Consider the following 112,869-nt stretch of genomic DNA (forward strand, 5'->3'; position numbering starts at 1 on the left):
GGGTAATACCTTTTATAGCCATTTTCTGGATAAAGAGCTCCTCTATTCCAGCGCGCTGTTTACCGCTGACGAGCAGGATCTTACCGTGGCGCAGCAGGCCAAAATGGCGCGCCTGTGTGACCAGCTGGCGCTAACCCCCTATGACCATCTGCTGGAAATCGGCACCGGCTGGGGCGCGATGGCGGAGTACGCGGCCCGACACTACGGCTGTCGGGTCACCACAACCACGCTCTCGCAGGAGCAATACATCTGGGCGACCGAGCGCATCGCCCGCGCCGGGCTGCAGGATCGGGTTGAGGTTCTGCTCTGTGACTATCGCGATCTGACCGGACAGTATGACAAGCTGGTCTCGATAGAGATGATTGAAGCCGTCGGGCAACGCTATTTGCCCACGTTCTTCCGTACCTGCCAGGCGCGACTGCGTCCGGGAGGACGAATGGCAATTCAGGCCATCACCATTCAGGACCAGCGCTACCGCGACTACAGCAAAAGCGTCGATTTTATCCAGCGCTACATTTTCCCCGGCGGCTTCCTGCCGAGCATTACCGCGATGAACGAGCTGATGACGCGCCACACCGATTTCGTGGTACGCAATCTCTACGACATGGGGCCGGACTACGCCCGCACGCTGGCCCACTGGCGGCAGCGCTTTGTCCACGCCTGGCAGGAGATCGAAAAACTCGGCTTTGATGAACGGTTCCGCCGGATGTGGCTTTACTACTTTGGCTACTGCGAAGCCGGGTTTAACGCCCGCACCATCAGCGTGGTGCAGCTCACCGCCGAGCGCGTATGAGACGTTATCTTCAGGTCTTCCTGCTGGCCGTGGCGTTCGATCTCTACTGGGCGCTGGTGGTGATGTTTCGCGAACACGGCCTGATTATCTGGCTCGGGCTGGCTATCCTGGCGTGCCTGTCCTTGCCGGCAGCTTACCGTCTGTACGCGGTAGGGCTCGCCGCGGCAGGCAGCCTGCTGGATGCGCTCTGGGCGCTGACGGGGCTGATTGCTTTCACGGGCGAGTTTCTGATGCCGCTATGGATGGTGGCGCTGTGGCTGATGTTTGCCACGGTCTGGACGCAGCTGACGCGCACCACCACGTTACCCGGCTGGCTGCTGACCCTGCTGGCCGCCGTGGGGGGACCGGTGGCGTATCTGATTGGCGAGCGGCTGGGGGCCATCACGTTTCTGGAGCCGACCTTTATCGTCGTCAGCTGGATGGCGCCGGGCTGGCTGGTGCTGATGCTGTTTTTCCACCTGCTGATGGGGAGACAAAAATGAGGGCTTTCGCTCTGCTGATTTGCCTGATAATCGCGGCACCCGCCGTCCGGGCCGCCGACTGGCTGGCCTGGCGAAAGGTGGGCGACGCCACGCTAACCTGGGGGCCGTTCACGGTCTATACCTCCCAGCTGTGGACCCCGGACGGTCGGTATCGCGCGGAGGAACCGGATCTGGTGTTGATCATCACCTACGCACGCGATATTGACCGCGATGAGCTGGTCGATGCAACCCGCGATCAGTGGCAGGCACTGGGAATTCTGGCGCAGGAAGCGCAAAGCGAGGCCTGGCTGCGCATGCTCCAGTCCCTGTGGCCGGATGTCCGACCGGGTTCACAGCTGGCGTTTGTCCTCAATGATAAGCAGGGTCAGTTCTGGTACCGCGCGTCTATGGCGCAAACATCCTTTATTCCGCTCGGGCCGCGTCAGTCGGAAGCGTTCAGCACCCGCTTTCTGGCCATCTGGCTCGATCCCCGCACGCAATACCCTGAGCTGCGTCAGCAGTTGATCGGAGGCCAAAAATGAAACGTATCCTGATGATGGCGCTGGCATTGACGATGCTGCTGGCTGGCTGCAGCACCGAGGTGACCGAGTATCGCGAGCAGCAGCCGCGGCTGGATATCTTCCACTACTTCCAGGGTAAAACCGAAGCGTGGGGCATGGTGCAGGATCGCAGCGGCAAGCAGATCCGCCGCTTTCACGTTGAGATCGCCGGGGACGTTATCGGCGATACGCTGACGCTCAACGAGCTCTTTGTTTACGACGATGGCGAAAAACAGCAGCGGGTATGGCATATTCGCCGCGTGGGGAACGACCGCTACGAAGGAACGGCAGGGGACATTGAAGGGGTCGCCTCAGGGCAGGCCGCAGGCAACGCCTTTAACTGGCATTACAGCATGAACGTGAAGGCCAACGGCAAAACCTGGCTGCTGAACTTTGACGACTGGATGTACCTGCAGGATGAGACGCATCTGTTCAATAAAACCGAGATGAAGAAATTTGGCGTCACCGTCGCCACGGTGACGCTGTTCTTCACCCGGAATACGGAAGCTTAGTCGCGAACATCGCCGGTTTTGCCGCTGGAGTAGATGAAGTAGAGGGCAATCCCCAGGCAAACCACCGCGCCCAGACGGCTCGGTGAAAACGCAATAGCGGGATTGTTCAACCAGCCAAAGTTATCTATCAGCATACTCATGGCGAGCTGGCCGAATATCACCGCCACCGTGGCGACGGCGGTGCCGATGCGCTGAACAGCGAGCACCATTATTACAATATAGGGCACGCCGAACATTGCCCCGAGGAGCTGCCATTTCGGCACGTCCAGCAGCGTGACCGTCTGCTTAGGCTCAAAGAAGAAAATGAGCAGGGCGGTCACCAGCGCGCCGACGGAAAACGTCAGAAACGCGCTCTTGAAAACGCCCACGCTGCTGCCGAGCTGTCCGTTAATCGCGGCCTGAATGCTCAGCGTCGCGCCGCCGAAGACGGCCAGAATTATCATCATCAGTGTCATACGTTTACCCCTGTGCGACCAGTACCAGTGCGGCAATAATAAAAATCAGCGCCACGATGCGTTTTGCGTTTATCTTCCTGTGCGGCGTCCCCAGCAGGCCAAAGTGGTCAATGATCAGGCTTTTGAAAACCTGGCCCGCCAGTATGCCGATCATCGTCATGGCGATACCGATGGCTGGCGTGGCGATAGTCAGAATGACCACGTACACCGGACCAAGCACCCCGCCGAGCAGCTGCCATCCGGGCTGTGCGAAAAAAGACGGACTGTTACGCGGGCTGAAAAACAGCATCAGCAGAAACGTCAGCGCGGCGCCCACGCCGAAGATGCTGAACGTGGCCCATAAATCACCCACTTCGCCGCCCAGCGGTCCCAGCAGGCCTGCCTCTATGGACAGTCCCATCCCGCCAGCAATCACCAGTAAAATTAAAATAAGTTGCATTGCATATACTCTCTCGTTGCTCAGGCGAGGAAGAATAAGGCGTATCAGCAGTGAGAAAAATGCCATAATGCAGGAAACACCATTGCAGGAAATGCACTAATGATTGATGCCGGAAATATCAGCATTCGCGTGCTGCTGATCTTTATCGCGGTTTATGAATCGCAGAATTTCTCCGTGGTTGCGCGCAGGGAAGGGATCTCCGCTTCACAGGTTTCACGTGTCATCCACCAGCTTGAGGACGCGCTTGGCCAGCAGCTTTTTTATCGCAACACGCGGGCCGTGATACCGACGGAAAGCGGGCATCTTTTCATTCGCTACGCCCGGACGATGGCGGGAAGTCTCGAAGAGGCGCGCCGGGAGCTGGATGAGAGGTCTATCGAGCCAACGGGCCTGATTCGTATTAACTGCCCGGTATTTTTTGGACAGCGGCACGTTGCTCCAGGCCTGGCGGGGCTGTCGGCGCGCTACCCCCGGCTCACTCTGGATTTGACGCTCACCGATGATTTTATCGACCCGCATCGGGATGCCGCCGACGTGCTGTTCCGCATCGGCACGCTGACGGACTCCTCGTTTCACGCGCGGGTGCTCGGGCAGCAGCTTTATCATCTGGCGGCGTCGCCGTCCTACCTGCGACAGCACGGCGCGCCTGATGGGCCGGAGGACCTGACGCAGCACAGCTGCCTGGTGTATCGCGGATCGTCCGGGCCTAACCGCTGGCTTATTCGCCGCCCTGATGCGCCATGGGTTCACTATCCCGTTGCGCCGCTGATGACGTCCAACAACGCCGAAACGCTGCTGATTGCCGCGCTGGGGGGGATGGGGATCGTACTGTTCCCCGACTGGCTGGTGAGTGAAAGGCTAAAAAGTGGCGAGCTGGTGTCGCTCCTGCCGGCGCATGAATGCGGGATCAACACGGAGCCGCAGACCATCGCGGCAATTTACCCGAACGCGCGTCATCCGCCCCTTAACGTCAGGGCGGTGATTGATTATTACGTGGAACTGTTCGGCACGCCGCCGTACTGGCAGCGTGAACGTTAGCGGGTGAGTTCCTTGCGGATAATCTCCGCACCAGCGCTGAGCGCCTTCAGCTTGCCGTTGGCAACCTGGCGGGAGAGCGGGGCCATACCGCAGTTGGTGGACGGATACAGCTTGTCGGCATCGACAAACTGCAGCGCTTTGCGCAGCGTATCGGCCACTTCCTCCGGCGTTTCGATGTGGTTCGTCGCCACGTCGATCGCCCCGACCATGACTTTTTTACCGCGAATTAGCTCCAGCAGATCCATCGGTACGCGGGAGTTATGGCACTCCAGGGAGATGATGTCGATGTTAGAAGTCTGCAGCTTAGGGAAGGCCTCTTCATACTGTCGCCATTCTGTGCCGAGCGTTTTTTTCCAGTCGGTATTGGCTTTGATGCCGTAGCCGTAGCAGATGTGTACCGCGGTTTCGCACTTCAGCCCTTCGATTGCGCGCTCCAGCGCGGCGATGCCCCAGTCGTTGACCTCGTCGAAGAAGACGTTAAACGCAGGCTCGTCGAACTGGATGATATCGACCCCGGCGGCTTCCAGCTCGCGCGCTTCCTGATTCAGGATTTTTGCAAATTCCCAGGCCAGCTTTTCGCGGCTTTTGTAGTGATCGTCATAGAGGGTATCGATCATGGTCATCGGCCCCGGCAGGGCCCATTTGATCGGCTTGTCCGTGAGCTGGCGCAGGTACTTTGCATCGTCCACGAATACCGGCTTCTGACGCGCAACGGCAGAAACCACGGTGGGCACGCTGGCGTCATAGCGGTTACGAATGCGCACGGTCTGGCGGTTTTCGAAATCGACGCCGCTCAGGTGTTCAATAAAAGTGGTGACGAAGTGCTGGCGGGTCTGCTCGCCGTCGCTGACGATATCAATGCCCGCACGAGTCTGCTCGTCCAGAGACAGGCGCAGGGCATCCTGTTTACCCGCCAGTAATTCATCATTCTGGAGTTTCCACGGTGACCACAGCGTTTCAGGTTGCGCAAGCCAGGTTGGCTTAGGCAGGCTGCCAGCCGTAGAGGTCGGGAGCAATGTTTTCATAATAAAAGACCTTTTTTTGATGAATTAAAGCGTGTAGTTATCAGACCACTGCTCAAGAATATGTTGGTAAGGCTTAATGAAATACGCTTCGGTAAATCGGCCCTGTTCAATCGCCAGTCGGCTTCGCTCTTCGCGGTCATACACAATTTTGGTTAATGAATGATCCTGCTGGTTCAGATCCGGGCGGTAGTACAGACCCGCCGCCGAGTTCGCGTTATAGATTTCCGGACGATAGATTTTCTGGAATGTTTCCATGGTGCTGATGGTGGCGATCAGTTCCAGATCGGTGTAATCGTTCAGCAAGTCCCCGGTGTAGAAGAAAGCGAAGGGTGCCACGCTGTTTTCCGGCATGAAATAGCGAACATTCAGGCCCATTTTGGCGAAGTACAGTTCCGTTAACGACTCGCCGTCCGGCGCGTACTCCATACCCAGCACCGGATGCTGGTTACCGGTACGGCGGTAGGTGTCTTTGCTGGAGACGCTCAGGCAAATCACCGGGCCCTTTCTGAAGTTCTCTTTGTATTCCGGCGAATTCATAAAATGACGGAAGATATTGCCGTGAAGTTCGCCAAACTTTTCCGGAACAGTGAAGTGCTGCTGATTCTTATTGTGTTCCAGCAGCAGAACGCTGAAATCATAGTCCCGTACGTAAGAGGAGAAGTTATTCCCGACAATCCCTGCAATGCGCTGGTTATTTTTTTTGTCGACAATGTACGTCTGCAAAACCTCAATGGCCGGGAATGACTTTTCCGCGCCTATGTTCAGGTCGACGGAGATGATTTCAAGCTCAACCGCGTAGCGATCGGCGTTTGGATTATCCCAGCGCGCTAAAGCGTTGAAGCGGTTGTTGATCATCACCAGCGTATTGCGCAGGTTTTCCTGACGTTTTTCCCCGCGCGCCAGGTTGGCAAAGTTGGTGGTCGTACGCGTATTTTCGGACGGGTTGTAATTCTCATCGAAGCAACTGCGCTTAAGGGTATAGGTGAAAGCTTTGCTCATTGTGGTTATGCATCCTAAGTTCATGTTGCTAAGAAGTTACCAATGCATAATTTATGCCTGAGCCCGCGGCGCAGGGGAAGTGACTTAATTTCAATGCAACATGAGGGAAGTTCATGACCAGGAAGACGCAGGGTGGAAACTTCAGATTGCTTCAGGCAGGGAAGTGAAAGAGTAAGAGGCAGCGAGCCCCTTAGGGCTATGCTGTAGGACGTTCGTTCCAGGCGTCGCTGCGCATGATGTTCCCGTCGACGATGCGCCAGGTAATTTTTTCATACTGCGGGCTTACGCTTTCAACCACACTTTATTCAGGGCGAACCAACCGAGTTTTGAGGGTGCCAGGAATGAAATAACTCTTTAGCTGAGCGGGTAGCAAAGCAGGCATTGCTATTGTTCTTCCTTCTTCGTCGCAAAATTCGACAAGATAGCCCAGTGTCGGGGTATCGAAAACCATAACAATCGTACCAACAGCCCCTTTTACCAGTCCTTCATCCGGTAAATCTTCGTCTAAAACCACAACGTCTAATTCGGCTCTTTTCATTTTTGTTTTCTCATTTAACGAATATGGTTGTCAGACGAGGAACTAGCGCATCTGTTTCATACATCCAGCCTGTACGCACGATTGCTGTTTCACCGTTGACGCCTAAAATGGGCACGTCGACAGCCATTGTTTGGCCATAATTATTTACCTGCAATACTTTGGCCGGGGCCGATAATACGCCTTCCTGAATTCTTGCGGCTAAAACATCTGCATTAGTTGGGTTGTATCCCAGCGCTGACTCAAACACCCTGGCTTTGTGCCCACCTGTAGGATGCGTTGAATCTAAAGCATAAGCCGCGATTTTTTTCGGATCGATAATGGCGTGTTCAGCGTTCAGCAACGTACCGCTCTCAGATGTGAAACCTTTTACATATGGACTTTCTAGCGCGGGTATTTTACTGAGACCCGATATTTCAACTATTTCGCTTAAAGGGCTCAACCTGCTCATTGTTAATCCTGCCACAACGGAGGCGCCCGTAATGATTAACCCTTTATTGTTCATGATTTGATCGTAACCGGCTGAAGCATGCCCACCAAGCTGTTGCGCGGTTTTATGAAAACCCTCAATATTGCCGTTATACACACCACAAGCAGCGAGCAGTCGGCCCACAGCTTTACTATTCAGCGTTTTCCCCGATGGTGCTGTTGTTGGTCCGTAATAATCATAATGCATCCGTTGAGTGGGAGCAGGCTTCCTGCCTTGTCGATCGGCAATAACGTGCCGGTAGGCACTCATGATTTCGTCCTTATACCATGAATGCCAGGATGAGGCTGTAAGGGTAAACATCAGATCGCCGTTGTCGTCGATGTAAAATGGATTCCTGTCGCTGCTCCAGCGCCTGGAGGTATCTACTCCAACAAGCCAGCCAATTTGAAGTTCGCGTTCTACTTGATCATAAATGGGATCTGCGTAGCTGCATTGCCGTCGTTCATATGGTTTTTGATGTGGAGATATGCTGTATTTTCTTTTGGGAAGACCAAAAGAGAGGCTATGACCGTTTGCTTCATAAGACAGATCATAATGTATACACGCCTCTTTCAGCGAACCTGCTGGCGTGAGAATGTATTGAAAATCTTCAGGGTTTAATTGCCGTGTTAAATCATGTGACCGGTAGAGTCGGAACATGCGGAATCCTTATCGTTAAGCATCATTCTTCCTTTTAAGGGCATATTTTTTCTTCATACTCTTAATAATAAAAAACAGCATACGGCTGAAGCGATAACAATTATTCAATCCACATCATATTCACGAACAGCTCTTTTTTTTTAAGAAAATGACCTGGCAATTTTTAACCACTCTTCATGCATTAACGAGAGTAGATACTGTATGAATAATGAGCCTGACTCAGCGAACAAAACGGTGCGCCTACTTCTCTGGCACACGCTCCGCAATTCCCGCTATAATCCCCAAAATTTCCAACCGGTTTAGAAACGATCATGACAAAACTCACCTTACAAGAGCAGATGCTGAAAGCGGGCTTAGTCAGCAGTAAGAAAGCGGCGAAAGTGCAGCGCACGGCAAAGAAATCGCGCGTTCAGGCGCGTGAGGCGCGTGAAGCGGTAGAAGAGAACAAGAAAGCGCAGATCGAGCGTGACAAGCTGCTGAGCGAGCAGCAAAAGCAGGCCGTGCTCGCAAAAGAGTTTAAAGCCCAGGTGAAGCAGCTGATCGAGATGAACCGCATCACCGTGGCGAAGGGCAACATCACCTTTAACTTCACCGACGGTAATCTGATCAAAAAAATCGAGGTCGACAAGCAGACGCAAACTCAGCTGATCAACGGCCGTCTGGCGATTGCGCGCCTGGTGCTGAATGCAAACGGTGACTGTGAGTACGCGATTATCCCGGCGGTGGTGGCCGATAAAATTGCCCAGCGTGATGCCGACAGCATTGTTCTTAACAGCGCGCTTAGCCAGGAAGAGCAGGACGAAGACGATCCGTACGCGGACTTCAAAATCCCTGACGATTTGATGTGGTAAAACGCATTCAGAACGGGGCGGCGTGACGGGCGTTAACCGGCTCTCCGCTCACGGGATGAATAAAATTCAACTCGCTGGCATGCAGCATCAGCCGGGGCGTCGTTTCGACGCCTGGCCATTCAAGACCGCCATACAAATCGCAGCCCAGAATAGGGTGCCCCAGCTGCTGGCAGTGGATGCGGAGCTGATGGGTTCGCCCGGTTTCCGGCGTAAGTACCACCCGCGTTAACGGCACGCCCGTCCCCTGATAAAAACGTTCCACCACCCGATAGCGGGATCGGGCGGGTTTACCGTTAATGGTGCAGATCGACATCAGCGGAAACAGCGCCGGGTCTTTGGCAATGGGCGCGTCTATTATTCCCTCATCGTTTTCCAGATGCCCGCAAAGCAGGGCGCTGTAGCCTTTCTCCACGCTGCGCTGGCTGAACTGCTGACAGAGCGCCGCGTTGATGGCCTTATTGCGCGCAACCACCATCAGCCCGGAGGTGCCGAAATCCAGACGGTGTACCAGCGTGCAGCCGGGGAATGTCTGGACCAGACGATAGTGGACGGAATCGAGGTTTTGCGGGTTTTTGCCCGAGAGGCTGAGCAGGCCGGAAGGCTTATTAATCAGCAGCAGATGTTCATCCTGCCAGAGGATCTCAATGTCGTCGTGACACGGTGGGGCAATAAAAGAATCAATAATCGCAGACATCAGGCCGCCCGGCTGGAGAGTGGGAGCGGATGATAACGAAATGCAGGGGAAAAGAAAAACCCTCCCACCGGGCGGTGCGAGGGGGAAATTTTATGCGGCTACCAGGCTGTCGATGGCGGCTTTCGCGTCGGTCTGCGCTTTGGTCGCCACTTCAGGACCGTAAGCGATGCCTTCCGCGAACACGAAGTTCACGTCAGTGATGCCGATGAAGCCCAGGAACAGGCTCAGGTACGGCGCAACCAGGTCAGTTGGGGTATCTTTATGGATACCGCCACGGCTGGTCAGAACGATGGCACGCTTGCCTTTCACCAGACCTTCCGGGCCGTTCTCGGTGTAACGGAAGGTTACGCCAGCACGCGCCACCAGGTCGAAGTAATTCTTCAGCTGGGTAGGGATGTTGAAGTTGTACATCGGGGCGTTAATCACGATAACGTCGTGCGCCTGCAGCTCAGCAATCAGCTCGTCGGACAGGGCCAGGGCTTCCTGCTGACGCGGAGACAGCGGCGCATCGCTCGGACGCAGCGCGCCAACCAGCTCGCCATCCAGCACAGGAATCGGGTTTGCCGCCAGGTCACGCACGGTGATTTCATCCGCAGAATGCTGTTCACGCCACTGTTCAACGAAGTAATCAGACAGCTGACCAGACTGAGAGTACCCTGCCAGAATACTGGATTTCAAAACTAATACTTTGCTCATGGGTGATTCCTGTTTTTGCATTTGATTGAAGGGGGTTGCCCCGTTGCTTGTTGACACTTTATTCACAATCCTGCCACAGGGATAGCGCAATATATCGAAGTCTATGTTCGAATTTTTTGAATAAGGCGCTAAAAGCCCGGATGTGGTACTCTATATCAATCATTAAAAAGAGATTTTATCCGGCAGTGCACTGCCCGTTAACGCTATGACAGAACAACAAAAATTAACCTTCCCGATGCTCCTGCAACAGCTGGATTCACTGATGCTGCGCGATAAACAGCGCTTTGCGCGCCGTCTGCACGGGGTGAAGAAGGTTAAAAATCCTGATGCACAACAGGCCATTTACCAGGAGATGGCGAAAGAGATTGAACAGGCGGCTGGGAAGGTTGTGCTGCGCGAAGCCGCGCGCCCGGCGATTACCTACCCGGAAAACCTCCCCGTCAGCCAGAAAAAACAGGATATCCTTGAGGCCGTCCGCGACCACCAGGTGGTGATTGTCGCGGGGGAAACCGGGTCGGGGAAAACCACCCAGCTGCCGAAGATCTGTATGGAGCTGGGGCGCGGGGTGAAAGGGCTGATTGGCCACACCCAGCCGCGTCGTCTGGCCGCGCGCACCGTGGCGAACCGTATCGCGGAAGAGCTGCAAACGGAGCCGGGCGGCTGCATCGGTTATAAGGTGCGATTCAGCGACCACGTCAGCGATAACACCATGGTCAAGCTGATGACCGACGGTATTCTGCTGGCGGAAATCCAGCAGGATCGCCTGCTGATGCAGTACGACACCATCATTATCGATGAAGCGCACGAGCGCAGCCTGAACATCGACTTCCTGCTCGGTTACCTGAAAGAGCTGCTGCCGCGTCGTCCGGATCTGAAAATCATCATCACCTCCGCGACCATCGACCCGGAGCGCTTCTCAAAGCATTTCAACAATGCGCCGATAATCGAGGTGTCAGGCCGCACGTATCCGGTTGAAGTGCGCTATCGCCCGATTGTAGAAGAGGCGGATGATACCGAGCGCGATCAGCTTCAGGCCATTTTCGACGCCGTCGACGAGCTGGGCAACGAAAGCGCGGGCGACATTCTGATCTTCCTGAGCGGCGAGCGCGAAATTCGCGACACCGCCGATGCGCTCAGCAAGCGCGACCTGCGCCACACCGAGATCCTGCCGCTCTACGCGCGCCTGTCGAACAGCGAGCAAAACCGCGTGTTCCAGCCGCACGGCGGACGCCGCATCGTGCTGGCCACCAACGTGGCCGAGACCTCGCTGACCGTGCCAGGCATCAAATACGTGATCGACCCGGGTACGGCGCGCATCAGCCGCTACAGCTACCGCACCAAGGTTCAGCGCCTGCCGATTGAGCCGGTCTCTCAGGCTTCTGCTAACCAGCGTAAAGGCCGCTGCGGCCGCGTGTCGGAAGGGATCTGTATTCGTCTCTATTCCGAAGATGATTTCCTGTCGCGCCCGGAATTTACCGACCCGGAAATTCTGCGCACCAACCTGGCGTCCGTTATCCTGCAGATGACCGCGCTGGGGCTGGGCGACATCGCGGCATTCCCGTTCGTTGAAGCGCCGGACAAACGCAACATTCAGGACGGCGTGCGCCTGCTGGAAGAGCTTGGCGCCATCACCACCGACGAGCAGGCGACGGCTTACAAGCTGACGCCGCTGGGCCGCCAGCTCAGCCAGCTGCCGGTCGATCCGCGTCTGGCCCGTATGGTGCTGGAAGCGCAAAAGCACGGCTGCGTGCGCGAGGCGATGATCATCACCTCGGCGCTCTCCATTCAGGATCCGCGCGAGCGCCCGATGGACAAACAGCAGGTGTCGGACGAAAAGCACCGCCGCTTCCACGATAAAGAGTCTGATTTCCTGGCCTTTGTGAATCTGTGGAACTACCTCGGCGAGCAGCAGAAAGCGCTCTCTTCGAACCAGTTCCGCCGCCAGTGCCGCGTGGATTTCCTCAACTACCTGCGCGTGCGCGAGTGGCAGGATATCTACACCCAGCTGCGCCAGGTGGTGAAAGAGCTGGGCATTCCGGTGAACAGCGAACCGGCGGAGTACCGCGAAATTCATATCGCGCTGCTGACCGGCCTGCTGTCCCATATCGGGATGAAGGATGCGGATAAGCAGGAATATACCGGCGCGCGCAACGCCCGTTTCTCCATCTTCCCGGGTTCCGGCCTGTTCAGGAAGCCGCCGAAGTGGACCATGGTCGCCGAGCTGGTGGAAACCAGCCGCCTGTGGGGGCGCATTGCCGCGCGCATCGATCCGGAATGGGTCGAGCCGGTGGCTCAGCACCTGCTGAAACGCTCGTACAGTGAACCACACTGGGAGCGCGCGCAGGGCGCGGTGATGGCGACCGAGAAGGTGACCGTTTACGGCCTGCCGGTGGTCGCCGCGCGTAAGGTCAACTATAGCCAGATTGACCCGGCGCTCAGCCGCGAGCTGTTTATCCGCCACGCGCTGGTAGAGGGGGACTGGCAGACGCGTCACGCCTTCTTCCGCGAAAACCTGAAGCTGCGCGCCGAAGTGGAAGAGCTTGAGCACAAATCCCGCCGCCGCGACATTCTGGTGGACGACGAGACGCTGTTTGAGTTTTACGATCAGCGCATCAGTCACGATGTGATCTCGGCGCGCCATTTCGACAGCTGGTGGAAAAAGGCCAGCAAAGAGACGCCGGACCTGCTCAACTTTGAAAAGAGCATGCTGATTAAGGAAGGGGCGGAGTCGGTCAGCAAGCTTGACTACCCGAACTTCTGGCATCAGGGCAACCTCAAGCTGCGTTTGACCTATCAGTTTGAGCCGGGCACGGACGCGGACGGCGTGACCGTCCACATTCCGCTGCCGCTGCTGAACCAGGTGGAGGAGAGCGGGTTCGAGTGGCAAATTCCCGGCCTGCGCCGCGAGCTGGTGATTGCACTGATCAAATCCCTGCCGAAACCGGTGCGCCGAAACTTTGTGCCTGCGCCAAACTATGCGGAAGCATTTTTAGGCCGCGTCACGCCGCTGGAGATGCCGCTGCTGGACGCGCTTGAGCGTGAGTTTCGCCGCATGACCGGCACCACCATTGACCGCGAAGACTGGAACTGGGATCAGGTGCCCGATCACCTGAAAATCAGCTTCCGCGTGGTGGACGACAAAAACAAAAAGCTGCAGGAAGGCCGTTCTCTGACGGAGCTGAAAGAGGCGCTGAAAGGTAAAGTCCAGGAGACGCTCTCTGCGGTGGCGGACGACGGCATTGAGCAGAGCGGGCTGCATATCTGGAGCTTTGGTCAGCTTCCGGAAAGCTATGAGCAGAAGCGCGGCAACTATAAGGTTAAAGCCTGGCCCGCGCTGGTGGACGAGCGCGACAGCGTGGCGATCAAACTGTTTGATAACCCGCAGGAACAGCAGCAGATGATGTGGCGCGGGTTGCGTCGCCTGCTGCTGCTCAACATCCCGTCGCCGATCAAGTATCTGCACGAGAAGCTGCCGAACAAAGCCAAGCTGGGGCTCTACTTTAACCCGTACGGCAAGGTACTGGATCTGATTGACGACTGCATCTCATGCGGCGTCGACAAGCTGATCCACGAGGCGGGCGGCCCGGTCTGGACGGAAGAGGGCTTTGCTCAGCTGCATGAAAAGGTGCGCGCGGAGCTGAACGACACCGTGGTGGAGATAGCCAAACAGGTCGAGCAGATCCTCACCGCCGTGTTCAATATCAACAAGCGCCTGAAGGGGCGCGTGGATATGACCATGGCGCTGGGGCTGTCGGACGTGAAGGCGCAGATGGCAGGGCTGGTCTACCGCGGCTTTGTCACCGGCAATGGCTTCAACCGTCTCGGCGATACGCTGCGTTATCTGCAGGCAATTGAAAAACGGCTGGAGAAAATGGCCATCGATCCGCACCGCGATCGCGCGCAGATGCTGAAAGTGGAGAGCGTGCAGCAGGCGTGGCAGCAGTGGTTAAACAAGCTGCCTCCGGCGCGCCGCGACGATGAAGACGTGCAGGCGATCCGCTGGATGATTGAGGAGCTGCGCGTCAGCTTCTTTGCCCAGCAGCTCGGTACGCCGTATCCGATTTCGGATAAGCGTATTTTGCAGGCGATGGAGCAGATTTCCGGTTAAACCCTTGCCCGGTGGCGCTGCGCTTCCCGGGCCTACGGGAGAACTGGTAGGCCGGGTAAGGCGTAGCCGCCACCCGGCTGGTTATTGTTCTACAATCGCCAGCGTAAACCCATCCCATCCCTTAATCCCCACCGTTTGCAGCGCGGTGGCGGTTAAGCGCGGGTTATCCCCCATCATCTCAATAAAACGCCGCACGCCCAGCACGCGCGCGTCGTCGCTTTCCCCGTTAATGACCTCGCCGTCACGCACCACGTTATCGCCGATAATTACCGTGCCGGGGCGGGAGTAGTGCAGCGACCACTCCAGATAGCCGGGATTGTTCGGCTTATCGGCATCAATAAAGATCAGGTCAAACGGCAGAACGTCGCCGAAATTCTCCAGCGACTTCAGCGCCGGGCCTTCTATTAATTCAATACGATCGCTTAGCCCCGCGAGGCGAATATTCTGGCGGGCAACATCGGCATGCGTCGGGTCAGCCTCAAGCGTAATCAGCTTTCCGTCCGGCGGCAGGGCGCGCGCCATCCAGATTGAGCTATAGGCACCCAGCGTCCCGATCTCAAGAATGCGTCTTGCCTGCGTCATGCGCACGAACAGCGCCAGCAGTTGCCCCTGATTGGCGGCAACATCGTGTTCAGGTAACCCGGCGCGTTTGTTGTTTTCAAGAACCTTCTCAAGAACCTCATCCTCAGGGATAAGCGAAGAAATCATGTAATTATCTACTGCAGACCATTGTTGTTGCATAGATTGACTCCTTGTGGGATTACCGGATGCGAAATGTACGCCCGGTAAGCGAAGCGCCACCGGGCAGGTTTTCAGGCACTGACCCAGCCCCCGCCCAGCGCCTTATACAAATCAATCTGCGCCAGCAGCAGGTTATTTTTCACCTGCACAACGCTGGTTTGCACCGAGAACAGTGTGCGCTGCGCGTCCAGCACGTCAAGATAGGAGGAGTAGCCGTTGCCATAGCGGTTCTGCGCAATGCGCAGCGTCTCCTGCGCCACATCCTGCTGGGCAAGCAGCTCCGTCAGCTGTTCCTGATAGCGCGTAATAGCGTCAAGGCTGTTGTTCACTTCGGCAAACGCGTTACGCACGGTTTTTTCATACGCATACAGCGCCTGGTTACGCTGGGACTGGGAAATATCCACCTGCGCATTCAGCGCCTGGCGGTTCAGCAGCGGGGCGAGAATGCTGCCGCCTGCGCTCCAGAGCTGAAGCGGGTTGTCCAGCAGGCCGGAAAGGGTGCGATCCTGTATCGATCCGGTTGCGGTCAGGTTGATCGACGGCAGCAGGCTGGCGTGTGACGCGGCAAGCGAGGCGTCAGCCGCAACCAGCTGTCGTTCAGCCTGAACGATATCCGGCCGACGGTTCAGGAGCGTGGAGGGTAGCTGCGACGGCAGGGTGAGCGGCGTCAACGTTTCAAAACTTTTGCTGCGCACCACCGCGCCGGGGTTGCTTCCCAGCAGCAGGCTCAGGGCGTTCTCCTGCTGCGCAATCTGATGCTGCAGCACCGGCACCTGCGCTCGCGTTGAGCGCAGTTCGGAATCCGACTGCATCAGCTCCAGGCGCGAGCTGTAGCCCGTCTCAAACTGGCGTTTCGCAAGGTTAAATGCCTCTTCACGCGCTTTCAGCGTCGATTCGGTCACCCGCAGCTGCTCGTCAAGCGAGAGCAGGGTGACATACCCGGATGCAACGGACGACGCGACCGTCAAATCTGCGGCGGCGGCAGCGGCTTTTTGCGCTTCCAGCGAGGCCTCCGCGGCATTGGCCGTACTGCGGTTGACGCCCCAGAGATCAACGTCATAGCTCGCCGTCAGGCTACCTCTGTACAGCGTGCCGTAGACCGGTAGCCCGGTGGCGGCAGATTGCGAACGGGCGCGCGTTCCGGTTACGCCCGCGTCAAGCGACGGAAACAGGCTGCCGTCGGCGGCAAAGACCCGCGCTTGATACTCGTTTATCCGCTCGCGGGCGATCAGCACATCACTGTTGTTCTTCAGCGCCCGATCCACATACCGGTTAAGATTGTTGTCATGGAAATTGCGCCACCAGAGCTGTTCCGTCGGGCTGGCAGGACCGGAATCGGCGCGCCACTGCGCAGGGATGTGCAGCGTCGGCTGCGCCGGTTTTACGTCGACGGACTGGCATCCGGCCAGCGTTACCGCCAGCACCAGCGCGGCTATCGGGCGGAGGGTCATGGCTTCGCCTCCCGCGTATCAATCGTCACCTGCACCGACATGCCCGGGCGCAGCAGCGCAGACTCTTCAGGCTTGCCGAGCACCTCGATGCGCACCGGAATACGCTGGGCGATTTTGACAAAGTTCCCGGTGGCGTTGTCCGGCGTGATGGCGCTGAACTCAACGCCGGTAGCCGGGGAGATGCTCTCTACGCGGCCCTGATACGCTTTGTCGTTCAGGGCATCGACGGTGAATTTCACCGGCTGACCGACGCGCAGCTCCGCCAGCTGGGTCTCTTTGATATTGGCGATCACCCAGTGTTGCGGCGGAACCAGCGTTGTCAGATGTGTTCCGGCGGTGACATACGCGCCAAGACGCACGGCGATCTGGCCCAGCTGGCCGTCGCGCGGGGCGATAATGCGGGTGTTTTGCAGGTCAATCTGCGCCAGCTCCAGCGCCGCTTTGGCGTTTTCGACGTCCGCCTCCAGCGCCCCGCGGTTCACAATCACCGTCTGCAGATCCTGACGCGACATCTCAAGCGTGGCTTTCGCCTGATCGATATCCGCGCTGCCCTGGGCCGCACTGGCCAGCGCGGCATCGCGTTCGCGAATGGAGAGCGAACCGTCAGCCGTCAGATCCTTCACGCGCTTTAAATCCGCCTGGGTTTTCAGGCTCTGGGCGCGGGCATTTTTCAGCGCGGCTTCATTTTTGGCGATGGTCGCTTCGGCACTTTTACGCTGCTGCAGGTTGTTATTGAGGGCGGCAATTTTCATCGCCAGCTGCGCCTCGGCCTGATGGACGCGCTGACGATAAATACGGTCATCAATCTGCAGCAGCAGGTCGCCTTTTTTAACCTGCACAAAGTCCTGAACCTTCACCTCGGTGATATAGCCATTCACCTGAGGGCTGATAAACGTCGTCTGACCGCGCACGTAGGCGTTGTCGGTAAACTGTGCGTGGCGGGTGAACGGCGGTAGCTGCCACGCGTAGAGGATCACCAGCACGCCGACAATACCGATGGCGGCGGCGGTGAAAACGGAAACAATGCGCACATTTTTGCGGGTGTTGGCCTGCTCTTTGGCGGCATCCTGCTGACTCATACATTCTCCAGAAATATTACAATTATTTGTTGCCGGTGGCGTTCTTCAGCGCCATACGGGCAGTGATGCGCAGGCGCAGCAAGCGCCATAAAATCCAGACCAGCGTGGCGGCTGCAATGCTCGCCGTCAGCAGATAAGTATCGTTGTAAGCCAGGATATTCGCCTCCAGCGTGGTGACCGTTTGCAGCTGCGTTATCGCCTGCGTTCCCAGCAGCGAACTGTCGCCAATCAGGCTTTTATACATCTGGGTATAAAGCTGAATCCGCTCGTTGACCAGCGGGTTGAGCGTGGTGAGCTGGTCTGCGAGCAGGCTGGAGTAGTATTTCTCGCGCCAGGTCTGGAAGGTGCCGAGGATCGCGGAACCCAGCAGGCCGCCAAGGTTCTGGCTCATGCCAAACATCACTGAGAAGCTGACGAGGTTGCGCGGGTCGGCAATCACCCCGCCAATGGCGGCCAGCATGGCTGGCGCCAGGAAGAAGGCGCTGCCAAAGCCCAGCAGGAACTGGCTGACCATCAGCTGATCAGGACGGGTCAGGTTATTGGACTGGCTGTCCAGCAGCGAGGCCACAATCATCAGCGCCAGAGAGGTGATGATTGGCCACGCCAGTTTGGTAGGCTTAATCGTGAGACAGCTGGTGACGATCCCGCAGACGATCCCGGCGAAAATGGACCACGCCAGGTGGGTCATCTGCTCATTCTGTAACCCAACATACTGCAGCCAGCCGATGACGCCGGTGTTTTGCTCTGCCAGCACGATACGGATCAGCAGCATAATGAGCCCCAGACGGACGATGCTGCCGCTCGACAGCCAGCGGGTGTTCAGCAGCGGGTTGGCGCGGTTATGTTCAAACACGATGGCGGAAACAATCAGCACCAGCGATAGCGCCAGCGACCAGCCGATCCACGGCGCCTCGAACCACCAGTCAAGACGGCCTAACGAGAGCACGGCGCAGACCAGGGCCATCCCGGGGGCCAGTAAAAAGAAGGTGATAAAGTCTTTCTTCTCAAAGACCTTGCGTCGGTCACCCGGCGGCAGCTTTAAGGCGATTACGCAGGCCAGGGAGATCAGCGCCAGCCCCAGTTCAAAGAAATAGAGCCCGCGCCACTCGTCCAGCTGGAGAAGTTCGGTGGAAAACAGGCGCGCCAGCGGAATGGCGAGCGACGACCCGGTAATCCCGATGGTGAGCGCCTTCAGGCGGTGCTTCGCAGGCCAGGCCTGGATCTGGTAGTAAATCCCCAGGGAACTGAGCGCGGCGGCCACCATCCCGTGCGCGGCGCGCACCATCAGCGCGGAGCTGAGGTCGTTAACGAACAGGTGGAAAAACGTGACCAGCACGTACAGCACCAGAAAACCTTCGGTGAAGGCGCGCAGTCCGTACTGCTGGCGGAACTTGACCAGCAGCAGGTTGATGGAGATGTTGGTCATGACGTAGACCGCGGGCAGCCAGGCGATTTCAGTCGACCAGACCCCGAAGGTTCCCTGCAGGTTTTGCAGGTTGGCGGTCACCACCGCATTACCCAGCGCCCCCGTCAGGCACACCAGCAGGCCAACCACACCGTAGGCAATGCGTTTTGGCGTACTATGTTCGGGTGTGGAGGGCGAACCCAGCAGGGCGGGTTTCTCATGTGGCTGCCACTCGCGAGGAGCATAAGGGTCGCGTTCGGGCAGGCGCATAACGTCGGTTACCTTAGAAAAGTGGAATAATTAGCAGGCTGGGGATTCTACGTCTGCCGCAAAAGATAATTCAAGTGAATATGATTTATGTATGTTAATCAAATGTTGAGGGAAAAGTTTAAGGAAAAAGAGCGGCCCGAGGTCGCCGTTGTGTTGAGAAACTGAAGCCGCTACCCTGAAGGGACAGAGAGGAGGAGTTCACCATGGATCAGACCCATTTCCCCATCCTGCCGGATGCCACGCTGGCGGCCATCAATACTGTCGGTGAATGGCTGGCGCAGGACGACCTGAGCGGCAGCTGGCAGCTCCCGGATATTGACGCGGTAATTCTGGCAGGAAACGCGGTGATCCCGACCATCGACGCCGCCTGCCGTATTGCCGCGCTGAAAGAGGTGCCGCTGCTGATTAGCGGCGGCATTGGCCATTCGACCACGTTTTTATATGAGGCTATCCGCCATCACCCGCGATATCACACCGTACCGGTCGACGGGCGATCGGAAGCGCGTATTCTTGCCGACATTGCGCGGGAGTTCTGGCAGATCCCCGAGGCGCGCCTGTGGATTGAAGACGGATCCACCAACTGCGGTGAAAACGCGCGTTTTAGCTGGAACATGCTGAAACAGCACCAGCAGACTGGTGGACGCATGCTGGTGGTGCAGGACCCGACGATGCAGCGCCGCACGATGGCGACCTTTGCCCGCGTGTGCCGCGATGAGCCCGCCTCACCGCAGTGGATAAGCCATCCCGGGTTTACGCCGATGCTGCAAAACGGCAAAGAGTGCATGGAATTTATCGGGGGCAACGCCGGGCTGTGGCCCGTTGAGCGCTACCTTTCACTGGTTCTGGGTGAGCTGCCGCGGCTGTATGATGACGTTAACGGCTATGGCCCGGCCGGGCGTGATTATATCGCTCACGTTGCCTTTCCGGAGGCGGTGACTGCCGCGTGGAAACAGCTACAGCAGGATCCTGTCCTGAAGAGCGCACGTAAAATCATCTGAGCACGGAACAATCCCCTCGCCCCTTTGGGGAGAGGGTTAGGGTGAGGGGGGGGGAAATCACAGCGCCGCAAACTTATCCAGCGTGCGCACCAGTTGGGTAACGAAACCGTACTCGTTGTCATACCACGCGACGGCTTTCACAAGCTGTAGCTCGCCCGCTTCAGACACCTCGGTCTGGGTGGCGTCAAATACCGAGCCATAATGCGAGCCAATCACATCTGAAGAGACAATCTCGTCATCGGTATACCCGAACGATTTATTCCCCTGGGTCGCCTTTTTCAGCGCGGCGTTGATCTCCTCGACGGTCACTTTCTTGCCCAGAATCGCGACCAGTTCGGTCACGGAGCCGGTTTTAACCGGCACGCGCTGCGCGTGGCCTTTGAGCTTACCGCTGAGCGCCGGGATCACCAGCCCGATAGCTTTTGCCGCACCGGTGGTATGCGGAATAATATTTTCTGCCGCCGCTCGCGAGGCGCGGAGATCTTTCCCGCGCGGGCCATCTACCAGCGCCTGGGTGCCGGTATAGGCATGAATGGTGGTCATGGTGCCCACTTTAATTTCAAACGCGTCGTTCAGGGCTTTTGCCAGCGGGGCGAGGCAGTTGGTGGTGCAGGACGCGACGGAGATAATGGTATCTGCGGCGTCAATGGTGTCGTCATTCACGCTATAGACGATGGTCTTCATGTCGCCCGCCGGCGCTGAGATCAGCACCTTCTTCGCGCCGGCATCGAGGTGCGCCCGCGATTTCTCATCTGAGGTATAAAAGCCGGTGCACTCCACGACGATATCCACGCCAGCGGCTTTCCACGGTATATGCTTCGCCTCTTTTTCGGCGTACACCGCAATGGTTTTACCGTCCACAATCAGCGCATCCTCGGTGAAATCCACGCTCCACGGGAAGCCACCGTAGTTGGAATCATGCCTGAGCAGGTAGGCCAGGACTTTCGGGGAGGTGAGATCGTTGATGGCGACAACGGTGTTGCTGTCCTGGGTTTCAAGAAGGCGGCGCAGTACAAGGCGTCCAATGCGTCCAAATCCGTTAATACCAATTTTACTCATAGCATTCTCCTGGTAAATGTGTCGATACGACCGTTTGAACTCATCCAGGCTTAGACCATCACGGGAAGGGCGGCAATTGAAGATGCTTCATACGGGAGGAAGTAATTGAAAAACCATACAGAAAAGTTAATGAATTTTTAAGGAAAGGAGATTATGTTGGCGCGGTAACTGTTTTTTTTCAGGAAATCCCATGCGCACTAAATATACAAGCCTGCAGATCGCGATTCACTGGCTGGTTTTTTTGTTAATCGTCGTCGCCTACTGCGCGATGGAGTTCAGAGGCTTTTTCCCGCGTACCGACCGCCCGCTTATCAACATGATCCACGTCTCCTGCGGCATCTCGGTTCTGGTGTTGATGGTGGCGCGATTGCTGATCCGCCTGAAGTTTCCCGCTCCACCTATTCAGCCGAAACCCAAAGCGATGATCACCGGTATGTCCCACCTTGGGCATTTGATCGTTTATCTGCTTTTTATTGCGCTGCCGCTGATTGGCATTGTGATGATGTATAACCGCGGAAACGACTGGTTTGCCTTCGGGATGCTGATGCCGCACGCGGCGGAGGGGAATTTTGACCTGGTGGATGTGCTGAAAGAGTGGCACGAGACGCTGGCGAACCTGGGCTATTTTGTGATTGGCCTGCACGCGGCGGCGGCGCTGATGCATCACTATTTCTGGAAAGATAACACCCTCCTGCGCATGATGCCGAAAAAGCGTCAGTAGTCTATAACGCTTGCCGGGTGGAGCAGCGCCACCCGGCTTGTTTTTTAACCCAGCAGAGCATGCTCCTCAGCCGTTAACGCCAGCGTCTGCGTCGCACCCGTATCCGACGATTTCACCGCCGCTTCCAGCACGGCCATGACCGCTAGCGCCTCGACAGGGTGAACGGGATTGGTGATTTTCCCGAGCAACGCATCACGTACGTTGATGTAATACTGGCGCTGATCGCCCTTCGGTGTCGTTATCGTCTGCGGTTCGCCGTTAGCGCCAAAGAACACCATGCTGTCGTCGTCTTCACCCCAGGCTTCACTGCCGGGGATCACGCCAGCAAGCAGTTGCGCCTCCTGCTGATCGATTCTGGCTTTCACCACGCTCCCTTTGTCTCCGTGGACGGTAAAGCGTGCCGTACCGCCAGCCACCAGCATGCTGGCGTGCAGAACCACCTTATGTTCCGGGTAATTGAGGACCACGTGCGCCCAGTCATTCACCTCTGCGCCGTCGCGCAGCGTCGCGATATTGCCCTGAACCGACTGCGGCAGGCCAAAGATCTGAAGCGTCTGGTCAATCAGGTGCGGACCAAGGTCAAACCACAGGCCGCTGCCGGGCACGTTCTGCTCGCGCCAGCGCACGCGGACTTCCGGGCGGAAGCGGTCAATATGCGACTCCAGGTGCTTAACCTTGCCGAGCGTGCCTTGCTCAATAATCTGTTTAATGCCGAGGAAATCGCTGTCCCAGCGGCGGTTGTGAAAGACGGAAAGCAGAAGCTGCTTTTCATCCGCCAGCGTAATCAGGTCGCGGGCCTCCTGCATGTCGAGGGTAAAGGGCTTATCCACGACGACATGCTTACCTGAGTTCAGGGCCAGCGTCGCCAGCGGCGCGTGCGTGGCGTTAGGGGAAGCAATCACCACCAGGTCGATATCAGGGTGTTGAATGGCTTCTTCCGGCGTGGCTACCACCAGAACGTCCGGCAGATCGCGTTTGACCTTCTCTTCATCACGAGAAGAGACCACCGCCAGCTTAAGCCCATCCACGGACTGGATCAGCGGGGCATGGAAGGTTTTACCAACAAAACCATACCCGATCAGCGCAATGTTAATTGTTTTAACTGTACTCATGACCTTCTCCACGTTATTGCGCGCACACCGTGACCTGCAATGCGCTATGGTCCCCAAGCTCAGGCCAGGGACGATCTAAAAAGAGTTGTTGAATGTCAGATAACCCGGAAACCAGATACGGTTCGCAGCGGTTAACTTTCAGATGATCGGCGACGATCCAGTGCGCATGGCTTGCCGCCAGCATCGCGCGCTTAACCTCGGCATCCGCTTCTTTACCGGCACTCAAACCGAGTTCGGCATGAATGGCGCAGGCCCCAAGAATGGCGATGTCTGCCCGGTAGCGGGACAGCAGCGACAATGTGGCGCTTCCGGCAAACAGGCGCTGCTTCGGGTCCCATTTTCCGCCGAGCAGGATCAGCTCAATATCTTCGCGGTCACTAAAATGCTGGGCGATATCCAGCGAAGTGGTGATCACGGTGTGAGGTCCCTGAAGAAAAGTGGCGACGGCCATCACCGTGCTGCCGGCATCCAGAAACAGGGTGGAACCGGATGGAATCGCCTGCGCGACCTGCTTACCTAAACGCTGTTTGGTTTCCGGCAGGAGCGTGTTGCGGTTATGACGATTCATGGCGGAAAGATTCAGCGCGATAGCCCCACCGTGGTTCTTCTGCGCCAGGCCCTGGTTTTCCAGGTCGGTGAGATCCCGACGGATGGTATCCGCTGACACCTGCAGCTTGTCTGCCAGGTCGGTGATGCTGGCCTGGCCTTGCTCACTGAGGAGGTCAAGAACATAGCGTTGACGCGCGGTTTTGTGCATGGGCAGCAATCCTGCAAAATGTCGCAATAGTTTGCATAATACAGCATTTTGACGCAGAGGGAAGAGGGCTGACAGGGGCAAGATGCAGGAGGATGAATCAGATGGGGAATGATTTCGGTGATATTAAGGAAATATCGGAATGAATGGAGAGGGAAAATAAAGCCCCGAAGGGCTGAAATTATTTACGTCCCAGCAGCAGACCGAGAACAATACCCACCGCGCCGGCGGCAATCAGCCCGGTTAGTGGATTATTTCTGACCGCTTCCGTCACATCAGAAACGGCATCGCTGGCCTGAGCAGCATATTTTTTAGCTGCACCTTTAACCTGATGTTTTGGTGAATCAACGAATTCACCAAACTGCTGCTGCGCTGAACCTGCAAGTTCATCAAATTTATTTTTTGCTTTGTCTTCAGCAAATTGCGTGTTTTTATCAGTATCGAAATCAGACATTTTGGCCTCCTTTTGTAGATACATAAAGGATAGCCTCTCTCGGGAAAGATGAGAGGCGAAACGCTAAATTACGGGGCAAATACGCCTGTTTTCAGATATATCTCCATGTCAGGAGCGCGTTATTTCTCCTTCTCATCCTGGCCGTAATAGAGCTTGCCGATCCGGATAAGCGGACGGCCCTGAGATTTACGGTGCAGGTTACTGTCCCGCAGGGAATATACACAGCCGCAATACTCCTGCTGGTAAAACTGTTCCCGCTTGCTGATCTCAATCATGCGTGAGGAGCCGCCCTGTTTGCGCCAGTTATAGTCCCAGTAGACCATGCCCGGATAGTGGGCCGCTGCACGCTGGCCGCAGTCATTGATCTGCTGCATATTCTTCCAGCGGGAGATCCCCAGCGAGCTGCTGATAACGCTAAAACCATTCTCTGCCGCATAAAGCGCGGTGCGCTCGAACCGCATGTCAAAGCACATGGTGCAGCGGACGCCGCGCTCGGGTTCCCACTCCATGCCTTTCGCGCGTTCAAACCAGTTATCGGTGTCGTAGTCGGCATCGACAAACGGCACGCCGTGTTTTTCGGCAAAACGAATGTTTTCCTCCTTACGGATGAGGTATTCCTTTTGCGGATGGATGTTGGGGTTATAGAAGAAAATGGTGTAATCAATGCCCGAAGCCTGAATCGCTTCCATGACTTCACCGGAGCAGGGGGCGCAGCAGGAGTGCAGCAGAAGTTTATCAGCGCAGTTCGGCAGGGTGAGTTGCGGGCGGATGAAGGGAGTTGTACTCATGTTGTTCTACAATATGTTAATGAAATTTATGGAATTGTAGCACAAGTTATCAGTCTCTTCAGACTGTACTGATGGGAACGGAAGATCCCGCCTGGTCGGGATCCTCGCGCTGAGCGGCGCCGCTATTCGGCAAATTTGAGCAGCGCTTCGCTGTCAAGACGGTAGCGTACCCATTCGGACTGCGGCAGCGCGCCGATGCTCAGGTAAAAATCAATGGCGGGCTGGTTCCAGTCCAGCACGCTCCATTCAAGGCGGCCACACTGCCGTTTTACCGCGAGCTGTGCGATATGTTTCAGCAGCGCTCTGCCCGCGCCTTTACCGCGATACGCCGGGGAAATGTACAGGTCTTCCATATAAATCCCGTTGCGTCCAAGCCAGGTCGAATAGCTGGTGAAGAACACGGCATAGCCGACGATCTTGCCTTCAAATTCCGCGATCAACGCCTCGGTTTTACTGCCCGCCCCAAAGAGGGTTTCCCGGATCTCTTCCGGCGTGGTTACCACCTCATCCGGTGCTTTTTCATATACCGCCAGCTCATAGATCATGGCGTAAATGGCTGCGGCATCTTCGGGACGGGCCTGACGAAGGGTTATGCTCATTGTTTTTCCTGTTTTTTTGCATCTGTTTCGATTGATGGCGTCAAGCATACGGAGTATTGTCCGAAGAATTAAGTGCAATGAAATCAACAAATGATGAATATTATGCATCCGGCGCTGAAACGTCTTGATTTAAACCTGCTGCCCGTTTTTGACGCCATTTACCGCCACCGTTCGGTTCGCCTGGCAGCCGACGAGCTGGCCATGAGCACTTCAGCACTGAGCCATGCGTTGTCGCGTTTGCGCACGACCCTCAACGATCCGCTCTTTTTTCGGGAAGGGCATCGTATGTCCCCCAGCGTGTATGCCGCTCAGCTTGCGCCTTCCATTGCTTCCGCACTGTCGTTTCTGAATCATGAGTTGACCCCGCAGCCGGAGTTTGACGCGGCCAGCAATACTGAAAGCTTACAAATTGGAATTACGGACTTTACCGTGCTGTGCATTTTCCCAGCGCTGATGCACAAACTGCAGCTTGCTGCCCCTGGGTTGCGTTTCGAATTGCGCTATCTGCCGCACAGCCCGGCGCTGACGGAACTGCTGGCGGGCGAAGTGGATCTCGCGCTGGGGTTCAGCACCCAGGATGATATCCGTCATCCGGAACTGGAAGAGATCGACTGGTTTAAAGATGAGTATGTGGTCATCAGCAACGCGCGTCGGACACGGTTGACGCTGAAGGATTACCTCGCTGCCCGACACCTGGTGGTGACGCCGTGGAATGAGAAGCAGGGCGTTCTTGACGTGCGGCTTGAGCAGCTGGGCTATACCCGCCAAATCGCGATCAAAACGCCGTCGATGCTCAGCGCGCCGTTTATCGTTGCGGAAAGCGACCTGCTGATGGCGATTCCTCGTTATGCCGCAGAGAAACTGATTGCGGCAGCGGAACTGAGGATTTTTCCTTTACCGTTTTCGATACAACCTTTTGAAGTGAAAATTTACTCGCATAAGCGCAGCGGTCAGCGGGGCGCAACCCGCTGGCTTAAAGAAGCGCTGCAGGTGCTGGCGCAGCAGGGGGAAAATTGATTAATGACATAGGCTATCTGAGTGATGCCCCGCGCTGCCGCAAGCAATCGACAGGCGCGCGGGGACCGTAACTGATAGGTTTCAGTGGGTATCTCAGTAAAATATATGTTAAGCATGCGGTCCCTGTAATGAGGGGGACAGCGGATCAAAAAGTTAATTCATTAAATGATTAGCTATTGCGGGGAACTCTTATTATCAAAGGCGTTGTCTCAAATCCGTGCGGGCATTTGCGCGCATTGCAATGCTCAGCATATGAGCAGTCTTCTGAATCCGGTTCTTTATTAAAAGGACAGGCCATTTTGTTTTTTATTTCGTGCCACAGGTTCTCATTGTATGGCGAGACGTTATAAAGGGTTATTTGGTTAAATACGCCATTTACAAAAATTCCATTTTTTGCTGCATGTATTCTGTCTCCGGGCAAAAGATAGATGTCACTCTCGTACCAAATTATTAATCTTAATAATTTTAAACCCACTATGTGCGAATAAACGACGCCTGTGTTAGGACAAATGACAGAACTTAATACTCGCCACGACATCATGCTTTTCTCCATCCATAAGATATTTTTACCTGGATTTAGGTTTAGCACGTGATGAGACATCGATCAATGCTGTAACTCATTGATATTGATCGTTATTTTAAAGTGTCCTGCTTTTTATCTATATATAACAATGATTTGCGGAACATGGTTTTGATAATTGTTATGAATTATCTATTAAACATGAAAAGAGGAGCGGTTTGATTTTGACCGTTTACAGATTCTGAACGCAAAAAATAACATTCCTGAGAGGGGTTTATTATTAAACAAAATTTAGTCATAACGGAAATAATTTCACTTCAATATGTTACCAGGTTTAAAGTTTAGAAAGTTTTTTGAATTATTATCAATGCTGCTTATTGATTCACCGAATAAAGGGTACTACAGCCGCTTTTTCGTGGGTTAGCCATAGAAAAGGGCTGAATTCGAATGCAGATGCCAGCATTTCAAAGAGAAATTATTCAGAATGCCTTATGTATGATTATGCTCTTCCAGAGCCTGGTTAGGATTCTTACCGTCAACGCATCGCTATCCGAATCAAACTGTGCTGTATAGGCAAATACCTTCAGGCTGATGCGTATCCAGAACGACTGTTTACATCAGGTTGCTTAAACAGGTACCATACCCCCCTATAGTATCAGGAGGGCGTATGCCGCATTCACCCGAAGATAAAAAACGTATTCTTACCCGCGTCCGCCGCATTCGGGGCCAGGTTGATGCCCTTGAGCGCGCGCTGGAGTCGGGCGAGCCTTGTCTGGCCATCCTGCAGCAAATTGCCGCCGTGCGCGGGGCTGCCAATGGCCTGATGGGCGAAATGGTTGAAATTCACCTCAAAGATGAGCTGGTGGCGGGAGAGACCACGCCGGATCAGCGAGCCGTACGCATGGCGGAAGTCGGCCATTTGCTGCGCTCTTATCTAAAATAAACCCACACACCTGACAAAAAGGGAAGACATGATGAAATCTCGCGCAGCTGTTGCATTTGGCCCCGGCCAGCCGCTGAAAATCGTCGAAATCGACGTCGCACCGCCGAAAAAAGGCGAGGTGCTGATCAAAATTACCCATACCGGCGTGTGTCATACCGATGCGTTTACGCTTTCCGGTGATGACCCGGAAGGCGTCTTCCCGGCGGTGCTGGGTCATGAAGGCGGTGGCGTTGTGGTGGAAGTGGGCGAGGGCGTGACCAGCCTGAAGCCGGGCGATCACGTTATCCCGCTGTACACCGCAGAATGCGGTGAGTGTAAGTTCTGTAAATCCGGCAAAACTAATCTTTGCCAGGCCGTGCGCGCCACTCAGGGCAAGGGCCTGATGCCGGACGGCACCACCCGTTTCTCCTACAACGGTGAGCCAATCTATCACTACATGGGCACCAGCACCTTCAGCGAATACACCGTTTGCGCGGAGATTTCGCTGGCGAAGGTGAACCCGCAGGCACCGCTGGATAAAGTCTGCCTGCTCGGCTGCGGCGTGACCACCGGCATTGGCGCGGTGCATAACACGGCCAAAGTCAAAGAAGGCGACACCGTGGCGGTGTTCGGTCTCGGCGGCATCGGCCTGGCGGTGATTCAGGGCGCGGTACAGGCGAAGGCCGGTCGTATCATCGCGGTCGATACTAACCCGGAGAAATTCAAGCTGGCGGGCGAAATGGGCGCGACCGATTTCGTGAACCCGAAAGATCACGAAAAACCGATTCAGGACGTCATCGTTGAGATGACCGACGGCGGCGTGGACTTCAGCTTTGAATGTATCGGCAACGTCAACGTAATGCGTTCCGCGCTGGAATGCTGCCATAAAGGCTGGGGCGAGAGCATCATCATCGGCGTGGCCGGGGCGGGTCAGGAGATCAAAACCCGTCCATTCCAGCTGGTGACCGGGCGCGTCTGGCGCGGTTCTGCGTTTGGCGGCGTGAAGGGGCGTACCCAGCTTCCGGGCATGGTTGAAGATGCGATGGTTGGAAAGATTCAGCTCGATCCGTTTATTACCCACCGTTTACCGCTGGAGCAGATCAACGAAGCGTTCGATCTGATGCACGAAGGAAAATCCATCCGTACCGTCATTCATTTCGGCGACAAGTAACTCTTCTGCCAGCGGTTTTTCGCCGCTGGCATTTCTTTAATAATCTTTACTAAAGTGTGACCAGTGCGGCGTTTTTAGCCGTAATTTAAATCTCAACCGTGCCGATGACTATCTAACAGGCGTGTTTTTACGCATCTTACCTATAAGAGAGTCGACGGTCATGGACAACACTACTTCGATGCAGGCGCAGCGCAAGCTGAGCTTCCTGCATCACATCAGGCTGGTTCCGCTGTTTTCCTCCATTCTCGGTGGCATTATTCTGCTGTTTGCCTTGAGCTCAGGTCTGGCGGGGTACTTCCTGCTGCAGGCAGATACCGATCAGCAGGATGTCACATCAGAAATTCAGGTGCGTATGGGGCTGTCCAACAGTTCAAACCATCTGCGCACCGCGCGTATCAATATGATCCACGCCGGGGCGGCAAGCCGTATCGCGGAGATGGATGCCATGAAGCAGAACATCCGCGAGGCAGAAACGCGTATTAAGCAGTCTCAGGATAGCTTTACCGCCTATATGAAGCGTCCCGTGCGCAGCGCTGCGGACGAAGCGCTGGATGCGGACCTGAAAGCACGCTATGACGCCTATATTGCGGGGCTGCAGCCGATGGTCAAATTTGCCAAAAACGGCATGTTCGAGGCCATCATCAATCACGAAAACGAAACCGCGCGCCCGTTGGATGACGCCTATAATGCGGTATTGCTGAAAGCGATTAAGATCCGCACCGACCGCGCGAATGCCCTGACGGCGCAGGCGCACAGCCGCACGCAGTTGGGCCTGATGTTTATGGTAGGCGCGTTTGCGCTGGCGCTGGTGCTGACGGCGCTGACCTTTATTGTGCTGCGCCGGACGGTCATTAATCCGCTCCAGCGTGCCGCCACCCGCATCGAGAATATCGCTAAGGGCGATTTAACGATGCCTGACGATGCGACGAGCCGCAGCGAAATTGGCCGACTGACGCGTGACCTGCAAACCATGCAGCACTCTCTGGAGACCACCGTTGGTACCGTGCGTCAGGGGGCAGAAGAGATCTACCGTGGAACCAGCGAAATTTCCGCCGGTAACACCGATCTCTCTTCGCGCACCGAGCAGCAGGCCGCGGCCATTGAGCAGACGGCCGCCAGCATGGAGCAGCTGACCGCGACGGTGAAACAGAACGCCGATAACGCGCATCATGCCAGCAAGCTGGCGGAAGATGCCTCCGGGAAAGCCAGCCGCGGCGGCCAGATGGTCTCCGGCGTGGTGAAAACCATGGGCAACATCTCAAGCAGTTCGAAGAAAATCTCTGAGATTACCGCGGTGATCAACAGCATCGCCTTCCAGACCAATATCCTGGCGCTTAACGCGGCGGTAGAAGCGGCGCGCGCGGGCGAGCAGGGACGCGGGTTCGCCGTGGTGGCCAGCGAAGTCCGAACTCTTGCAAGCCGCAGCGCCAACGCCGCAAAAGAGATCGAAAGCCTGATCAATGAATCGGTCTCTCTGATTGACCAGGGTTCCGGTGAGGTCGTTGCCGCAGGCAACACCATGAATGAAATCGTCGAAGCGGTGAAGCGCGTCACTGACATCATGCTGGAGATCGCCGCCGCGTCTGACGAGCAGAGCCGCGGTATCGTGCAGGTCAGCCAGGCCATTTCTGAGATGGATAAAGTGACGCAGCAGAACGCCTCGCTGGTGGAAGAGGCCTCCGCGGCGGCGGCGTCGCTGGAAGAACAGGGCGCACGATTGACCGAGGCGGTTGGCGCGTTTCGTCTGAACGGCACGAAGACTGGCCGCGTGGTAGCGTCTGCGCCAGTGGCAATGAGCACGCCGCTGCGTCCGGCGGTGACGGTTTCGGGGGATAACTGGGAGACGTTCTGAGTCGCCAGCCGTGTCGGGTGGCGCTTCGCTTACCCGACCTACCAAAGCTGGCCTACAAAAAAGGGACCTTTCGGTCCCTTTTTTCATCCGTTACTGCTTATCGGGTAACGCATACGCGATAACGTAATCACCGCGATCCGGTGACTGGCGCGCACCGCCCGCGTTAATGATGATGTACTGTTTACCGGTTTTCGGCGAAACGTAGGTCATCGGGCCGGACTGGCTGCCGACCGGCAGACGGTCCTTCCAGATCTCTTTCCCGGTGGCGGTATCAAACGCGCGCAGGTAGAAATCCTGGGTGCCGGCGAAGAACAGCAGGCCGGACTGGGTTGAGAGCGACGCGCCCAGCGTCGGCATCCCGATTGGGATCGGCATGTGCATGCGAATGCCCAGCGGACCGGTATCTTCCACGGTACCCACCGGAACCTGCCACACCAGCTTGCCGGTTTTCAGGTCAACGGCCGACATGGTCCCGAACGGCGGCTTCTGGCACGGAATACCCAGCGGCGACAGGAAGCGTTCGCGCATCGCGCCGAACGGAGTACCGTCCATCGGGACAATGCCCATCTCGATGCCGCTGGCGTTTTTCGCCACGTTAGCGCGCGGCACCATGTAGTTTGCCAGCCCCAGGCGCATATCGTTGACGAACATCAGGCTGTTGTTCGGGTCAACGGAGACGCTGCCCCAGTTCATCCCGCCGAGCGAGCCGGGGAACTGCAGGGAACGGTCGAGACCCGGCGGGGTGAAGACGCCCTGATGGCGCATCTCTTTGAACTGAATACGGCACAGCAGCAGGTCAACAGGCGTCGCCCCCCACATGTCGGATTCGGTCAGCGTCTGGTTGCCAATCATCGGCATGCCCACGGAATACGGCTGGGTCGGGGAGTAGCGTTCGCCTTCAACGTTACCCGCCGGGACAGGACGTTCTTCTACCTTCGCCACCGGCTTGCCGGTTTCACGGTTAAGCATAAAGATCATGCCCTGCTTGCTTGTCTGCACCAGCACCGGCGTGGTCCGCCTTTGCCGTCAGGCAGGTCGTACAGCAGCGGCTGGGAAGGCAGGTCGAAATCCCACAGGTCGTGGTGGGTGGTCTGGAAATGCCAGCGCACCTGACCGGTGGTCGCGTCCACGGCGACGATGGAGGAGCTGTATTTATCGTCCAGCGCGGTACGTTCGCCCGCCCAGAAGTCCGGGGTGGCGTTGCCGGTTGGCAGATAGATCAGGTTCAGCTTTGCATCGTAAGACATCGCAGACCAGACGTTCGGCGTACCGCGTGTGTAGGTCTGGCCTTCTGGCGGCAGGCCGGTGAGGTTCGGGTTACCCGGATCCCACGCCCAGGCAAGCTTACCGGTGTGAATGTCGTATGCGCGCACCACGCCCGGCGGCTCGCCGGTGGAGAAGTTATCCGCAACGCGACCGCCGACGACAACGACGTTTCCGGCCACCAGCGGCGTGGAGGTCTGCTGATAATAGCCCGGCTTGATCTCGCCCATGCCGATGCTCAGATCCACGGTGCCATGGTCGCCGAAGTCATCGCACACCTTGCCGGTATCCGCGTTGATGGCAATCAGACGGGCGTCGGTGGTTGGCAGGAACAGACGGCGAGGGCAGGCGGCAGGCTGCGTCTCTGTCTGTGACGTTGTCACGCTGGAGCGATCTTCAAAATAGCCCAGACCGCGGCAGCGCTGCCAGTTAGGCGCCGTTGCTTTGGAATCATAACGCCATTTTTCTTTCCCGGAATCCACGTCCAGCGCCAGCACTTTACTGTACGGGGTGCAGACATACAGCGTATCGCCAACCTGCAATGGCGTGTTCTGATCTTCCGCACCGGAGCCATTGCTCTGCGGAATATCCCCGGTGTGCGCCACCCACGCGACTTTCAGGTCGCTGACGTTTTGCTTGTTAATTTGATCCAGCGCGGCGAAGCGGTCGCCATGGGTGGTGTTGCCCCAGTGCTCCCAGTTCTTTTGCTGCTCGCCGGGTGTGACGGGCTTCACCGGAACGGGCTCGTTCGCCGTCACCAGGGTTTGCGGCTTAAACATCCACCCCAGGCTGACCAGCATCGCCACCGCCAGAACGGCCGCAACGGTAAACGCCGGTGCCTTATTCGAGGCGTTGTGGTTTGCCGCGCGCAGGAAAGGCCAGACGATGGCGCAAAGGAAGGCCAGTACGGCAAAGGTAAAGAGGCGTGAGAAGAGCGGCCAGAAATCCCAGCCCGCATCGCTTACCGCCCAGATCAGCGAGGCGATAAACGCGATGCCATAAAGCACGATCCCGCTGCTGCGATTGAGGAAAATCAGGAGCGCGGCAATGACCATCACCACGCCCATTATTACGAAGTAAAAACTTCCGCCTACGGTGGCGAGCTTAAAGCCCAGTCCGCCGACCGCCAGACCGATGAGCAACATCAGTCCGGCAAGGAGCCACTGCAGAATACGAGGTATTCCACGCGGCGCGCTGCCAAATGCCATTTCTGTCTCCTGTAAATCCCCCTTCGTGCTGTGTATGTACCAGTTGGGTAACAAAAGCGGGGGTGAAATGATTAATACGAATGAATCCGTGGTTATTAAACGATTTCACGAACCATTTGGTGAATTCACTGTTATGATAAAACTGTTAAATTGTTTTACGCAATTGTTAATGAATCATTCCGCATTATTTGATTAAGGCACAGGACAGTTCCCTCTCCCCTAAGGGGAGAGGGTTAGGGTGAGGGGGGTGTGAGAAGGGTCAAACCGGCATAGATTTACGGATAGCGCTCAGCAGCGTCTGCGCGCCTGTTGAGAGTGGCGCGTCAACCCGGGTCAAAATGCCGATGGGTTCACCGGCACCAGGAGAAGTGATTGGCAGGGCGGTCAGCGTGCCCTGACGTAAATCATCTTTTACCGCGCCCGAGGGGACGAACCAGACGTAGTCATAATCCAGCGTGAGCTGACGTGATAAGGAGGCCGAAAGCGTTTCGATACAGCCAGAAGGCAGCGTGCAACCTTGCATCTGCAGCAGTGCTTCCGCGGTCTGACGCGGGACGGTGCCTTTCGGGCAGACCACCACAGGCCATTCCATCACGCGGCTTAACGTCACGGTGTCCTGCAGCAGCGGGTGATCGGGACGAACCACCAGCTTCAGCGATTCCAGGAACAGCAGTTCGTAATTGAGACCGCCCATCAGTTCAGGGTCGGACATTCGACCGATACCGAGATCCAGTTCGCCGGATTTCAGCCCCGCGAGCAGCATGGTGTTATTCATGGTGGCAACCTGGATCGTGGTATGCCGCTGCTGTTTGTGGAACTGGCCGATAACGGGCGGCAGAATGCCCAGCGCCGCGGTTGGCAGCGCACCCACGCGCACCACCTCGCTGGATTGCTCTTCTTTTCGGTGCAGAGACTGGCCTGCGGTATTGAGGGCATCCAGCACCTTCACGGCGTGGGTGAGGAATTGTTCACCGACCAGGGTGAGCTGAGCGCCCAGCCGACCGCGATCAAACAGTCGGGCGCCGGTCAGTTGTTCCAGCTCGTTCAGCGTTTTCGAGAGAGCAGGCTGGCTCAGGTTGAGAGTTTCAGCCGCGCGCCCCAGCGTTCCCTGTTGAGCGACGGCCACAAATGTATGCAAATGGCGCAAGCGTATGCGCTGACTGAACAGACCATTTTTTTCCATAGGCGATGTTAAAAACAGAGCGATGCGGGTGACAAGCTAAGTTGTTTAATTTTGATAACCTGATAGCAAAATATTTTTAACATCTGATCTGTTTGAGTTACAACATATTTTTCGGTAGGGGCGATAAGCGAACGTCCTTGTTCATTTATTGCTCATTGCGGGGGGATAAATTGCAAACCGTTTTAGATTACGCCGTCACCGCCGTCAGAACACCAGACCTGACCGGAGGTAAAGGAACACTCATCCGAGGCCAGCGTGACGTACAGCGGGGCGATCTCCACGGGCTGGCCCGGACGCCCCAGCGGGGTATCGCCGCCGAACTCCTTCACTTTCTCCATTGGCTGGCCGCCGCTGGACTGCAGCACCGTCCAGTAAGGGCCGGGCGCAACCGCATTCACGCGAATGCCTTTCGGTCCCAGCTGTTTGGCTAAAGACTTGGTAAACACGGCCAGACAGGCTTTCGTCTGGGCGTAGTCCAGCAGTACGGGGCTGGGCTTCACCGCCTGAACGGAAGAAGTATTAATGATAACGGACGACGCTTTGAGATGGCGCAGGGCCGCCTTGGTGATCCAGAACGGGGCGTAAACGTTGGTTTTAAACGTCGCGTCAAAGTCTTCGGTGGTCAGCTCTTCCAGGGATTCCCGGTACTGCTGGCGACCGGCGTTATTGACCAGAATATCAAGCCCGCCCAGTTTCGAGACGGCTTCTTCGACCAGGTTCTGGCAAAAGGTTTCGTCCCGGACGTCCCCCGGCAGTGCGATGGCCTTGCGGCCTTCCGCTTTGATCAGGTCGATCACCTCGGCGGCATCTTTCTCTTCTTCAGGCAGATAGTTAATGGCAACGTCCGCACCTTCACGGGCATAAGCGATCGCCACCGCGCGGCCAATACCGGAGTCCCCACCGGTGATCAGCGCTTTTTTTCCGGCAAGACGCCCATGTCCTTTATAGCTTGTTTCGCCGTGGTCAGGGACAGGCTGCATTTCGGATGCCAGACCCGGCGGCGTTTGCGGTTGTTCCGGGAACGGGGGCTGCGGGTAAGCGTTCGTACGTTGTGTCGTATCACTCATAGCTGACTCCTTAAGCCAAGGGGTGAGATTTGATGGATAATTGCAGCGTTAACGCTTCGCAGAATTATTTCTGCATATGATCAACACGCACGACGGCAGGGGATGATTTTTTATCAAGCGAACCGTTGATGCTGATCATCTGGTCGGGTTTGACCGTTCTGCCATCGAAAACTGCCTGGGGAATAATAACGTCGATTTTTCCGGTTTTATCCTGAAATACAAACTTATCGCCGCTACCGTCAATAAGATTACCGCGTAGTGAAATAGTCGCGCCGTCGTGCATTTGTTTTGCCTGATCGATGGTCATAATACGCGCGTCGTCGGTTCCGCGATATCCGCTGTCAAGGGCGTGCGGAGGCGGCGGCGCTTCACCTTTCTGTAACCCGCCGTTATTATCTGCCCATGCGGCCGGAACCAGAAATATCAAAAAAGCGGAAATAAGTGATAATTTCATCTGATATCCTTCATTTTAAGTGTCTTGACTTATTAAGTATTGTTGCTATTCCTTTATGTGGCAAATGTGATAAGTCCTAAAAACATTCGCGTTAGAAATCAAAAGTATCGGATAATAAGCGAAACGGTGACGATGGCCATGAAACGTGAAAATGAAAGCTTACCCGGGATAGATGAAAGTTATCGCCTGCTGAGGTTTGAATATGCATTTCGTCAGGTGGGTTTTATCGTGCTCCTGGGTATTATCATTGCAGCCGTTGCCGGTCTGTTTTCCAGCGGAATGGTCAGCGATACGGCTAAAACGAATACTGCTGAATCCCTCACTGTTAACTATGAACGCTTTGGCAGACGGGAGACCGAGACCCGGATGCAGTTCGCGTTTCCGGTAAGGGTCGAGGGGATGAATACCATAAGCATCACCAGCGAAAGCAGCGATGCGTATGAGCCGGGCAGCGTCTGGCCGCAGCCAGACAAAATGTATAGTCACGAAAAAACCCTCTTTTTGGTCTATAACAACCTGAAAAAGTCTGACAGCTTCTCTGTGTTGTTCTTCACGACGCCTTCCAGAGCCGGTAAATGGAACACCGTCATCCGCGTCAACAACGAGCCGGAGGTTAACGTCTGGCAGTTTATTTACCCGTAGGAGCCTGATATGGATATGGTCTTTCGTGCGCTGGCGATTTATCTGTTCCTCGTGGTGGTATTTAAAGTAGCCGGACGACGCGCACTGCTGCAGATGACCAGCTTTGATCTCATTCTGCTTTTAATTATTAGTGAAGCGACCCAGCAGGCGTTGCTGGGGCAGGATTTTTCCGTCACCGGCGCGATGATTACGATTACCACGCTGGTGGTGGTTGACATTATTTTTGGTCTGATGAAAAAGTATTTTTCTCCGGTGGAGAATATTCTGGACGGCACGCCCGTGATTCTGGTTGAGGATGGCATCCCTTTAGCGGATAAACTTAAAAAAGTCGACGTCTCTTGCGATGATATTCTGGTATCGGCCCGGCAGAATAATGGTATTACAAAAATAGGTGATATTAAATATGCCATACTTGAGCGCAATGGACATATTTCAATCATTCCTTTCGAGAAATAAGAGGCGGCATGATGAGCAATCTTTTTCACGACCGAAATTATACTGTCAGTGAACTGACTAAAAAACTGGCGAGTAAATTAACCGATGCCGGGTTGCGTCTGACGACTGCGGAGTCCTGCACGGGCGGAAAGCTCTCGGTGGCGCTCTGCGCAGAAGAGAACACGGCCGATTTTTACGATGTCGGTCTGGTCGTATTCAGCGATGAAGCAAAACAGCGGATCCTCAGCGTGCGTCCTGAAACGCTGGCGCGGTATACCGCGGTCAGTGAACAGACGGTGACCGAGATGGCTGCCAGTATTCGTGACATCGCGCAGGCAGATATCAGCATTGCCATTAGCGGCTACGCGGGGCCGGAAGGCGGCGATGACGGCACGGCGGCGGGAACGGTCTGTTTTGCCTGGAATATAGGCGGTGAGACGGAAACCCGCACCGTCCTTTTCTCCGGAGACTGTCAGGATGTGGTGGAAAAAGCGGTGCAGTTTGCACTGGCTGAACTGGTGACAAAATTGTCAGACAGCAAAATTGAGTGAACTCATGCGGAGGTTCTATGGCAGTTGTAGTCATTACCGGCGGGACGGCAGGCGTGGGGAAGGCCACGGCGCTGCACTTTGCAAAGGCAGGATACCACGTGGGGATCATTGCCCGTGACGAAGCCAGCCTGCACTCTACTCAGGAAGAGCTGCGCCGCTTTGGCGTCAATGCGCACGCCGTGCAGGCGGACGTGGCCGACAGCCAGGCGGTGGTAGATGCTGCGAACGAGATTGAGTACCGCCTCGGGGCGATTGATGTGTGGGTCAACAATGCCATGGGGGCGGTGCTGGCACCGTTTCGTACCCTGACGCCGGACGAATTTCGCCGCGTTACCGAGGTGACCTACCTCGGCTTTGTCAACGGCACCCGCGCCGCGCTGGAGCTAATGGTGCCCCGCGACAGGGGCGTGATTATTCAGGTTGGTTCTGCGCTGGCCTACCGCTCCATTCCTTTGCAGTCGGCCTACTGCGGGGCCAAAGCGGCGATACGTGGGTTTACAGACGCGGTGCGTACCGAGTTGATGCATGAGAACAGCCGGGTTCAGCTTTCCATGGTGCAGATGCCGGGACTCAATACGCAGCAGTTCGAATGGGCAAGGAATAAGTTCGCCTGGACGATGCGCCCGGTGCCGCCGGTCTTTGAGCCAGAAGTGGCCGCCAGCGCCATCTTTAAGGTTGCACAGAAACCAGTGCGTGAACTGTGGGTGGGGAGCAGCACTATCCAGTCGATTGTCGGGCAGTTTCTCTTCCCGGGCTTTCTCGATCGGTTGATGGTGAAAAAGGCGTGGGAAGGACAGATGACCGACGAACTGAACGCGCCGGATCGCCGGGACTATCTCGACCAGCCGGTTAATGACCTGCATAAAATTCACGGGCGTTTTACTGACGAAGCGAAAACGCGTGCGCCCTCCGTTACCTCCGGCATGCCAGGCAAGGTGGCTCTGGGTGCCCTCGCGGTCGCGGGAGTGATGCTGACGCGTCTGATGACTCGCCGGAAAGGGTAATCAGCGCAGCGCGCTGCGGTGGGTCCAGAACCAGCGGTAGCCGTAGCCGCCAATACTGAGTTCGACGGTTTTGCCGCACACCAGCGCGTCGTCGTAGCGTTTGTCCGCGAGGCAGGCGGTCCAGGTGGCGTTGCGGATCCCTCTGGCGCTGAACGTCACCGGCTGGTCGCTAAAGTTAACGAACGTCAGGATGCTGCGTTCGTCGGTCTCGTAATAGATCCCCAGCACCGCGTCATGATCGAGAGTGATGAGACGAAAGGGCGCCACGGCAATTTCGGGGAACTCCGAGCGGGTATTAGCAATATCGATAATCCGGTGCAGAAGCGAGTTGCGGTGGAGCAGCGAATCGGCAACGTTGATTTTCTGATAGCGGTAAGGGCCGTGGTCGATAATCGGTGCGATAAATTTTTCAGGATCGGCAGCGGAAAAACCGCCGCCCTGTGAGCCCGCCCACTGCATCGGGGTGCGAACGGCGTAGCGTTCCTCCAGCTCCAGGTCGTCACCCATGCCGATTTCATCGCCGTAGCGCATCACCGGGACGCCGGGCAGAGAAAAGAGCACCGCGTGGCAGAACGCCAGCCGCTTTGGATCGCCATTCAGCATCGGCGCCAGGCGGCGGCGGATCCCGCGCTGATAGACGTTCATCTCTTCGTCAGGGGCAAACGTGTCGAGGACAAACTGTTTATCTTTTTTGCTAATTCCCTCGAGATCCAGCTCATCGTGGTTGCGCAGCCAGTTGGCAAAACAGCAGGAATCAGGTGGGACGATCATCTTTTTTACCGCGTTGCGCAGCGGGCGGGCGCTTTTTCTGGCCAGGCTGACGTAGAAATACTTGTTGAGCCAGAAGTTGAGCACCAGATGCAGGCGGTCGTTATTGCCGAAATAGTCTTTATAAACCTCAACGTCTACATCCACTTCGCCGAGCAGGATGGCGTCCGGGTTACGCTGTTCGATGAGACGGCGCATGTGCTCCAGGATCCACAGCCCCTTTTTTTCATCACCGTTGCCCGCCTGCTTCGTGAGATGTGATGCGGCATCCAGGCGAAATCCCGATACCCCCAGCTTGAGCCAGAAGAGGATAATATTTTCAATTTCTTTAAGCACGGCGGGCGAGGTCAGGTTCAGATCTGGCTCGTGGCGGTAAAACATGTGCCGGTAATATTGTCCGGCCTCGTCATCCCAGCTCCAGATACTTTTTTCCACGCCGGGGAACATGGGGGGCGTGTCGTCGTCGTCGTTATCCGACCAGAGGTAGTAGTCGCGATAGGGCGAGGCGGGATTGCGGCGGGCCTGCTGGAACCAGGGATGAGCGTCCGAGGTGTGCTGGATCAGCAGTTCAATAATGACCTGCATGCCCAGTTCACGGGCCTGTTCGATAAAGGCGATGATATCGGCCAGCTTTCCGAAGCGGGGATCCACCTGCAGATGGTCGCTGACGTCATAGCCTTCATCCAGAAAGGGCGTGAGGTAAAACGGGGTGATCCAGATTACCGTCGCCCCCATGCGGCGAATATAGCGCAACTTGGCCACGATCCCGGCGATGTCCCCGCAGCCATCGCCGTTCATATCGTAAAAAAGCGCGGTATCAATCTGGTAGATAATGGCCCGTGTATGCCAGTCCGTCATAGCGTTCCTCAGTGATAGCCTTCAGTATCCGAAACTTTGCCCCGGAAGACGTAGTAGCTCCAGGCGGTGTACACCAGAATCACCGGAATGATCAGCAGGGTCCCGACCAGCATAAACAGCTGGCTGGCAGGCGGCGCCGCGGCTTCCCACAGAGTGATGTCCGGCGGAATGATGTTTGGCCACAGGCTGATACCGAGCCCGCTAAACCCGAGGAAGATCAGCCCCAGCGTCAGCAGGAAGGGGCGCGCGTGGCTGGTTGGGGTGCGGGTCAGGCGCCAGATCAGCACGCTGAACAGGCCTACCAGCAGCGGAACCGGCAGGAACCAGAAGAAGTTAGGGAAGGTGAACCAGCGGTCGGCGACGTACTGCCAGCCGAGCGGCGTCCAGACGCTCACCACCGCGATGACCACCATTAGCGCCAGCAGCACGTGGCGGGTCAACTCGCGCATACGGTTTTGCAGCGCGCCTTCACTCTTCATGATGAGCCAGGTGGTGCCCAGCAGCGTATAGGCGACGACCAGCCCGATACCGCAGAAGAGGTTGAAGGGGGTCAGCCAGTCAAGCGCAGAGCCGACGAAACGGCGGCCCTCAACGTCAAAGCCGTTGATCACCGCCCCGACGACGATCCCCTGGCTGAAGGTGGCGAGCAGGGAGCCGCCGGCGAAGGAGTAGTCCCAGAATTTACGGTGCGAGGGCGTCGCTTTAAAGCGGAACTCAAAGGCGACGCCGCGAAAGATAAGGCCGATCAGCATGGCGGTGAGGGGGATGGTGAGCGCATCAATGATCACCGCATAGGCCAGCGGAAACGCGCCGAACAGCCCCGCGCCGCCGAGCACCAGCCAGGTCTCGTTGCCGTCCCAGACGGGTGCCACGCTGTTGACCATCACATCGCGCTCTTTCGCATCGCCCACGAAGTTAAACAGCAGGCCGATCCCCAAATCAAAGCCATCCATAATGATGTACATCAGCGTGGCAAAGACGATGATGGCAAACCAGATAACAGAGATATCGACGCCCATCAGTTTCTCTCCTGTTCCGGCACAGACTCCGCGGCAGACAGCGGACGGGCAGGGGTGCCCGAGGTGTTTGACGTCAGCGTCTCGACGGGCTGCGGCCCTTTCTTAATCAGCCGGATGAGGTACACATAGCCCACGCCAAACACCGACGAGTAGACCACGAAGAACGCCAGCAGGCTGATGCTCATCTGCAGGGTGCTGTGCAGCGATACCGCGTCAATCGTGCGCAGATAGCCGTAGACGACCCACGGCTGACGCCCCACTTCGGTGGTGACCCAGCCAGCGAGCAGTGCCACCAGACCCGCGGGCCCCATGCAGAGGGCAAACCACTGGAACGCACGCGAGTGGTAGAGCCGGTGGCGATAGCGTAGCCAGAGGCTGACCAGCCCAAGGGTAATCATCAGCAGACCCATGCCGACCATGATGCGGAACGACCAGAAGATGATGGTTGAATTTGGACGATCTTCTTTCGGAAAGTCCTTCAGCGCCGGAACCTGTTTGTCCACGCTGTGCGTCAGGATAAGGCTGCCGAGCGCGGGGATCTCCAGGCCGTATTTGGTGCGTTCCTCGTCCATATCCGGCAGGCCAAACAGCAGCAGCGGGGTGGCCTCGCCGGGCGGATTTTCCCAGTGTCCCTCGATGGCGGCAATTTTGGCAGGCTGATGCTCAAGCGTGTTCAGGCCGTGCATGTCACCCACGACGGCCTGGATGGGGGCAACCAGCAGCGCCATCCACATCGCCATGGAAAACATCGTGCGCACGGCGGGCGTATCGTTACCGCGAAGCAGATGCCATGCACCCGACGCGCCGACAAACAGCGCGCTGCTCAGGAACGCGGCGATGGCCATATGAATAAGGCGGTAAGGGAAGGAGGGGTTAAAGATAATCGCCAGCCAGTCCTGCGGAATGACCTGACCGTTTTCAATGGTGAAACCCTGCGGGGTATGCATCCAGCTGTTAGAGGCAAGGATCCAGAAGGTCGACATCAGCGTGCCGAGCGCTACCATGCAGGTTGAAAAGAAGTGCAGGCCCGGCCCCACCTTATTCCAGCCGAACATCATGACGCCAAGAAAACCGGCTTCCAGGAAGAAGGCGGTTAACACCTCGTAGGTCAGCAGCGGGCCGGTGATGCTCCCCGCAAACTGTGAAAACCCGCTCCAGTTGGTGCCGAACTGATACGCCATGACCAGCCCGGAAACCACCCCCATGCCGAAGTTGACGGCAAATATCTTGAGCCAGAAGTGGTACAGCGAGCGCCAGACGTCGTTTTTGGTGCGCAGCCACATGCCTTCAAGCACGACCAGATAGCTGGCAAGACCGATGGTGATCGCCGGGAAAAGAATGTGAAACGAGACGGTAAAAGCGAACTGAATTCTGGCGAGATGGAATGCATCAAGTTCGAACATGGTCCGTACCTCTGAAGCGATGGGGCACGAGAATTGCCGGGCGATCGGGTTGCCCGGCAAAACGGTTACGGTTTACTCTTTCCGGCACCCAGCTCGGCACCGGTCAGCGGGTCGGAATGGGGATCGGACTTCGTGCGGGCAGACATCGCCTTAACCAGCGTGGCCTGCTCGGTCGTGAGCGTGACGCTGGCGCTACCATCACCGCCATCAACGGCAGGCTGGGGGGACTCAACGTAATCGAAATGTTTATCGCTGTTCCAGCTTCCGCGGACCTCTCCACCTTCTGACATATTGTAGTACTTGTTGGTGAATTCCTCGATTGGCGGCAGTTTCCCCGGCGGGAAGTTGTTACGAATTGACTGCAGCGCCTTCTCAAAGGAGAGCTGATGCGCCGCCTCGCGCGTCATCAGAAACGCCAGCGCATCTTTCACTCCGGGATCGTCAGTGACGTTAATCAGCCGTTCATAGATGATTTTTGCCCTTGCCTCTGCGGCCACGTTCGAACGCAGATCCGCCGTTGGCTCGCCGATGGTATCAACGTAGGCTGCCGTCCACGGCACGCCCGCGGAGTTCGTAAGCGGGGTGCCTCCGCCGTAGAGCAGGGAAGTGATATGGCTGTCATTACCGTTTTCGGTCATGGACCTGTACAGCTCAGCCTCATTTTCCACCCCTTCCGCCAGCGCGCCTTTGGCACCTTTATTCAGCATGCCGACCAGCGTACCGATGATTTCGAGATGGCTTAACTCTTCGGTCGCAATATCCATCAGCATATCTTTACGGCCCGGGTCGTCATCGCTCAACCCCTGGGTAAAGTAACGGCAGGCGGCAGCCAGCTCGCCCTGAGGCCCGCCAAACTGTTCCAGTAAAAGATTGGCAAGGCCAGGGTTCGGTTCAGCAACGCGAACCGTGTACTGCAGTTGTTTTACGTGTCGAAACATACAGACTCTCCTTGGTTATTTTTTCGCTTCGACACCAGATGCGTCTGAACGCAGCAGGAACTGTTCCGTCGTTTGTGGAATATGGCGAATCAGCCAGTCGGCCATTTCACGCTCTTCTGCCAGAATGGTCTCGATGGCAGGCACCGAGGCGGTATCGCCCGCTTTTTTCGCGGCGGCAAGCAGGGAGGTATAGCAGGCGATCTCAAACTGTTCGAACACATAGCCGCTGATTGAGCCTTTAACGATCTCATCAGAAGGGAACATACCGCCGATGGACTGGCCCAGTGCGGCCATTTTGCTCATCGAATCTTTTAAAACCGAACGAGAAATACCATTACGATCGAGAATTTCTTCCAGCAATGTAATTTGCCGTTTTGTCTCATTAATATGTTGCTCTATTCTGGCGCGAACATCAGGATAATTATCAATACGGCTGGCCATAGATTCCAGCATAGATTCGGCTTGCTTTTCCATCGCATGGGCATCGCGTAGCCAGTCATGGTAGTGTTCTACGTGATTCATCATTGTATCCTCATTATGGGTTCGCTTATTTGGTCTCACTTTCAGCAGCCTGATCGGCACGCGCAGCACTGTAGCCAGATAAATGGCCGACAATATTGGCGTAAATACTGATGATAATGACCCATAGCACGCTGTTCTTCCACCATATTACGGAAGGGATAGCGAGAATGAACCATATTATAGCTGCCGTTAAATGGCACCGTTTAATTGTCCTGGGACTGATGCTCATTTTATTTAACCTGTGTTATAGCGTCATTTTTGCGCTTTTTGGTTAATATTTCCAACGGCCAGATCGGTGAGTTTAAGGTCGGTCTCTTTTTCTTCTTCCAGCGTTTCGGCAAGAAGTTTAACGGCTTTTTTATAGCCCAGCTGTTCTGCTAAGGTGGCGAGGGTACCGTAACTCGCTATTTCATAATGCTCTACTTTTTGCGCAGCGGCTATTAAGGCAGCATCACGGACTTCATTTTTTTCCGTGCTTTCGATAACTTCATTGGCTTCTTCAATTAAGCCTTCCATCGCCACACATTTCATACGCTTGAGCTTGATACCGTCTTCCTGTTCAACGATCTGGTCGATACGTTCTATCTGACCCTGCGTCTCTTCAAGGTGTGCGGTAAAGGCGGCGCTCAGCTTCTCGCTGGACGCGGCACGGGCAAGCTTGCTTAGCGCTCGGGTAAGCTGCTTTTCCGCACTATAGGTATCGGACAGAAGATGAATAAAGACATCCTCAATACTTTTCATATTCATAATAATTACGCTCCGGTAAAATAAGGAAAGGGTACTGCGAGCCAGGCGGCCCGCAGCATGCTCTCTGGTTTTACTAAAAGTAAATTAAATAAGATCAGGAGTTATCAGATTTACGGCCTCCGCCGTGACTGTTCTGTCCCCCTTTCTTACCCGCTTCAGATGCGCGTTGTGGGTCGTTTTTAAAGTTACCACCGCTATGCTGGCCACCTTTACGACCTGCTTCTGATGCTTTTTCACGGTCTTCTGCGAAATTACCGGAACCACCACGATGCTCTGCCATATTAAACCTCATATTCATATATTGGTTATGTCAGTACGATACGAAAATATTCCGTATCACTCGTCGTTCGATTAATAACTCTAGTCGCTGTGCGTCATTCGTCAAATGCGTTTCGCCATTCGCGGTTGCGTTATTTTTAATTATTGATGCGTTTGCGCTTCGCCTGGACGGAAAATATGCATGGGTGGGAAGGGCTTGTAAATAAAGGTTCGGATTAGTCCTAAGTTTTGGTTAAAAAAACGGATGATTGAGGCTAATAATAATGGCGTAGTCAAATCGAATAATTTGTAAGCGGCAAGCTGGAAAGAGTTACCCCTTTGGGGTTAGTGAAAATAGTCGCTATTAATCATAAGGAAAATCCTGGAAAAAGTGGGCAAGGGTCCCGGTCAGGCGCCGGTAGCACACGGTTTGACCACTGGCGTCTTAAGATCACAAATCAGAAATTCTTCCCCCCGGAAGGAACGGCCTTCTCTACACTCCAGGTAATATTCACTGGAGGCATGACATCATGGCGAACACCATCACGGCTGATGATATTCGGGAACATTTTTCGCAGGCTATGTCGGCGATGTACCAGCAGGAAGTTCCGCAGTACGGCACCTTGCTCGAACTGGTTGCGGACGTAAACCTGGCGGTTCTGGAAAATAACCCACTATTACATGAACAACTGGCGAACGCCGACGAGCTGGCTCGCCTGAACGTGGAGCGTCACGGGGCGATCCGCGTTGGTACCGCACAAGAGCTTTCAACCCTGCGTCGTATGTTTGCCATTATGGGCATGTTCCCGGTCAGCTATTACGATCTCTCGCAGGCGGGAGTGCCGGTCCACTCAACGGCGTTTCGTCCGGTTGACGATGCGGCGCTGTGCCGTAATCCGTTTCGTATCTTTACCTCACTGCTGCGCCTTGAGCTGATTGAAAACGTGGCGTTACGCGAGCGAGCGGCAAAAATTCTCTCTCACCGGAACATCTTTACGCCGCGCTGTCTGGAACTTATCGACCTCCATGAGTCGCAAGGTCACTTTACCGAAGCGCAGGCGCATGAGTTTGTGCAGGAAGCTATCGAAACGTTCCGCTGGCACCGCCATGCAACGGTCGACCAGGAGACCTACCTTGCGCTGAGTAACGAGCACCGACTGATTGCTGACGTGGTCTGCTTCCCGGGGTGTCATATCAACCACCTTACGCCGCGCACGCTGGACATTGACCGGGTGCAGGAGCTGATGCCGAAGTACGGCATTGAGCCGAAAATTTTGATCGAAGGCCCGCCGCGTCGTGAAGTGCCGATCCTGCTGCGTCAGACCAGCTTTAAAGCCCTCGAAGAGCCGGTGCTTTTCGCCGGTGAACATAAAGGCACCCACACCGCGCGCTTCGGTGAAATTGAACAGCGCGGCGTGGCGCTGACCCCGAAAGGCCGTGAACTGTACGATAGCCTGCTGGCGCAGGCCGGAACGGGTAAAGATAACCTCACGCACCAGCTGCATCTGCGGGACATTTTCAGCGCGTTTCCGGACAGCGAGATGTTCCTGCGCCGTCAGGAGCTGGCGTATTTTCGCTACCGCCTGACCCCCGCGGGAGAGGCCCATCGTCACGCGTTTCGCCCAGGCGATGATCCGCAACCGCTGATCGAACGCGGGTGGGTAGTGGCTCAGCCGATAACCTATGAAGATTTTCTCCCGGTGAGCGCGGCAGGGATTTTCCAGTCCAATCTCGGGAATGAAACCCAGGCGCGTAGCCACGGTAATGCCAGCCGCAATGCGTTTGAAGCGGCGCTGGGCTGCCCGGTGTATGACGAGTTTACGCTCTACGAAGAAGCGGAAACGCGCAGCAAACAGCGTTGCGGTTTGCTCTGAAATCGTTACTCTTCAGGGGTGTGATGGAAAAAATAAGGTCGTTATGCAAAATCCTTCCGCCCCTGTGGTTGAGACGCGCCAGGGCGCACTGTCTGGCTTAACCGATGAAAATGTACACTGCTGGTGCGGTATTCCCTTTGCCGCGCCGCCCGTTGGCAACTGGCGCTGGCGCTCGCCACGGCCGCCAGAACGCTGGGATGGCGTTCGCGAAGCCACGTCCTTTTCCCCCTCAAGCTGGCAAAGCAGTGAATATTGTCAGGAACTGGGCGGGGGGGATCCCGGTCAGTTCTCTGAAGACTGCCTCTATCTGAACGTCTGGTCGCCCGTTGACCGAAGTGGGCCGCTGCCTGTGATGGTCTGGCTGCACGGCGGCGGGTTTACGATCGGCGCCGGAAGCCTGCCGCCCTATAATGGCAAAGCGCTGGCGGCGCGCGGCGTGGTGGTGGTCACGATTAACTACCGTCTGGGCCACCTCGGCTTTTTCGCCCATCCTGCGCTGGAGGGGGAAGAAGAGCGGGTGGTGCATAATTTTGCCCTGCTGGATCAGATCGCCGCGCTCGAATGGGTGCGGGAGAATATCGCCGCGTTTGGGGGCGACACCAATAACGTGACCCTGTTTGGTGAGTCGGCGGGGGCGCGTAGCGTGCTGTCGCTGCTGACCTCGCCGCTGGCGGAAGGGTTGTTCCATAAGGCGATTGTGCAAAGCGGATATACCCTGCCGGACACGCCGAAAAAGCAGGCCCTGCAAAAAGGGGAAGCGCTGGCCGCCCATTTCGGCCTGGAAAATGCGACGGCAGAGCAGCTGCGCGCTATCCCGCCCGAGGCGTTCTGGCCGCTCACTGCGCCGCTTAACATCGCCCCGGCGCCCATCGTTGGCGATTGCGTCCTGCCCGATGCCATGCTGGACGTCTTTTTCGCGGCCCGCCAGCATCCCGTGCCGGTGATGATTGGTTCCAACAGCGATGAAGCCAGCGTGATGGCGGTGTTTGGTGTCGATCTCGCCGGACAAATCCAGAAGCTTCGCCGCGAACGCCGCTTTGGCCTGGGGCTGATCAAGCTGCTCTATCCTGGCGTGAAAGGCGATGAGGAGCTGGGCAGGCAGGTGTGCCGCGACATGGCGTTCACCACGATGGGCTACGTAGTGATGCAGGCCCAGCAGCGTGTCGGCGGGCTTTGCTGGCGTTACTGGTTTGATTATGTGGCCGAAGCGGAACACGCCACCTATATCAACGGCGCCTGGCATGGCAACGAAGTGCCGTATGTGTTCGATACCCTCGGGCAGGTGGAGCCTTCGCGCCAGTATGTCAACGAACGGGATCTGGCGTTTGCTGCCCATGTGGCCGACTACTGGGTGAGCTTTGCGCGAGACGCAGGCCGTCGCGACAGCCTGCCCGGGCCGACGCACTGGCCCGCCTGCCGCAAAGGGCGGGACGTGCTGTTACGTATCGGAGTGAATAAACATGCAGGTTTCAGGCTTGAAAACCGCTTTATGCGTGCCCGCATGAGCCTTTTTAAGCGGGTAATGAAACACCACGTCAGCCTCGATTAAGTAAACAGGCGCGAAACGCCGCCAGCCCGTTTTCCAGACCGGGCGTTTCGCGCAGCACCAGCCGGTAGCTCGCGCCGGTTTTGACGCTGGTCTCACAGGGCCGCATCAGCCTGCCTGCGCGGACATCTTCTGCAACCAGCGTTTCGTCGGCGATGGCTACGCCGAGCCCCTGAATCGCGGCGGTAATCGCCAGATCCATCGTGTCGAAGTGTTGATTTTTGTGCATGGCAACGCCCGGACCTTCCTGTTTCGCCAGCCACAGCGACCAGTCTGTTTTATCACGCGTAGGGTGAAGAAACGTCAGCGAGTCCAGCGCGGCACCTGCCCGCACGGGGCTGAATACCGGAGTTAATGCCTCTTCAAACAGCAGATCGCCCGCGCTCATGTGCGTGCCGAAGACAATCGCTGCGTCGTAAGATTCGGTTTTGAAATTAACGTTATGATCGGTGGTGGTGGTGAGCGCGATCTGCAGATCCGGCTGTTCGCGCTCCACCTCCAGCAGACGCGGCACCAGCCAGCGCATCGCGCAGGTGGGGGCCTTGAGGCGGATCACGGTGTGCGGGCTGCGGGCCTGGTCGGCCACGCTCAGCAGCTGTTCGAAGGAGGATTGCAGTTCGGGGAGCAGGGCGCTGCCCTGCGGGGAGAGGCGCAGTCCGCGCGCGTGGCGCTCAAACAGCGGAAAGCCAAACCACGCCTCAAGGGAGGCGATCTTACGGCTCACGGCCCCCTGGGTCAGACACAGTTCTGCGGCGGCGTGGGTGAGGTTCAGGTGACGCGCGGTGACTAAAAATGCGTCGATGGCATTGAGCGGGAGCGAACGGCGCGACATAAAACACCTCAGCTATGCATTTTTCTCATGGCTATTATGACAACAATTCGATTGTCCCGGCAACGCAGATGTTGTTTGAATAGTTATGCAACGTCCATGAGAAGGGAAAGAGGATGACTTTACGAACGCCTGTGCAAACCCGCTCCAAACTTCCAGATGTGGGAACCACCATTTTTACCGTTATCGGCCAGCTCTCGGCGCAGCATAACGCGATTAACCTTTCTCAGGGCGCACCGAATTTTTCCTGCGACCCGAAGCTGATCGCGGGGGTCACCCGCGCGATGGAGGCAGGGCACAACCAGTACGCGTCGATGACCGGACTACAGCCGCTTAAAGAACGTATTGCCGATAAAATTGCTGCGCTCTACGGCACACAGTATGACCCTGCCAGCGAGGTGCTGGTGACCGCCAGCGCCAGCGAAGGGCTCTATTCGGCCATAAGCGGGCTGGTGCATCCGGGCGATGAGGTGATCTACTTCGAGCCGTCGTTTGACAGCTACGCGCCTATCGTTCGTCTTCAGGGGGCAACGCCTGTCGCCATCAAGCTCACGGTACCGGATTTTGCCGTCAACTGGGATGAAGTACAGGCGGCCATTACCCCAAAAACGCGTATGATCATCATCAATACGCCGCACAACCCGAGCGGTCAGGTCTTCTCCGCCGATGACCTGCAACAGCTGGCGGCGCTGACGCGCAATACCGACATCATTATTTTGTCTGACGAAGTGTACGAACACGTCGTGTTTGACGGCGAGCCGCACCATGGGATGGCCACGCACCCGCAGCTGGCGGAGCGCAGCGTGATTATTTCCTCTTTCGGAAAAACCTATCACGTTACCGGGTGGCGCGTCGGTTACTGTGTTGCTCCGGCGGTACTGATGGACGAGATTTGTAAAGTCCATCAATTTTTGATGTTTTCCGCCGATACGCCAATGCAGTACGCGTTTGCGGAACATATGGTCGACCCGCAAACCTGGCTGTCGCTGGCGGCGTTTTACCAGCGCAAGCGCGATCTGCTGCACAGCCTGCTGGCCGATTCGCCGTTTACTCTGCTGCCGAGCGCCGGATCGTTCTTCATGCTGGCGGACTACAGCCAGTTCAGCGACGAGCGCGACAGCGAGCTGGTGAAACGGCTGATCGTTGAGTACGGTGTTGCCACCATTCCGCTGTCGGCGTTTTATGCCGACGGTACGGATAATAAGTTGATTCGTCTCTCTTTTGCCAAAGATGAGGCAACGTTACGGGCAGGTGCCCAGGCCCTGTGTCGGGTTGAACCACGCTGTGGAGTGTGAAATGAAATTACGCGCGTTAATAGTCGGCATGGGATTGCTGTGTACCTTTTCGTCCTTCGCGGCTACCGAGCTGCGCTACGGTCTGGAAGCGGAATACCCGCCGTTTGAGAGCCGCAATGCGGCAGGCGAACTGGAAGGGTTTGACGTTGAGCTGGGTAATGCCATCTGCAAGGCCGCGGCGCTGAAATGCAGCTGGGTGGAAACCTCGTTTGATGCGCTGATCCCGGGCCTGGTGGCGAAGAAATTTGACGCCATCAACTCGGCGATGAACATTACCGACCAGCGCCGCAAGAGCATTGATTTTACCCAGCCGATCTACCGTATTCCGTCGCAGCTGGTCGGCAAGGCCGGTACGGCAGTTGAAGCCACGCCAGAAGGGCTGAAGGGTAAAACCATCGGCGTGCTGCAAGGTTCCATTCAGGAAACGTACGCGAAAGAGCACTGGGAAAAGCAGGGTGTCACCGTGGTGTCTTATAAAGATCAGAATATGGCCTGGGGCGACCTGCTGAATGGCCGCATCGACGCCTCGCTGGTCATGTCCGCGGCCGGGCAGGCAGGTTTCCTCAGCAAGCCGCAGGGTAAAGGGTTTGGCTTCATCGGCAAGCCGGTGTCTGACGACACCATCCTCGGCAGTGGGATCGGCTTTGGGTTGCGCAAAGGTGATGAGGCCACCAAAAAGCAGCTCAATGCCGCGATTGATAAAGTACGTGCCGACGGCACGATCGCTAAACTCGCTGATAAGTACTTCCCGGGTATCGATGTCAGCGTAAAATAACCGCCTCATTCGCCCCGTCAGCTGATGTCCTGACGGGGCATTTTTCTACACATTTTCCAGGCTTTCTTTACACCACTTTCGGGCCGTTCTGGTCGACAGAAAATATTTCTCACTTTGTTCAGATAATCACCGGCCAACAATTGGATTCTTAACCATTTTTGTTTAGGCTGTGCGTTCTTTCTTGCCGTCATTTCGCCGAGCGCGAAACACATTCACACGACCATAAGGACGTTTTTCCAGGCATGAATCGCAGACGTTTTCTAAAAGGCTCGCTGGCAGTGGCAGCCCTGAGCGGCACCTCTGGCCTTGCTTCCCTGTTCTCCAAAGCGGCATACGCTGCTGACTCTGACATCGCTGACGGTCAGAGCCGTCGTTTTGACTTCTCCGTACTGCAATCCATGGCGCATGACCTGGCGAAAACCCCGTGGGGTGGTGCGCCACGTCCGCTGCCGGAGACGCTGGCAACCATGACGCCGCAGGCGTACAACGCCATTCGCTACGATGAGAAGCAGTCTCTGTGGAACAACATTGAAGGGCGTCAGCTGGACGTGCAGTTCTTCCATATGGGAATGGGGTTCCGCCGCCGCGTGCGCATGTTCTCGCTGGACCAGTCCACTTCTATGGCGCGCGAGATCCACTTCCGCCCGGAGCTGTTCAGCTACGGTGAAACGGGGGTGGATACCAAACAGCTGGAAGGGCAAAGCGATCTCGGTTTTGCGGGCTTCCGCGCCTTTAAAGCGCCTGAGCTGGCGCGTCGCGATATCGTCTCTTTCCTCGGGGCGAGCTACTTCCGCGCGGTGGACGATACTTACCAGTACGGCCTTTCCGCGCGCGGCCTGGCGGTAGATACCTTTACCGACACGCCGGAAGAGTTCCCGGACTTCACCTCCTTCTGGTTTGAAACCGTCAAGCCTGGCGACACCACCTTTACCGTCTATACGCTGCTGGACAGCCCGAGCATCACCGGTGCCTACAAATTCGTGATCCACTGCGAGAAGAGCCAGGTGATCATGGAGGTGGAAAACCATCTCTACGCGCGTAAAGACATCAAGCAGCTCGGCATTGCGCCGATGACCAGCATGTTCAGCTGCGGTAATAACGAGCGACGCATGTGCGACACCATTCATCCACAAATCCATGATTCCGACCGCCTGGCGATGTGGCGCGGCAACGGGGAGTGGATCTGCCGTCCGCTGAACAACCCGCAGAAGCTGCAGTTTAATGCCTATATGGATAAGAACCCGAAAGGGTTCGGCCTGCTGCAGCTCGATCGCGATTTCTCGCACTATCAGGACGTGATGGGCTGGTATAACAAACGCCCGAGCCTGTGGGTTGAACCGCGAAACGACTGGGGTAAAGGCTCGGTTGGCCTGATGGAGATCCCAACCACCGGTGAAACGCTGGATAACGTGGTCTGCTTCTGGCAGCCGGAAAAAACAGTGAAAGCGGGTGACGAGCTGGACTTCAAATATCGCCTGTACTGGAGCGCCATGCCGCCGGTGCGTTCCCCGCTGGCTAACGTTTTTGCCACCCGTACCGGTATGGGCGGGTTCCCGGAAGGCTGGGCGCCGGGCGAAAATTACCCGAAAGTGTGGGCGCGTCGCTTTGCTATCGACTTCGTCGGAGGCGACCTGAAGGCCGCCGCGCCAAAAGGCATCGAGCCGGTGATTACGCTCTCCAGCGGTGAAGCGAAGCAGGTTGAGATCCTCTACGTTGAGCCGTTTGACGGCTATCGCATTCTGTTTGACTGGTATCCAACCTCGGATTCTACGGAGCCGGTCGATATGCGCCTGTTCCTGCGCTGCCAGGGCGATGCCATCAGCGAAACCTGGCTGTATCAGTATTTCCCGCCAGCGCCGGATAAACGTCAGTATGTTGACGATCGGGTAATGCGTTAACGATCGATTCCCTCTCCCCATGGGAGAGGGTTAGGGTGAGGGGCAATGACCGCAACACAATCCGAAACTATTCCCGTATCTGACGCTCTCGAGCTTCGCGCCGTCGAAGAGCGCTACACTGCCGACCTGCACAATCTCGTCGTCAAAAACAAAACCTTTCTGCAAACCGCCTTTGACTGGGCGCAGCACGTGGGAAGCGAGGACGATACCCGACGCAACGTGCAGAGTAACCAGATGCTGCACCAGCGCGGCTACGCCAAAATGTTTTTGATCTTCAAAGACGATGAGCTGGTCGGCGTGCTGTCGTTCAATGCGATTGAGCCCGCCAACAAAGCCGCGTACATCGGCTACTGGCTGGATGAAGCGCATCAGGGGCAGGGGATCCTCTCGCAGTCTTTACAGGCGTTTATGCGCTACTACGCCGGGCGCGGTGAGATCCGCCGTTTTGTGATCAAGTGTCGGGTGGCGAATCAGAGCAGCAACAGCGTCGCCCTGCGCAACGGTTTTACGCTGGAAGGGTGCCTGCGGGAAGCGGAATACCTGAATGGCGCCTATGACGATGTGAACATTTACGGGAAAATTTATACCCTATAGCGCCCCCAGCAGCGGCGTGCGGGTAATGCGCTGGTCACCGTTGATCACCTTTTCACCGCGCAGGTGAATGCTCTCACCAGCAAAGGCCTCTATCACCGCATCGTCGGTGATTTCTACCCGATGCTCAATCAGCACGTCGCCGCTGATGCGCGCGCGTCCCTGAATCACTACCTTATCATCCAGCATGATCGGCCCGCCGCGCAGCCATGCCTGGCCGCCGATCAGAACGTGGTGCTTGATCACGCAGTTTCCTTCGACCACCGCGTTTTCGGCCACCTGCGAGCTGTAGCGCACGGTCGGGATGGCATCGTCCTCGATACCGGCAATCACCCGGGCGTTGCCGTACACTTTGGCGCAGTCGCACACCCAGACGTTGTTGAGATCATTACCTTCGAGGATCGCGCAGTCGAACACCTCGGCGCGGTGCTCAACGAAGGCATTATTCACCATCGCCTCACCGTAGATTTGGGCCTGGTGGACAATGCGCGAACGGCTTACCGTCGCCCTGTCATAGATTTGCAGGATCTGGTCATGATCCGGCGTGAGCCCTTTGGCGGCAATGATGACGCTGTTGTGCAGGACGCGAGCGTCACCGTAGATATGGCATTCGCCCCGCACGCAGGAGTGCTGTATAGTGACGTTGTCACTTATTCGCGCCCCGTGGCTGACTTCTGCCGCGTCAAGCCAGCAATTGTCGCCTGCGTGCGCGTCATGGCTCAGGATACACGGCAGGGTAAGGCGCGCGTTGCCGGACACGGATGCCCCGGCGAACACCACGCTGTTTTCGTCGTAGATCCAGCAGTCTCCCTCCTGGGACAGGGCGCGCTCATCGTCAACCCAGCCGCCTTTCGTACCGATCGTCACATCATTAAAATCTGCCGTGGCGATAATTTGCCGCAACGTGGTCGAGTGGGTTGTTTCGCCATTTTTCCACTGCCAGTTCCGGGTTTCATCGCTGAGCCGATATTTGTTCATCATGTTATCCCTGGTGAGCGTCTCCACTAAACGTAGCAAACTTTCGGCTTTCCGTTGTGCTGGCATCCGTCGCGGAAACCCCTTAAAATGGCATTTAAAATACATTTTAAAAATTCAAATTAATGAATAACGTTAACAAATCCCAACAGGTGCTTAACCTTCCCGCAGGGTATTTTGGCATGGTGCTTGGCATCATCGGCATGGGTTTCGCCTGGCGATACGCCAGCATCCTGTGGCCGGTGACGCGCTGGCCGGGTGAGATTCTGGTCGCTCTCGCGGTTACATGCTGGTTTTTACTGACGGCGGCGTTTATTACCCGTGCAATTCGTTTCCCGCACAGCGTGCTGGCAGAGATGCGCCACCCGGTGATGAGCAGCTTCGTCAGCCTTTTTCCGGCCACGACTATGCTGGTCGCCATCGGCTTTGTCCCCTGGTTCCGTCCGGTATCGCTGGCGCTGTTCGGCGTGGGCGTGGTGGTGCAGCTTGCCTATGCTGCCTGGCAAAGCGCCGGGCTATGGCGGGGGACGCATCCGCACGAGGCCACCACGCCGGGATTATATCTGCCGACGGTGGCGAATAATTTTATCAGCGCAATGGCGTGTGGAGCCCAGGGGTTCAACGACGCAGGGCTCGTCTTCCTCGGTGCAGGCGTCTTTTCCTGGCTCAGCCTGGAGCCGGTGATCCTCCAGCGTCTTCGCAGCGCCGGAGAGCTTCCCTCCGCGCAGCGTACCTCTTTAGGCATTCAGCTGGCGCCCGCGCTGGTGGCGTGTAGCGCCTGGTTTAGCGTCAACGGTGGGGAAGCCGACACCTTCGCCAAAATGCTGTTCGGCTACGGCCTGTTGCAGCTGCTGTTTATGCTGCGCCTGCTGCCGTGGTATTTGTCTCAACCGTTTAACGCCTCCTTCTGGAGTTTTTCGTTCGGCGTGTCGGCTCTGGCTACCACGGGGCTGCATCTGGGGCATGGCAGTTCGTCTGGATTCTTCCACGCCATTGCCGTGCCGCTGTTTATCTTTACCAACCTCATCATTGGGATGCTGTTGGTTCGTACATTTATCCTGCTGATACAGGGCAAACTTCTGGTGCGCACTGATAAAGCACTGCTTATGCAATCTGAGGAAAAATAATGGCTGTCGATGAAAATTACTTCACTGAGAAATATGGCTTAACCCGTACGCATTCCGAGGTGCTGTACAGCGCGGGGATCGTTAAGCCGGGTAAAACGCTGGATCTGGGCTGCGGCAATGGCCGCAACAGCCTTTACCTGGCGGCCAACGGCTACGATGTCACCGCCTGGGATAAAAACCCGATGAGCATTGATAACATCGAGCGCATCAAAGCGGCAGAAGGGATAGCCAACCTGCATACGGCGATTAAGGATCTCAACAGCCTGAGTTTTGACGGCGAGTACGACTTCATTCTCTCCACCGTGGTGCTGATGTTCCTGGAGGCGAAAACCATCCCGGGCCTTATCGCCAATATGCAGCGCTGCACGAAACCCGGCGGCTATAACCTGATCGTTGCCGCGATGGACACGGCGGATTACCCGTGCACCGTCGGCTTCCCGTTTGCATTTAAAAGCGGTGAACTGAGCAACTACTACGAAGGGTGGGAGTTGCTCAAATACAACGAAGAGGTTGGCGAGCTGCACCGCACCGATGAAAACGGCAACCGCATTAAGCTGCGCTTTGCCACCATGCTGGCGCGCAAGCCCGCTTAACGGGCGGCCAGCAGGCAGATCTGCAGGGCAGTCCTGTAAGACGCCTCGAAGGACGACAGCGGCAGGAATTCAAACTTCGAGTGGAAGTTATGCGCGCCGGTGAAGAAGTTCGGGGTGAGTAACCCTTTTGCCGAGAGCGCCGCGCCGTCCGTGCCCCCGCGCATGGGGATGGGTTTTGGGGTAATGCCGAGCGATTCCAACGCCTCAAACATCAGGTCGATAGCGCGCCGGTCTTCACCAATCGCATTGCTGATATTGCTGTAGGTATCCTCAATGCGATACTCCACCTTTGCCGTCGGGTGTTGGGCGGCAATCAGCGCGGCGACGTCCGCGATTTGCTGCTTGCGGGCGGCAAAGCCGGTTTTATCAAAATCACGAATGTTGGCCTTTAACACGGCGTCGTTTTGCCCGGCCTGGATGCCGTTAAACCAGATATAGCCCTCGCGGCCCTCGGTGCACTCTGGCGTTTGCTGGCGGTCGAAATGGCTGATGAAATCGGTCGCCATCAGTAACGGGTTCACCAGTACGCCTTTGGCGGACATCGGGTGCGCCGTCACGCCGGTAAAGCGGATCTCAGCGGCTGCCGCGTTAAAATTCTCGTAAACAATTTCCCCCAACTCGCAGCAGTCGATGGTCCAGGCAAAATCAACGTCGAAGCGTTTCAAATCCAGCGCCTTGGCGCCGTTAAGGCCAATCTCTTCATCGGGCACAAACGCGACCACAATGTCGCCATGCTGATGTTCAGCGGTGAGGTTTTCCAGCACGGTCATCACCACGGTTACCGCTGCTTTATTATCTGCGCCTAATACGCTGGTACCGTCGCTGAAAATAATCTCTTCATCCGGATAAGCCAGAATTTCCGGGTGCTCATTCACGCGCAGCCAGATGTCTTTCTCCTTATTCAGACAGAGATCTTCACCACGAAACGTTAATATTTGCGGATGAATATCCGGTGATAAACCGACGTCAACGGTATCAATATGGGTAATAAAGCCGATGCGCGGCGCGCCGGGCACATTGCCTTTTTTTACCGCCGTCACGGTAGCGAATTCGTCAATCACGATGTCGTTTAACCCCAGCTGTGCCAGCTCTTGCGCCAGTTCCCGCGCCATGTCGTGCTGGCCCGGCGTCGAGGGCAGGGTTTTCACTTTCGGATCGCTCTGGCTGGTAATAGCGAGATAGCGGAAAAAACGGTGCGTTAATTGTCTGGAAAGCGGCGAGCCCATAGTGTTTTCTTCCTTATTTATTTTTCGGGTGTTTGCCACTTCACTTTAATGTTATTTATGAAATGGCAAAAGAATTAATTAGCCGTCGAATTAAAAAGACAGGAATAAATGATGACAAGCAAACGCACAATGTTAACGCTGGCACTCGCTGCGCTTACGGTCAGTTCCTCCGTTGCCGCGAAAACGCTGGTGTATTGCTCCGAAGGGTCGCCGGAAAACTTTAATCCTCAGTTATACACATCGGGGACCAGCGTGGATGCCAGCGCCGTGCCGGTCTATAACCGGCTGGTCGATTTCAAACCCGGCACCACGGAGCTGGTACCGAGCCTGGCAGAGCGCTGGGAGGTGAGCGACGACGGCAAGGTTTACACCTTCCATCTGCGTAAAGGGGTGAAGTTCCAGAGCAATAAATTGTTCACGCCGACCCGGGATTTTAACGCCGATGACGTGATCTTCTCGTTTATGCGTCAGAAAGACGTGAACCATCCCTATCACAACGTCTCAAACGGCAGCTATTCCAACTTTGAAAGTCTGGAGTTTGGCAGTCTGATAACCGCCATTGATAAAGTCGATGACCACACGGTGCGCTTTACCCTGGCACACCCGGAAGCGCCGTTTGTTGCCGATCTGGCATGGTATTTCGCCTCGATCCTCTCCGCGGAATATGCCGATGCGATGCTGAAAGCGGGCACGCCGGAGAAGGTGGATATGCAGCCCATCGGCACCGGGCCGTTTAAGCTGGCGCAGTATCAGAAAGATTCCCGCATTCTGTTTACGGCGTTTGCCGACTACTGGCAGGGGAAATCGAAGCTGGACCGGCTGGTCTTTACCATCACGCCGGATGCCTCGGTGCGCTTTGCCAAAATTGAGAAAAATGAGTGCCAGGTAATGCCGTTCCCGAACCCGGCGGATCTGCCGCGCATGAAGGCAAATAAGGATATTAACCTGATGAGCAAGGCGGGGCTGAATACCGGTTTTCTGGCGTTTAATACCCAAAAGCCGCCGCTGGATAACGTGAAGGTTCGTCAGGCGCTGGCGATGGCGATCAACAAACCGGCCATTATCGACGCGGTATTCCACGGCACGGGCACCGCGGCGAAAAACCTGCTGCCGCCCGGCGTCTGGAGTGCCGATAGCGAGCTGAAAGATTACGATTACGATCCTGAAAAAGCGAAAGCGCTGCTGAAAGAGGCCGGTTTTGCCAACGGGGTGAGCATCGATTTATGGGCGATGCCCGTGCAGCGGCCCTATAACCCGAATGCGAAACGCATGGCGGAGATGATTCAGGCCGACTGGGCAAAAGTGGGCGTGCAGACCAAAATTGTCACTTACGAATGGGGCGAATACCTTAAGCGCGTGAAGGGCGGTGAACATCAGGCCGCGCTGATGGGCTGGACGACCGCAACGGGCGATCCGGATAACTTCTTTGGCCCACTGTTTACCTGCACGTCTGCCAACGGCGGATCGAACTCGGCCAAATGGTGCTACCCGCCCTTTGATAAAATTATTGCCGAGGCAAAATCAATAACCGATCGCGACAAACGTGTGGCGCTGTACAAAGAGGCGCAGCAGATGATGCATGACCAGATGCCGGCGGTGATGATTGCACATTCAACGATTTTCGAACCCGTCCGCAAGGAGGTGACCGGCTACGAAATCGACCCGTTTGGCAAACATTTGTTCTGGCAGGTGGATATTCAACCGTAATTTTCACTGCCCGGTACGCTTCCGGGCAGTCTTTTCGCAATTTGTGCTCCCCGCATCATTTTTTGTCACAACAAACCCACCAGACTTTTGCTATAACTTCAAATGCATACTTGCAGATAACATGGAAAACTATCATGCGTACTCAAACTTTTTTTAAAGTTGCAGTGCTTACTGGTTTATTGGCAGTGGCGGGCTGTTCTTCAAAAGTCGCGGCTCCCGAACAATATTCAGGCTTTTTAAAAGATTATTCCGGCTTGCAGCAGACGACGTCTGCGACAGGTAAACCCACGCTGCGTTGGGTTGATCCTTCCTATAACGAAGCCAACTACGACAGCATTATCTGGACGCCAATTACCTATTATCCAGCGCCAAAACCAACGACGCAGATTGGGCAGAGAACGCTTGATGAACTGTTGAATTACACCAATAACAAAATGAAAACGGCGATTGGTACCCGTAAGCCGATTGTGACCACGCCAGGTAAACACAGCCTGATTTTCCGCGGTGCAATCACCGGGGTGAGTTCGCAGAAAGAAGGCCTGCAGTTCTATGAAGTGGTGCCGGTCGCGCTGGTGGTAGCAGGTACGCAGATGGCAACCGGCCATCGCACCATGGATACCCATCTCTTCTTTGAAGGCGAGCTGATCGACGCGGCCACCAATAAGCCGGTGATGAAGGTCGTTCGTAAAGGCGAAGGTAAAGAGCTGAATAACGAAAGTACGCCGATGACCTTTGCGACGCTGAAGCAGGTTGTTGACGACATGGCGACGGATGCCACCATGTTTGACGTGAAGAAAACCACGAAATAACGTAAAACGGCCTGCATCGCGCAGGCCGTTTTTCTTACGCCGTACGCAGGCGCCTGAACCAGGTTTCTGGTTTCGTAAACATCACCATATTCCCGCCCAGAATCAGCAGTAAACCGACGATGCCGTTGATATGCCAGACGTAGCCTTCATACACCGTTGAGATGGAGAGCGCCACCAGCGGGAAGAGCAGCGTACTGTAGGCCGCTTTCCCGGGGCCAATGCGTCCTACCAGGGTGAAGTAAGCGCCAAAGGCAATGACCGAACCAAACAGGGCCAGATAAAGCAGCGCGCCCATGTAACTCACCGTCCATTCCGGGGCAAAACTGTCGCCTCTGAAAAGCGCAATACATCCCATCACCAGCGTACCGTAAAGCATCGCCCAGGCGTTGGTGGTCATGGTTTCCAGACCTCTGCGCTGATGACGCATGCTGATCATATTGCCCAGCGAAAAACCGTACGTGCCGAGGGCGGAAAGACCAATGCCCGTCAGCAGCGAGGCGCTCCAGCCGCTGGCCAGCAGGTCGTCCCAGAAAAGGGTAACAATTCCGATAAGACCCAACGTCGCCGCCGTCCAGAACCGCGCAGGCGGGCGCTGACCGAAGAAAATAAAGCAGTTAATGGCGTTGTAGAGCACCGCCATGGAAAAGATCACCGATTCCAGCCCGGTGTTGATATGCGCCGCCGCGGTATAAAAACACCAGAAGTTAAAGCAGAACACGCAGCATCCCTGCAACATGCAAAACAGATGATCGCGCAGCGCCAGCTTGCGCAGTCGGCGCAGGGCGAGCAGCACAACCATCATCGTGGCGCTGGCCACGGCGAAGCGCCAGAAAATAGACACCGGGGCCGCCACGGGGCCTTGCTGCAGGAAAATGGCAATCCAGGTGGTTCCCCAGATGATCACGACCAGTCCATATAATAATGCGTTCATACCTTTTCTCTTCTTAAACCACAGAAGCCGCCAGTATGGCGCTGGGATCGGTCAGGGGCTTTCACCGGCTTGCGGTGGACTTGCAAAATCTTGCGCTTTTTTCTTTTCCGGGGGCTGGCAACGGGAGAAAACAATTCTTAGACTGACAGTTCACTCAATAACGCGCTAACGGTTATGTCTCACGCTTACGATACCTTTGAAACGCTACGCCAGCAGAATGCGGTGCTCCGGGAAACGGTCGCGCTCAATTCCGGCATCCAGCTGGCGGCGTGGTACAACAAGCACGACACGATAACGGTTAAAAGCAACCATCACACCCTCAGCCTGTACGTGGCCGACGGCTACGAGAGCTATCAAAAAACGCCGGGCGGCTGGAAGAACGGCGGGGGACCGGACCGTTTCTGTCTGATGCCGAAAGAGAGCGAATCGACGTGGGACATCCGTGATGACCTGTCGTTTGTGCATCTCTACTGCACCGATGAACATCTGCGCGATGTGGGGGAAAAAATCTGGGACAAACGGCCGCTCTCGCTGACGCTGGACGAGCGCATTTTTGGCAGCGATCCGAAGATCACCGCGCTGTACCGCCAGTTTTTGCTTGGCTGTGACTGGCAGCAGCAGGCCAATCTGCTCACCCTGAGTACGGCCTCCACGCTGCTGTTGACCCATTTACTGCAAAACTACGCCAACGTTCAGTGGAAGCTGCCGGTCGTCACCGGCGGGCTATCGCCCTTTGTGCTGCGTAACGTGCTGGCGTTTATCGAAGAGAACCTCGGGCAGCCGCTGACGCTGGCCGAGCTGGCGGCGCAGGCCGCCCTCAGCGAATACCATTTTGCCCGCATGTTCCGTCAGTCGACGGGGCAGGCGCCGCATCAGTACGTCATGCAAAGGCGCATGGAAAAAGCGAAAAACCTGGTGCAGCATACCTCGATGCCACTGACGGATATCGCCCTGGCCTGCGGGTTTAACTCCGCCAGCCATTTCAGTAACCGTTTCCGCAGCGTCATGGGCATCACGCCGTCCCAGCTACGCGCGACGAGCGCGTGAGAACAGAGCATAGCTTACGCCGCCCAGCACCAACCCCCAGAATGCCGAGCCGATGCCCAGGATCGTGACGCCGCTTGCGGTCATCAAAAACGTGACGATAGCCGCGTCGCGCTCCGCTTCATGATTCAGCGCCTGGTATAAACTCCCACTGATGGTACCCAGCAGCGCCAGACCCGCCAGCGTCTGGATCCAGCTGAGGGGCAGCGCAGCCATTATCCCGGTGATGGAACCGCCGAACACTCCCGCCAGCAGATAAAACCCACCGGCCGCGATGGCCGCCAGCCAGCGTTTACCGGCATCCGGATGGGCATCAGGGCTTTGACAAATGGCGGCGGTAATCGCCGCAATGCAGATGGAAAAGACGCCGAAAGGAGAAAGCAGCAGCGCCAGCCCGCCGGTAAAGATGATGAGCGGTGAGACCGCCACCGGGTAACCGGAGGCTTTCATCGTCGCGAACCCGGGAGCATTCTGCGAGGCCATGGTCACCAGGAAGAAGGGGACGCCGATGCTCACCATGCTGGTGAAGGTGAACGTGGGCGCAATAAACTGAGGCATCACGAGAGAAAACGTTAGCTTATCGGTGACAACGTCACCTCCCGTCCACGCTACGATCCCCCCGACCAGCAGCGTCACCACGATGGCATAGCGCGGAGCCAGCGCTTTTGCCAGCAGCCACGCCGCAATCATGCTGCCGCACAGCAGAAAGTGTCCCTCAAGATGCGCAAACGCATGCAGGCCAAACTGTAGCAACACCCCAGCCAGCATGGCCGCAGCCAGTGAATGCGGGACAAGCTTCATCAGGCGGGCGAAAAGCCCGGTAATACCGCAGAGTAAAATGAGCGCGTTAGCAAAAATGAAAACGCCGATCGTTTCGGCCAGCGTCACGCCGTGCAGACTGGTGGCAAGCAGCGCCGCGCCGGGCGTCGACCAGGCGGTCAGCACCGGCGCTTTGTACCACCAGGAAAGCGCCAGCGTGCTGATGCCCATCCCAATCCCCAGCGCGGTCATCCAGCCCGCAATTTGCTGCGCGCTGGCGCCTGCCGCTGCGGCAGCCTGCCAGATGATGGCGGCCGAACTGGCGTAACCGACCAGCACGGCGACAAAGCCAGCCAGGACGGCTGGCATGAGATGAGATGAAGGGCGCATGGAAACTCCGTTGTGCGTTATAACGTCCGCGATAAGGTAACACTGTGCGCTATAGCGTACAAGTGGTATGCTGATAGCCATCAGGAGGGCACATGGACATCACACTACATCTTGCAACAACGCTGAAAACGCTGCGTCAGGCGCGCGGCTGGAGTTTGTCGAAGCTGGCGGACGAGACGGGCGTTTCAAAAGCGATGCTTGGGCAAATCGAACGTAATGAATCGAGCCCGACGGTATCAACGCTGTGGAAAATCGCCACCGGGCTGAACGTTCCGTTTTCTGCGTTCATCACGCCGGAGGCGGACAGGCAGGCTGTTTTTGACCCTCAGCAGCAGGCGATGGTGGTGAAACCGCTTTTTCCCTGGGATGAGACGCTCCGGTTCGATCATTTCTCCATCACGCTGGCGCCTGGTACCCTGAGTGAGTCCACGCCGCACGAGGCGGGCGTGATTGAACATGTGGTGGTCATCAGCGGCGAGCTGGGGATGAACATTAACGGCGAGTGGCAGACGCTTTCAGCCGATTCGGGCATCCGTTTTGCCGGGGATAAACCGCACGCGTACCGCAACAGCAGCGACCGGCCGGTGCATTTTCACTCTCTGATCCATTATCCCCGCTGACGCTACGCAAAACTGTTTCGCTGGCGCAGACTTCTGACTACAATAGCCGCCATTTTGACCATAACGGATAACGACGAAGTATGCGCCTGCAATCCCATCATCTTGAACTTTTAAGCCCGGCCCGCGACGCCGCCATTGCCCGTGAAGCGATCCTTCATGGCGCTGACGCCGTCTACATCGGCGGCCCTGGCTTCGGTGCCCGCCATAACGCCAGCAACAGCCTGCGCGATATTGCCGAACTGGTGCCGTTCGCCCACCGTTTTGGGGCGAAAGTGTTCGTAACCCTGAACACCATTCTTCATGATGATGAGCTGGAACCTGCGCAGCGTCTGATTACCGATCTCTACCAGACCGGCGTCGATGCCCTGATTGTTCAAGACATGGGCGTTCTGGAGCTGGATATTCCACCTGTCGAGCTCCATGCCAGCACCCAGTGCGATATTCGCACGGTTGAGAAGGCGAAGTTTCTTTCCGATGTGGGCTTTTCGCAGATCGTTCTGGCGCGCGAGCTGAACCTCAATCAGATCCGCGATATTCACCAGGCCACCGACGCGACGATTGAATTCTTTATCCACGGCGCGCTGTGCGTGGCCTATTCTGGTCAGTGCAACATTTCCCACGCCCAGACGGGGCGCAGCGCCAACCGCGGCGACTGCTCGCAGGCCTGCCGTCTGCCGTATACCCTGAAAGACGATCAGGGCCGCGTGGTGGCGTTTGAGAAACACCTGCTCTCCATGAAGGATAACGATCAGACCGCCAACCTGGGCGCGCTGATTGATGCAGGCGTGCGTTCCTTCAAAATTGAAGGGCGCTACAAAGACATGAGCTACGTGAAGAACATCACCGCGCACTATCGCCAGATGCTGGATGCCATCATCGACGATCGCGGAGACCTGGCGCGCGCCTCGGCTGGTCGTACCGAGCATTTCTTTATTCCGTCGACGGACAAGACCTTCCACCGCGGCAGCACGGACTATTTCGTGAATGCCCGTAAAGGGGATATCGGCGCGTTTGATTCACCGAAGTTTATCGGTTTACCGGTCGGCGAAGTGCTTAAAGTGGCGAAAGATCATCTGGACGTCGAAGTGACGGAGCCGCTGGCAAACGGTGATGGCCTGAACGTGATGATCAAGCGTGAAGTCGTGGGTTTCCGCGCTAACACGGTCGAAAAAACCGGCGAGAATCGCTACCGCGTATGGCCGAATGAAATGCCTGCCGATCTCTACAAAGCGCGACCAAACGCGCCGCTCAACCGTAACCTGGATCACAACTGGCAGCAGGCATTGCTGAAAACCTCCAGCGAGCGTCGCATCGCGGTGGACATTGAGCTGGGCGGCTGGGAAGAGCAGCTGATCCTGACCATGACCTGTGAAGACGGTATCAGCGTAACGCATACGCTCGATGGCCAGTTCGAGGTGGCAAATAACGCGGAAAAAGCGCTTAACAGCCTCAAGGACGGCGTGGCGAAGCTGGGTCAGACGATTTACTACGCGCGCGCTATCGAGGTTAATCTGCCGGACGCGCTGTTCGTGCCGAACAGCCTGCTTAACCAGTTCCGCCGTGAAACGGCAGAGATGCTGGATGCCGCACGCCTGGCGCACTATCCGCGCGGCAGCCGTAAGGCCGAATCTGTTCCTGCACCCGTGTACCCGGACACCCATTTATCCTTCCTGGCGAACGTTTACAACCATAAAGCGCGTGAATTCTATCATCGCCATGGCGTGCAGCTGATCGACGCGGCCTATGAAGCGCATGAAGAGAAGGGCGATGTGCCGGTAATGATCACCAAGCACTGCCTGCGTTTTGCTTTTAACCTGTGCCCGAAACAGGCGAAAGGGAATATCAAAAGCTGGAAGGCAACCCCCATGCAGCTGGTCAACGGTGACGAAGTCCTGACTCTGAAGTTTGACTGTCGTCCTTGCGAAATGCATGTTATCGGCAAGATGAAGAACCACATTTTCAAAATGCCACCGCCGGGCAGCATCGTTGCGTCCGTGAGCCCGGACGATCTGATGAAAACCCTTCCGAAACGTAAGGGCAGTTAATTACCTTACGTGCGTGTCCGGTTTGCGCGATTTCTGCCACAGGTGGTGTTCGCGCAAACCCTCCGCTGACTCTTCTGCCGCGCTGCGTAGCTCGTCGCTGTCGGCCTCATGCCGCAGCTGATGCTCCACATTCTTTACCCAAATATATTCATGGCCTTTGTGCCCGGCCATCAGCTGGCCTGAAAATAGCGCACAAATAAGCATAATAAGAGATAACCCTTTTTTAAACATGGATTCACCGCTGAATGATATCGCGGAATAATCATGCCGATTATTTCTTCTTGTTATTATTCAATAATTCAAATTAGCGCAAAGAAAGTGTCAAATAATGTGCGTCTGGATTTTTTCTTAGGAAATATCCTAAATATGACTCGCGCTGTGTAAACTACCTGTTCTGGTACGCAAACAGACGTTTACTTTAAGGATAATCCTATATAATAGAGATTCTCTGGCTAAGGAATGAGTCTTAATAAATGAAAAAAATAATCGCACTTGCGCTCCTCGTGGCGGCCGTTGGGGCAACGGCTGGGGTTCGCTATATGGGTAATGATGAACCAGAATATATTCAGTCCGCGAAAGTCCGAGTTGGTTCCTATTTAACCAGCGACTATGGACGCGTAGCCTGTAATAGCAAAAAAGTAAACGAACAACGCTGGGAATTAGACTGCACGCATCAGGCAGGGGGGAAAACATTCCAGTTTGCGGTGTATCCCTCTGAAAAAGCACCTTATGGTGTTTCGCGACCATTTTATCTCGAAGCCCTGAATGATGATGCTAAACAGAGCGCTCAGCAGGGCCTGATGCGCTATTTACAGATCAATACCCGGGCGAGTTAATAAGTCTGTTGAGCTTTCGTTAAGATAATCAGTGTTAGTTTGTAGGGGATCCGCTGCCCGACCATGGAGCGTCGGGGACGTAGAGACCAAAATACAAATCTATCCATGCAAGCATTTACCGCCAGATAATGGCGGTTTTTTTTGCCTTTTTTCCGCTAGCGGGCCGTCTCAGAACGAGAAAACTGTTTACGATACTGAGCCGGAGAAAGCGCGAACTGCTGACGAAAATGATGGCGCAGCGTCGACGCCTGGCCAAACCCGGTCTGCTCGGCGATGCTGTCGATGCTTAAACGGCTGCTTTCCAGATAATCTTTTGCTCTTAGCAGGCGCTCATTGAGCAGCCAGCGTGCGGGCGTCGTGCCCGTTGCCGCCTCGAAGCGGCGCAGGAAGGTGCGCTGGCTCATGCCGACCCGACGCGCCAGGGAGTCGACGCTGTGCGGCTCGACAAGGTGCGTGTGCAGAAAATCAAACAGCTGGCCCAGACGCTGGCTTTCACGCAGCTGCGCTACCGGGCGGCTCAGCTGTTGCGGCTGTGAACCGTCCCGGTGAGGGGGGATGACCAGCCTGCGCGCCACGCTGTTGGCGGTCTCCATGCCATAATCCCGACGTACAACGTGCAGACAGAGATCGATTCCCGCCGCGCTGCCTGCGGACGTCAGGATGTCACCCTCGTCCTGGTAGAGCACGTCTTCAACCACATGGATTTCGGGATAATTCGTTTTCAGCGCCTCTATGTAGCGCCAGTGGGTTGTCGCTTTGCGGCCGTTCAGCAGCCCCGTAGCGGCCAGTACGAACACGCCCGAGCAGATGGACAGCAGCTGACATCCTCGCGCGCTGGCCTGGCGCAGCGCCTCGCAGAGCGCCGGAGGAACCGGTGAGTCCAGCCCCCGCCAGCCGGGAACCACGATCAGATCCGCTGATTCAAGCAGGCTTAAATCGCCATCGGTAACGATGCGGATCCCGCCGGTCGCCCGCAGTTCTCCGCTATCCACGCTCGCCACTGCAAAACGATACCAGTTGTCGCCCAGCTCCGGACGCGGCAGGCCAAAAATCTCAACCGCCACGCCAAACTCAAAGGTACATAGCCCGTCATAGGCAAGCACGACGACGCCAGGGCGGGCAATTTGTCTTAAGTTTGTCATCTTTTTGCTGTTTTCTGGCATAAGCGAACGCATTCACGGACCGAATTTGTGGATAGAGTAGTGTTAACACAAACGCCAAAGATGAGGAAGGATCATGAGCTATGTCACTGAATTTCCGGCTGCCGAGCCGCAGGAAGCCGTCACCCATTTTCTGCGTCGACTAAGCGTCGAAACCGACTGTGCCGACGTGCATCATGCCATCGCCAATAATGAGCAGGACTTCGTGTTGCTGCACGTGGTGGGGAGCCCGGAGCAGTTTGCCCGTCGCCATGTCCCGGGCGCGCTGCATATGCCCTGGAGTCAGATAACCGCTGAACGGATGTCCCGGTGGCAGGAAGGGACGCTGTTCGTCGTTTACTGTGCGGGACCACACTGTAACGGCGCGGACAGGGCGGCGCTGAAGTTGGCGCGTCTCGGTCTGCCGGTGAAAATCATGCTCGGCGGCATCACCGGCTGGGAAGATGAACGCTACGCGTTTGCCAGCCAGGAGCCCGCTGCCGCACTGTGAAGATGAATTTTTTTCAACACCCGTGAAATTTTCTCGTTTGCCGGAGCCGACGAGGTATGACATCTTTTTTGGACATTTAGACATCCAGAAGTCTAAATATTCAAATGATGAATTATCACTGCGGGCAATTAATACCGGCAGACGAGGAGATTTCCATGCAACGACAGCACGCCCCATACCGCGCCGATGTAGTCGGCAGTTTTTTACGCCCGGACGCCATCAAGCAGGCTCGCCTGAAGTTCGCCAGCGGTGAGATTGATGCCGGACAGCTTCGCGCGGTAGAAGATGAGGCCATTCGCCACGTCGTCGAGCAGCAGTGCGCGTGCGGCCTGCATGTGGTCACCGACGGTGAATTCCGCCGTGCGTGGTGGCACTTCGATTTCTTCGACGGTCTGCAGGGCGTTGAGCGTTACGATTCACAGCAGGGCATTCAGTTCAACGGAGTGCAAACCAAAGCCCACGGCGTGCGCGTGACCGGCAAGCTGGGCTTTGGCGACCATCCGATGCTGGAAGACTTCCGCTATCTGAAAAGCATCAGCGGCAATGCTCAGCCGAAAATGACCATTCCCAGCCCAAGCGTGCTCCATTTCCGCGGCGGGCGCAAAGACATCGACGCGACGGTGTACCCGGATCTGAACGACTATTTCGACGATCTGGCGACCACCTGGCGCGACGCCATCCGGGCATTCTACGACGCGGGCTGCCGTTATCTGCAGCTGGACGACACCGTCTGGGCCTACCTCTGCTCGGACGACCAGCGCCGTCAGATCCGCGAGCGCGGCGACGACGCCGATGAGCTGGCGCAAATCTACGCCCGCGTGCTGAACAAGGCCCTGGAAGGCAAGCCGGAGGATTTGACCATCGGGCTGCACGTCTGTCGCGGTAACTTCCGTTCCACCTGGATTTCCGAAGGGGGCTACGAGCCGGTGGCGGAAGTGCTGTTCGGGACGGTCAACGTTGACGCCTTCTTCCTCGAATACGATAACGACCGCAGCGGGGATTTCGCGCCGCTGCGCTTCGTTCGCCCGGGCAAGCAGCAGGTGGTGCTGGGCCTGATCACCACCAAAAACGGTGAGCTGGAGAACCCGGAAGGCGTGAAGGCCCGTCTGGAAGAGGCGGCGAAATACGTGGCGAAAGAGCAGATCTGCCTCAGCCCGCAGTGCGGCTTTGCCTCCACCGAAGAGGGCAACAGCCTGAGCGAGTCCCAGCAGTGGGATAAAGTCCGTCTGGTGACGCAGATCGCCAGCGAAGTCTGGTAAAACCGCATCTTCAGCGCTGCATTATAAAAGTGCAGCGCTGTGCCATTCTGAGTCGTTCTCTTTACATCCTGCCTCCTGTCTCCTGCAATAGCGCGTTTTTCATCCTGGCATCCTTTTTGCTCCTGCTTCGCTGACACCTTTATTTCCGCGTCCATGCCATAACGGACGTTTTCGCACAGCGTTCTTTTTCAGGAGTGAAAATATGCAGCGTCGTACCTTATTAAAAGCCTTTGCGTTATCCGCGTCCGTCGTGGCGATGGGAATGAGTTTTGGCGTGCAGGCGGCCGACACCATCAAAGTGGGGATCATGCACTCTCTGTCCGGCACGATGGCCATCTCTGAAACCCCGCTGAAGGACGTCGCCCTGATGACCATCGACGAGATCAACGCCAAAGGCGGCGTGCTGGGTAAAAAACTGGAGCCGGTGGTGGTGGATCCGGCCTCAAACTGGCCGCTGTTTGCCGAGAAGGCGCGCCAGCTGCTGAGCCAGGATAAAGTCGCCGTGGTGTTTGGCTGCTGGACGTCGGTTTCGCGCAAATCCGTGCTGCCGGTGTTCGAGGAGCTGAACGGTCTGCTGTTCTACCCGGTGCAGTATGAAGGCGAAGAGATGTCGCCAAACGTCTTCTATACCGGCGCGGCACCGAACCAGCAGGCCATCCCGGCGGTGGAATACCTGATGAGCGAGGACGGCGGCGGGGCGAAGCGCTTCTTCCTGCTGGGTACCGACTACGTTTACCCGCGCACCACCAACAAGATCCTGCGCGCCTTCCTGCATTCGAAAGGCGTTGAGGATAAGGACATCGAAGAGGTTTACACCCCGTTTGGCCATAGCGACTACCAGACCATTGTCGCCAGCATCAAGAAATTCTCAGCAGGCGGCAAAACCGCCGTGGTATCGACCATCAACGGCGACTCCAACGTGCCGTTCTACAAAGAGCTGGCTAACCAGGGGCTGAAGGCCACCGACGTGCCGGTAGTGGCGTTCTCCGTAGGCGAAGAAGAGCTGCGCGGGATCGACACCAAACCGCTGGTGGGTAACCTGGCGGCGTGGAACTACTTTGAATCCGTGGATAATCCAACCAACCAGGCATTTGTGGCGGATTACAAAGCCTATGCGAAGGCGCACAAGCTGCCGAATGCCGATACCGTCGTCACAAACGATCCAATGGAAGCCACATATGTGGGTATCCATATGTGGGCGCAGGCGGTGGAAAAAGCGGGCACCACCGACGTGGATAAGGTGCGCGCGGCGATGGCCGGTCAGTCGTTTAAAGCGCCGTCCGGCTTTACGCTCACCATGGATGCCACCAACCATCATTTGCACAAGCCGGTCATGATCGGTGAAATCGAAGGCAACGGTCAGTTCAACGTGGTCTGGCAGACGGAGCAGCCGGTGCGCGCCCAGCCGTGGAGCCCGTTCATCGCCGGGAACGATAAAAAGCCCGACCAGCCGATGAAAACCGCCAGCAATTAAGCCATCACCGCAGGGAGAAACGTCATGAACGCCATGCGCATGTTCATCGCTCTTGTATGGCTTTCCGGACTGCTGCCAGGGATGGCGCAGGCATCGGATGCCGATCGCTTTGTTGCCGCCAGCCGCGGCCAGCAGGCGGAACTTCTCACGCAGTGGGCCGCTGCGCCGGATGCCGCCAGGCTTCCGCTGCTTCAGTCCCTGCAAAAGGAAAACCTGTATACCGACAGCCAAAAGCACGCCTTTACGCAGCGTAACGGTGAAATGGTTTCGCTGGGTGACGCTACGGCAACCGTAGGGCAAACCAAAGCCGTGCGCCTGACGAACCGGCTGCGCGTGCTGGCTGCAACGGCCATCGCCACGCATCAGCTTGTTAGTGACAGTGTCACAGAAAGGCGTGCGGCAGCGCGTCAGCTCCAGCGCGACGCCCAGCCCGACATGCTCGCTTTTCTGGAAAAGCGCGTTGGGGATGAGACGGACGCTGTCGCGCGTCAGGCGCTGTTGCTGGCGGTGGCAAACCTCCAGCTGGCAAGCCCGCAGCCGGAGGTGCGCCGCAGGGCCGTCGAACTGCTGGGCCAGTCAGACGATCCGGACGTGCAGTCCAGACTCACTCCTTTTACCCAGGCGCAGACCGAGCCGGACGCCAGCGTTCGCGCGGCCGCAGAAGAGAGCCTTAACCAGATTACGCATCGCCTGATGTGGGGCGATCTACTGGGTCAGGCGTTTATGGGGCTTTCTCTGGGGTCGGTGCTGCTGCTGGCCGCGCTGGGGCTTGCCATCACCTACGGTCTGCTCGGCGTCATCAATATGGCGCACGGCGAGATGTTGATGCTGGGGGCGTATGCCACGTGGATGGTGCAGCAGGCGATGGCCGGGCTTGCGCCCCAGTGGCTGGCGCTCTATCCCGTTATCGCGCTGCCGGTAGCGTTCTGCCTGACGGCGGGCATCGGAATGGTGCTTGAGCGCACCGTGATCCGTCACCTCTACGGTCGTCCGCTGGAAACGCTGCTGGCGACGTGGGGTATCAGCCTGATGCTTATCCAGCTGGTGCGCATGACCTTTGGCGCCCAGAACCTGGAGGTGGCGAACCCGGCATGGCTCTCCGGCGGGGTGCAGATTTTTGCCAACCTGACGCTGCCGTGGAACCGCATTGTGGTGCTGGGCTTCGTGCTGCTGGTGCTGTTCTTTACCTGGCTGATTCTGAATAAAACCCGTCTGGGGCTCAACGTGCGCGCGGTGACGCAGAACCGCAGCATGGCCGCCTGCTGCGGGGTACCGACAGGTCGCGTCGATATGCTGGCGTTCGGGCTGGGCTCAGGGATTGCCGGGTTAGGCGGCGTGGCGTTATCCCAGTTGGGTAACGTCGGGCCGGAGCTGGGTCAGGGTTACATCATCGACTCGTTCCTCGTGGTCGTTCTCGGTGGCGTAGGTCAACTGGCAGGCAGCGTGGCCGCGGCGTTCGGGCTGGGCATTTTCAATAAAATCCTCGAGCCGCAGATGGGGGCGGTGCTGGGCAAGATCGTGATTCTGGTGGCGATCGTGCTGTTTATCCAGAAGCGCCCTCAGGGGCTCTTTGCGCTGAAAGGGAGGGTGATTGACTGATGAGCCAGCCGCTGACCTTAACGCTGGCGCGCAAAGCGCCGCGCACAACGCAGATTGCCGGCAGCCTGCTGGTGGCGTGTCTGCTGATAATACCGTTTTTCGCCTTACTGCCTGCGACGCATCCGCTGGCGCTGTCGACCTGGATGCTGACGCTTATCGGCAAGATCCTTTGCTATGCCGTCGTTGCGGTGGCGCTGGATCTGGTGTGGGGCTACGCCGGGATGCTCTCTCTTGGACACGGCATCTTCTTCGCCCTGGGCGGCTATGCGATGGGCATGTACCTGATGCGCCAGGCGTCAGGCGACGGCCTGCCCGCGTTTATGTCGTTTCTTTCCTGGAGCGAGCTGCCGTGGTTCTGGTGGGGCACCCAGCATTTTGCCTGGGCGCTGGTGCTGATTGTGATGGTGCCGGGCCTGTTGGCGCTGGTGTTTGGCTGGTTTGCCTTCCGCTCGAAGATCAAAGGAGTTTACTTCTCGATTATGACCCAGGCGCTGACCTACGCGGGCATGCTGCTGTTCTTTCGCAACGAAACCGGCTTTGGCGGCAATAACGGCTTTACCGGCTTCACCACGCTGCTCGGGTTTTCGGTGACGGAAACGACCACCCGTATCGGGCTGTTCCTGGCGACGGTGCTGTTGCTCATTCTGGCGTTGGGTACTGGATTTGCGATGGCGAAGAGCAAGTTTGGCCGCATCCTGACCGCCGTTCGCGACGCGGAAAACCGCCTGACGTTCTGCGGGTACGATCCGCGCGGGTTCAAGCTGCTGGTGTGGACGCTCTCCGCAGTGCTGTGCGGCCTGGCGGGGGCGCTGTACGTCCCGCAGGTCGGCATTATTAACCCCGGAGAGATGTCGCCGACCAACTCGATAGAAGCCGCCATCTGGGTGGCGCTGGGCGGACGCGGCACGCTGGTCGGGCCGGTGATTGGCGCGGCGCTGGTGAACGGGGCGAAGAGCTTCTTCACCGTCGCGATGCCGGAGTACTGGCAGCTGTTTCTGGGGCTGATTTTTATCGCCGTCACGTTGTTCCTGCCGCGCGGCGTCTACGGTCTGTTGCGTAAGGGGGATAAATAATGCAGCCATCGGAAGAGTTATTTACCCGCCAGTTGCCCGGCGATCGCTACCGGGACCAGACCGACCCGGTGCTTCAGCTTGAGGCCATAAACGTCAATTTTGACGGATTTCAGGCGCTGACCGATCTCTCGCTGAATATCGGCGTGGGGGAGCTGCGCTGCGTGATTGGGCCCAACGGGGCCGGTAAAACCACGCTGATGGATGTGATTACCGGCAAAACGAGGCCAAAGAGCGGCAGAGCCATTTACGACCAGTCTATCGACCTGACCGCGCTGGAGCCTGCGGCTATTGCCCGTCAGGGGATTGGTCGAAAATTCCAGAAGCCCACGGTCTTTGAAGTGCTGACGGTGTGGGAGAACCTTGAGATCGCCATGAAAACCGATAAATCCGTCTGGGCAAGCCTGCGGGCAAAACTCAACGGCGAGCAGCGGGACCGCATTGACGAGATGCTGGTTCTTCTGCGCCTTGGCAGCGAGCGGGACCGTCGCGCCGGGCTGCTTTCGCACGGGCAGAAACAGTTTCTGGAGATCGGCATGCTGCTGGTGCAGGAGCCGCATCTGCTGCTGCTGGATGAACCCGCCGCCGGGATGACCGACGCTGAAACGGAATACACCGCCGAGCTGTTCAAAACCCTGGCGGGTAAGCACTCCCTGATGGTGGTGGAGCACGATATGGGCTTTGTTGAAACGATTGCCGACCACGTCACGGTGCTGCATCAGGGACGCGTGCTGGCGGAAGGCTCGCTTCGCGAGGTGCAGGCCAACGAGCAGGTGATTGAGGTCTATCTGGGACGCTAAGGAGCGATGATGTTACAGGTTAACGAACTGAATCAGTATTACGGCGGCAGCCATATCCTGCGCGGCGTGAGCTTTGAAGCCGCCACCGGTGAAGTCACCTGTCTGCTGGGGCGCAACGGCGTCGGGAAAACCACGCTGCTGAAGTGCCTGATGGGGCTGATCCCGGCGAAAACCGGGGAGGTCATCTGGCAGGGGAAAACGATCACCCACAGCAGGCCGCACCAGCGGGTACAGTCTGGCGTGGCGTATGTTCCGCAGGGCCGCGAGATTTTCCCGCGCCTGACCGTGGAAGAGAACCTTCTGCTGGGGCTGTCGCGTTTTTCCGCCCGCGAGGCAAAGCAGGTGCCGGATGAGATCTGGCAGCTGTTTCCGGTACTTAACGAGATGAAGCACCGCCGCGGGGGCGATCTCTCCGGCGGGCAACAGCAGCAGCTGGCTATTGGTCGCGCGCTGGCGAGCCGTCCGCAGCTGCTGATCCTCGACGAACCGACCGAAGGCATACAGCCTTCCGTCATCAAAGAGATTGGTCAGGTGATCCGTACCCTGGCAAACAGAGGCGACATGGCGATCCTGCTGGTCGAGCAGTTTTACGATTTTGCCGCCGAGCTGGCTGACAGCTATTTGCTGATGTCGCGCGGCACCATCATCCAGCGCGGACGGGGCGAAGATATGGAGCAGGAGGGCGTGCGCGGGCTGGTTGCGATCTGAAATGTTATAATATAACATCCATCATTCTTATAAAACGGAATGAGGGCGTTACTTTGGCTGCACATATTGGGAAATTTGCCATGACTCTGGGGGCGCTGCTGGTCAGCGGCCAGCTATTTGCTCACTCGCACGGCCATCAGATGAGCGAAGCGGAACAGAAGGCGGCAAACGGCGTGTTTGAGGATAAAGACGTAAAGGACAGAGCGCTGTCTGACTGGGACGGCACCTGGCAGTCGGTCTATCCGTTCCTGCTGGACGGTTCGCTGGATCCGGTCTTTAAACAGAAAGCGCAGAAGGATAAAAGTAAAACCTTTGACGAGGTGAAAGCGTATTACCGCAAGGGATATGCGACGGACGTGGATGCCATCGGCATTGAAAATAACGTGATGGAATTCCACAGAGGCAAGGCGGTCAGCAGCTGTCAGTATGCTTACAGCGGTTACAAAATTCTGACCTACGCATCGGGCAAAAAAGGCGTTCGCTATCTGTTTGAGTGTAAGGATGCCGACAGCAAGGCGCCGAAGTTCGTGCAGTTCAGCGACCATATCATCGGGCCGAAAGCCTCTTCGCACTTCCATATTTTTATGGGCAACACCTCCCACGAGGCGCTGCTGAAAGAGATGGATAACTGGCCGACCTATTATCCAAACGAGATGTACAAAGAGCAGGTGGTGGAGGAGATGCTGCACCACTGATCTGTTGCTTTTGCCGGATGGCGGCTAAGCCTTATCCGGCCTACGATTAGGGTTTCGTAGGTCGGGTAAGCGCAGCGCCACCCGACACGCTATCTGCACTTTTCACGCTCATTCCCCGCAAAATCATCAGCCAGGCAATGACGATGGCAACCATCATGATCGCAAACAGCGACCAGTGCGGCAGGTTGGTCAGGATAATGCCGGTGATCATCGGGTTTGCTGCCGCCCCGAGCCAGCCCAGCGCCTGCGCGGAAAAATAGCTCGCCTTCATCCCCGGCGGGGCGATGTTGTCGATCAGCATGTATTCACCCGGTGCGTAGATGATCTCACCCAGCGTAAAGATGGCGGCGGCGATGCCCCAGTAAATCAGATTCTCACCGGAGAGCATAAAGCCCCCCAGCCCCAGGACAAAAAACAGCGTGGCGGCGGTCATTAAAGGCCGAATATTGCTGGCGGAGATCTTGCGCCCCAGCGCGTACTGCAGCGTCACCACCACGGCGGCGTTCACGGGCAGCACCACGGCGACCACCTTCTGGGCAAAATCGCTGTCGGCATTGGCGGCCAGCACGTACTGCGAAATGCAGCTGGCGAACGATCCGCCCACGTAAGACGCGAGCAGGCCGGAGAGGGTGAACCAGAACAGGGCGCGGTCTTTCAGGAGCACCGACGGCTGCCAGGGCATTTTCTCTTCGGCGGTATCCAGCGCGACGCTTTTTTGCACGAAAAAATGAATAAACCCGAGCGGCAGCGCGGCGCAGAAGGCCGCCAGCCAGAACGGCAGCTGCAGGCTGTACATCACCAGCAGGGTGCCAATCGGCGGCCCGATCGTCCAGCCAATGTTCAGGAAGCTGTAGTTCAGCGAGAAGACGCGCGCTTTCTGGCTTGAGGTCAGCACATCCGAGAACCAGGCTTTCAGCACCGTCGAAAAGACGGAATAGGCGCAGTTGATCAGGGAAAAGAACAGCACCACCAGCGTGACGTTATCCGCCAGCGGGATCGCGACAAACCCGGCGATAAAAGCCACGATCGCGATCAGCATGTAGCGTTTCTTATCAAACTTATCGGCCAGAATGCCAAATCCCAGGCTGAACACCACGCCAACGGTCAGCGCAATCGTCAGGGCATAACCAATATTCTCGACGCTCATGTTAAACACGCGCGTGAGATAAATGGTCATGAACGGCAGCGTTGCCCCCCGACCGATGGTTAATAACAATGACGATGCCAGCAGCGCTGCGGTTGAGCGCCTGAGAGATGGTTTCATATTCCTGCCCGACGGTTGCTTATGCTTTTTTTTTTAGACGTGTGTTAAAAGGATTACCATGACATAAGGGGCTTGTATAGCGCCCAATTTATCCCTAAGTGCTTCAGCTGCCTGCCAGAAATAATGATCTTCTCGCGGCACACTTTTTTCTGTTACCTTGAAGTGTTAACAAATTATTAATAATTCAGGGGCAGGGTATGACGCGTAAAGACGGACTGCTGGCGTTGCTGGTGGTCGTGGTGTGGGGGCTCAATTTTGTGGTCATCAAGCTGGGGTTGCACAACATGCCTCCGCTGATGCTGGCCGGTTTGCGTTTTATGCTGGTGGCGTTCCCGGCGCTCTTTTTCGTCGCCCGTCCGAAAATCCCGTTGAAACTCCTGCTGGGCTATGGCCTGACCATCAGCTTTGGCCAGTTCGCGTTTCTCTTCTGCGCCATCAAGTTCGGTATGCCGGCCGGTCTTGCCTCGCTGGTACTGCAGGCGCAGGCGTTCTTTACCATCATTCTCGGCGCGTTCGTTTTTGGCGAACGTTTACAGGGTAAACAGCTGGCGGGGATCACGCTCGCGGTGTTTGGCGTGCTGGTGCTGATTGAAGCCAGCCTGAACGGTCAGGATGTGGCGCTGCTTGGGTTTATGCTCACGCTGGCGGCGGGGCTGAGCTGGGCGTGCGGCAACATTTTCAACAAGCTGATTATGCAGCACGAGGCGAGACCGCAGGTGATGTCGCTGGTGGTCTGGAGCGCGCTGATCCCGATAATCCCGTTTCTGGCGGCGTCGTTTATTCTGGATGGCCCGGAGGTGATGCTGAAAAGCCTGGTCGACATCGATCTGACCACGATCCTTTCTCTTATCTATCTTGCGTTTGTCGCCACCATCGTGGGTTACGGGATCTGGGGCTCGCTGCTGGGGCGCTATGAGACCTGGCGCGTGGCGCCGCTGTCTTTGCTGGTTCCGGTAGTAGGGCTTGCCAGTGCGGCGATACTGCTGGATGAAACGCTGAGCGCGCTGCAGCTGCTCGGTGCCGTGCTGATCATGGCCGGGCTGTACATCAACGTATTTGGCCTGCGGGTACGCCGAACGGCGCGGGTAAGAGGATAGGGCATAAAAAAGCCCCGCGGCTGCGGGGCAAAAACGAATCAGAGGCCGTGCGCGTGATAATAAGGCACGCCTAATTCGTCGGATTTGTCGCTACCAGCACCCATGTGGTTGAAATCGTAAGGTGACTGGTCATGTGCTGACGGCAAAATCATCGTATCGCGATTATTTTGCTGCGTTGCACCTGGGGTTTGCTCCGCGAAGGTCTGGCTGGAAAACAGCACCAGCAAGGCGAGGGCGGCGGAGGCGGTAACTTTCATTTTTTCCTCGGTTACGTCTTTACAGGCGATAATTAACTACAGTGTTTTAACGGATACAGGTATCGGGATTCACCCGGCACGCTGGTGATTCGGTACTTATGAGGCGGCACGTCAAAATAGTTCTTGAACGTTCGCGTGAGGGTCTGTTGTGATTCAAACCCGTAGCGCTCCGCCAGATAAAGGATCGGCTCATTGCTTTCTTTCAGTTTCTGGGCAATTTCCGTCAGCTTGCGGCTGCGAATATATTGACCTAATGAATGGCCGGTCTCTTTTTTGAACATCCGTTGCAGGTGCCATTTGGAGTAACCTGAACGCTCTGACACTTTTTCAAGGGAGAGCGGCGATTCCAGGTTATCTTCGATCCAGTCCAAAATGCTATGAATAGTGATAGCGTCAGTATTGCGTCTGGACATCGTCATACCTCTTTTTCTGTTTACGGCAGTATTTTCTTCAGCAAGAGCTCAAGGGTTGCCACTTCATCTGCCGTTAAGTTTTTTGTTAGTTCCTGATGCAGTGTTTGTCCTACTAATTGATGACATTGTTCACACATGTCCGCGCCATCGCTGGTCAGCCTGACCAGTACGCCGCGTTTGTCATTCGGGTTAGGGCTTCGTTCTACCCATCCTTTGCAGACGAGACGATCGAGCATGCGGGTTAACGCACCCAGATCGACAGAGAGTACCTTTTTCAGCTCAACCGGCGTGATACACCCTTCGCAGCGAATGGAACACAGCACTTTGAACTGTGTTGCGGTGATATCCAGCGGTGACAGATAGTCATTGAGCAGGCGGTCTTTTTTCTGATTAACCATATGAATAAGACGACCCAGCGGAACAACGTCGTTAAAGATATCACTGGTGCTTTTCACAATGGTTGCCCTGGCAAGTAGTTTAATCACGGCAGATATTATTGCTCAGGCAAGTATAAGTCAACTGAATGAATCAGCCGATGCCACGAATTGCTAAAACGTTTCATGAACGAATTTTGCAACCTTTCAAATCAGGAAGATAACAAACGGGTATCGTTCCCGGAGGAAAACAATCGTTACGTTGCGCCGATGGCTGAACGTCACACTTTCACCCTATAATTGCGATGTTAAATGTGGATAAGGACAACGACGCACTATGTTGGATTTGATTAAAGCAATTGGTCTCGGACTGGTGGTACTGCTGCCGTTGGCTAACCCGTTAACGACGGTGGCGCTGTTCCTGGGGCTCGCAGGGAATATGAACAGCGCCGAGCGCAACCACCAGTCGATGATGGCTTCGGTGTATGTATTTGCCATTATGATGGTGGCCTACTACGCCGGACAGCTGGTGATGAACACCTTCGGGATTTCAATTCCCGGGCTGCGTATTGCCGGAGGGTTGATCGTGGCGTTTATCGGCTTCCGCATGCTGTTCCCGGCGCAAAAAGCGCACGAGTCTCCCGAGGCGACCAGCAAATCCGAAGAGCTGGAGTCCGAACCGAGCGCGAATATTGCTTTTGTACCGCTGGCCATGCCGAGCACGGCCGGGCCGGGTACTATCGCGATGATCATCAGTTCCGCGTCGACGGTGCGCGACAGCTCCACCTTCCCGGACTGGGTACTGACCGTTGCGCCACCGCTGATTTTCGCGCTTATCGGGGTTATCGTGTGGGCATCGCTGCGCAGTTCCGGTGCGATCATGCGCTGGGTGGGCAAGGGCGGTATCGAGGCGATTTCCCGTCTGATGGGCTTCTTACTGGTCTGTATGGGCGTGCAGTTTATTATTAACGGCGTGCTGGAGATAATTAAGACTTATCATTGATGTGATTGCCGGGTGGCGCTGCGCTTACCCGGCACAAACACACGTCATCCATGCTGCCCCTGTTCCTCCAGCGCCACCGGCCACTTGCGGAAGATGAGTACCGACCAGATCAGCGCCACCAGGGCCGGAATCGCCCCCAGATAGCCAATCGCCGACATCGATACGTGCAGGCTAATCTGATTGCCCACCAGCGCCCCCGCGCCAATCCCAAGATTAAAGATCCCCGAGAACAGCGACATCGCCACGTCCGTGGCATCCGGCGCCAGGGCCAGGACTTTCACCTGCATGCCGAGACCAATAATCATGATCGCCACGCCCCAGAACAGGCTCAGGATCGCCAACTGGCTTTCGCTGCCTGATGCAGGTAACAGCAGCACCAGACACGCCAGCAGCAGACCGATGGCGCTGCTCACCAGCGTGGAGGCATGCTGGTTGCCGAGCTTGCCAAACAGCACGCTGCCAATAATGCCCGCGCCGCCGAGGATAAGCAGCAGGAGAGTGGCAAAGTTAGCGCTAAAGCCCGCGACGACCTGCACAAACGGTTCAATGTAGCTGTACGCCGTGTAATGCGCGGTGACCACGATAACCGTAAGCAGGTAGATACTCATCAATGCCGGGCGACGCATCAACAGTGGAAGGCTTTTCAGCGAGCCGGAGTGTTCGCTTGGCAGCGCGGGCAGCAGCTTAATCAGACACACCAGCGTCACCAGCGCGCCCATGCCGATGGCAAAGAAGGTGGTACGCCAGCCGAAGTACTGCCCCACGATGCGACCAATCGGCAGACCCAGCACCATCGCCAGCGCGGTACCGGTGGCGATCAGGCTTAAGGCCTGGGCGCGTTTACCCGCCGGGGCGAGTCGAATAGCCAGCGACGCCGTGATCGACCAGAACACCGCGTGGGCAAAAGCAATCCCGATGCGGCTTATGACCAGCACCGTAAAGTTCCACGCCATAAACGACAGCACATGGCTGGCGATGAACAGGACAAACAGTCCGATCAGCAGCCTGCGCCGCTCCATCTGGCTGGTCAGCAGCATAAACGGCAGCGACATCAGCGCCACCACCCAGGCGTAGATGGTTAACATAATCCCCACCTGCGCCGTTTCCATCTGGAAACTGTCGGCGATGTCAGACAACAGCCCAACCGGAACAAATTCTGTGGTGTTAAAAATAAACGCGGCAATGGCCAGCGTGACCACGCGTAGCCACGCGACCCTGCGGGAAACTGTGTTCGTTGTCATAGGGATGTCGGAGATTCGTTGCTGAAAAGACGAGAAAGCGATCTTAAAACGTCATGCGGCGAAAACTCAACCATTATGTGACGCAGATCTCAATATTTACCTTATGAAAGCGGTAGCCGGGGACGTTGTTTTCATTGAATATAAAAGTACAACACAGCAAAAACAGGCGGTAAGACAATGCAGGAGATTGATTTTTATCTGGTAGATGCGTTCAGCGATACCTCGTTCGGCGGCAATCCGGCTGCGGTGTGCCCGCTGAACGAATGGCTGCCGGATGAAACGTTACTGAAAATGGCGCAGCAGCATAATCAGTCAGAAACCGCATTTTTCGTCTGCACTAAGGGTGGCATTGAGCTACGCTGGTTTACCACGCTCGCCGAAGTCAATCTCTGCGGACATGCGACGCTGGCCGCCGCGTACGTCCTGTTTAATGAACTGGATTATCCCGACTCGCGGATCCACTTTGATACCGCGTCTGGCCGCCTGACGGTCAGCCGGGAGGGAGAGTGGATGACGCTTGACTTCCCGGCTAGCCCCACCCGGGAGGAAACGCCGCCGCCGGAGATGTTGTCGGCGCTCGGTATCCAGCGCTACGTTGACGCGCGCAAAGGGCGTGCGTGGGTTATCGTTCTGGAGAACCGCCAGCAGGTGGAAGCTCTTGAGCCGAACCTGTCGGCGATGACGCCGGGCGAGCATAAAGTGAGCGTGACGGCGCGAGGAGAGGGGGAATATGACTTTGTCAGCCGCTTCTTCTCGCCGGGCGTTTCCGTTCCGGAAGATCCGGTGACCGGATCCGCACATACGATGCTGATCCCCTACTGGAGCGAAAAGCTCGGTAAAGCGACGATGTTTGCCCGCCAGGTATCAGCACGCGGCGGTGACGTGCGCTGCGAGCTGCGGGGGGAACGCGTCCTGATGAGCGGCCAGGCCTCATGCTATCTGAAAGGCTCCGTCTATTTGCGCTAAAAACCATAACAAGAGAGGAAGAGACAATGCGGGAAATTGATTTTTATCTGGTGGATGCCTTCAGCGACAAAACTTTTGGCGGCAACGCTGCGGCGGTATGTCCTCTGGAAGAATGGTTGCCTGACGAGACGCTGCTCAAAATGGCGCAGCAGCATAACCAGTCGGAAACCGCCTTTTTCGTGCGCACCGACAGCGGGTTTGAGCTGCGCTGGTTCACCACGCTGCATGAAATTAACCTCTGCGGCCATGCGACCCTTGCGGCATCACACGTCATTTTTGAATATCTGGATTATCCGCATACGGAAATTCGCTTTAGCACCCGCTTTGTCGGCGAGCTGACGGTCAAACGCAGCGGCGACTGGCTGACGCTGAACTTTCCCGCGTGGTCAACGGAGGCGGTCGATAACCCACCGGCAGCGCTGTTTAGCGCGCTGGGCATCCCGGAGGCAAAAGAGGTGCGCGTCGGGCGAGACTACATGGTCGTGCTGGAGAGCCAGCAGCAGGTGGAGGCGTTAACGCCGGATATTGGCGCGATGGTTCCGCTGGACAAAATGGTCTGCGTGACCGCGCCGGGCGAGGGGGAATATGACTTCGTCAGCCGCTTCTTCTGCCCGGGCGAAGGGGTGCCGGAAGATCCGGTTACCGGGTCCACGCACAGCATGCTGATCCCCTACTGGAGTGAAAGGCTGGGTAAGACGTCGCTCAACGCCCGCCAGGTGTCGTACCGCGGCGGGGATCTTCGCTGTGAACTGAAGGGCGACCGCGTGCTGATTGGCGGCCAGGCCACGCTGTATCTGAAAGGACGTATCTTCTTACGCTAGCCGGACAGCGCTATAAGTTAATACTATGAAGCACCCTGGCAGGGCTGCGCTATGTTGGAATTGAGTCTCAAAAACAAGCAAGGAGCCTGCCATGTATTCCATTACCTCTGAATCTGCCCGTCATCCTGACATTCTCAAACTGATAGCGGCGCTTGACCGCTATCAGAGCGAACTCTATCCCGCTGAAAGCAATCATCTGCTCGATCTGGCTGCGCTGCCGGAGATGTCGCTCATCCTGATGATCGTCCGCGACCAGCAGCTACAGGCCGTGGGCTGTGGGGCCATCGTGCTCAACGGCGACGGAACGGGGGAGATGAAGCGGGTCTATATCGATCCAGCCCATCGTGGGCAGCATCTCGGAGAGACGCTGCTGGCCGCCCTGGAAGACGAGGCCCTGAGCCGTCACTGCCACACGGTACGCCTGGAGACGGGGATCAAACAACCCGCCGCGATTCGTCTCTATGAACAGTGCGGATACGATGTGCGTCCGGCGTTTCCCCCGTATGCTGACGATCCGCTCAGCCTGTTTATGGAGAAGGCGCTGGTTGAAGACGTTCGTTTAGCAGCGCTATGAACGCTTCCAGCTGGCGGGTCATCGCCCCGCGTCGCCACACCAGCCAGGTAGTGAGCCAGCGCCAGTTTTCCGCCAGCGGCCAGGCTTCAACCTGATGATGGCCCGGCATGCTCTCCAGCATTGAGCGCGGCATCAGCGCGATGCCCGCGCCCGCAATGACGCAGGCGAGCATGCCGTGATAGGACTCCATCTCGTGAATGCGTCCCGGCGTGGCTCTGTCCGCGTGAAACCAGCTTTCCAGGTGTCGGCGATACGAGCAGTTTGCGCGAAAAGCATAAACGTCGCAGCCGCTCACCTGTGTAGCGCGTGTCACCTCTGCATGCCCGGCGGGCGTGACCAGCATCATCTCTTCGCGGTAGACCGGCATTCCCTCCAGCTCCGGGTGCGACAGCGGCCCGTCGACAAAGGCGGCGCTTAAGGTTCCCTCCAGTACGCCATCAATCATCGTTCCGGACGGCCCGGTAGAAAGGGCAAACTGGATGCGCGGATAGCGCTGGTTAAACTGCGCCAGTGTTTCAGGGATGCGCACGGCGGCGGTGCTCTCCAGCGCGCCGAGGGCAAACAGCCCCTGCGGTTCATCGCCCGCGACGACCATGCGCGCTTCATCCACAAGCGCCAGGATCTGCCTGCTGTAGCGCAGGAAGTTATGCCCGGCGGGGGATAAGCGCAAACGCTGGTTCTCGCGAATAAACAGCTCAACGCCAAGATCGGCCTCCAGCTGACGAATGCGGGTCGTCAGATTCGAAGGAACGCGGTGCACCTTCTGCGCCGCCTGGGTGATGCTGCCCGTCAGCGCGACGGCGTTAAACATTTCAAGCTGGGTTAAATCCATAGCATTCTCGTTTCGTGAATAAGGTGGTCAGTATTATTCATTTTTAAGAAATAGCAGAGTGAGCCACACTTAATCAACAGAAATGCGTGGAGAACATCATGAAATATTCATCTGCTACACATGCCCTGTCCGTTAACCCGGCAACGGGCGAAACGCTCGCTGCGTATCCGTGGGCGACGCCGCAAGAGGTTGAACGTGCCATCGCGCTGGCTGATGCGGGCTTTCGTCAGTGGCGGCGCGAAAGCGTTGCCCACCGGGCGCAGAAGCTGCGCGATCTCGGCGCTGCGCTGCGCGGTCGTGCGGAAGAGATGGCCCGGATGATGTCCCTGGAGATGGGTAAACCCATTCTTCAGGCACGGGCTGAGGTCGCTAAATCTGCCGGACTGTGCGACTGGTATGCGGAGCATGGCCCGGCGATGCTGAATGCTGAACCCACGCAGGTTGAGAATCACAATGCGGTCATAGAGTATCGTCCGCTGGGGCCGATTCTGGCAGTCATGCCGTGGAACTTCCCGCTCTGGCAGGTGCTGCGCGGCGCGGTGCCAATTCTGCTGGCGGGCAACAGCTATCTGCTTAAACACGCCCCCAACGTGCTCGGCTCGGCGGAACTTATCGCGCAGATTTTTGCGGATGCCGGTCTTCCTGAAGGTGTTTTCGGCTGGGTGAACGCCACCAATGATGGCGTAAGCCAGGCGATTAACGATCGCCGCATTGCGGCCGTGACCGTCACCGGCAGCGTACGTGCCGGGGCCGCTATTGGCGCGCAGGCCGGGGCGGCACTGAAAAAATGCGTGCTTGAGCTGGGTGGCTCCGACCCGTTCATCGTTCTCAACGATGCCGACCTGGATCTTGCCGTGAAGGCGGCGGTTGCGGGGCGCTACCAGAACACCGGACAGGTGTGCGCGGCGGCCAAACGCTTCATTGTAGAAGAGGGTATTGCAGATACCTTTACCCGACGCTTCGTTGACGCGGTCGCCGCGTTGAAGATGGGCGCGCCCGATAAAGAAGAGAACTACCTTGGCCCGATGGCGCGTTATGACCTGCGCGATGAACTGCATCAGCAGGTACAGGCGAGCCTGGCAGAAGGGGCAACGCTGCTGCTGGGCGGAGAGAAAATCAGCGGTGAGGGGAATTATTACGCACCAACCGTGCTGGCAAACGTCACTCCGTCGATGACGGCCTTCCGTCAGGAGCTGTTTGGTCCGGTCGCGGCCATTACCGTTGCGAAAGACGCGGCGCACGCCCTGACGCTTGCCAACGACAGCGACTTTGGCCTCTCCGCCACCGTTTTTACCGCTGACGCAGCGCTTGCGGATAAATTCTCTCGCGAACTGGAGTGCGGTGGGGTGTTTATTAATGGCTATAGCGCCAGCGACGCGCGCGTGGCCTTTGGTGGCGTGAAGAAAAGCGGCTTTGGCCGCGAGCTTTCCCATTTTGGTTTGCACGAGTTCTGTAATGTGCAGACGGTCTGGAAGGATCGCGTGTAATTTATTCGGCCCTCATCACGAGGGCCGCTGTCATTTATCTGCAATGGTTCTGTCATTTTCGTTTCGTAGACTCGCACGCGTCTAACGTCTTGTTACTGAAGAAAATTATGAACCTAACGCAAATTTTTCGTCGTATTGCGCAGCGTCTTATCCCGCGTCAGTTTGGCCTGTTGACGGGTATCTTTTGTATTATTGGCCTTTTCTCCGCGCTGCAGCTCTCCTCATCCTTTCTGCTGAACGCCTCCCTGAAGGAAGCTCAGCGCAACGAACAGCAAAATCTTCTGGCGTATCAGCAGCAGAGCAAGCTGGATCTGGCGCGCGTCTCCCTGCTGGCGGCGAGCGATCTGCTCAACCGCTCCGGCGTCTGGTTTATGCAGGATAAAGAGACCGGCTCGGAAGGAAGCTGGCACAACCTGATGGACGACGCGCAAAAGTCGCTGGCGGTGTCTCAGCAGGCGTGGAAGGCCTGGATGGCGCTCAGTCCGCCAAAAGATGAGGCGCTGGTGAACAGCTATCAGCTTTTCTACGATGCCATTAAAGAGCAATCCGAGGCGCTTGTCAGGACCAACTCGATTGATGCCTTTTTTGCCGTACCGGCGCAGGCGTTTCAGACCGATTTTAACGACAACTACGCGCGCTATCAGCAGGCCAGCGAGAAGCAGGCGATGCAGGGGCGTCAGACCTTAATGGCGCAGCTTTCCGATCTGCAAACATTGTTCCTGCTGGCGCCGGTGCTGTTGCTCGCCATCGCCGTTGCCGTCTGGTTCGGCATGTCCAGGTGGGTGATTACGCCGCTGCGTCGGCTTATTGCGCACATCAACCAGCTGGCCGCCGGAGATCTCTCCGGCACACCGCCCGATGTTATGCGCTTTAACCGGGAAACCGGGCAGCTTAGCGACAGCATTGCGACCATGCAGCACGGCCTGCAGCAGCTGGTGACGCAGGTCAGCCATGCAACGACGGCGATGGTTGAGAATATTGGTTCCCTGGCGCAGGGAAACCAGAAGCTGTACCAGCAGTCGGCTCGTCAGGCAAAAGAGCTTGAAGAGGTTACGGCACACATCGCGTCGCTGGAAAACCATGTGGAAGGGAATACCGGCTATGCCAGGCTCGCCAGCTCGCGGGCGGATGAAGCGCGTCAAGCCGCGGTAGGGGGGGACAAGATGATGTCGACTGTGAATGCCTCCATGCAGGCGATCGTCGAGCGATCGTCCGAGATGCGCGGGATCGTGGCGATGATCGACAGCGTGGCGTTTCAGACCAACATTCTGGCGCTGAATGCCGCCATCGAGGCCGCCCATGCCGGAAACCAGGGACGCGGGTTTGCCGTCGTCGCCCGCGAAGTGGGCCTGCTTGCCCGAAAGAGCAGCCACTCCACGCAGACTATTCAGGAGCTGATTAATCGCTCCGTGCAGGGTATCGAAGACGGTTCCCGCGCCGTGAACCTGATGGAAGAGAATCTGCAGCAGGTCACCGGTCTGGTGGGTAATTTAAGCAGCCTGCTGAATGAGATCTCAACCGCCACGCTCAGCCAGGGGGAGAGTATTCATCAGATGACGCACCAGCTTCAGGCGCTGAATCAGGTCTCCCGCCAGACGGATTTGCTGGTCGCTGACGCCTCAGAGGCCTCAGAACGTCTGCAAAAGCAGTCCGATCTTTTATTGCAGGCCGTTTCGCGTTTTCGTCTTAGCGCCTGACGCAATACATAAGCCTCTGTTATACTCGCAGCCCGTTTTAGCCTGAGGGCAAGGAGCAAAGTGTGGCTGCGGTCATCCATAATGAGATGCTGGACGAGATTCTGGCACAGGTTCGTCCGTTAATTGGAAAGGGGAAGGTAGCCGACTATATTCCGGCCCTTGCCTCGGTCAGCGGGAATAAGCTGGGTATTGCTATCTGTACCATTGACGGACAGCGATACCAGGCAGGTGATGCAACGGAGCGTTTTTCCATTCAGTCCATTTCTAAAGTGCTGAGTCTGGTCGCGGCGATGCGTCAGTATGAGGAAGAAGAGATCTGGCAACGCGTGGGGAAAGATCCGTCCGGCCAGCCTTTTAACTCACTGCTTCAGCTCGAAATCGAACAGGGTAAGCCGCGTAACCCCTTTATCAACGCCGGGGCGCTGGTGGTTTGCGATATGCTGCAAAGCCGCCTCAGCGCACCGCGTCAGCGAATGCTTGAGATTGTCCGCCAGCTCTCGGGTGTGGACGATATTGCCTACGATCCGGTCGTGGCGCGCTCCGAGTTTGAGCACTCGGCCCGCAATGCGGCCATCGCCTGGCTGATGAAATCCTTCGGCAATTTCCACAACGACGTGGCGACCGTGCTGCAAAACTATTTCCATTACTGCGCCCTGAAAATGAGCTGCGTCGAACTGGCCCAGACGTTCCTGTTCCTTGCGCACCAGGGGCACGCACCGCATCTCGATCAGGAGGTGGTTTCCCCTCTGCAGGCGCGTCAGGTCAATGCCCTGATGGCAACCAGCGGGATGTATCAAAATGCCGGGGAGTTTGCCTGGCGCGTCGGGCTTCCGGCTAAATCCGGCGTTGGCGGCGGAGTGGTGGCGATTGTGCCGCATGAAATGGCAATTGCCGTCTGGAGCCCGGAACTGGATGAAACCGGGAATTCGCTTGCCGGCGTGGCGGCTCTGGAGAAACTGACCCAACGGCTGGGACGTTCCGTATACTGATGTCTGATCTGGATCCCCTCTTTTCCCGTCTGGCGCGATCGCCATTTCGCTCGCGCTTCCGCTTAGGCAATAAAGAACGGCAATACTGCTGGGACAAAGGCCCCGAAACCATTGACCAGCATGCCGCGGATTTTGTCGCTAAGCGTCTTGCCCCCGCGCACCCCGCAAACGATGGCAAACAGACGCCCATGCGCGGCCATCCGGTGTTTATCGCCCAGCATGCCACCGCCTCCTGCTGCCGGGGCTGTCTGGCAAAATGGCATCACATTCCGCAGGGCGTTCAGCTTACCGCGCAGCAACAGCAGTATATCGTCAGTGTAATCCACCACTGGCTGGTGATACATATGAACGCCCAAATTTGACGAGTTATGATCCTGTAGTAATTGTGTTATAGATGCAGGTTAAGTGAGTCCCGATCGTGCTGACGACCGCAATAATTGCCATAAGCTTCCATATGGAATGATATTTTATGCGTCCTGCTCTTACCGCCTTCAGGTTGTTCCAACCCGATACGCCGCTGCGTAATGCCTCGGCAATCTTTATTCTGACGACGCTGTTTTATTTTGTGGGGGCGGAATTACGGCTGGTCGAGGCGTTATCGCTGTTCTGGCCGCTGAATGGCGTGATGGCGGGGATTTTTGCCCGCTATATTTACCTGAATCGGCTGCATTACTACGCGGTGTCCTATGTCGCAATGCTGATGTACGACGCGGTAACAACGAGCTGGGGAATGGCCTCAGTGACGATCAACCTTTCTAACATGATCTTTATCGTCGTTGTCGCCGTGCTGGTGCAGCGCGACAGGCGGTTGATGAAGAAAACGCCCGATCCGCTTAATGCGCTACGCCTGTTTAACTATTGCCTGATTGCCGCGCTGCTTTGTGCCTTGCTCGGCGCGGTGGGGTCGGTTGGGATTGACAGCCACACGTTCTGGCCGCTATTTGCCGACTGGTTTAGCGAACAGTTCTCGACCGGTGTGCTCGTGGTGCCGTGTATGCTTACGTTACGTATGCCCGCGCGTGAACTCAGGCTGCGTCTGGAGCAGTTGCTGCCGGTCATCGCGCTGATTATTTCGGTGTTCGCGTCGGTGGTGATAGGCGGCGCGGGGAGTCTGGCATTCCCGCTGCCTGCGCTTATCTGGTGTGCGGTACGGTACGCTTTACCAACGACCTGCGTGCTGACGTTTATGACGGGGGCGACTGAAATCATTCTGGTCGCCAATTCCATTATCAATATTGCCGTGGCGACGCCACTGTCGACCCCAATGATGTTCTCCGCCAGGCTCGGCATTGCCACCATGGCGATCTGCCCGATAATGGTATCCGTCAGCATGGCGGCGATTAATTCCCTGATCCGCCAGGTTTCCCTGCGGGCGGATTATGACTTTCTGACGCAGGTTTACTCGCGTTCGGGGCTTTACGAGGCGCTGAAACGCGAAGAGACGCACCGGCATTCGCGTTTTCTGACCGTGATGCTGCTGGATATTGATTACTTTAAAAGCATCAATGATAACTACGGCCACGAGTGCGGGGACCGCGTGCTGGCCTCGTTTGCCCGTCAGGTTCAGCGAGTTGTTGGCGAAGACGGGATGGTGGCGCGGATGGGCGGGGAAGAGTTTGCCGTGGTCGTGAACTCCGGCGACGCACAGCATGGTTTTGAGCTGGCTGAACGCATCAGAACTACCGTCGCTAAACATCCTTTCACCTGGCGTCAGCAAACGCTTTCCCTGACGGTCAGTATTGGCCTGGGAAGTGGAAAATCTGAGTCATGGCAGCTAACCGAGGTCTTTAACAAGCTCATGGCCGAAGCGGACGATAACCTTTATCGTTCAAAAAAAGCGGGCCGAAATCTTACCAGTGCCCGGGGGCCGGACGAACACGTTACGGCCGCTACCGGAAGCGAAACCGAACTGCGTTAATCGTCATAAGGCATTGACGAGAATAATAAGCGGCATAACAGGATGTTGGCACACTGACAATGTCTCTGTTTAAGCTACGCTTTGAGTAACGCTTTACGTCAGGAGACATTATGAAAGCACCTGCAACCCCTGAAAATGAAACGGAACGTCTGAACTCGCTGCGCGAATCGGGTCTGCTTGATATTGACAGTACGCCCGCGTTTGACCGCTTAACGCGTCTGGCAAAACGTTTTTTCCAGGTACCGCTAGCGATGGTCAATCTCATTGATGAGCATTCGCTGATCGTTAAGTCGGCTGATGGCCAGGCGCCAGATTCCGTTCCGCGCCATATTTCATTCTGTGGCCATACCATTCTCAGCGAGGCACCGCTGGTGGTGGGGGATATGCTGCAGGATGATCGCTTTGCGGATAATCCGCTGGTGGCCGGTGAGCCGCGCGTGCGGTTTTACGCGGGTTTCCCGCTGCGCTTACGTAACGGCGCAAGCGTCGGATCGCTCTGCCTGATTGACTACGCCCCCAGGGAGTTTTCAGCCTCCGATCTTGCCGTGCTGGGCGACCTGGGCGCGCTGGCTGAGGATGAGTTTGCCGCAGTCAGCGCGGCAACCACCGATGAATTGACCGGATTATTCAATCGACGGGGCTTTAATCAGCTCGTTCGGTTCACGCTTTCCATCGCCCGACGCCGTGCCGAGCCGTTGACCCTCGGCTGGCTGGATCTGGATCGTTTTAAAGAGATTAACGATCGCTACGGACATGAAGAAGGTGACAAGGCGCTGAAAGTGATGGCGCAGCTGATGCGCACCTCTTTCCGCGAAGCGGATTTGCTGGTCCGTTTTGGTGGAGATGAGTTTGCCGTGCTGTTTGCCGATACCGATGAAAAGGGCGCGTGGATTGCCATGCAGTATCTTACCGAGCAGGTCGAAAACTATAACGCGCGCAAGCTGCACCCCTGGTCGCTTCATTTCTCATGGGGGCTGAGCGAATTCGATCATAACGGCAATGACCTGCAGCAGTGGCTCAAAGACGCCGACGAAAAGATGTATGCCATGAAGCAGCAGCGGTCGCGCACCCGGTGACATAATTAAAGCGTATGACCGAACCGTTTGCGTTAAAAAAATGTTAAATGCAAAGTGTGGGTATTCAACGTAAGGAAAAGAAATGAATACCTCACTGCAAATCAAAAACCTCACCCGGGACGATATTCTCACCCATCTTGATGCGCTGGCCGGGATCCTTGAAAACTGCGTCAAGGGCGGCGCGTCGGTCAGTTTCATGTTGCCATTTAGCCTCGCTAAGGCGCGTGCTTTCTGGTGCGGCATCGCTGAAAGCGTAGGGCGGAAGGAGCGCGTTGTGCTTGCCTGTGTTGATCCACTGCTGGGCGTGATGGGTACGGTGCAGCTGATTACCGACCAGCCGGAAAACCAGCCGCATCGTGCAGATGTGGCGAAGCTTCTTGTGCATGAAAAAGCGCGTCGTAAAGGCGCCGCAATGGCGCTGATGGAAGCGCTTGAAGCTGAGGCCCGGGCCAGGAACATTTCGGTTTTGGTTCTCGATACTTCCACCGGTAGCGGGGCTGAAACTTTTTACCAGCGGGCTGGCTGGCAAAAAGTGGGTGAGATCCCACGCTATGCCCTGATGCCGGACGGTGTCATGACGGCCACCTCCGTGTTCTATAAATTCTTATAAATATTTTCACAACCACGCAATGGATTGATCGAAACAGGGTTCCTGGTCGTAAAGTTTTGGTAAGTTATCGTACCAATCTTATCAGGCTGTATGACTAATCATAAAAGGAACCCATTGTGAACACGCTCAACCGTCGTGATTTCCCCGGTGCGCAGTATCCCGACCGCATCATTCAGTTTGGTGAAGGCAATTTCCTGCGTGCGTTTGTCGACTGGCAAATTGACCTGTTAAACGAACATACCGATCTCAATGCCGGCGTGGTTATCGTTCGACCTATTCAAAGTGATTTCCCGCCGTCGCTGAGTACCCAGGATGGTCTTTATACCACCATCATTCGCGGCCTGAACGAGCAGGGCGAGGCGGTGAGCGAGAGCCGCGTCATCCGCTCCGTTAACCGGGAGATTAGCGTCTACAGCCAGTATGATGCGTTCCTGAAACTGGCTCACAATCCAGATATGCGCTTTGTGTTCTCGAACACGACCGAAGCAGGGATCGGCTATCACGCGGGGGATAAGTTCGAAGATGCACCGGCTGTGAGCTATCCGGCGAAACTGACGCGCCTGCTGTTTGAGCGTTTTAGCCACTTCAACGGTGCGCCGGACAAGGGCTGGATAATCATCCCCTGTGAGCTTATCGACTACAACGGAGATGCGCTGCGTGAACTCGTCCTGCGTTATGCCCGCGAGTGGGCGCTACCTGCTGCCTTTATCCAGTGGCTTAACGAGGCAAACCACTTCTGCTCAACGCTGGTTGACCGTATCGTGACCGGTTATCCGCGCGACGAAGTGGACACGCTTGAGGCTGAGCTGGGCTATCACGACGGTTTCCTGGACACGGCTGAACATTTCTATCTGTTTGTGATTCAGGGGCCAGCCTCACTTGCTCATGAACTGCGCCTGGATAAGTACCCGTTAAACGTGCTGATTGTCGACGACATCAAGCCTTATAAAGAGCGCAAAGTTGCCATTCTCAACGGTGCGCACACGGCGCTGGTGCCGGTGGCCTATCAGGCCGGGCTGGATACCGTAGGCGAGGCGATGAACGATGAAGACGTATGCGCCTTCGTCGAAAAAGCGATTTATGAAGAAATTATTCCGGTTCTTGATTTGCCGCGTGACGAGCTGGAATCTTTCGCCAGTGCGGTTACCGGGCGTTTTCGTAACCCTTACATCAGACACCAGCTGCTTTCCATTGCGCTCAACGGCATGACTAAGTACCGCACGCGTATTCTGCCGCAGCTGCTGGCAGGGCAGCAGGCCACAGGTCAACTGCCAGCGCGTCTGACGTTTGCGTTAGCAGCACTGATCGCGTTTTATCGCGCGGAGCGTAACGGAGAGAACTACCCGGTGCAGGATGATGCGTTCTGGCTGGAACGTTATCAACAGCTCTGGGCCCGGCATCGAGACCAGCAGTTGAGTACCCATGACCTGGTGCAGTCGGTACTAAGCGTGCGCGAGCACTGGGAACAGGACCTGACGCAGGTGAATGGTCTGGTTGACCAGGTGACGCGGGATCTTGATACCATTCTGCTGAAGGGGATGCGCGCAGCGGTCAAACCGCTTTGCTGATAACGTGACCCGGCTTCGGCCGGGTTTAAATACAACCCTAATTAGTTACAACATACTATTCTCTTTGTTTTTTAAAAATCCATGCAGCACCGTGCGCTTTTCGCTAATCAGGTGAGAAAATGCAATGTCCCGTTAACAAGCTTGCAACTGTGAGGGGGATCACGTTTAATAGCCACGCTCTTTTCTTGCCTGAAACTCACTATGATTGTTCGTCCTAAACAGCACTGGCTACAACTGATTTTTGTCTGGCACGGTTCGGTACTTCCCAAGATTTACACCCGACTGCTGCTCAACTTCCTGCTTTCTATTGCCGTTATCCTGATGCTGCCGTGGTATAGCTCGCTGGGCATCAAATTTACCGTGGCACCATTTAGCATTCTCGGCGTGGCAATCGCGATCTTTCTGGGTTTCAGAAACAATGCCTGTTATTCACGCTACGTTGAGGCTCGCCAGCTGTGGGGGCAACTGATGATAGCGGCACGCTCGCTGTTTCGCGAGGTAAAAAACACCTTGCCTGACGATAAGCACCTGGGCGAGTTTGTCCGCCTGCAGATCGCCTTTGCTCACTGCCTGCGCATGACTCTGCGCCGGGACACCCGCGCCGATCGGCTGGCGCCTTATCTCACTCCTGATGATTTACGCAAAGTGATGGATGCCAACTCGCCGGCGAACCGTATTTTACTGATCATGGGGGAGTGGCTGGCCGTGCGGCGGCGTAACGGACAGCTTTCGGACATCCTGTTCCACAGCCTGAACAACCGTCTGAACGATATGTCCATCGTCCTTTCCGGCTGTGAACGTATTGCGACAACGCCCGTACCGTTTGCCTATACGCTGATTTTGCACCGCACGGTGTATCTCTTCTGCATCATGCTGCCGTTCGCGCTGGTCGTTGACCTGCACTATATGACGCCGTTCGTCTCAGCCCTGATCTCTTACACCTTTATCTCGCTGGACACCCTGGCGGAAGAGCTGGAAGACCCGTTTGGGACAGAAGATAACGACCTGCCGCTGGACGCCATCTGCAACATGATGGAACGCGATCTGCTGCAGATGAACGATGAAGAGAACATTCCCGAAAGAATGATGCCGGATAAGTATTATCAGCTGACCTGACGGGCGTTCCATTCGTCTCGGGTGATCTCCCACAGCTCGGAGTCCAGCATCCCGCTGACGTAGGCTTTCTTTTCCGTTCGGATAAGCCGCATGCCGCTACTGTCTGAAATACGACGGGAGCGGCTGTTAGCGGCGGCCTTCGGGGCACGCAAAACCGGTTTGTTCAGGGTGTTAAACCAGTAATCCGTCGCCGCAATGCTGGCCTCACGCATATATCCCTGTCCCTGAAACTCCGGCGCCAGCCAGAATCCGCGGTTGTTATCGTCAACGTCGTACAGGCAGATAATCCCCATTAACTCATCCGGCACCTCACTACGGCGGATGCTCCAGAACCAGGCAATCCCTTTTGCCATATCCGGCAGCGCGACGTTGTTGACATAATTTTCCGCACCGTTATCCGGGTAGGGCCAGGGCACGGAAGAGACCATATAGCGGACGATCTCCCAGCGCGGATATAGCTTTTGAATCTGAACCGCATCTTCGGCAACCAGCGGTTTCAGCAGGAGACGTTCTGTCGTGAGGGTCGGTATCTTCATCTGCGGATCTCCTTATTTAAGCGTTATGTTTTTGTTTGCGTTCTGGTATTTTCACTTCTATCACATTCTATATACGTTCTGGTCTCTATCCGAAGCGCTTTCCAACCGGACCGGTTCAGGTTGAGCTCACACGTCAACTTGGACAAGTGGTTACAAGTGCCGCGGCACTAGCAGGGAGAGAGGTGAAATGACGTTACGAAAAGCTAAGCCATATGAAGCCGAAATACTCTGGAATATTCGCAATCAGGCGATTCGTCACGGCTGCAAAACCAGCTACGAGGCTGACGTGATTGCACGCTGGACGCCGGATCTGATGCCCGAGCATTACCGCCAAATGGTCATTGAATATCCTTTTTACGTGGTGGAAGACGAGAAGGGCGTGATTGCGGCAACCGGTTATCTGGATCTTGATACACATTGCCTGGAGGCCATATTCACCTTGCCCGCAGCCACCGGAAAAGGCATGGCGACCCGAATTATTGAGGCGCTTACACACGAGGCGCGCAGCCACGGCTTAACCCGCCTGAGGTTAGATGCAACGCCTAACGCCCAGACCTTTTATCAGAAGCTGGGGTTCGTGACGCTACGCGAAAACTATCATCACTCGCGTATGGCGGGGACTCATTTACGCTGTTTTGAAATGGCAATCGACTTGTAATGTGAGGAACGCATGGCTGTCACGGTAAGATCTCTACGCGAAGACGACTATCCCCAGTGGCGACCGCTGTGGGATGGCTACACCCATTTTTATGATTGCTACCTCGAGGAGTCCGTTACCGCATCGACATGGGAAAGGGCGCTCTCAGCGCATTCTCCGATGTTCTGCCGCGTGGTAGAGAAAGACGCAAAGGTCATCGGTTTCGCAATGTGTGTTCTGCACGAAGGAACCTGGTCAACCGCACCCATCTGCTACCTGGAAGATCTGTTTGTTGATGCCGCCGAACGCGGTGCTGGAGCAGGAAAAGCGCTCATCGACGCCCTGATAGCGGAAGGAAAGCGCGAAGGGTGGTCAAAGCTCTACTGGGTCACCCGGGAGAACAATCCGGCGCGTAAACTCTATGACCAATACGGTGACGCTGACGACTACGTCCGCTATCGTCTCTCTCTTTAAGGCAAAAACGCCTGTGTTTGTATCACACTGTATCTGTATTCCGGATACATACGCAGGCTTGCAATAAAGTCGTTTCCGCACATATCCGCTATACATTGCGGTGTTGATATATCCCCGTAAATTGTACTCAACCGGAGATATCAACATGTTCAGCAAACTTGCTTACTCAACTCTCGCACTGACCGTTTCTCTTGGAACCGTAATGTCCTGTCAGGCCGAAGTCACCGGCACAAATTTCGCGGCAGCCTTTGATCACCCGCAGCAAATTAATGCCGGCGATCTTAACGTCGGGTATGTCGACATCGGTCCGAAAGACGGCCAGCCGGTCATTTTATTACACGGCTGGCCCTACGATATTCACAGCTACGCCGACGTCGCGCCCGCACTGGCGGCAAAAGGCTACCGCGTAATTGTGCCTTCTCTGCGCGGCTACGGCACTACGCGTTTCCTGTCAGCCAAAACGCCGCGCAACGGCCAGCCTTCCGCAATGGCGAAAGATATTGTGAACCTGATGGATGCCCTGAACATTAAACAGGCCGTGTTCGCAGGATACGACTGGGGTGCCCGCACCGCGGATATCGTTGCGGCGTTATGGCCAGAGCGCGTTAAGTCACTCGTTTCGGTGAGTGGTTATCTCATCAGCAGTCAGCAGATCGGTAAACAACCGTTGCCGCCAAAAGCGGAGCAGCAGTGGTGGTATCAGTTCTATTTCGCCACAGAGCGCGGTGCTGAAGGCTATGCTAAAAACACCCATGACTTCGCGCGTTTGATCTGGTCTCAGGCCTCGCCGGACTGGAAATTTAGCGACGCAACCTTCAACGCCAGCGCCAAATCCCTTGATAACCCGGACCACGTCGCGGTGACGCTGAGTAACTATCGCTGGCGCTTAGGGCTGGAAAAAGGCGAGCGCAAATACGATGCCTACGAGCAAAAACTGGCCACGCTGCCAAATATCACCGTACCGACAATCACCATCGAAGGCGGAAACAACGGTGCGCCACATCCGGCACCGCAGGCCTACGCGGGTAAATTCACCGGTAAGTATGAACACCGTACCTTCGGCGCAACCGTGGGGCACAATCCGCCTCAGGAAGATCCGCAGGATTTCGTCAAGGCAGTTGTTGACGCTGACAAACTCTGAAATGTGCTATTTTCAGTACGTTACCCTTCGGTCTGGAGAGTTCGGTGGAGCATATTGATCATATCCTTGTCGTCGATGACGACAGGGATATTCGTGAACTGATTGTCGACTATCTCGCTAAGTCCGGCTATCGCGCTTCTGGCGCGGCAAACGGCAAAGAGATGCGCGTCGCGCTGGATAAACAGCATATCGACCTGGTGGTGCTGGACGTGATGATGCCCGGGGACGATGGTCTTACATTGTGCAGGCAGCTACGCAGCGGTAAACACAAAGATTTGCCCATCCTGATGCTGACGGCACGCAACGAGGAGACGGACAGGATCCTGGGTCTCGAAATGGGGGCCGATGATTACGTCGTGAAGCCTTTTGTCGCGCGGGAATTGCTGGCACGTATCAAAGCCATTTTACGGCGTTTTCGCACGATGCCGCCCAATTTACAGGTCACGGAGGCAGGGCGGCTGGTGATGTTCGGGGAATGGCAGCTCGATACCGTTGCCCGACACCTGATCGACCCGGAAGGAGTGATTGTGGCGCTCAGCGGGGCGGAGTATCGCCTGCTGCGCGTTTTCCTTGACCATCCTCAGCGCGTATTGACCCGCGATCAGCTGCTCAACCTGACGCAGGGGCGCGACGCCGAGCTGTTTGAACGCTCAATCGACCTTCTGGTTAGCCGGGTCCGTCAGCGGCTGAATGAAGATGCCCGCACGCCCGCGTATATCAAAACCGTGCGCAGCGAGGGCTACGTATTTACCATGCCGGTTACTATCAAAGAGGCCAACGAATGACACTCTGGCCACGCTCTCTGCTGGCCCGCCTGCTGATCATTGTGCTTCCCGGCCTGTTGCTGGCCAACGCCCTGAGCCTGACGCTGGTCATGATTGAACGCATGCACAGCGCCCGCACGGTGATGCTCGGTAATCTGGAATACGATGTCGCAACCAGCGTGGCCATTTTAGACCGCTTGCCGGCCAATGAACGCGCGGCATGGCTGCCGCGCCTCGAACGGGGTAATTATCGTTACATCCTCGGCCCAGGGGAACCCGCTAACGCGCCGACGGACAAGCGTTCGCGGGACGCCATCCGTACCTTAAAAGCGACGCTCGAAGCACAGTACCCGCTCAGCTTCACCGCTGTTCCCGGGCCCATTTCGCACATTCAGGCGCACCTTAGGTTACGCGACGGCGCGCCGTTGACCATTGACCTGATCCCACGCATGCCGCCGGTCGCCAGCTGGCTGCCCGTTGTCCTTATCCTGCAGCTGTTGTTGCTCGCGGCCTGCTCCTGGATCGCCGTGCGGCAGGTGATTCGGCCTTTTTCGCAATTCACCCGCGCGGTTGACTCTCTGGACCCGGCGGCCAGCACGCCGATGACGGAAAAGGGGCCGCTGGAGGTGCAAAGGGCCGCCCATGCCTTCAACGCGATGCAGGCGCGCATCCAGTCTTATCTCAGGGAGCGAGCGCAGATTCTGGCCTCCATTTCGCACGATCTGCAGACGCCGATCACCCGCATGAAGCTGCGCGTCGAAATGGCGGAGCAGCCTGAACTTCGCGACAAGCTCTTAAACGATCTTGATAATATGTCGCGCCTGGTGCGGGAGGGTATAGCGTATGCCCGGTCATCAGAATCCCTGGAAGAGACTTCGCTGAAGCTGGAACTGAACGCCTGGATCAACAGCATCGCCTGCGATTATCAGGACATCGGAAAAAACGTGCAATTTCAGGCAGGCGAGACCCGTATACCCATTGTGACGCGGCCGCAGGCGCTTCGTCGGGTGATGACCAACCTACTGGATAACGCCCTGAAATTTGGCGACTACGCCACCATTACCATTGACGACTCGACTACCGGAGAGGTGGTGATTCACATTATGGACGGCGGGCCGGGAATACCGGATGCCGAGCTGGAGGCGGTATTACAGCCGTTTTATCGGGTAGAAACATCACGCAACCGCGACACCGGCGGGACAGGACTCGGCCTGGCGATCGCTGCGCAGCTCACCGCTCAGCTGGACGGAAAGCTAAAGCTGGCGAACCGCGCACAGGGCGGGCTGGACGTTTCGATTACTCTCCCGCGCCGTTAATTGTACGGTTCTGTATCTCCGCGCATGGGCGATACAGAGCCAGACAAAACCTACGCTTTTACACATATGCTGAACACATCCGTACGTTGAAATAGCCTCACTGCAGCGTCGCAGGACTTGTATTGTGAGGTGTCTATGTTTCTGATAATTGCTTTCCTGGGCGGGATGATAAGCCTGCTCAGTCCATGTACGCTCCCGGTTATTCCTCTTCTGTTCGCCGGTTTTCAGGGGCAGCGGCGACACATTCTGGCGCTGCTCGCGGGGATGATCGTCATGTTCACCCTGGTGGCGATGGCCGTCACCGTTGCCAGCGAGTGGATAGCAGAGGCAACTATCGTCGGGCGCTGGATCGCGCTTATCGTCCTGGCCACGGCCGCGCTGGCGTTAATTTTTCCCTCCTTCGCCCAGCGCATCGCCGGGCCTGCGGTCAGCGCGGGAAATCTCCTGAATAGCCGAAGCGGTAAGACACGCGGTATGGTTTCCGCTTTTCTGGCCGGTCTGGCGGTCGGGCTGCTCTGGTCTCCCTGCGCGGGGCCTATTCTTGGCGCCATTTTCAGCATCAATATTGCAGGGCATTCAGCCATCGCCACCGGGGCGTTGCTGGCCGCCTACGGTAGCGGCTGCGCGCTGATGCTCGGCCTGCTGGTTCTCGGTGGCCGCACGCTGATGGCACCGCTGAGAGCAAAATCTTCTCTGATGGAAAGGTTACGTCAGGGGGCGGGCGTGGCGATGTTAGCGGCTGTCGTCGTTAATGCCACCGGAATGACCTCGGCTCTGAAAGGCGCAAACGGCGTGGCGGATCGCTTTGAAACCACGCTGCTGAACCTGGCAAAACCGGTCAATCAACCGGCGAAGCTCCAGCCGGTCGTTATGACCGAGCCCAGCAGTCAGCTGCCTTCGTTAAGCGGTGGAACGGGGTGGGTAAACGGTGACCCTGTCACGTCTGAAGCATTGCGAGGAAAGGTGGTTCTGATCGATTTTTGGACCTGGGACTGCATTAACTGCCAGCATACGCTTCCACACGTGCGTGACTGGGCGACAACGTACCAGTCTCAGGGGCTGGTCGTCATCGGTGTTCACACGCCGGAATATCCCTGGGAAAAACCGATCGCCTCGGTGAAAAATGCGGTTAATAAATGGCAGCTGCCGTACCGGGTCGTAACGGATAACAATTACCAGATCTGGAACGCTTTCGGCAACCAGTACTGGCCCGCGCACTACTATTTCGATGCTAAAGGGCAGCTCCGCTATACCTCATTTGGCGAAGGAAATTATGAGCAGCAGGAAAAGGTTATCCAGCAGCTGCTCAAAGAAGCCCGTTCATAGCCCCGTTCAGGGCTGACGCTGAGCCACCATAAACAGCCGTGGAAAAGCCAGCAGTATCTGCCCGTTTTCCTGGAGCGGATACTGCTCTTCCAGCAGTTCATGGTAGCGTTCCAGGAATCGATGCTGCTCGCTCTCGTTCAGTTCCTGGAGCCACGGGCGCAAACCGGTGGCGCTTACCCAGTCAATAATGGCCTGGTGGGAGCGCATTTTATGGAAATAGGTTGTCCGCCAGATATCCACTTCGCAACCGGCCTCCGACAGGATATCGTAATAGGCATGTACGCCAGGCAGCGGTTCGCGGCCACGGTCCGGGTAGCCTTGCTCAAGGGCCACTTCACGCATCGCGACATGCGTGGGCTCAAGCCAGTTGTCCGGCATCTGGATCGCCAGCACGCCATTGAGCGTGAGCAGTGACACCAGGTGCGGCAGGAGATCGTAATGGTCAGGGATCCACTGTAGCGATGCGTTCGCATAGATGAGATTCAACGGCTGGCCTGGCTTGTACTGGCGGATATCGGCCTCGACAAAGTGGCAGTCGGGCAGCGCATTACGTGCCTCTTCCAGCATCGCCGGTGAGTTATCGACCCCGGTGATCTGCGATGACGGCCAGCGGTGCCGCAACAGCGCGGTGCTGTTTCCCGGCCCACAGCCCAAATCGGCGATGGTGCCGACGTCACTCAGTGGAATTCTGGCAAGCAGCTCGGCGGCAGGGCGCGTTCGTTCAGCGCCGTATTGCAGATAAAGAGAAGGGTTCCAGTCGGCCATCTTCAGATCTCCGTTTTGCGTGTTTCAGGAAGGATAGCACAGGCCGACACCTGCACCGGAACAGGCGTCGGGCAGGTTACAGAATGCCTTTCAGAGCAACGTGATAGAGCAGCATGATGGTTTTTCCGTCGACGATTTTACCCGTATCAATTCCCCGCAATGCCTCTTCAAAGGGCATTTCCAGCACGTCGATATCTTCTCCCTCCGCTTTGATACCGCCGCCTGCGCTGGTTTTGTCCTTCGGCTGATACTCGGCAATATAGAAATAGAGTTTCTCCGTGACGGAGCCTGGGCTCATGTAGGCTTCAAAGATTTTCTGCACGCTCGACACCTTAAACCCGGTCTCTTCTTCCGCTTCAGCCTTAATGCGACTTTCCGGATCCATGTTATCGAGCAAACCGGCCGCCGCCTCAATCAGATCGTCCTCATGGCCATTAATGAACACCGGGAAGCGGAACTGGCGGGTCAGAATCACCGTTTTTTGGTCACGGTTGTAGAGCAGGATCGTGGCGCCGTTCCCGCGGTCATAAACTTCACGCGTTTGCCGCTGCCATTCGCCATCGCGTCTTTGCAGGTCAAAGGTATATTTTTTAAGTAAGTACCAGTTATCGGACAGGGTTTCACTGTCAATGATGCGCACATCTGCACGTTTTGATTGCACGTTTCGTCCTCCTTACGTAGAGTAACTATCAATATCAGCATTAACGTGCAGTTTCAAGATTAAACATGCAAGATCAGGAATCCAGGATGCTCACCAGTCAGCGAAAACAGTTAATCCTTGAAAAGCTCGGCGCCGAAGGTCAGGTCCAGTCAAAAGCGCTCAGCATTCTCTTCGATGTGTCTGAAGACACCATCCGACGCGATTTGCGCGAGCTGGCGGCAGAAGGGCGTTTACAGCGGGTTCACGGCGGCGCGCTGCCGTCGTCTTCCGCTATTGTGCCTTTCGCGGAACGACAGTCCGTTAAAATTGATGCCAAAAGAAAGGTGGCGCAGAAGGGAGCGCAGCTGATTTCTTCAGGCCAGGTGGTGATCGTTGACGGTGGAACGACCACCTCAGAACTGATCGCCTTTTTACCGCATGACCTGCGCATTACCGTGGTGACGCACAGTCCGAGCATTGCCCTGGGGCTTGTTAATCATCCTTTTATTGAGGTGATTCTGATCGGCGGCCGTTTGTATAAACACTCGATTGTCGCAGTCGGCGCGGCGGCCATCGAAGGTATCGAAAATATTCATGCGGATCTGTTCTTTATGGGCGTGACCGGCATCCATCCGGAAGCAGGCCTGACGACCGGAGATTTCGAAGAGGCGAGCATCAAACGTGCATTTTCCGGCAGAGCCGCCGAGACGGTTGTCCTGGCGTCGCCGGAAAAAATAAATACGGCGTCATCATTTGTGATTGGCGATGTGGCGCTGGCGAATACGATTGTGGTTGAAGGCGATACCGATCAAGGCTGGATTAATGCGGTATCGGAAAAAGGGGTATCGGTCGTATTGGCTAACGCGTGAGCCAGCCAGAAACTGGCTGGCGCGGGCACCGTTAAACCTGAGGAATGCTTTCAAGCGTGGTATAAATCGTGAGGCCGTGTTTCCGGGCAACCTCTATGTCCATATCCGCGCCCTGAGACGCGCCGGCAATACGATAAATCGCATCGCATTTTGCGATAAGCCGGTGTGCAACGGGATACAGCATCGATTCTGCAATTTCATCGCCAACCGACGTCGAGCCCGCGGCCTTCGCCAGTGGAAGCGCCAGCCATTCACCAATCACCGGAACGTGGCCGCGCTGGTAAACGGCTAATGCAGCTCGTTCAAGACGGGCAAGATTTTCATCAATGCGGGCCTGAATGCCATCGGTACCGCTTCGATAGGGACCAGCAATCAAAATCAACTGTTGCGTCATATCCACCTCGTTAAGTGTTTTTGCATGAAGTTGCAGGTTTATGTGTCATATCACGAGGATAATAATCGGCATTACCGTGCAATATCAAGCACAATCAGGCAAACGGGTGAAATCTCGCTACACAGCAGACCGTTTACTCCCAACTAATGTCCAACGCAGGTAATCATAGAGCCAGTTAAAGAGCATCGTGTATGGCAGGAAAAACAGCACAAGGCCAATCTCGACAAAAAATGCCTCTGCGATCGTTAAATTCAGCATGAACATAGCCACAGGGATCAAGGTGACGATAAGGCCCGTTTCAAACCCAACCGCATGGATGGTGCGAACGAGGAACGTTCGTTGAAACTGATGTTTTTTCTGCAGGGAGTCAAAGAGCTTATTGAAGATAAAATTCCAGAGTGTTGCGGTAAGTGCGGATATCACGGACAACGAACCGGACTGGAGTACCGAAACGTTCATCAGCCATGCAAGAGACAGAGCGATGATAACGTTAGCCGTCACTTCAAAAATGACAGCGTGGAAAATCCTTTCTTTGAAGCTTTTATCGAGTTCAATTTCCATAAGTCTACAGCAGCGGTGGTCAAAGCCTGGAGTATATCAAACGTCTTTTAACATTGTATAAACGTAGAAGTTGGCAGCCAGCAAGCTTTCAATGACCAGGGCAATCATGGCTGTAGAAAGGCAGATTTTGCCAAATCTTACATTGGTGCGCATAATGTATATTATGTTAAATAAGATATTGAAGCTACATATCTATACCGGCCTAAATCCAACAAGTCATTAATTTCTGTCCTCCCGTTGCAACCTGGTAAAAAACCCGCCATACCCTGGCGGGATTCATGCTCATTATCCCAGACGCGATATCCTTGACCTCGCCTCGTCAAGATGTGCGCGTAATGCCGTCACGCATGGTGCAAAGCTGGCAGAGAAATGTTCGCAACCGCTGACTAAAGTAAAAAAGCGTTCAGCCAGTTCCAGAGCTTCATGCCAGATCTCTCCCTCTATTGCATCAAGTAGCGATGCCGGGCGAAGCGTATTCACGATCTCACCACCTGACTTCGGCGCGAACCCCATGGGCAGAACGTCATAGGCTGGCGCAAGATGATATGGACGACCATGCGCACTGATGAAAGACAGATTACCGTGGTGCATGTCGGTATTGCCAATTAGCATACCAAACGCCCAGAGTCGTGCTGTTCCAGCCACTGCATCAGGATGAACGCAGCCCTGCTTAACCAGCTCATTAACCAGAACAGGCCACGCCTCTCTCGCACGGCCAACAAACTCAGCCTCAAGAGCCCGCAAAGAAAAAAGCCCCTTACGCCCAAGCAGTCCTGTGCGATCGAACCGCGGGATTTCAAGAAAACGCCGTCCACCGAAATCAAATACCTCTGTTTCGACACCAAGGACGTTTAAAGCAAGATGTTCGGCGAGCAACAAATCTCGCCAGCGCTCGCTGATGGGATTTTCGTCCGCGGCTGTAAATTTGACTATGACGTGGCCACGTTCTGTATAGGTGCAAAATTTTGGTTGTTCGCCGCCAGCAGACGAACCCGGTACATCTCCGGAACTCACGGCCAGAGCCAACGACGGGTATGCCGTGGCCCTGTCCACTGCAACAGGCGACGGCATCTCCACGAAATGGTTTCGTGCCTGTTCTCCTATTAACAGATTTCCAACCGCATCGTGCCCATGCGCCAGCAAGGCCCTGATAACATCAGAGTCACTCCAGATCTCTGGATTTGCCGGCAGGCCAAGGTCGGATGAAAATCGGGATGCATACGCGCGACCAAGATATCCCTGAGGCCGCATATCAAACAACCACCACGGCAGCCCGTCGCTATGGAGACAGACATTGTCCGTTTGTTCCATCACAAATCCATCTGGATAAACCGGAATGAGCCGTCCCAGCGGTTTGACCTTCCCCTCTTCAGTTATGCGATATATGGGTGCCGAACTGAACCCACGAAACGGGTCTCGCAGCACATAGTGAATAGATGGACCGGCGCCAACGCGTACAACCTCATCACCCAGTGCTTTTATCGCTCTGGAGATGGTTGGCTGACTAATTCCCATAACATCAGTAAGTTGCCTCACTGATGTTGGGCCTTGTCTCAGCAACTGTCGTATCGTTTCGGACCGGTTTGTCATGAAGATGAATCACTTTATGAATAGGTAATTGAATAGCTAATTTATCAGCTAATGTTTACCCTGTCATCTTCAGGAAATGCTGTCATTTTTCTCTGCCTGCGCAACCAAATTAACTTATACGCCGCCGGAATAATAAACAGCGACAGCAGCGGCGCCGTAATCATTCCGCCAATCATGGGTGCCGCTATCCGGCTCATGACTTCCGACCCTGCCCCCGTCCCCCAGAGTATCGGCAACAGGCCAGCAATAATCACCGCCACGGTCATCGCCTTTGGCCGCACGCGCAGCACGGCGCCATGATAAAGCGCGTCATCAAGCCCCTTTTCGGTGAACGTGTCCCGATGGAACAATGCCGGATTCGCCTCAATGGCATGACGTAAATACATCAGCATGACCACCCCAAATTCTGCCGCCACCCCGGCCAGAGCGATAAACCCGGTGCCGGTTGCGACAGACATATGGAAGCCCTGCCAGTACAGGAACCAGATGCCACCGACCAGGGCAAATGGCAGACTCATCAAGATCAGCAACGCCTCATCCACGCGACGAAACGCCAGATACAGCAGAATGAAGATGATCATCACCGTCATCGGCACCATCAGCTTCAGCTTCTTATTGGCGTGTTCGAGCAGTTCAAACTGCCCGGAGAAGGACACGCTGGTACCTGGTCTTAGCTTAACGTTCTGGCTGATGGCCGTCTTAATGTCGTTCACCACCGACACCATATCCCTGCCCCGTGCATCGATGTAAATCCAGCTGGCAGGACGCGCATTCTCCGTTTTCAGCATAGTCGGGCCAGAAACGACCTTAATATCAGCCACATCGCCCAGCGTGATCTGCTGCTTCATCGGCGTCAGAATCGGCATCTCTTTCAGCGTCTGCGGGCTGTTCCGGTAGTCCTGAGGATAGCGAATGTTTATCGGGTACCGGGCAACGCCCTCTACCGTTTCCCCCATCGTCGCGCCGCCGATGGCCGAGGAGACAAACAGCTGCACGTCACCCACCGTCATCCCGTAGCGGGACGCTTTTTCCCGGTTGATATCAATATCAATGTAGCGCCCGCCCTCCAGACGTTCAGCCAGGGCTGACACCACGCCCGGCACGGTTTTCGCTACCGCCTCGATGCTTTGCGCCGTCGCGTCGATATCAGACAAAACGGTACCGGACACCTTGATACCTATCGGGCTTTTGATCCCGGTTGAGAGCATATCAATGCGGTTTCGAATAGGCGGCACCCAGAGATTTGCCAGGCCGGGCAAACGAACGGTTTTATCCAGCTCGTCAACGATCTTGTCCATCGTCATGCCTGGCCGCCATTGATCCTCCGGCTTAAGCTGAATGGTGGTTTCCACCATTTCGAGCGGTGCGGAATCCGTTGCCGTTTCCGCCTTACCGGTCTTGCCAAAAACAGAGGCCACCTCGGGCACGGTTTTGATGAGTTTGTCCGTGGTCTGCAATAGCGCAGCAGCTTCTGCCGGCGACACGCCGGGTAACGTGGACGGCATATACAGCAGATCGCCCTCGTTGATCTTCGGCAGAAACTCGCCGCCCACCTGGCTTAAGGGCCAGATCACCGTAAGGATAGATAAGGCGGCAACGAACAGCGTTGTTTTGGGCCAGTGGAGAACCCTGATCAGCAGCGGATGATAAGCTTTAATCAGCAGTCGGTTCAGCGGGTTGCTGGTCTCGGCGGGAATTTTTCCCCGGATCCAGAATCCCATCAGAATAGGAATCACAATGATGGCCAGCGCGGCTGCACCCGCCATGGAGTACGTTTTGGTAAAGGCCAGCGGGCCAAACAGCCGCCCTTCCTGCCCCTCCAGGGTGAAGATGGGAATGAACGACAAGGTAATAATCAGCAGGCTGATAAACAGCGCGGGCCCCACTTCCACAGAGGCGTTAGTGATCACCTTCCAGCGAGTAACATTATCAATCTCTTCTCCCGGATGCTGGTGATCCCACTCTTCCAGCCGTTTATGCGCGTTTTCAATCATCACGATGGCAGCATCCACCATCGCCCCGACGGCAATGGCGATCCCGCCCAGCGACATAATGTTGGCGTTCAGCCCCTGGAAATGCATGACGATAAAGGCAATACACAGGCCAAGCGGCAGAGAAACAATCGCCACCAGCGCGGAGCGGACGTGCCAGAGAAACAGCGCGCAGACGATGGCCACCACAATGAACTCTTCGAGGAGTTTGTAGCTCAGGTTATCAATAGAACGGTCAATTAACTGGCTGCGATCGTAGGTTGTGACAATCTCAACGCCCTCCGGCAGGCTGGCCTTCAGCGTGTTGAGTTTATCTTTCACCGCAGTGATAACGTCGCGTGCGTTTTTGCCAGAGCGCAGGATCACCACGCCACCCGCCACTTCCCCCTGCCCGTTCAGCTCGGCAATGCCGCGTCGCATTTCCGGCCCCGTCTGTATGCGGGCGACGTCGCGGAGATAAACCGGTACCCCGTTCTCGCCGGTTTTCAGGACGATGTTATTAAAATCATCCAGCGCCTGTAGATAACCGCTGGCGCGGACCATATACTCCGCTTCCGCCATTTCAACCGACGATCCCCCTGCTTCCTGGTTCGACGATTCAAGCGCCAGCTTAACCTCCGGCAGGCTGATGCCGAACTGGGTCAGCTTTAGTGGATCAACCTGAATCTGGTATTGCTTAACCACACCGCCCACCGACGCGACCTCGGCCACGTTCGGGATGGTTTTCAGCTCAAATTTCAGGAACCAGTCCTGCAATGAACGCAATTCGGCGAGATCGTGTTTTCCGCTGCGATCCACCAGCGCATACTCAAATATCCAGCCCACGCCCGTGGCATCAGGGCCAATTTCAGAGCTCACCCCGGCAGGCAGTTTGCCCTGAACCTGATTCAGGTACTCCAGCACGCGCGAACGGGCCCAGTAGAGATCGGTGCCATCTTCAAAAATGACGTACACATACGAATCGCCAAACTGGGAAAAACCTCGCACGGTCTTTGCGCCGGGAACCGACAGCATGGTGGTCGTGAGCGGATAGGTGACCTGGTTTTCAACAATCTGCGGGGCCTGGCCGGGATAGCTTGTTTTGATAATCACCTGAACATCAGACAGATCCGGCAAGGCATCGACCGGGGTGTTGATGATGGTCCATGTTCCCCAGACGCTGAGGAACAGCGCCCCCAGCATGACCAGGAAACGGTTAGCGACCGATCGGCGGATAATCCATTCAATCATCATCGTCTCCTTAATGGCCGGAATGCGCGTCGTCAGCGGTGTCAGCCTGACGCATACGCTCCAGCGCGCCGGTAATATTGGCCTCCGAGTCAATCAGGAACAGGCCGCTGACCACCACCGACTCCCCTTCTTCCAGCCCGCTACCAATACCGGACAGCTGCTGAGATTCATGCAAAACGTGGATCGGTTTCGGCACAAAGCGCCCGTCTGCATTAACGGTAATCACTCGCTGTTCTTTACCGGTATCAATCACGGCCTGTGACGGGATGAGCAGCATCTCCTGGCTTTGCGTATTCAGCTTCAGGTACGCGTTCATGCCCGGCTTCAGCAGTTCGTCATTATTAGAAACCTGCAGACGCACCTGCAGCGTACGGGTGGTTTGATCCACGCTCGGCAAAAGACTCCATTTCTCCACCGGGAAAGATTTATCCGGCCAGGCCGGTATCGAAACAGCAAACTGTGAGGTATCTTTCAGCAGATATGCGACAGACTCAGGCACCGCCGCGCTGATCCAGACCGGATCCATGCCCTGAATTTGCGCCACCACCTTATCTTTGGAAATATTCATTCCGGTACGCAGATCGAATGCCGTGATCACCCCGTCGATGGGAGCCTTAATGGTAAAACGAGTCTGGATGGTGCGGGTCGCGCGCAGTCTCTGAATATCGTCGTCCGGCATACCGGCCAGCCGCAGCCGTTCAAGCACCCCTTTAATCTGCGTGGGCGTGCCGCCGGTGCCGGATAACAGTAAAAATTCACTCTGCGCTTCTACCCAGTCCGGAATAGTCATATCAACGAGCGGCGTACCTTTCTTCACGCGATCGCCGGTCGTCAATGGGTATACTTTCTCAACGAAGCCTTCCGCACGCGCCTGCACAATAACAAACTGATAGTCGTTATAGCTGACGTTAGCCGGGATCGTCTGGGCATAATTCAGCGTTCCGCGCGTCACCTTTTGCGTTTTTAAACCCAGGTTCTGAACCTGGGTCGGGTCAATACGTATCCCGGCCCTGCTTTTATTCTCGTTTTCATCCGCATATTTCGGCACCAGGTCCATATCCATAAACGGGGATTTACCGGGCTTATCGAATTTAACGTCTGGCTTCATCGGGTCATACCAGAACAGCACCTTTCTTTCTGTGGCGCTATTTTCCGTTTTTTCAGATGAATGAAAAGCCTGCCATGCCGTCACGGATATCAGCCCTCCTGCAATAAGGCTGCTGAGTATGATGGCAGCATATTTTATGTTTAATGAGGCCATGCCGTATCTCGCCTATTTAATGCTCTTGAGTAAAGAGATATTTCCCTGCTGAACAAAGGTAAAATCGACCGGGCTGCCAGACTTCAGCACGTTAATACTCTCGTCAGCCTTGATGAACGTGAAGCGCATGGTCATTGCAGGCCAGCCGACCGCCGGGATAGCGTCATGAGAAATGGTGATTTTTTTATTCGTAAGATCGATCTCTTTTACGACGCCCTTGCCGTGGATAATTTGCTCCGGGGCCTCGTCACTGGCGGCACGCATCCCCTCGTGCTGATGAACCTCCGCCTGGAGGCTGGCAGAAAACATCACGGCGATTGCGCCGAACACAACGGCTTTAAGTGAATTACGCATTTTTATTTTCCTCTTTGATTAATTTATTCGACCCAACCACCACCCAGCGCAGTGAAGAGATTAATTTCATTCACCTGACGGGCATAAATAAGGTCGAGAATAGTTTGCTGCGTGGAGAAAAGAGAACGTTCCGCATCGAGCACGTCGATATAGCTGACGGCACCGCCGGAATATAATCCTCTGGCACGCTGTAAAGTAATATGCAGTGAAGCAAGATACCGCTGCTGCGCGTCAATTTGCTGGTTAATACTGTCCCGCAGCGCAAGCGCGTCCGCGACCTGTTTGAAGGCGGACTGGATTTTTTGCTCATAATTCACCACCGATTGCTGCTGGCGAATTTCCGCTAATTTCAGGTTGGCGTTATTCCTGCCCGCATTAAAGATGGGGATCTCAATTTTAGGGATAAAATTCCATATTCCGCTTCCCGTGGTGAACAGGCTTGATAATTCCGTACTGCCTGTTGAAAGCCCGCTGGTCAGTGAAATGGACGGGAAAAAGGCCGCGCGCGCTGCGCCAATATTCGCATCTGCCGCTTTTAGCTGATACTCCGCCTCCATAATATCCGGGCGCTGCAGCAGGATTTCTGATGAAAGATGAGGCGGCAGTTTTACCGGCGTAATATCTCGGGCATTCATTCCGCCATCATCCGGCAATGCGCGATAGGTTCCCAGGACCAGATGCAGGGCGTTACTGGCCTGCGCCAGCTCCCCCTCTCTTTTGGCAATCTCTGCCTGGGTACTTTCAATCTGGCCACGGGCCTGCTCCAGCGCCAGAACGTTCGTACTGCCCGTCACCAGCTGCCGCTCAACGAAAGCATAAGACTGCCGGTAATTTTTCAGGGTATCCCGCGCAATACGCAGCTGTTTAAACGCCAGCTGCTGATTGAAATAGCTTTGCGACACGTTTGCGATGAGCAAAATATGCACCGCGCGACGCGCTTCTTCACTGGCGAAATAGTTTTGCCGGTCGGCCTCGCTCATGTTTCTGAGCCTGCCGAAAAAGTCGAGATCGTAGCTAACCGCCAGGCCCGCGTCATACTGCTGCGCGGTGGGTTTGTCACTTTT

At 56.2% G+C, this 112,869-nt stretch carries 112 protein-coding genes and 3 pseudogenes (2 of these 115 cut by a window edge); 60 read left to right on the plus strand and 55 right to left on the minus strand.

Annotated elements, in window-relative coordinates; translation table 11 throughout:
* The 4 genes in view from MX657_RS11120 to MX657_RS11135 are tightly spaced (each overlapping or abutting the next) and all read left to right on the plus strand, a layout consistent with a single transcriptional unit that may run on beyond the window.
* Positions 1 to 793, plus strand: partial view of an SAM-dependent methyltransferase gene (locus MX657_RS11120; protein ID WP_252001554.1) — the 3' portion only. Its footprint begins 428 nt before the window's first position; 793 of the gene's 1,221 nt are visible here — the last part of the coding sequence; the start codon falls outside the window, past its left edge; the stop codon is at positions 791 to 793.
* A complete protein-coding gene (locus MX657_RS11125) occupies positions 790 to 1,275 on the plus strand; it encodes a DUF2878 domain-containing protein (RefSeq protein ID WP_333015884.1) in 486 nt (161 codons plus the stop codon). Before MX657_RS11120 ends, MX657_RS11125 begins: the two co-directional genes overlap by 4 nt.
* Positions 1,272 to 1,796 (plus strand): hypothetical protein, encoded by a 525-nt coding sequence (locus tag MX657_RS11130; protein ID WP_346808496.1) that lies wholly within the window; start codon positions 1,272 to 1,274, stop codon positions 1,794 to 1,796. The genes MX657_RS11125 and MX657_RS11130 overlap by 4 nt, the downstream gene beginning before the upstream one ends.
* The gene (locus MX657_RS11135; RefSeq protein ID WP_346808497.1) at positions 1,793 to 2,326 is read left to right on the plus strand and encodes a DUF3833 domain-containing protein; all 534 of its coding nucleotides are present in this window, start codon (positions 1,793 to 1,795) and stop codon (positions 2,324 to 2,326) included. Before MX657_RS11130 ends, MX657_RS11135 begins: the two co-directional genes overlap by 4 nt.
* Here MX657_RS11135 and MX657_RS11140 read toward each other — a convergent pair.
* Positions 2,323 to 2,781: a DMT family transporter gene (locus MX657_RS11140; protein WP_252001557.1), complete on the minus strand. Its 459-nt coding sequence runs from the start codon at positions 2,779 to 2,781 to the stop codon at positions 2,323 to 2,325. The two genes, MX657_RS11135 and MX657_RS11140, sit on opposite strands and share 4 nt — an antisense overlap.
* A 4-nt stretch (positions 2,782 to 2,785) precedes the next feature.
* The gene (locus MX657_RS11145; RefSeq protein ID WP_217479583.1) at positions 2,786 to 3,220 is read right to left on the minus strand and encodes a DMT family transporter; all 435 of its coding nucleotides are present in this window, start codon (positions 3,218 to 3,220) and stop codon (positions 2,786 to 2,788) included.
* A 99-nt stretch (positions 3,221 to 3,319) separates the two neighbouring features.
* Between MX657_RS11145 and MX657_RS11150 the strand changes: the two genes are divergently transcribed.
* Positions 3,320 to 4,258 carry a LysR family transcriptional regulator gene (locus tag MX657_RS11150; RefSeq protein WP_346808498.1) on the plus strand — a complete coding sequence of 313 codons (939 nt, stop codon included), beginning with the start codon at positions 3,320 to 3,322 and terminating at the stop codon, positions 4,256 to 4,258.
* Here the strand turns inward: MX657_RS11150 and MX657_RS11155 are convergent.
* The 5 genes and pseudogenes from MX657_RS11155 to MX657_RS11175 form a co-directional block, all read right to left on the minus strand.
* Positions 4,255 to 5,283, minus strand: a complete 1,029-nt coding sequence (locus MX657_RS11155; RefSeq protein WP_346808499.1) for a methionine synthase — start codon at positions 5,281 to 5,283, stop codon at positions 4,255 to 4,257. The two genes, MX657_RS11150 and MX657_RS11155, sit on opposite strands and share 4 nt — an antisense overlap.
* Positions 5,284 to 5,307: 24 nt before the next feature.
* The gene (locus tag MX657_RS11160) at positions 5,308 to 6,282 is read right to left on the minus strand and encodes a DUF1852 domain-containing protein (RefSeq protein WP_119915581.1); all 975 of its coding nucleotides are present in this window, start codon (positions 6,280 to 6,282) and stop codon (positions 5,308 to 5,310) included.
* A 196-nt stretch (positions 6,283 to 6,478) separates the two neighbouring features.
* Positions 6,479 to 6,577 (minus strand): annotated as a pseudogene (locus tag MX657_RS11165) (type VI secretion system tube protein Hcp); the annotation flags it as partial.
* An 18-nt stretch (positions 6,578 to 6,595) separates the two neighbouring features.
* Positions 6,596 to 6,820 (minus strand): annotated as a pseudogene (locus MX657_RS11170) (DUF4926 domain-containing protein); the annotation flags it as partial.
* A 10-nt stretch (positions 6,821 to 6,830) separates the two neighbouring features.
* On the minus strand, positions 6,831 to 7,946 hold the full coding sequence (locus MX657_RS11175; RefSeq protein WP_346808500.1) for a DUF6883 domain-containing protein: 1,116 nt from the start codon (positions 7,944 to 7,946) through the stop codon (positions 6,831 to 6,833).
* 311 nt (positions 7,947 to 8,257) lie between these two features.
* On the opposite strand from MX657_RS11175, the gene MX657_RS11180 reads away from it, so the two are divergent.
* Complete coding sequence (locus tag MX657_RS11180; protein ID WP_028013071.1) at positions 8,258 to 8,797, plus strand: DUF2058 domain-containing protein; 540 nt, start codon at positions 8,258 to 8,260, stop codon at positions 8,795 to 8,797.
* A gap of 7 nt (positions 8,798 to 8,804) precedes the next feature.
* On the opposite strand, the gene MX657_RS11185 is transcribed toward MX657_RS11180, so the two are convergent.
* Both MX657_RS11185 and azoR read right to left on the minus strand, forming a co-directional pair.
* A complete protein-coding gene (locus tag MX657_RS11185) occupies positions 8,805 to 9,491 on the minus strand; it encodes an RluA family pseudouridine synthase (protein WP_346808501.1) in 687 nt (228 codons plus the stop codon).
* Positions 9,492 to 9,581: 90 nt separating this feature from the next.
* Positions 9,582 to 10,187 carry an FMN-dependent NADH-azoreductase gene (azoR, locus tag MX657_RS11190; protein WP_008502313.1) on the minus strand — a complete coding sequence of 202 codons (606 nt, stop codon included), beginning with the start codon at positions 10,185 to 10,187 and terminating at the stop codon, positions 9,582 to 9,584.
* 205 nt (positions 10,188 to 10,392) lie between these two features.
* Between azoR and hrpA the strand changes: the two genes are divergently transcribed.
* Entirely contained in the window at positions 10,393 to 14,295 is a 3,903-nt protein-coding gene (gene hrpA, locus MX657_RS11195) for an ATP-dependent RNA helicase HrpA (RefSeq protein WP_346808502.1), read from the plus strand.
* A gap of 81 nt (positions 14,296 to 14,376) precedes the next feature.
* Here the strand turns inward: hrpA and MX657_RS11200 are convergent, their stop codons facing one another.
* The 4 genes from MX657_RS11200 to MX657_RS11215 all read right to left on the minus strand — a co-directional run bounded on the left by MX657_RS11200 (position 14,377) and on the right by MX657_RS11215 (position 19,241).
* The gene (locus tag MX657_RS11200; protein ID WP_346808503.1) at positions 14,377 to 15,036 is read right to left on the minus strand and encodes an O-methyltransferase; all 660 of its coding nucleotides are present in this window, start codon (positions 15,034 to 15,036) and stop codon (positions 14,377 to 14,379) included.
* A 71-nt stretch (positions 15,037 to 15,107) separates the two neighbouring features.
* Entirely contained in the window at positions 15,108 to 16,487 is a 1,380-nt protein-coding gene (locus tag MX657_RS11205; RefSeq protein ID WP_346808504.1) for an efflux transporter outer membrane subunit, read from the minus strand.
* Positions 16,484 to 17,566 carry an HlyD family secretion protein gene (locus MX657_RS11210; protein WP_218729020.1) on the minus strand — a complete coding sequence of 361 codons (1,083 nt, stop codon included), beginning with the start codon at positions 17,564 to 17,566 and terminating at the stop codon, positions 16,484 to 16,486. The genes MX657_RS11205 and MX657_RS11210 overlap by 4 nt, the downstream gene beginning before the upstream one ends.
* 22 nt (positions 17,567 to 17,588) lie before the next feature.
* Positions 17,589 to 19,241, minus strand: a complete 1,653-nt coding sequence (locus MX657_RS11215) for an MFS transporter (protein WP_346808505.1) — start codon at positions 19,239 to 19,241, stop codon at positions 17,589 to 17,591.
* Between the two features lie 203 nt (positions 19,242 to 19,444).
* On the opposite strand from MX657_RS11215, the gene MX657_RS11220 reads away from it, so the two are divergent.
* Positions 19,445 to 20,239 carry a YdcF family protein gene (locus tag MX657_RS11220; RefSeq protein ID WP_346808506.1) on the plus strand — a complete coding sequence of 265 codons (795 nt, stop codon included), beginning with the start codon at positions 19,445 to 19,447 and terminating at the stop codon, positions 20,237 to 20,239.
* 57 nt (positions 20,240 to 20,296) lie between these two features.
* Here MX657_RS11220 and gap read toward each other — a convergent pair whose 3' ends face one another.
* Complete coding sequence (gene gap, locus MX657_RS11225) at positions 20,297 to 21,298, minus strand: type I glyceraldehyde-3-phosphate dehydrogenase (RefSeq protein WP_346808507.1); 1,002 nt, start codon at positions 21,296 to 21,298, stop codon at positions 20,297 to 20,299.
* A 190-nt stretch (positions 21,299 to 21,488) separates the two neighbouring features.
* On the opposite strand from gap, the gene cybB reads away from it, so the two are divergent.
* A complete protein-coding gene (gene cybB / locus MX657_RS11230; RefSeq protein ID WP_080327153.1) occupies positions 21,489 to 22,019 on the plus strand; it encodes a cytochrome b561 in 531 nt (176 codons plus the stop codon).
* A 44-nt stretch (positions 22,020 to 22,063) separates the two neighbouring features.
* On the opposite strand, the gene MX657_RS11235 is transcribed toward cybB, so the two are convergent.
* From MX657_RS11235 to MX657_RS11255, 5 genes are all read right to left on the minus strand, one after another.
* Positions 22,064 to 23,131 carry an oxidoreductase gene (locus tag MX657_RS11235; RefSeq protein ID WP_218729023.1) on the minus strand — a complete coding sequence of 356 codons (1,068 nt, stop codon included), beginning with the start codon at positions 23,129 to 23,131 and terminating at the stop codon, positions 22,064 to 22,066.
* A gap of 13 nt (positions 23,132 to 23,144) precedes the next feature.
* Positions 23,145 to 23,888 carry a DeoR/GlpR family DNA-binding transcription regulator gene (locus MX657_RS11240; RefSeq protein ID WP_080327151.1) on the minus strand — a complete coding sequence of 248 codons (744 nt, stop codon included), beginning with the start codon at positions 23,886 to 23,888 and terminating at the stop codon, positions 23,145 to 23,147.
* Positions 23,889 to 24,066: 178 nt separating this feature from the next.
* Positions 24,067 to 24,339, minus strand: coding sequence for a DUF883 family protein (locus MX657_RS11245; RefSeq protein ID WP_119915592.1), 273 nt, complete (start codon positions 24,337 to 24,339; stop codon positions 24,067 to 24,069).
* Positions 24,340 to 24,458: 119 nt separating this feature from the next.
* Positions 24,459 to 25,127, minus strand: a complete 669-nt coding sequence (locus MX657_RS11250; RefSeq protein ID WP_346808508.1) for an epoxyqueuosine reductase QueH — start codon at positions 25,125 to 25,127, stop codon at positions 24,459 to 24,461.
* 122 nt (positions 25,128 to 25,249) lie between these two features.
* Positions 25,250 to 25,726: a GNAT family N-acetyltransferase gene (locus MX657_RS11255; protein ID WP_346808509.1), complete on the minus strand. Its 477-nt coding sequence runs from the start codon at positions 25,724 to 25,726 to the stop codon at positions 25,250 to 25,252.
* Positions 25,727 to 25,816: 90 nt separating this feature from the next.
* On the opposite strand from MX657_RS11255, the gene MX657_RS11260 reads away from it, so the two are divergent.
* The gene (locus tag MX657_RS11260; RefSeq protein WP_346808510.1) at positions 25,817 to 26,743 is read left to right on the plus strand and encodes a LysR family transcriptional regulator; all 927 of its coding nucleotides are present in this window, start codon (positions 25,817 to 25,819) and stop codon (positions 26,741 to 26,743) included.
* 169 nt (positions 26,744 to 26,912) lie between these two features.
* On the opposite strand, the gene iraM is transcribed toward MX657_RS11260, so the two are convergent.
* Entirely contained in the window at positions 26,913 to 27,344 is a 432-nt protein-coding gene (gene iraM / locus MX657_RS11265) for an anti-adapter protein IraM (protein ID WP_336431796.1), read from the minus strand.
* A gap of 586 nt (positions 27,345 to 27,930) precedes the next feature.
* Here iraM and MX657_RS11270 point away from each other — a divergent pair.
* The 3 genes from MX657_RS11270 to MX657_RS11280 all read left to right on the plus strand — a co-directional run bounded on the left by MX657_RS11270 (position 27,931) and on the right by MX657_RS11280 (position 31,208).
* Complete coding sequence (locus tag MX657_RS11270; protein WP_080327146.1) at positions 27,931 to 28,206, plus strand: metal/formaldehyde-sensitive transcriptional repressor; 276 nt, start codon at positions 27,931 to 27,933, stop codon at positions 28,204 to 28,206.
* A 31-nt stretch (positions 28,207 to 28,237) separates the two neighbouring features.
* A complete protein-coding gene (locus tag MX657_RS11275) occupies positions 28,238 to 29,356 on the plus strand; it encodes an S-(hydroxymethyl)glutathione dehydrogenase/class III alcohol dehydrogenase (RefSeq protein ID WP_080327145.1) in 1,119 nt (372 codons plus the stop codon).
* Between the two features lie 160 nt (positions 29,357 to 29,516).
* Entirely contained in the window at positions 29,517 to 31,208 is a 1,692-nt protein-coding gene (locus MX657_RS11280) for a methyl-accepting chemotaxis protein (protein WP_346808511.1), read from the plus strand.
* Positions 31,209 to 31,298: 90 nt separating this feature from the next.
* Here MX657_RS11280 and MX657_RS11285 read toward each other — a convergent pair.
* The 4 genes and pseudogenes from MX657_RS11285 to MX657_RS11300 form a co-directional block, all read right to left on the minus strand.
* A pseudogene (locus tag MX657_RS11285) lies at positions 31,299 to 33,679 on the minus strand (glucose/quinate/shikimate family membrane-bound PQQ-dependent dehydrogenase).
* Between the two features lie 259 nt (positions 33,680 to 33,938).
* Entirely contained in the window at positions 33,939 to 34,862 is a 924-nt protein-coding gene (locus MX657_RS11290) for a LysR substrate-binding domain-containing protein (protein WP_080327142.1), read from the minus strand.
* A 182-nt stretch (positions 34,863 to 35,044) separates the two neighbouring features.
* Positions 35,045 to 35,929, minus strand: coding sequence for an SDR family oxidoreductase (locus MX657_RS11295; protein ID WP_080327141.1), 885 nt, complete (start codon positions 35,927 to 35,929; stop codon positions 35,045 to 35,047).
* Between the two features lie 64 nt (positions 35,930 to 35,993).
* Positions 35,994 to 36,383 carry a YdeI family stress tolerance OB fold protein gene (locus MX657_RS11300; RefSeq protein ID WP_080327140.1) on the minus strand — a complete coding sequence of 130 codons (390 nt, stop codon included), beginning with the start codon at positions 36,381 to 36,383 and terminating at the stop codon, positions 35,994 to 35,996.
* Positions 36,384 to 36,521: 138 nt separating this feature from the next.
* On the opposite strand from MX657_RS11300, the gene MX657_RS11305 reads away from it, so the two are divergent.
* Genes MX657_RS11305 through MX657_RS11320 form a run of 4 tightly spaced genes read left to right on the plus strand, consistent with a single transcriptional unit; the run spans position 36,522 to position 39,015 of the window.
* Positions 36,522 to 37,025, plus strand: a complete 504-nt coding sequence (locus MX657_RS11305; protein WP_346808512.1) for a hypothetical protein — start codon at positions 36,522 to 36,524, stop codon at positions 37,023 to 37,025.
* Positions 37,026 to 37,034: 9 nt separating this feature from the next.
* Positions 37,035 to 37,481 carry a DUF421 domain-containing protein gene (locus MX657_RS11310; protein ID WP_080327139.1) on the plus strand — a complete coding sequence of 149 codons (447 nt, stop codon included), beginning with the start codon at positions 37,035 to 37,037 and terminating at the stop codon, positions 37,479 to 37,481.
* 11 nt (positions 37,482 to 37,492) lie between these two features.
* Complete coding sequence (locus MX657_RS11315; protein ID WP_080327138.1) at positions 37,493 to 38,011, plus strand: 2-oxo-tetronate isomerase; 519 nt, start codon at positions 37,493 to 37,495, stop codon at positions 38,009 to 38,011.
* 17 nt (positions 38,012 to 38,028) lie between these two features.
* The gene (locus MX657_RS11320; RefSeq protein ID WP_346808513.1) at positions 38,029 to 39,015 is read left to right on the plus strand and encodes an SDR family oxidoreductase; all 987 of its coding nucleotides are present in this window, start codon (positions 38,029 to 38,031) and stop codon (positions 39,013 to 39,015) included.
* Here MX657_RS11320 and MX657_RS11325 read toward each other — a convergent pair whose 3' ends face one another.
* The 8 genes from MX657_RS11325 to MX657_RS11360 form a co-directional block, all read right to left on the minus strand.
* Entirely contained in the window at positions 39,016 to 40,641 is a 1,626-nt protein-coding gene (locus MX657_RS11325) for an alpha-amylase family protein (RefSeq protein WP_346808514.1), read from the minus strand. It abuts the gene before it with no gap.
* Between the two features lie 8 nt (positions 40,642 to 40,649).
* A complete protein-coding gene (gene cydB / locus MX657_RS11330) occupies positions 40,650 to 41,660 on the minus strand; it encodes a cytochrome d ubiquinol oxidase subunit II (protein WP_080327135.1) in 1,011 nt (336 codons plus the stop codon).
* The gene (locus MX657_RS11335; RefSeq protein WP_346808515.1) at positions 41,660 to 43,063 is read right to left on the minus strand and encodes a cytochrome ubiquinol oxidase subunit I; all 1,404 of its coding nucleotides are present in this window, start codon (positions 43,061 to 43,063) and stop codon (positions 41,660 to 41,662) included. The genes cydB and MX657_RS11335 overlap by 1 nt, the downstream gene beginning before the upstream one ends.
* A gap of 65 nt (positions 43,064 to 43,128) precedes the next feature.
* Positions 43,129 to 44,001: a manganese catalase family protein gene (locus MX657_RS11340; RefSeq protein ID WP_080327133.1), complete on the minus strand. Its 873-nt coding sequence runs from the start codon at positions 43,999 to 44,001 to the stop codon at positions 43,129 to 43,131.
* Between the two features lie 15 nt (positions 44,002 to 44,016).
* The gene (locus MX657_RS11345; RefSeq protein WP_080327132.1) at positions 44,017 to 44,523 is read right to left on the minus strand and encodes a ferritin-like domain-containing protein; all 507 of its coding nucleotides are present in this window, start codon (positions 44,521 to 44,523) and stop codon (positions 44,017 to 44,019) included.
* Between the two features lie 25 nt (positions 44,524 to 44,548).
* Positions 44,549 to 44,752: a hypothetical protein gene (locus tag MX657_RS11350; protein ID WP_013096662.1), complete on the minus strand. Its 204-nt coding sequence runs from the start codon at positions 44,750 to 44,752 to the stop codon at positions 44,549 to 44,551.
* Between the two features lie 23 nt (positions 44,753 to 44,775).
* Positions 44,776 to 45,270 (minus strand): ferritin-like domain-containing protein, encoded by a 495-nt coding sequence (locus MX657_RS11355; protein WP_080327131.1) that lies wholly within the window; start codon positions 45,268 to 45,270, stop codon positions 44,776 to 44,778.
* 94 nt (positions 45,271 to 45,364) lie between these two features.
* The gene (locus MX657_RS11360; protein WP_004150795.1) at positions 45,365 to 45,550 is read right to left on the minus strand and encodes a general stress protein; all 186 of its coding nucleotides are present in this window, start codon (positions 45,548 to 45,550) and stop codon (positions 45,365 to 45,367) included.
* 508 nt (positions 45,551 to 46,058) lie between these two features.
* Here MX657_RS11360 and hglS point away from each other — a divergent pair.
* The gene (hglS, locus tag MX657_RS11365; RefSeq protein WP_080327129.1) at positions 46,059 to 47,402 is read left to right on the plus strand and encodes a 2-oxoadipate dioxygenase/decarboxylase HglS; all 1,344 of its coding nucleotides are present in this window, start codon (positions 46,059 to 46,061) and stop codon (positions 47,400 to 47,402) included.
* Between the two features lie 43 nt (positions 47,403 to 47,445).
* A complete protein-coding gene (locus tag MX657_RS11370; protein ID WP_346808516.1) occupies positions 47,446 to 48,951 on the plus strand; it encodes a carboxylesterase/lipase family protein in 1,506 nt (501 codons plus the stop codon).
* Here the strand turns inward: MX657_RS11370 and MX657_RS11375 are convergent.
* On the minus strand, positions 48,938 to 49,780 hold the full coding sequence (locus MX657_RS11375) for a LysR family transcriptional regulator (protein ID WP_218729030.1): 843 nt from the start codon (positions 49,778 to 49,780) through the stop codon (positions 48,938 to 48,940). The genes MX657_RS11370 and MX657_RS11375 overlap by 14 nt on opposite strands.
* Before the next feature lie 113 nt (positions 49,781 to 49,893).
* On the opposite strand from MX657_RS11375, the gene MX657_RS11380 reads away from it, so the two are divergent.
* The 4 genes from MX657_RS11380 to rimL all read left to right on the plus strand — a co-directional run bounded on the left by MX657_RS11380 (position 49,894) and on the right by rimL (position 54,339).
* A complete protein-coding gene (locus MX657_RS11380) occupies positions 49,894 to 51,072 on the plus strand; it encodes a pyridoxal phosphate-dependent aminotransferase (RefSeq protein ID WP_346808517.1) in 1,179 nt (392 codons plus the stop codon).
* 1 nt (position 51,073) lies between these two features.
* Positions 51,074 to 51,847, plus strand: coding sequence for a transporter substrate-binding domain-containing protein (locus tag MX657_RS11385; protein ID WP_346808518.1), 774 nt, complete (start codon positions 51,074 to 51,076; stop codon positions 51,845 to 51,847).
* 242 nt (positions 51,848 to 52,089) lie between these two features.
* Positions 52,090 to 53,745, plus strand: a complete 1,656-nt coding sequence (locus MX657_RS11390) for a glucan biosynthesis protein D (protein ID WP_080327124.1) — start codon at positions 52,090 to 52,092, stop codon at positions 53,743 to 53,745.
* Between the two features lie 45 nt (positions 53,746 to 53,790).
* The gene (gene rimL / locus MX657_RS11395; RefSeq protein WP_080327123.1) at positions 53,791 to 54,339 is read left to right on the plus strand and encodes a 50S ribosomal protein L7/L12-serine acetyltransferase; all 549 of its coding nucleotides are present in this window, start codon (positions 53,791 to 53,793) and stop codon (positions 54,337 to 54,339) included.
* Here the strand turns inward: rimL and ydcK are convergent.
* The gene (gene ydcK / locus MX657_RS11400; RefSeq protein ID WP_346808549.1) at positions 54,334 to 55,314 is read right to left on the minus strand and encodes a YdcK family protein; all 981 of its coding nucleotides are present in this window, start codon (positions 55,312 to 55,314) and stop codon (positions 54,334 to 54,336) included. The genes rimL and ydcK overlap by 6 nt on opposite strands.
* Before the next feature lie 122 nt (positions 55,315 to 55,436).
* On the opposite strand from ydcK, the gene tehA reads away from it, so the two are divergent.
* Positions 55,437 to 56,438 (plus strand): dicarboxylate transporter/tellurite-resistance protein TehA, encoded by a 1,002-nt coding sequence (tehA, locus tag MX657_RS11405; protein ID WP_346808519.1) that lies wholly within the window; start codon positions 55,437 to 55,439, stop codon positions 56,436 to 56,438.
* Positions 56,438 to 57,031 (plus strand): tellurite resistance methyltransferase TehB, encoded by a 594-nt coding sequence (gene tehB, locus MX657_RS11410; RefSeq protein WP_080327120.1) that lies wholly within the window; start codon positions 56,438 to 56,440, stop codon positions 57,029 to 57,031. The genes tehA and tehB overlap by 1 nt, the downstream gene beginning before the upstream one ends.
* Here the strand turns inward: tehB and pepT are convergent.
* Positions 57,028 to 58,257, minus strand: a complete 1,230-nt coding sequence (gene pepT / locus MX657_RS11415) for a peptidase T (protein WP_346808520.1) — start codon at positions 58,255 to 58,257, stop codon at positions 57,028 to 57,030. The genes tehB and pepT overlap by 4 nt on opposite strands.
* Positions 58,258 to 58,368: 111 nt before the next feature.
* Between pepT and MX657_RS11420 the strand changes: the two genes are divergently transcribed.
* On the plus strand, positions 58,369 to 59,964 hold the full coding sequence (locus MX657_RS11420; protein WP_119915609.1) for an ABC transporter substrate-binding protein: 1,596 nt from the start codon (positions 58,369 to 58,371) through the stop codon (positions 59,962 to 59,964).
* A 134-nt stretch (positions 59,965 to 60,098) separates the two neighbouring features.
* Entirely contained in the window at positions 60,099 to 60,773 is a 675-nt protein-coding gene (locus MX657_RS11425) for a DUF3313 domain-containing protein (protein ID WP_119915610.1), read from the plus strand.
* A 34-nt stretch (positions 60,774 to 60,807) separates the two neighbouring features.
* Here the strand turns inward: MX657_RS11425 and MX657_RS11430 are convergent, their stop codons facing one another.
* Positions 60,808 to 61,704: a DMT family transporter gene (locus tag MX657_RS11430; RefSeq protein WP_080327116.1), complete on the minus strand. Its 897-nt coding sequence runs from the start codon at positions 61,702 to 61,704 to the stop codon at positions 60,808 to 60,810.
* A gap of 174 nt (positions 61,705 to 61,878) precedes the next feature.
* On the opposite strand from MX657_RS11430, the gene MX657_RS11435 reads away from it, so the two are divergent.
* A complete protein-coding gene (locus MX657_RS11435; RefSeq protein ID WP_346805811.1) occupies positions 61,879 to 62,751 on the plus strand; it encodes a helix-turn-helix transcriptional regulator in 873 nt (290 codons plus the stop codon).
* On the opposite strand, the gene MX657_RS11440 is transcribed toward MX657_RS11435, so the two are convergent.
* Positions 62,731 to 63,897 carry a benzoate/H(+) symporter BenE family transporter gene (locus tag MX657_RS11440; RefSeq protein WP_346805812.1) on the minus strand — a complete coding sequence of 389 codons (1,167 nt, stop codon included), beginning with the start codon at positions 63,895 to 63,897 and terminating at the stop codon, positions 62,731 to 62,733. The two genes, MX657_RS11435 and MX657_RS11440, sit on opposite strands and share 21 nt — an antisense overlap.
* Positions 63,898 to 63,989: 92 nt before the next feature.
* On the opposite strand from MX657_RS11440, the gene MX657_RS11445 reads away from it, so the two are divergent.
* Positions 63,990 to 64,517, plus strand: coding sequence for a helix-turn-helix domain-containing protein (locus tag MX657_RS11445; protein ID WP_346805813.1), 528 nt, complete (start codon positions 63,990 to 63,992; stop codon positions 64,515 to 64,517).
* A gap of 80 nt (positions 64,518 to 64,597) precedes the next feature.
* Positions 64,598 to 66,562, plus strand: coding sequence for a peptidase U32 family protein (locus MX657_RS11450; RefSeq protein WP_080327112.1), 1,965 nt, complete (start codon positions 64,598 to 64,600; stop codon positions 66,560 to 66,562).
* Here MX657_RS11450 and MX657_RS11455 read toward each other — a convergent pair whose 3' ends face one another.
* The gene (locus MX657_RS11455) at positions 66,563 to 66,793 is read right to left on the minus strand and encodes a DUF2554 family protein (protein ID WP_080327111.1); all 231 of its coding nucleotides are present in this window, start codon (positions 66,791 to 66,793) and stop codon (positions 66,563 to 66,565) included.
* Between the two features lie 242 nt (positions 66,794 to 67,035).
* Between MX657_RS11455 and MX657_RS11460 the strand changes: the two genes are divergently transcribed.
* Positions 67,036 to 67,398, plus strand: a complete 363-nt coding sequence (locus MX657_RS11460; protein WP_119915615.1) for a hypothetical protein — start codon at positions 67,036 to 67,038, stop codon at positions 67,396 to 67,398.
* 155 nt (positions 67,399 to 67,553) lie between these two features.
* Here the strand turns inward: MX657_RS11460 and ftrA are convergent, their stop codons facing one another.
* Complete coding sequence (ftrA, locus tag MX657_RS11465; RefSeq protein ID WP_346805814.1) at positions 67,554 to 68,561, minus strand: transcriptional regulator FtrA; 1,008 nt, start codon at positions 68,559 to 68,561, stop codon at positions 67,554 to 67,556.
* Between the two features lie 73 nt (positions 68,562 to 68,634).
* Between ftrA and MX657_RS11470 the strand changes: the two genes are divergently transcribed.
* The 8 genes from MX657_RS11470 to zinT all read left to right on the plus strand — a co-directional run bounded on the left by MX657_RS11470 (position 68,635) and on the right by zinT (position 76,653).
* Positions 68,635 to 69,048, plus strand: a complete 414-nt coding sequence (locus MX657_RS11470; RefSeq protein ID WP_080327108.1) for a rhodanese-like domain-containing protein — start codon at positions 68,635 to 68,637, stop codon at positions 69,046 to 69,048.
* Positions 69,049 to 69,203: 155 nt separating this feature from the next.
* The gene (locus MX657_RS11475; protein WP_041910011.1) at positions 69,204 to 70,307 is read left to right on the plus strand and encodes a cobalamin-independent methionine synthase II family protein; all 1,104 of its coding nucleotides are present in this window, start codon (positions 69,204 to 69,206) and stop codon (positions 70,305 to 70,307) included.
* 202 nt (positions 70,308 to 70,509) lie between these two features.
* Entirely contained in the window at positions 70,510 to 71,781 is a 1,272-nt protein-coding gene (urtA, locus tag MX657_RS11480; protein ID WP_028013130.1) for an urea ABC transporter substrate-binding protein, read from the plus strand.
* Between the two features lie 24 nt (positions 71,782 to 71,805).
* Entirely contained in the window at positions 71,806 to 73,380 is a 1,575-nt protein-coding gene (gene urtB, locus MX657_RS11485; RefSeq protein ID WP_346805816.1) for an urea ABC transporter permease subunit UrtB, read from the plus strand.
* Positions 73,380 to 74,453, plus strand: coding sequence for an urea ABC transporter permease subunit UrtC (urtC, locus tag MX657_RS11490; protein WP_346805817.1), 1,074 nt, complete (start codon positions 73,380 to 73,382; stop codon positions 74,451 to 74,453). The genes urtB and urtC overlap by 1 nt, the downstream gene beginning before the upstream one ends.
* Positions 74,453 to 75,250, plus strand: a complete 798-nt coding sequence (gene urtD, locus MX657_RS11495) for an urea ABC transporter ATP-binding protein UrtD (protein ID WP_346805818.1) — start codon at positions 74,453 to 74,455, stop codon at positions 75,248 to 75,250. The genes urtC and urtD overlap by 1 nt, the downstream gene beginning before the upstream one ends.
* Positions 75,251 to 75,259: 9 nt before the next feature.
* Complete coding sequence (urtE, locus tag MX657_RS11500) at positions 75,260 to 75,958, plus strand: urea ABC transporter ATP-binding subunit UrtE (RefSeq protein WP_219367241.1); 699 nt, start codon at positions 75,260 to 75,262, stop codon at positions 75,956 to 75,958.
* Positions 75,959 to 76,011: 53 nt separating this feature from the next.
* Entirely contained in the window at positions 76,012 to 76,653 is a 642-nt protein-coding gene (zinT, locus tag MX657_RS11505; RefSeq protein ID WP_346805819.1) for a metal-binding protein ZinT, read from the plus strand.
* Positions 76,654 to 76,699: 46 nt separating this feature from the next.
* Here the strand turns inward: zinT and ydeE are convergent, their stop codons facing one another.
* The gene (gene ydeE, locus MX657_RS11510; RefSeq protein WP_346805820.1) at positions 76,700 to 77,917 is read right to left on the minus strand and encodes an efflux MFS transporter YdeE; all 1,218 of its coding nucleotides are present in this window, start codon (positions 77,915 to 77,917) and stop codon (positions 76,700 to 76,702) included.
* A 197-nt stretch (positions 77,918 to 78,114) separates the two neighbouring features.
* On the opposite strand from ydeE, the gene eamA reads away from it, so the two are divergent.
* Entirely contained in the window at positions 78,115 to 79,014 is a 900-nt protein-coding gene (gene eamA / locus MX657_RS11515) for an O-acetylserine/cysteine exporter (RefSeq protein ID WP_119915624.1), read from the plus strand.
* Between the two features lie 38 nt (positions 79,015 to 79,052).
* Here eamA and marB read toward each other — a convergent pair whose 3' ends face one another.
* The 3 genes from marB to marR are packed head-to-tail and all read right to left on the minus strand — an operon-like array spanning position 79,053 to position 80,139.
* Positions 79,053 to 79,271: a multiple antibiotic resistance protein MarB gene (gene marB, locus MX657_RS11520; protein ID WP_119915625.1), complete on the minus strand. Its 219-nt coding sequence runs from the start codon at positions 79,269 to 79,271 to the stop codon at positions 79,053 to 79,055.
* 32 nt (positions 79,272 to 79,303) lie between these two features.
* On the minus strand, positions 79,304 to 79,684 hold the full coding sequence (gene marA / locus MX657_RS11525; RefSeq protein WP_008502237.1) for an MDR efflux pump AcrAB transcriptional activator MarA: 381 nt from the start codon (positions 79,682 to 79,684) through the stop codon (positions 79,304 to 79,306).
* Between the two features lie 20 nt (positions 79,685 to 79,704).
* Positions 79,705 to 80,139 (minus strand): multiple antibiotic resistance transcriptional regulator MarR, encoded by a 435-nt coding sequence (marR, locus tag MX657_RS11530; protein WP_080327098.1) that lies wholly within the window; start codon positions 80,137 to 80,139, stop codon positions 79,705 to 79,707.
* 256 nt (positions 80,140 to 80,395) lie between these two features.
* On the opposite strand from marR, the gene MX657_RS11535 reads away from it, so the two are divergent.
* Positions 80,396 to 81,061: a MarC family NAAT transporter gene (locus tag MX657_RS11535; RefSeq protein WP_041909999.1), complete on the plus strand. Its 666-nt coding sequence runs from the start codon at positions 80,396 to 80,398 to the stop codon at positions 81,059 to 81,061.
* Between the two features lie 44 nt (positions 81,062 to 81,105).
* Here the strand turns inward: MX657_RS11535 and MX657_RS11540 are convergent, their stop codons facing one another.
* A complete protein-coding gene (locus tag MX657_RS11540) occupies positions 81,106 to 82,302 on the minus strand; it encodes a sugar transporter (protein WP_346805821.1) in 1,197 nt (398 codons plus the stop codon).
* Positions 82,303 to 82,479: 177 nt separating this feature from the next.
* Between MX657_RS11540 and MX657_RS11545 the strand changes: the two genes are divergently transcribed.
* From MX657_RS11545 to MX657_RS11555, 3 genes are all read left to right on the plus strand, one after another.
* On the plus strand, positions 82,480 to 83,268 hold the full coding sequence (locus MX657_RS11545) for a PhzF family phenazine biosynthesis protein (protein ID WP_333015825.1): 789 nt from the start codon (positions 82,480 to 82,482) through the stop codon (positions 83,266 to 83,268).
* A gap of 26 nt (positions 83,269 to 83,294) precedes the next feature.
* Positions 83,295 to 84,089 carry a PhzF family phenazine biosynthesis protein gene (locus MX657_RS11550; RefSeq protein WP_119915628.1) on the plus strand — a complete coding sequence of 265 codons (795 nt, stop codon included), beginning with the start codon at positions 83,295 to 83,297 and terminating at the stop codon, positions 84,087 to 84,089.
* A 91-nt stretch (positions 84,090 to 84,180) separates the two neighbouring features.
* Positions 84,181 to 84,663 (plus strand): GNAT family N-acetyltransferase, encoded by a 483-nt coding sequence (locus MX657_RS11555; protein WP_119915629.1) that lies wholly within the window; start codon positions 84,181 to 84,183, stop codon positions 84,661 to 84,663.
* Here the strand turns inward: MX657_RS11555 and ptrR are convergent.
* A complete protein-coding gene (gene ptrR, locus MX657_RS11560; RefSeq protein ID WP_080327092.1) occupies positions 84,617 to 85,495 on the minus strand; it encodes a putrescine utilization regulator PtrR in 879 nt (292 codons plus the stop codon). The genes MX657_RS11555 and ptrR overlap by 47 nt on opposite strands.
* Before the next feature lie 98 nt (positions 85,496 to 85,593).
* On the opposite strand from ptrR, the gene sad reads away from it, so the two are divergent.
* The 9 genes from sad to MX657_RS11605 all read left to right on the plus strand — a co-directional run bounded on the left by sad (position 85,594) and on the right by MX657_RS11605 (position 95,956).
* Positions 85,594 to 86,982, plus strand: a complete 1,389-nt coding sequence (sad, locus tag MX657_RS11565; protein WP_119915631.1) for a succinate-semialdehyde dehydrogenase — start codon at positions 85,594 to 85,596, stop codon at positions 86,980 to 86,982.
* 107 nt (positions 86,983 to 87,089) lie between these two features.
* A complete protein-coding gene (locus MX657_RS11570) occupies positions 87,090 to 88,679 on the plus strand; it encodes a methyl-accepting chemotaxis protein (protein ID WP_346805822.1) in 1,590 nt (529 codons plus the stop codon).
* An 86-nt stretch (positions 88,680 to 88,765) separates the two neighbouring features.
* The gene (gene glsB, locus MX657_RS11575) at positions 88,766 to 89,668 is read left to right on the plus strand and encodes a glutaminase B (RefSeq protein ID WP_429844926.1); all 903 of its coding nucleotides are present in this window, start codon (positions 88,766 to 88,768) and stop codon (positions 89,666 to 89,668) included.
* Positions 89,668 to 90,030, plus strand: coding sequence for a DUF4186 domain-containing protein (locus MX657_RS11580; RefSeq protein WP_346805824.1), 363 nt, complete (start codon positions 89,668 to 89,670; stop codon positions 90,028 to 90,030). Before glsB ends, MX657_RS11580 begins: the two co-directional genes overlap by 1 nt.
* Before the next feature lie 107 nt (positions 90,031 to 90,137).
* Positions 90,138 to 91,586, plus strand: coding sequence for a GGDEF domain-containing protein (locus tag MX657_RS11585; RefSeq protein ID WP_346805825.1), 1,449 nt, complete (start codon positions 90,138 to 90,140; stop codon positions 91,584 to 91,586).
* Between the two features lie 110 nt (positions 91,587 to 91,696).
* Positions 91,697 to 92,662: a sensor domain-containing diguanylate cyclase gene (locus tag MX657_RS11590; protein WP_346805826.1), complete on the plus strand. Its 966-nt coding sequence runs from the start codon at positions 91,697 to 91,699 to the stop codon at positions 92,660 to 92,662.
* 82 nt (positions 92,663 to 92,744) lie between these two features.
* Positions 92,745 to 93,272, plus strand: a complete 528-nt coding sequence (locus tag MX657_RS11595) for a GNAT family N-acetyltransferase (RefSeq protein ID WP_346805827.1) — start codon at positions 92,745 to 92,747, stop codon at positions 93,270 to 93,272.
* A 116-nt stretch (positions 93,273 to 93,388) separates the two neighbouring features.
* The gene (locus MX657_RS11600; protein ID WP_252001596.1) at positions 93,389 to 94,840 is read left to right on the plus strand and encodes a tagaturonate reductase; all 1,452 of its coding nucleotides are present in this window, start codon (positions 93,389 to 93,391) and stop codon (positions 94,838 to 94,840) included.
* Between the two features lie 201 nt (positions 94,841 to 95,041).
* Positions 95,042 to 95,956, plus strand: coding sequence for a bestrophin family protein (locus tag MX657_RS11605; RefSeq protein WP_080327083.1), 915 nt, complete (start codon positions 95,042 to 95,044; stop codon positions 95,954 to 95,956).
* Here MX657_RS11605 and MX657_RS11610 read toward each other — a convergent pair.
* Entirely contained in the window at positions 95,944 to 96,492 is a 549-nt protein-coding gene (locus tag MX657_RS11610; protein ID WP_346805828.1) for a GNAT family N-acetyltransferase, read from the minus strand. The genes MX657_RS11605 and MX657_RS11610 overlap by 13 nt on opposite strands.
* A 187-nt stretch (positions 96,493 to 96,679) precedes the next feature.
* Between MX657_RS11610 and MX657_RS11615 the strand changes: the two genes are divergently transcribed.
* From MX657_RS11615 to MX657_RS11640, 6 genes are all read left to right on the plus strand, one after another.
* Positions 96,680 to 97,150 carry a GNAT family N-acetyltransferase gene (locus tag MX657_RS11615; RefSeq protein ID WP_333015813.1) on the plus strand — a complete coding sequence of 157 codons (471 nt, stop codon included), beginning with the start codon at positions 96,680 to 96,682 and terminating at the stop codon, positions 97,148 to 97,150.
* A 12-nt stretch (positions 97,151 to 97,162) separates the two neighbouring features.
* A complete protein-coding gene (locus MX657_RS11620) occupies positions 97,163 to 97,603 on the plus strand; it encodes a GNAT family N-acetyltransferase (RefSeq protein WP_217478633.1) in 441 nt (146 codons plus the stop codon).
* Positions 97,604 to 97,748: 145 nt separating this feature from the next.
* Positions 97,749 to 98,744 (plus strand): alpha/beta fold hydrolase, encoded by a 996-nt coding sequence (locus MX657_RS11625; RefSeq protein WP_346805829.1) that lies wholly within the window; start codon positions 97,749 to 97,751, stop codon positions 98,742 to 98,744.
* Positions 98,745 to 98,788: 44 nt separating this feature from the next.
* Positions 98,789 to 99,529, plus strand: coding sequence for a response regulator (locus tag MX657_RS11630; protein ID WP_265193867.1), 741 nt, complete (start codon positions 98,789 to 98,791; stop codon positions 99,527 to 99,529).
* On the plus strand, positions 99,526 to 100,824 hold the full coding sequence (locus tag MX657_RS11635; RefSeq protein ID WP_346805830.1) for an ATP-binding protein: 1,299 nt from the start codon (positions 99,526 to 99,528) through the stop codon (positions 100,822 to 100,824). The genes MX657_RS11630 and MX657_RS11635 overlap by 4 nt, the downstream gene beginning before the upstream one ends.
* Before the next feature lie 135 nt (positions 100,825 to 100,959).
* Positions 100,960 to 102,150, plus strand: a complete 1,191-nt coding sequence (locus tag MX657_RS11640; protein ID WP_346805831.1) for a cytochrome c biogenesis protein/redoxin — start codon at positions 100,960 to 100,962, stop codon at positions 102,148 to 102,150.
* Between the two features lie 6 nt (positions 102,151 to 102,156).
* Here the strand turns inward: MX657_RS11640 and tam are convergent, their stop codons facing one another.
* Both tam and MX657_RS11650 read right to left on the minus strand, forming a co-directional pair.
* The gene (gene tam / locus MX657_RS11645) at positions 102,157 to 102,915 is read right to left on the minus strand and encodes a trans-aconitate 2-methyltransferase (protein ID WP_336238691.1); all 759 of its coding nucleotides are present in this window, start codon (positions 102,913 to 102,915) and stop codon (positions 102,157 to 102,159) included.
* Between the two features lie 76 nt (positions 102,916 to 102,991).
* Positions 102,992 to 103,576 carry an NUDIX domain-containing protein gene (locus MX657_RS11650; protein WP_119915645.1) on the minus strand — a complete coding sequence of 195 codons (585 nt, stop codon included), beginning with the start codon at positions 103,574 to 103,576 and terminating at the stop codon, positions 102,992 to 102,994.
* 86 nt (positions 103,577 to 103,662) lie between these two features.
* Here MX657_RS11650 and MX657_RS11655 point away from each other — a divergent pair, with 86 nt between their 5' ends.
* Complete coding sequence (locus MX657_RS11655; protein WP_252001604.1) at positions 103,663 to 104,424, plus strand: DeoR/GlpR family DNA-binding transcription regulator; 762 nt, start codon at positions 103,663 to 103,665, stop codon at positions 104,422 to 104,424.
* Between the two features lie 31 nt (positions 104,425 to 104,455).
* Here MX657_RS11655 and MX657_RS11660 read toward each other — a convergent pair whose 3' ends face one another.
* From MX657_RS11660 to MX657_RS11690, 7 genes are all read right to left on the minus strand, one after another.
* On the minus strand, positions 104,456 to 104,818 hold the full coding sequence (locus MX657_RS11660) for a DUF4406 domain-containing protein (RefSeq protein ID WP_252001605.1): 363 nt from the start codon (positions 104,816 to 104,818) through the stop codon (positions 104,456 to 104,458).
* Between the two features lie 117 nt (positions 104,819 to 104,935).
* Entirely contained in the window at positions 104,936 to 105,379 is a 444-nt protein-coding gene (locus tag MX657_RS11665) for a PACE efflux transporter (protein WP_346805833.1), read from the minus strand.
* Positions 105,380 to 105,664: 285 nt separating this feature from the next.
* Positions 105,665 to 106,969 (minus strand): type II toxin-antitoxin system HipA family toxin YjjJ, encoded by a 1,305-nt coding sequence (yjjJ, locus tag MX657_RS11670; RefSeq protein ID WP_346805834.1) that lies wholly within the window; start codon positions 106,967 to 106,969, stop codon positions 105,665 to 105,667.
* A gap of 44 nt (positions 106,970 to 107,013) precedes the next feature.
* Positions 107,014 to 110,190, minus strand: coding sequence for a Cu(+)/Ag(+) efflux RND transporter permease subunit SilA (gene silA / locus MX657_RS11675; RefSeq protein ID WP_346808550.1), 3,177 nt, complete (start codon positions 110,188 to 110,190; stop codon positions 107,014 to 107,016).
* A gap of 10 nt (positions 110,191 to 110,200) precedes the next feature.
* The gene (locus MX657_RS11680) at positions 110,201 to 111,451 is read right to left on the minus strand and encodes an efflux RND transporter periplasmic adaptor subunit (protein ID WP_346805835.1); all 1,251 of its coding nucleotides are present in this window, start codon (positions 111,449 to 111,451) and stop codon (positions 110,201 to 110,203) included.
* Between the two features lie 12 nt (positions 111,452 to 111,463).
* Positions 111,464 to 111,805 carry a cation efflux system protein CusF gene (gene cusF / locus MX657_RS11685; RefSeq protein WP_346805836.1) on the minus strand — a complete coding sequence of 114 codons (342 nt, stop codon included), beginning with the start codon at positions 111,803 to 111,805 and terminating at the stop codon, positions 111,464 to 111,466.
* A gap of 23 nt (positions 111,806 to 111,828) precedes the next feature.
* Positions 111,829 to 112,869, minus strand: partial view of an efflux transporter outer membrane subunit gene (locus MX657_RS11690; RefSeq protein WP_346805837.1) — the 3' portion only. The gene runs 345 nt beyond the window's last position; the window shows 1,041 of its 1,386 coding nt (coding positions 346-1,386); its start codon lies beyond the right edge, outside the window; it ends in the stop codon at positions 111,829 to 111,831.

It is taken from the genome of Enterobacter chuandaensis (assembly GCF_039718975.1).
Classification (GTDB): Bacteria; Pseudomonadota; Gammaproteobacteria; order Enterobacterales; family Enterobacteriaceae; genus Enterobacter; species Enterobacter chuandaensis.

Coding starts and splice junctions, on each gene's coding strand:
- iraM (WP_336431796.1), bottom strand. CDS start 27,344: ATGTCTCATCACGTGCTAAACCTAAATCCAGGTAAAAATATCTTATGG.
- MX657_RS11280 (WP_346808511.1), top strand. CDS start 29,517: ATGGACAACACTACTTCGATGCAGGCGCAGCGCAAGCTGAGCTTCCTG.
- MX657_RS11350 (WP_013096662.1), bottom strand. CDS start 44,752: ATGAGCATCAGTCCCAGGACAATTAAACGGTGCCATTTAACGGCAGCT.
- sad (WP_119915631.1), top strand. CDS start 85,594: ATGAAATATTCATCTGCTACACATGCCCTGTCCGTTAACCCGGCAACG.
- urtB (WP_346805816.1), top strand. CDS start 71,806: ATGAACGCCATGCGCATGTTCATCGCTCTTGTATGGCTTTCCGGACTG.
- silA (WP_346808550.1), bottom strand. CDS start 110,190: ATGATTGAATGGATTATCCGCCGATCGGTCGCTAACCGTTTCCTGGTC.
- MX657_RS11245 (WP_119915592.1), bottom strand. CDS start 24,339: ATGTCTGATTTCGATACTGATAAAAACACGCAATTTGCTGAAGACAAA.
- MX657_RS11540 (WP_346805821.1), bottom strand. CDS start 82,302: ATGACAACGAACACAGTTTCCCGCAGGGTCGCGTGGCTACGCGTGGTC.
- MX657_RS11445 (WP_346805813.1), top strand. CDS start 63,990: ATGGACATCACACTACATCTTGCAACAACGCTGAAAACGCTGCGTCAG.
- MX657_RS11435 (WP_346805811.1), top strand. CDS start 61,879: ATGTCTCACGCTTACGATACCTTTGAAACGCTACGCCAGCAGAATGCG.
- MX657_RS11475 (WP_041910011.1), top strand. CDS start 69,204: ATGCAACGACAGCACGCCCCATACCGCGCCGATGTAGTCGGCAGTTTT.
- MX657_RS11135 (WP_346808497.1), top strand. CDS start 1,793: ATGAAACGTATCCTGATGATGGCGCTGGCATTGACGATGCTGCTGGCT.
- MX657_RS11390 (WP_080327124.1), top strand. CDS start 52,090: ATGAATCGCAGACGTTTTCTAAAAGGCTCGCTGGCAGTGGCAGCCCTG.
- MX657_RS11615 (WP_333015813.1), top strand. CDS start 96,680: ATGACGTTACGAAAAGCTAAGCCATATGAAGCCGAAATACTCTGGAAT.
- MX657_RS11555 (WP_119915629.1), top strand. CDS start 84,181: ATGTATTCCATTACCTCTGAATCTGCCCGTCATCCTGACATTCTCAAA.
- urtE (WP_219367241.1), top strand. CDS start 75,260: ATGTTACAGGTTAACGAACTGAATCAGTATTACGGCGGCAGCCATATC.
- MX657_RS11430 (WP_080327116.1), bottom strand. CDS start 61,704: ATGAACGCATTATTATATGGACTGGTCGTGATCATCTGGGGAACCACC.
- MX657_RS11385 (WP_346808518.1), top strand. CDS start 51,074: ATGAAATTACGCGCGTTAATAGTCGGCATGGGATTGCTGTGTACCTTT.
- cusF (WP_346805836.1), bottom strand. CDS start 111,805: ATGCGTAATTCACTTAAAGCCGTTGTGTTCGGCGCAATCGCCGTGATG.
- MX657_RS11455 (WP_080327111.1), bottom strand. CDS start 66,793: ATGTTTAAAAAAGGGTTATCTCTTATTATGCTTATTTGTGCGCTATTT.
- MX657_RS11215 (WP_346808505.1), bottom strand. CDS start 19,241: ATGCGCCTGCCCGAACGCGACCCTTATGCTCCTCGCGAGTGGCAGCCA.
- MX657_RS11585 (WP_346805825.1), top strand. CDS start 90,138: ATGCGTCCTGCTCTTACCGCCTTCAGGTTGTTCCAACCCGATACGCCG.
- marA (WP_008502237.1), bottom strand. CDS start 79,684: ATGTCCAGACGCAATACTGACGCTATCACTATTCATAGCATTTTGGAC.
- MX657_RS11535 (WP_041909999.1), top strand. CDS start 80,396: ATGTTGGATTTGATTAAAGCAATTGGTCTCGGACTGGTGGTACTGCTG.
- MX657_RS11635 (WP_346805830.1), top strand. CDS start 99,526: ATGACACTCTGGCCACGCTCTCTGCTGGCCCGCCTGCTGATCATTGTG.
- MX657_RS11375 (WP_218729030.1), bottom strand. CDS start 49,780: ATGTCGCGCCGTTCGCTCCCGCTCAATGCCATCGACGCATTTTTAGTC.
- MX657_RS11305 (WP_346808512.1), top strand. CDS start 36,522: ATGAAACGTGAAAATGAAAGCTTACCCGGGATAGATGAAAGTTATCGC.
- MX657_RS11255 (WP_346808509.1), bottom strand. CDS start 25,726: ATGAGCATAACCCTTCGTCAGGCCCGTCCCGAAGATGCCGCAGCCATT.
- MX657_RS11360 (WP_004150795.1), bottom strand. CDS start 45,550: ATGGCAGAGCATCGTGGTGGTTCCGGTAATTTCGCAGAAGACCGTGAA.
- MX657_RS11380 (WP_346808517.1), top strand. CDS start 49,894: ATGACTTTACGAACGCCTGTGCAAACCCGCTCCAAACTTCCAGATGTG.
- MX657_RS11335 (WP_346808515.1), bottom strand. CDS start 43,063: ATGTTCGAACTTGATGCATTCCATCTCGCCAGAATTCAGTTCGCTTTT.
- MX657_RS11595 (WP_346805827.1), top strand. CDS start 92,745: ATGAATACCTCACTGCAAATCAAAAACCTCACCCGGGACGATATTCTC.
- MX657_RS11420 (WP_119915609.1), top strand. CDS start 58,369: ATGACAAGCAAACGCACAATGTTAACGCTGGCACTCGCTGCGCTTACG.
- MX657_RS11220 (WP_346808506.1), top strand. CDS start 19,445: ATGGATCAGACCCATTTCCCCATCCTGCCGGATGCCACGCTGGCGGCC.
- MX657_RS11625 (WP_346805829.1), top strand. CDS start 97,749: ATGTTCAGCAAACTTGCTTACTCAACTCTCGCACTGACCGTTTCTCTT.
- MX657_RS11610 (WP_346805828.1), bottom strand. CDS start 96,492: ATGAAGATACCGACCCTCACGACAGAACGTCTCCTGCTGAAACCGCTG.
- urtA (WP_028013130.1), top strand. CDS start 70,510: ATGCAGCGTCGTACCTTATTAAAAGCCTTTGCGTTATCCGCGTCCGTC.
- ydcK (WP_346808549.1), bottom strand. CDS start 55,314: ATGAACAAATATCGGCTCAGCGATGAAACCCGGAACTGGCAGTGGAAA.
- MX657_RS11185 (WP_346808501.1), bottom strand. CDS start 9,491: ATGTCTGCGATTATTGATTCTTTTATTGCCCCACCGTGTCACGACGAC.
- MX657_RS11315 (WP_080327138.1), top strand. CDS start 37,493: ATGAGCAATCTTTTTCACGACCGAAATTATACTGTCAGTGAACTGACT.
- MX657_RS11180 (WP_028013071.1), top strand. CDS start 8,258: ATGACAAAACTCACCTTACAAGAGCAGATGCTGAAAGCGGGCTTAGTC.
- yjjJ (WP_346805834.1), bottom strand. CDS start 106,969: ATGACAAACCGGTCCGAAACGATACGACAGTTGCTGAGACAAGGCCCA.
- MX657_RS11300 (WP_080327140.1), bottom strand. CDS start 36,383: ATGAAATTATCACTTATTTCCGCTTTTTTGATATTTCTGGTTCCGGCC.
- MX657_RS11580 (WP_346805824.1), top strand. CDS start 89,668: ATGTCTGATCTGGATCCCCTCTTTTCCCGTCTGGCGCGATCGCCATTT.
- ydeE (WP_346805820.1), bottom strand. CDS start 77,917: ATGAAACCATCTCTCAGGCGCTCAACCGCAGCGCTGCTGGCATCGTCA.
- MX657_RS11275 (WP_080327145.1), top strand. CDS start 28,238: ATGAAATCTCGCGCAGCTGTTGCATTTGGCCCCGGCCAGCCGCTGAAA.
- urtD (WP_346805818.1), top strand. CDS start 74,453: ATGCAGCCATCGGAAGAGTTATTTACCCGCCAGTTGCCCGGCGATCGC.
- MX657_RS11130 (WP_346808496.1), top strand. CDS start 1,272: ATGAGGGCTTTCGCTCTGCTGATTTGCCTGATAATCGCGGCACCCGCC.
- MX657_RS11620 (WP_217478633.1), top strand. CDS start 97,163: ATGGCTGTCACGGTAAGATCTCTACGCGAAGACGACTATCCCCAGTGG.
- MX657_RS11550 (WP_119915628.1), top strand. CDS start 83,295: ATGCGGGAAATTGATTTTTATCTGGTGGATGCCTTCAGCGACAAAACT.
- MX657_RS11325 (WP_346808514.1), bottom strand. CDS start 40,641: ATGACGGACTGGCATACACGGGCCATTATCTACCAGATTGATACCGCG.
- azoR (WP_008502313.1), bottom strand. CDS start 10,187: ATGAGCAAAGTATTAGTTTTGAAATCCAGTATTCTGGCAGGGTACTCT.
- MX657_RS11340 (WP_080327133.1), bottom strand. CDS start 44,001: ATGTTTCGACACGTAAAACAACTGCAGTACACGGTTCGCGTTGCTGAA.
- glsB (WP_429844926.1), top strand. CDS start 88,766: ATGCTGGACGAGATTCTGGCACAGGTTCGTCCGTTAATTGGAAAGGGG.
- MX657_RS11145 (WP_217479583.1), bottom strand. CDS start 3,220: ATGCAACTTATTTTAATTTTACTGGTGATTGCTGGCGGGATGGGACTG.
- MX657_RS11235 (WP_218729023.1), bottom strand. CDS start 23,131: ATGAGTACAGTTAAAACAATTAACATTGCGCTGATCGGGTATGGTTTT.
- MX657_RS11450 (WP_080327112.1), top strand. CDS start 64,598: ATGCGCCTGCAATCCCATCATCTTGAACTTTTAAGCCCGGCCCGCGAC.
- cybB (WP_080327153.1), top strand. CDS start 21,489: ATGCGCACTAAATATACAAGCCTGCAGATCGCGATTCACTGGCTGGTT.
- rimL (WP_080327123.1), top strand. CDS start 53,791: ATGACCGCAACACAATCCGAAACTATTCCCGTATCTGACGCTCTCGAG.
- tehB (WP_080327120.1), top strand. CDS start 56,438: ATGGCTGTCGATGAAAATTACTTCACTGAGAAATATGGCTTAACCCGT.
- MX657_RS11345 (WP_080327132.1), bottom strand. CDS start 44,523: ATGAATCACGTAGAACACTACCATGACTGGCTACGCGATGCCCATGCG.
- MX657_RS11665 (WP_346805833.1), bottom strand. CDS start 105,379: ATGGAAATTGAACTCGATAAAAGCTTCAAAGAAAGGATTTTCCACGCT.
- MX657_RS11310 (WP_080327139.1), top strand. CDS start 37,035: ATGGATATGGTCTTTCGTGCGCTGGCGATTTATCTGTTCCTCGTGGTG.
- MX657_RS11590 (WP_346805826.1), top strand. CDS start 91,697: ATGAAAGCACCTGCAACCCCTGAAAATGAAACGGAACGTCTGAACTCG.
- urtC (WP_346805817.1), top strand. CDS start 73,380: ATGAGCCAGCCGCTGACCTTAACGCTGGCGCGCAAAGCGCCGCGCACA.
- MX657_RS11640 (WP_346805831.1), top strand. CDS start 100,960: ATGTTTCTGATAATTGCTTTCCTGGGCGGGATGATAAGCCTGCTCAGT.
- MX657_RS11150 (WP_346808498.1), top strand. CDS start 3,320: ATGATTGATGCCGGAAATATCAGCATTCGCGTGCTGCTGATCTTTATC.
- MX657_RS11320 (WP_346808513.1), top strand. CDS start 38,029: ATGGCAGTTGTAGTCATTACCGGCGGGACGGCAGGCGTGGGGAAGGCC.
- MX657_RS11250 (WP_346808508.1), bottom strand. CDS start 25,127: ATGAGTACAACTCCCTTCATCCGCCCGCAACTCACCCTGCCGAACTGC.
- MX657_RS11160 (WP_119915581.1), bottom strand. CDS start 6,282: ATGAGCAAAGCTTTCACCTATACCCTTAAGCGCAGTTGCTTCGATGAG.
- MX657_RS11570 (WP_346805822.1), top strand. CDS start 87,090: ATGAACCTAACGCAAATTTTTCGTCGTATTGCGCAGCGTCTTATCCCG.
- MX657_RS11655 (WP_252001604.1), top strand. CDS start 103,663: ATGCTCACCAGTCAGCGAAAACAGTTAATCCTTGAAAAGCTCGGCGCC.
- pepT (WP_346808520.1), bottom strand. CDS start 58,257: ATGGGCTCGCCGCTTTCCAGACAATTAACGCACCGTTTTTTCCGCTAT.
- hglS (WP_080327129.1), top strand. CDS start 46,059: ATGGCGAACACCATCACGGCTGATGATATTCGGGAACATTTTTCGCAG.
- MX657_RS11545 (WP_333015825.1), top strand. CDS start 82,480: ATGCAGGAGATTGATTTTTATCTGGTAGATGCGTTCAGCGATACCTCG.
- MX657_RS11125 (WP_333015884.1), top strand. CDS start 790: ATGAGACGTTATCTTCAGGTCTTCCTGCTGGCCGTGGCGTTCGATCTC.
- ftrA (WP_346805814.1), bottom strand. CDS start 68,561: ATGCCAGAAAACAGCAAAAAGATGACAAACTTAAGACAAATTGCCCGC.
- MX657_RS11370 (WP_346808516.1), top strand. CDS start 47,446: ATGCAAAATCCTTCCGCCCCTGTGGTTGAGACGCGCCAGGGCGCACTG.
- MX657_RS11680 (WP_346805835.1), bottom strand. CDS start 111,451: ATGGCCTCATTAAACATAAAATATGCTGCCATCATACTCAGCAGCCTT.
- tam (WP_336238691.1), bottom strand. CDS start 102,915: ATGGCCGACTGGAACCCTTCTCTTTATCTGCAATACGGCGCTGAACGA.
- MX657_RS11440 (WP_346805812.1), bottom strand. CDS start 63,897: ATGCGCCCTTCATCTCATCTCATGCCAGCCGTCCTGGCTGGCTTTGTC.
- hrpA (WP_346808502.1), top strand. CDS start 10,393: ATGACAGAACAACAAAAATTAACCTTCCCGATGCTCCTGCAACAGCTG.
- eamA (WP_119915624.1), top strand. CDS start 78,115: ATGACGCGTAAAGACGGACTGCTGGCGTTGCTGGTGGTCGTGGTGTGG.
- MX657_RS11290 (WP_080327142.1), bottom strand. CDS start 34,862: ATGGAAAAAAATGGTCTGTTCAGTCAGCGCATACGCTTGCGCCATTTG.
- MX657_RS11470 (WP_080327108.1), top strand. CDS start 68,635: ATGAGCTATGTCACTGAATTTCCGGCTGCCGAGCCGCAGGAAGCCGTC.
- MX657_RS11200 (WP_346808503.1), bottom strand. CDS start 15,036: ATGCAACAACAATGGTCTGCAGTAGATAATTACATGATTTCTTCGCTT.
- cydB (WP_080327135.1), bottom strand. CDS start 41,660: ATGGGCGTCGATATCTCTGTTATCTGGTTTGCCATCATCGTCTTTGCC.
- marB (WP_119915625.1), bottom strand. CDS start 79,271: ATGAAAGTTACCGCCTCCGCCGCCCTCGCCTTGCTGGTGCTGTTTTCC.
- MX657_RS11605 (WP_080327083.1), top strand. CDS start 95,042: ATGATTGTTCGTCCTAAACAGCACTGGCTACAACTGATTTTTGTCTGG.
- MX657_RS11155 (WP_346808499.1), bottom strand. CDS start 5,283: ATGAAAACATTGCTCCCGACCTCTACGGCTGGCAGCCTGCCTAAGCCA.
- MX657_RS11210 (WP_218729020.1), bottom strand. CDS start 17,566: ATGAGTCAGCAGGATGCCGCCAAAGAGCAGGCCAACACCCGCAAAAAT.
- MX657_RS11270 (WP_080327146.1), top strand. CDS start 27,931: ATGCCGCATTCACCCGAAGATAAAAAACGTATTCTTACCCGCGTCCGC.
- tehA (WP_346808519.1), top strand. CDS start 55,437: ATGAATAACGTTAACAAATCCCAACAGGTGCTTAACCTTCCCGCAGGG.
- MX657_RS11355 (WP_080327131.1), bottom strand. CDS start 45,270: ATGAATATGAAAAGTATTGAGGATGTCTTTATTCATCTTCTGTCCGAT.
- gap (WP_346808507.1), bottom strand. CDS start 21,298: ATGAGTAAAATTGGTATTAACGGATTTGGACGCATTGGACGCCTTGTA.
- MX657_RS11425 (WP_119915610.1), top strand. CDS start 60,099: ATGCGTACTCAAACTTTTTTTAAAGTTGCAGTGCTTACTGGTTTATTG.
- MX657_RS11140 (WP_252001557.1), bottom strand. CDS start 2,781: ATGACACTGATGATGATAATTCTGGCCGTCTTCGGCGGCGCGACGCTG.
- MX657_RS11205 (WP_346808504.1), bottom strand. CDS start 16,487: ATGACCCTCCGCCCGATAGCCGCGCTGGTGCTGGCGGTAACGCTGGCC.
- MX657_RS11260 (WP_346808510.1), top strand. CDS start 25,817: ATGATGAATATTATGCATCCGGCGCTGAAACGTCTTGATTTAAACCTG.
- MX657_RS11240 (WP_080327151.1), bottom strand. CDS start 23,888: ATGCACAAAACCGCGCGTCAACGCTATGTTCTTGACCTCCTCAGTGAG.
- ptrR (WP_080327092.1), bottom strand. CDS start 85,495: ATGGATTTAACCCAGCTTGAAATGTTTAACGCCGTCGCGCTGACGGGC.
- MX657_RS11660 (WP_252001605.1), bottom strand. CDS start 104,818: ATGACGCAACAGTTGATTTTGATTGCTGGTCCCTATCGAAGCGGTACC.
- MX657_RS11460 (WP_119915615.1), top strand. CDS start 67,036: ATGAAAAAAATAATCGCACTTGCGCTCCTCGTGGCGGCCGTTGGGGCA.
- MX657_RS11175 (WP_346808500.1), bottom strand. CDS start 7,946: ATGTTCCGACTCTACCGGTCACATGATTTAACACGGCAATTAAACCCT.
- MX657_RS11295 (WP_080327141.1), bottom strand. CDS start 35,929: ATGAGTGATACGACACAACGTACGAACGCTTACCCGCAGCCCCCGTTC.